This is a genomic window from Flavobacteriales bacterium, assembly GCA_020635795.1.
Lineage (GTDB): Bacteria > Bacteroidota > Bacteroidia > Flavobacteriales_E > Vicingaceae > Vicingus.
In genome coordinates, this window is record JACJZD010000001.1 from 1,002,402 (window position 1) to 1,117,744 (window position 115,343).

The 115,343-nt window shown below is 33.1% G+C and carries 111 protein-coding genes and 2 tRNA genes (2 of these 113 cut by a window edge); 42 read left to right on the forward strand and 71 right to left on the reverse strand.

Annotated elements, in window-relative coordinates; translation table 11 throughout:
• A protein-coding gene (locus H6589_04340; GenBank protein MCB9173816.1) for a 6,7-dimethyl-8-ribityllumazine synthase crosses the window boundary here: on the reverse strand, positions 1 to 398 show its 5' portion. It extends 91 nt beyond the left edge of the window; the window shows 398 of its 489 coding nt (coding positions 1-398); the start codon lies at positions 396 to 398; its stop codon lies beyond the left edge, outside the window.
• Positions 399 to 457: 59 nt separating this feature from the next.
• On the reverse strand, positions 458 to 1,147 hold the full coding sequence (locus tag H6589_04345; protein MCB9173817.1) for a tetratricopeptide repeat protein: 690 nt from the start codon (positions 1,145 to 1,147) through the stop codon (positions 458 to 460).
• Between the two features lie 172 nt (positions 1,148 to 1,319).
• On the opposite strand from H6589_04345, the gene recF reads away from it, so the two are divergent.
• The 3 genes from recF to H6589_04360 are packed head-to-tail and all read left to right on the forward strand — an operon-like array spanning position 1,320 to position 3,241.
• Entirely contained in the window at positions 1,320 to 2,423 is a 1,104-nt protein-coding gene (gene recF / locus H6589_04350) for a DNA replication and repair protein RecF (protein MCB9173818.1), read from the forward strand.
• Positions 2,416 to 2,697, forward strand: a complete 282-nt coding sequence (locus H6589_04355; GenBank protein ID MCB9173819.1) for a DUF721 domain-containing protein — start codon at positions 2,416 to 2,418, stop codon at positions 2,695 to 2,697. Before recF ends, H6589_04355 begins: the two co-directional genes overlap by 8 nt.
• 1 nt (position 2,698) lies before the next feature.
• A complete protein-coding gene (locus H6589_04360; GenBank protein ID MCB9173820.1) occupies positions 2,699 to 3,241 on the forward strand; it encodes a hypothetical protein in 543 nt (180 codons plus the stop codon).
• Positions 3,242 to 3,253: 12 nt separating this feature from the next.
• Here the strand turns inward: H6589_04360 and H6589_04365 are convergent, their stop codons facing one another.
• From H6589_04365 to H6589_04390, 6 genes are all read right to left on the reverse strand, one after another.
• Entirely contained in the window at positions 3,254 to 3,469 is a 216-nt protein-coding gene (locus tag H6589_04365) for a helix-turn-helix transcriptional regulator (protein ID MCB9173821.1), read from the reverse strand.
• A 3-nt stretch (positions 3,470 to 3,472) separates the two neighbouring features.
• Complete coding sequence (locus H6589_04370; protein MCB9173822.1) at positions 3,473 to 4,009, reverse strand: DUF2975 domain-containing protein; 537 nt, start codon at positions 4,007 to 4,009, stop codon at positions 3,473 to 3,475.
• Positions 4,010 to 4,530: 521 nt separating this feature from the next.
• Positions 4,531 to 5,235, reverse strand: coding sequence for an endonuclease/exonuclease/phosphatase family protein (locus H6589_04375; protein MCB9173823.1), 705 nt, complete (start codon positions 5,233 to 5,235; stop codon positions 4,531 to 4,533).
• Positions 5,236 to 5,283: 48 nt separating this feature from the next.
• On the reverse strand, positions 5,284 to 8,724 hold the full coding sequence (locus H6589_04380) for a pyruvate carboxylase (protein ID MCB9173824.1): 3,441 nt from the start codon (positions 8,722 to 8,724) through the stop codon (positions 5,284 to 5,286).
• Positions 8,725 to 8,879: 155 nt separating this feature from the next.
• Positions 8,880 to 9,470 carry a hypothetical protein gene (locus H6589_04385; GenBank protein MCB9173825.1) on the reverse strand — a complete coding sequence of 197 codons (591 nt, stop codon included), beginning with the start codon at positions 9,468 to 9,470 and terminating at the stop codon, positions 8,880 to 8,882.
• A gap of 40 nt (positions 9,471 to 9,510) precedes the next feature.
• Positions 9,511 to 11,553 (reverse strand): WG repeat-containing protein, encoded by a 2,043-nt coding sequence (locus H6589_04390; protein ID MCB9173826.1) that lies wholly within the window; start codon positions 11,551 to 11,553, stop codon positions 9,511 to 9,513.
• Positions 11,554 to 11,694: 141 nt separating this feature from the next.
• Here H6589_04390 and H6589_04395 point away from each other — a divergent pair, with 141 nt between their 5' ends.
• Positions 11,695 to 13,143 (forward strand): transporter substrate-binding domain-containing protein, encoded by a 1,449-nt coding sequence (locus H6589_04395; protein MCB9173827.1) that lies wholly within the window; start codon positions 11,695 to 11,697, stop codon positions 13,141 to 13,143.
• A gap of 1 nt (position 13,144) precedes the next feature.
• Here the strand turns inward: H6589_04395 and H6589_04400 are convergent, their stop codons facing one another.
• Positions 13,145 to 14,890, reverse strand: a complete 1,746-nt coding sequence (locus H6589_04400) for a DUF885 domain-containing protein (GenBank protein ID MCB9173828.1) — start codon at positions 14,888 to 14,890, stop codon at positions 13,145 to 13,147.
• Between the two features lie 91 nt (positions 14,891 to 14,981).
• Between H6589_04400 and H6589_04405 the strand changes: the two genes are divergently transcribed.
• From H6589_04405 to H6589_04420, 4 genes are all read left to right on the forward strand, one after another.
• The gene (locus H6589_04405; GenBank protein ID MCB9173829.1) at positions 14,982 to 17,546 is read left to right on the forward strand and encodes a S8 family peptidase; all 2,565 of its coding nucleotides are present in this window, start codon (positions 14,982 to 14,984) and stop codon (positions 17,544 to 17,546) included.
• Positions 17,547 to 17,603: 57 nt separating this feature from the next.
• Positions 17,604 to 18,482, forward strand: coding sequence for a 4-hydroxy-tetrahydrodipicolinate synthase (locus H6589_04410; protein MCB9173830.1), 879 nt, complete (start codon positions 17,604 to 17,606; stop codon positions 18,480 to 18,482).
• A gap of 107 nt (positions 18,483 to 18,589) precedes the next feature.
• A complete protein-coding gene (gene msrA, locus H6589_04415; GenBank protein MCB9173831.1) occupies positions 18,590 to 19,120 on the forward strand; it encodes a peptide-methionine (S)-S-oxide reductase MsrA in 531 nt (176 codons plus the stop codon).
• Positions 19,121 to 19,204: 84 nt separating this feature from the next.
• Positions 19,205 to 19,585 (forward strand): DUF1987 domain-containing protein, encoded by a 381-nt coding sequence (locus H6589_04420; protein MCB9173832.1) that lies wholly within the window; start codon positions 19,205 to 19,207, stop codon positions 19,583 to 19,585.
• Here the strand turns inward: H6589_04420 and H6589_04425 are convergent.
• The 5 genes from H6589_04425 to H6589_04445 all read right to left on the reverse strand — a co-directional run bounded on the left by H6589_04425 (position 19,582) and on the right by H6589_04445 (position 24,055).
• On the reverse strand, positions 19,582 to 20,388 hold the full coding sequence (locus tag H6589_04425) for a hypothetical protein (GenBank protein ID MCB9173833.1): 807 nt from the start codon (positions 20,386 to 20,388) through the stop codon (positions 19,582 to 19,584). The two genes, H6589_04420 and H6589_04425, sit on opposite strands and share 4 nt — an antisense overlap.
• A gap of 107 nt (positions 20,389 to 20,495) precedes the next feature.
• A complete protein-coding gene (locus H6589_04430; protein ID MCB9173834.1) occupies positions 20,496 to 20,957 on the reverse strand; it encodes a hypothetical protein in 462 nt (153 codons plus the stop codon).
• A gap of 4 nt (positions 20,958 to 20,961) precedes the next feature.
• Positions 20,962 to 21,780, reverse strand: coding sequence for a hypothetical protein (locus H6589_04435; GenBank protein ID MCB9173835.1), 819 nt, complete (start codon positions 21,778 to 21,780; stop codon positions 20,962 to 20,964).
• A 73-nt stretch (positions 21,781 to 21,853) separates the two neighbouring features.
• On the reverse strand, positions 21,854 to 23,494 hold the full coding sequence (locus H6589_04440) for an acyl-CoA carboxylase subunit beta (protein ID MCB9173836.1): 1,641 nt from the start codon (positions 23,492 to 23,494) through the stop codon (positions 21,854 to 21,856).
• A gap of 69 nt (positions 23,495 to 23,563) precedes the next feature.
• Entirely contained in the window at positions 23,564 to 24,055 is a 492-nt protein-coding gene (locus H6589_04445; GenBank protein MCB9173837.1) for a histidine phosphatase family protein, read from the reverse strand.
• Positions 24,056 to 24,147: 92 nt separating this feature from the next.
• Between H6589_04445 and H6589_04450 the strand changes: the two genes are divergently transcribed.
• Positions 24,148 to 24,288 (forward strand): hypothetical protein, encoded by a 141-nt coding sequence (locus H6589_04450; protein MCB9173838.1) that lies wholly within the window; start codon positions 24,148 to 24,150, stop codon positions 24,286 to 24,288.
• A 114-nt stretch (positions 24,289 to 24,402) separates the two neighbouring features.
• Here the strand turns inward: H6589_04450 and H6589_04455 are convergent, their stop codons facing one another.
• Positions 24,403 to 24,546, reverse strand: a complete 144-nt coding sequence (locus H6589_04455; protein ID MCB9173839.1) for a hypothetical protein — start codon at positions 24,544 to 24,546, stop codon at positions 24,403 to 24,405.
• A gap of 134 nt (positions 24,547 to 24,680) precedes the next feature.
• On the opposite strand from H6589_04455, the gene H6589_04460 reads away from it, so the two are divergent.
• The 3 genes from H6589_04460 to H6589_04470 are packed head-to-tail and all read left to right on the forward strand — an operon-like array spanning position 24,681 to position 26,458.
• On the forward strand, positions 24,681 to 25,334 hold the full coding sequence (locus H6589_04460; protein ID MCB9173840.1) for a hypothetical protein: 654 nt from the start codon (positions 24,681 to 24,683) through the stop codon (positions 25,332 to 25,334).
• Between the two features lie 30 nt (positions 25,335 to 25,364).
• A complete protein-coding gene (yaaA, locus tag H6589_04465; GenBank protein ID MCB9173841.1) occupies positions 25,365 to 26,129 on the forward strand; it encodes a peroxide stress protein YaaA in 765 nt (254 codons plus the stop codon).
• 2 nt (positions 26,130 to 26,131) lie between these two features.
• Positions 26,132 to 26,458: an antibiotic biosynthesis monooxygenase gene (locus H6589_04470; GenBank protein ID MCB9173842.1), complete on the forward strand. Its 327-nt coding sequence runs from the start codon at positions 26,132 to 26,134 to the stop codon at positions 26,456 to 26,458.
• Here the strand turns inward: H6589_04470 and H6589_04475 are convergent.
• Positions 26,455 to 27,231 carry a hypothetical protein gene (locus tag H6589_04475; GenBank protein ID MCB9173843.1) on the reverse strand — a complete coding sequence of 259 codons (777 nt, stop codon included), beginning with the start codon at positions 27,229 to 27,231 and terminating at the stop codon, positions 26,455 to 26,457. The two genes, H6589_04470 and H6589_04475, sit on opposite strands and share 4 nt — an antisense overlap.
• 1 nt (position 27,232) lies before the next feature.
• Positions 27,233 to 27,826: a YqgE/AlgH family protein gene (locus H6589_04480; GenBank protein MCB9173844.1), complete on the reverse strand. Its 594-nt coding sequence runs from the start codon at positions 27,824 to 27,826 to the stop codon at positions 27,233 to 27,235.
• Between the two features lie 245 nt (positions 27,827 to 28,071).
• On the opposite strand from H6589_04480, the gene pdxH reads away from it, so the two are divergent.
• Positions 28,072 to 28,722 (forward strand): pyridoxamine 5'-phosphate oxidase, encoded by a 651-nt coding sequence (pdxH, locus tag H6589_04485; protein ID MCB9173845.1) that lies wholly within the window; start codon positions 28,072 to 28,074, stop codon positions 28,720 to 28,722.
• Between the two features lie 67 nt (positions 28,723 to 28,789).
• Here pdxH and H6589_04490 read toward each other — a convergent pair whose 3' ends face one another.
• The 17 genes from H6589_04490 to H6589_04570 all read right to left on the reverse strand — a co-directional run bounded on the left by H6589_04490 (position 28,790) and on the right by H6589_04570 (position 44,034).
• Positions 28,790 to 30,448 carry an ABC transporter substrate-binding protein gene (locus H6589_04490; GenBank protein ID MCB9173846.1) on the reverse strand — a complete coding sequence of 553 codons (1,659 nt, stop codon included), beginning with the start codon at positions 30,446 to 30,448 and terminating at the stop codon, positions 28,790 to 28,792.
• A 97-nt stretch (positions 30,449 to 30,545) separates the two neighbouring features.
• On the reverse strand, positions 30,546 to 30,938 hold the full coding sequence (locus tag H6589_04495; protein MCB9173847.1) for a GtrA family protein: 393 nt from the start codon (positions 30,936 to 30,938) through the stop codon (positions 30,546 to 30,548).
• Entirely contained in the window at positions 30,935 to 31,393 is a 459-nt protein-coding gene (locus tag H6589_04500; protein ID MCB9173848.1) for a phosphatidylglycerophosphatase A, read from the reverse strand. The genes H6589_04495 and H6589_04500 overlap by 4 nt, the downstream gene beginning before the upstream one ends.
• 95 nt (positions 31,394 to 31,488) lie before the next feature.
• Positions 31,489 to 32,799, reverse strand: coding sequence for an inositol-3-phosphate synthase (locus H6589_04505; protein ID MCB9173849.1), 1,311 nt, complete (start codon positions 32,797 to 32,799; stop codon positions 31,489 to 31,491).
• A gap of 104 nt (positions 32,800 to 32,903) precedes the next feature.
• Entirely contained in the window at positions 32,904 to 33,524 is a 621-nt protein-coding gene (locus H6589_04510) for a tetratricopeptide repeat protein (GenBank protein MCB9173850.1), read from the reverse strand.
• A gap of 14 nt (positions 33,525 to 33,538) precedes the next feature.
• Entirely contained in the window at positions 33,539 to 34,891 is a 1,353-nt protein-coding gene (locus H6589_04515) for a hypothetical protein (GenBank protein MCB9173851.1), read from the reverse strand.
• Positions 34,876 to 37,071, reverse strand: coding sequence for an urea transporter (locus H6589_04520; protein MCB9173852.1), 2,196 nt, complete (start codon positions 37,069 to 37,071; stop codon positions 34,876 to 34,878). The genes H6589_04515 and H6589_04520 overlap by 16 nt, the downstream gene beginning before the upstream one ends.
• Positions 37,072 to 37,078: 7 nt before the next feature.
• Positions 37,079 to 38,446 carry an alanine racemase gene (locus tag H6589_04525; protein ID MCB9173853.1) on the reverse strand — a complete coding sequence of 456 codons (1,368 nt, stop codon included), beginning with the start codon at positions 38,444 to 38,446 and terminating at the stop codon, positions 37,079 to 37,081.
• Positions 38,447 to 38,458: 12 nt separating this feature from the next.
• Complete coding sequence (locus H6589_04530; protein ID MCB9173854.1) at positions 38,459 to 39,520, reverse strand: ATP-grasp domain-containing protein; 1,062 nt, start codon at positions 39,518 to 39,520, stop codon at positions 38,459 to 38,461.
• Positions 39,521 to 39,526: 6 nt separating this feature from the next.
• Positions 39,527 to 39,766: a PqqD family protein gene (locus H6589_04535; protein ID MCB9173855.1), complete on the reverse strand. Its 240-nt coding sequence runs from the start codon at positions 39,764 to 39,766 to the stop codon at positions 39,527 to 39,529.
• A gap of 84 nt (positions 39,767 to 39,850) precedes the next feature.
• The gene (locus H6589_04540; protein ID MCB9173856.1) at positions 39,851 to 40,435 is read right to left on the reverse strand and encodes a helix-turn-helix transcriptional regulator; all 585 of its coding nucleotides are present in this window, start codon (positions 40,433 to 40,435) and stop codon (positions 39,851 to 39,853) included.
• A 217-nt stretch (positions 40,436 to 40,652) separates the two neighbouring features.
• A complete protein-coding gene (locus H6589_04545) occupies positions 40,653 to 41,078 on the reverse strand; it encodes a hypothetical protein (protein ID MCB9173857.1) in 426 nt (141 codons plus the stop codon).
• Between the two features lie 269 nt (positions 41,079 to 41,347).
• Positions 41,348 to 41,824 (reverse strand): hypothetical protein, encoded by a 477-nt coding sequence (locus H6589_04550; GenBank protein ID MCB9173858.1) that lies wholly within the window; start codon positions 41,822 to 41,824, stop codon positions 41,348 to 41,350.
• Positions 41,825 to 42,007: 183 nt separating this feature from the next.
• Positions 42,008 to 42,268: a hypothetical protein gene (locus H6589_04555; GenBank protein ID MCB9173859.1), complete on the reverse strand. Its 261-nt coding sequence runs from the start codon at positions 42,266 to 42,268 to the stop codon at positions 42,008 to 42,010.
• Between the two features lies 1 nt (position 42,269).
• The gene (locus H6589_04560) at positions 42,270 to 42,683 is read right to left on the reverse strand and encodes a hypothetical protein (protein MCB9173860.1); all 414 of its coding nucleotides are present in this window, start codon (positions 42,681 to 42,683) and stop codon (positions 42,270 to 42,272) included.
• A gap of 84 nt (positions 42,684 to 42,767) precedes the next feature.
• Positions 42,768 to 43,343 (reverse strand): DUF4833 domain-containing protein, encoded by a 576-nt coding sequence (locus H6589_04565; protein MCB9173861.1) that lies wholly within the window; start codon positions 43,341 to 43,343, stop codon positions 42,768 to 42,770.
• Positions 43,336 to 44,034 carry a CDP-alcohol phosphatidyltransferase family protein gene (locus H6589_04570; protein ID MCB9173862.1) on the reverse strand — a complete coding sequence of 233 codons (699 nt, stop codon included), beginning with the start codon at positions 44,032 to 44,034 and terminating at the stop codon, positions 43,336 to 43,338. The genes H6589_04565 and H6589_04570 overlap by 8 nt, the downstream gene beginning before the upstream one ends.
• A 136-nt stretch (positions 44,035 to 44,170) precedes the next feature.
• On the opposite strand from H6589_04570, the gene ychF reads away from it, so the two are divergent.
• The 3 genes from ychF (at position 44,171) to H6589_04585 (ending at position 47,528) form a co-directional block, all read left to right on the forward strand.
• Positions 44,171 to 45,268, forward strand: coding sequence for a redox-regulated ATPase YchF (gene ychF, locus H6589_04575; GenBank protein ID MCB9173863.1), 1,098 nt, complete (start codon positions 44,171 to 44,173; stop codon positions 45,266 to 45,268).
• A gap of 132 nt (positions 45,269 to 45,400) precedes the next feature.
• Positions 45,401 to 45,982, forward strand: coding sequence for a DUF2179 domain-containing protein (locus H6589_04580; protein MCB9173864.1), 582 nt, complete (start codon positions 45,401 to 45,403; stop codon positions 45,980 to 45,982).
• A gap of 22 nt (positions 45,983 to 46,004) precedes the next feature.
• Positions 46,005 to 47,528 (forward strand): SulP family inorganic anion transporter, encoded by a 1,524-nt coding sequence (locus tag H6589_04585; protein MCB9173865.1) that lies wholly within the window; start codon positions 46,005 to 46,007, stop codon positions 47,526 to 47,528.
• Between the two features lie 4 nt (positions 47,529 to 47,532).
• Here H6589_04585 and H6589_04590 read toward each other — a convergent pair whose 3' ends face one another.
• From H6589_04590 to H6589_04615, 6 genes are all read right to left on the reverse strand, one after another.
• Positions 47,533 to 48,207, reverse strand: a complete 675-nt coding sequence (locus H6589_04590; protein ID MCB9173866.1) for an ABC transporter ATP-binding protein — start codon at positions 48,205 to 48,207, stop codon at positions 47,533 to 47,535.
• Positions 48,204 to 49,469 carry an ABC transporter permease gene (locus H6589_04595; GenBank protein MCB9173867.1) on the reverse strand — a complete coding sequence of 422 codons (1,266 nt, stop codon included), beginning with the start codon at positions 49,467 to 49,469 and terminating at the stop codon, positions 48,204 to 48,206. The genes H6589_04590 and H6589_04595 overlap by 4 nt, the downstream gene beginning before the upstream one ends.
• Positions 49,466 to 50,563, reverse strand: coding sequence for an efflux RND transporter periplasmic adaptor subunit (locus H6589_04600; GenBank protein ID MCB9173868.1), 1,098 nt, complete (start codon positions 50,561 to 50,563; stop codon positions 49,466 to 49,468). The genes H6589_04595 and H6589_04600 overlap by 4 nt, the downstream gene beginning before the upstream one ends.
• Before the next feature lie 67 nt (positions 50,564 to 50,630).
• Complete coding sequence (locus H6589_04605) at positions 50,631 to 50,927, reverse strand: DUF3817 domain-containing protein (protein MCB9173869.1); 297 nt, start codon at positions 50,925 to 50,927, stop codon at positions 50,631 to 50,633.
• A 5-nt stretch (positions 50,928 to 50,932) separates the two neighbouring features.
• On the reverse strand, positions 50,933 to 52,039 hold the full coding sequence (locus H6589_04610) for an acyl-CoA desaturase (protein ID MCB9173870.1): 1,107 nt from the start codon (positions 52,037 to 52,039) through the stop codon (positions 50,933 to 50,935).
• A gap of 281 nt (positions 52,040 to 52,320) precedes the next feature.
• Positions 52,321 to 53,676 carry a peptidoglycan synthetase gene (locus H6589_04615; protein MCB9173871.1) on the reverse strand — a complete coding sequence of 452 codons (1,356 nt, stop codon included), beginning with the start codon at positions 53,674 to 53,676 and terminating at the stop codon, positions 52,321 to 52,323.
• 240 nt (positions 53,677 to 53,916) lie between these two features.
• Between H6589_04615 and H6589_04620 the strand changes: the two genes are divergently transcribed.
• On the forward strand, positions 53,917 to 54,756 hold the full coding sequence (locus H6589_04620) for an MBL fold metallo-hydrolase (GenBank protein MCB9173872.1): 840 nt from the start codon (positions 53,917 to 53,919) through the stop codon (positions 54,754 to 54,756).
• Positions 54,757 to 54,918: 162 nt separating this feature from the next.
• Positions 54,919 to 55,698 (forward strand): DUF4476 domain-containing protein, encoded by a 780-nt coding sequence (locus tag H6589_04625; protein ID MCB9173873.1) that lies wholly within the window; start codon positions 54,919 to 54,921, stop codon positions 55,696 to 55,698.
• A gap of 136 nt (positions 55,699 to 55,834) precedes the next feature.
• Here the strand turns inward: H6589_04625 and H6589_04630 are convergent, their stop codons facing one another.
• From H6589_04630 to H6589_04655, 6 genes are all read right to left on the reverse strand, one after another.
• A complete protein-coding gene (locus tag H6589_04630; GenBank protein ID MCB9173874.1) occupies positions 55,835 to 56,239 on the reverse strand; it encodes a DUF1801 domain-containing protein in 405 nt (134 codons plus the stop codon).
• Positions 56,240 to 56,244: 5 nt separating this feature from the next.
• On the reverse strand, positions 56,245 to 56,577 hold the full coding sequence (locus H6589_04635) for a DUF1801 domain-containing protein (protein ID MCB9173875.1): 333 nt from the start codon (positions 56,575 to 56,577) through the stop codon (positions 56,245 to 56,247).
• Positions 56,578 to 56,579: 2 nt separating this feature from the next.
• Complete coding sequence (locus tag H6589_04640; GenBank protein ID MCB9173876.1) at positions 56,580 to 57,131, reverse strand: dihydrofolate reductase family protein; 552 nt, start codon at positions 57,129 to 57,131, stop codon at positions 56,580 to 56,582.
• Positions 57,132 to 57,138: 7 nt separating this feature from the next.
• Positions 57,139 to 57,588, reverse strand: a complete 450-nt coding sequence (arr, locus tag H6589_04645) for an NAD(+)--rifampin ADP-ribosyltransferase (GenBank protein ID MCB9173877.1) — start codon at positions 57,586 to 57,588, stop codon at positions 57,139 to 57,141.
• A 78-nt stretch (positions 57,589 to 57,666) separates the two neighbouring features.
• A complete protein-coding gene (locus H6589_04650; protein ID MCB9173878.1) occupies positions 57,667 to 58,020 on the reverse strand; it encodes a transcription initiation protein in 354 nt (117 codons plus the stop codon).
• Between the two features lies 1 nt (position 58,021).
• Positions 58,022 to 58,405: a DUF1801 domain-containing protein gene (locus tag H6589_04655; GenBank protein MCB9173879.1), complete on the reverse strand. Its 384-nt coding sequence runs from the start codon at positions 58,403 to 58,405 to the stop codon at positions 58,022 to 58,024.
• A 192-nt stretch (positions 58,406 to 58,597) separates the two neighbouring features.
• On the opposite strand from H6589_04655, the gene H6589_04660 reads away from it, so the two are divergent.
• Both H6589_04660 and H6589_04665 read left to right on the forward strand, forming a co-directional pair.
• Complete coding sequence (locus H6589_04660) at positions 58,598 to 58,885, forward strand: hypothetical protein (GenBank protein ID MCB9173880.1); 288 nt, start codon at positions 58,598 to 58,600, stop codon at positions 58,883 to 58,885.
• 36 nt (positions 58,886 to 58,921) lie between these two features.
• Complete coding sequence (locus H6589_04665) at positions 58,922 to 59,530, forward strand: hypothetical protein (protein ID MCB9173881.1); 609 nt, start codon at positions 58,922 to 58,924, stop codon at positions 59,528 to 59,530.
• 54 nt (positions 59,531 to 59,584) lie between these two features.
• On the opposite strand, the gene H6589_04670 is transcribed toward H6589_04665, so the two are convergent.
• The gene (locus H6589_04670) at positions 59,585 to 59,923 is read right to left on the reverse strand and encodes a single-stranded DNA-binding protein (protein MCB9173882.1); all 339 of its coding nucleotides are present in this window, start codon (positions 59,921 to 59,923) and stop codon (positions 59,585 to 59,587) included.
• A 180-nt stretch (positions 59,924 to 60,103) separates the two neighbouring features.
• Here H6589_04670 and H6589_04675 point away from each other — a divergent pair, with 180 nt between their 5' ends.
• The 5 genes from H6589_04675 (at position 60,104) to H6589_04695 (ending at position 65,756) form a co-directional block, all read left to right on the forward strand.
• Positions 60,104 to 60,463 carry a hypothetical protein gene (locus tag H6589_04675; GenBank protein ID MCB9173883.1) on the forward strand — a complete coding sequence of 120 codons (360 nt, stop codon included), beginning with the start codon at positions 60,104 to 60,106 and terminating at the stop codon, positions 60,461 to 60,463.
• A gap of 152 nt (positions 60,464 to 60,615) precedes the next feature.
• On the forward strand, positions 60,616 to 61,575 hold the full coding sequence (locus H6589_04680; protein MCB9173884.1) for a transglycosylase SLT domain-containing protein: 960 nt from the start codon (positions 60,616 to 60,618) through the stop codon (positions 61,573 to 61,575).
• A 134-nt stretch (positions 61,576 to 61,709) separates the two neighbouring features.
• Complete coding sequence (locus tag H6589_04685) at positions 61,710 to 62,636, forward strand: tryptophan 2,3-dioxygenase (GenBank protein MCB9173885.1); 927 nt, start codon at positions 61,710 to 61,712, stop codon at positions 62,634 to 62,636.
• 174 nt (positions 62,637 to 62,810) lie between these two features.
• The gene (locus H6589_04690; GenBank protein MCB9173886.1) at positions 62,811 to 64,355 is read left to right on the forward strand and encodes a Re/Si-specific NAD(P)(+) transhydrogenase subunit alpha; all 1,545 of its coding nucleotides are present in this window, start codon (positions 62,811 to 62,813) and stop codon (positions 64,353 to 64,355) included.
• A 9-nt stretch (positions 64,356 to 64,364) separates the two neighbouring features.
• On the forward strand, positions 64,365 to 65,756 hold the full coding sequence (locus H6589_04695) for an NAD(P)(+) transhydrogenase (Re/Si-specific) subunit beta (GenBank protein ID MCB9173887.1): 1,392 nt from the start codon (positions 64,365 to 64,367) through the stop codon (positions 65,754 to 65,756).
• Positions 65,757 to 65,831: 75 nt separating this feature from the next.
• Here H6589_04695 and H6589_04700 read toward each other — a convergent pair whose 3' ends face one another.
• Complete coding sequence (locus H6589_04700; GenBank protein ID MCB9173888.1) at positions 65,832 to 66,491, reverse strand: aspartate kinase; 660 nt, start codon at positions 66,489 to 66,491, stop codon at positions 65,832 to 65,834.
• A 103-nt stretch (positions 66,492 to 66,594) separates the two neighbouring features.
• On the reverse strand, positions 66,595 to 67,194 hold the full coding sequence (locus H6589_04705) for a carboxypeptidase-like regulatory domain-containing protein (protein MCB9173889.1): 600 nt from the start codon (positions 67,192 to 67,194) through the stop codon (positions 66,595 to 66,597).
• Between the two features lie 118 nt (positions 67,195 to 67,312).
• Here H6589_04705 and prmA point away from each other — a divergent pair, with 118 nt between their 5' ends.
• The 5 genes from prmA to H6589_04730 all read left to right on the forward strand — a co-directional run bounded on the left by prmA (position 67,313) and on the right by H6589_04730 (position 80,928).
• Positions 67,313 to 68,143: a 50S ribosomal protein L11 methyltransferase gene (gene prmA / locus H6589_04710; GenBank protein MCB9173890.1), complete on the forward strand. Its 831-nt coding sequence runs from the start codon at positions 67,313 to 67,315 to the stop codon at positions 68,141 to 68,143.
• Between the two features lie 3 nt (positions 68,144 to 68,146).
• On the forward strand, positions 68,147 to 72,586 hold the full coding sequence (locus H6589_04715; protein MCB9173891.1) for a hypothetical protein: 4,440 nt from the start codon (positions 68,147 to 68,149) through the stop codon (positions 72,584 to 72,586).
• Between the two features lie 69 nt (positions 72,587 to 72,655).
• Complete coding sequence (locus H6589_04720; protein MCB9173892.1) at positions 72,656 to 79,843, forward strand: PD40 domain-containing protein; 7,188 nt, start codon at positions 72,656 to 72,658, stop codon at positions 79,841 to 79,843.
• Positions 79,840 to 80,109 carry an ATP-dependent Clp protease adaptor ClpS gene (locus H6589_04725; protein MCB9173893.1) on the forward strand — a complete coding sequence of 90 codons (270 nt, stop codon included), beginning with the start codon at positions 79,840 to 79,842 and terminating at the stop codon, positions 80,107 to 80,109. Before H6589_04720 ends, H6589_04725 begins: the two co-directional genes overlap by 4 nt.
• Before the next feature lie 15 nt (positions 80,110 to 80,124).
• Entirely contained in the window at positions 80,125 to 80,928 is an 804-nt protein-coding gene (locus tag H6589_04730; protein MCB9173894.1) for a M48 family metallopeptidase, read from the forward strand.
• Positions 80,929 to 80,941: 13 nt separating this feature from the next.
• Here the strand turns inward: H6589_04730 and H6589_04735 are convergent, their stop codons facing one another.
• The 4 genes from H6589_04735 to H6589_04750 form a co-directional block, all read right to left on the reverse strand.
• Positions 80,942 to 81,826: a hypothetical protein gene (locus H6589_04735; protein MCB9173895.1), complete on the reverse strand. Its 885-nt coding sequence runs from the start codon at positions 81,824 to 81,826 to the stop codon at positions 80,942 to 80,944.
• Between the two features lie 32 nt (positions 81,827 to 81,858).
• Positions 81,859 to 83,043 (reverse strand): aspartate aminotransferase family protein, encoded by a 1,185-nt coding sequence (locus H6589_04740; GenBank protein MCB9173896.1) that lies wholly within the window; start codon positions 83,041 to 83,043, stop codon positions 81,859 to 81,861.
• A 132-nt stretch (positions 83,044 to 83,175) separates the two neighbouring features.
• Complete coding sequence (locus H6589_04745) at positions 83,176 to 83,454, reverse strand: antibiotic biosynthesis monooxygenase (protein ID MCB9173897.1); 279 nt, start codon at positions 83,452 to 83,454, stop codon at positions 83,176 to 83,178.
• Between the two features lie 10 nt (positions 83,455 to 83,464).
• Positions 83,465 to 84,247: an SAM-dependent chlorinase/fluorinase gene (locus H6589_04750; GenBank protein MCB9173898.1), complete on the reverse strand. Its 783-nt coding sequence runs from the start codon at positions 84,245 to 84,247 to the stop codon at positions 83,465 to 83,467.
• Positions 84,248 to 84,356: 109 nt separating this feature from the next.
• Here H6589_04750 and H6589_04755 point away from each other — a divergent pair, with 109 nt between their 5' ends.
• From H6589_04755 to H6589_04770, 4 genes are all read left to right on the forward strand, one after another.
• Positions 84,357 to 85,304, forward strand: coding sequence for a PhoH family protein (locus H6589_04755; protein ID MCB9173899.1), 948 nt, complete (start codon positions 84,357 to 84,359; stop codon positions 85,302 to 85,304).
• A gap of 150 nt (positions 85,305 to 85,454) precedes the next feature.
• Positions 85,455 to 85,844, forward strand: a complete 390-nt coding sequence (locus H6589_04760) for an STAS domain-containing protein (protein ID MCB9173900.1) — start codon at positions 85,455 to 85,457, stop codon at positions 85,842 to 85,844.
• Positions 85,831 to 86,754 (forward strand): ribonuclease Z, encoded by a 924-nt coding sequence (locus tag H6589_04765; protein ID MCB9173901.1) that lies wholly within the window; start codon positions 85,831 to 85,833, stop codon positions 86,752 to 86,754. Before H6589_04760 ends, H6589_04765 begins: the two co-directional genes overlap by 14 nt.
• A gap of 116 nt (positions 86,755 to 86,870) precedes the next feature.
• Entirely contained in the window at positions 86,871 to 87,143 is a 273-nt protein-coding gene (locus H6589_04770) for an HU family DNA-binding protein (protein MCB9173902.1), read from the forward strand.
• Positions 87,144 to 87,219: 76 nt separating this feature from the next.
• Here the strand turns inward: H6589_04770 and H6589_04775 are convergent, their stop codons facing one another.
• The 4 genes from H6589_04775 to H6589_04790 form a co-directional block, all read right to left on the reverse strand.
• Positions 87,220 to 87,591, reverse strand: coding sequence for a DUF2200 domain-containing protein (locus H6589_04775; protein MCB9173903.1), 372 nt, complete (start codon positions 87,589 to 87,591; stop codon positions 87,220 to 87,222).
• 95 nt (positions 87,592 to 87,686) lie between these two features.
• The gene (pckA, locus tag H6589_04780; GenBank protein ID MCB9173904.1) at positions 87,687 to 89,321 is read right to left on the reverse strand and encodes a phosphoenolpyruvate carboxykinase (ATP); all 1,635 of its coding nucleotides are present in this window, start codon (positions 89,319 to 89,321) and stop codon (positions 87,687 to 87,689) included.
• Positions 89,322 to 89,424: 103 nt separating this feature from the next.
• Entirely contained in the window at positions 89,425 to 89,826 is a 402-nt protein-coding gene (locus H6589_04785) for a hypothetical protein (GenBank protein ID MCB9173905.1), read from the reverse strand.
• Positions 89,827 to 89,838: 12 nt separating this feature from the next.
• Complete coding sequence (locus H6589_04790) at positions 89,839 to 91,329, reverse strand: carboxypeptidase M32 (GenBank protein MCB9173906.1); 1,491 nt, start codon at positions 91,327 to 91,329, stop codon at positions 89,839 to 89,841.
• Between the two features lie 105 nt (positions 91,330 to 91,434).
• Here H6589_04790 and H6589_04795 point away from each other — a divergent pair, with 105 nt between their 5' ends.
• Genes H6589_04795 through H6589_04805 form a run of 3 tightly spaced genes read left to right on the forward strand, consistent with a single transcriptional unit; the run spans position 91,435 to position 95,783 of the window.
• Positions 91,435 to 93,606 (forward strand): S9 family peptidase, encoded by a 2,172-nt coding sequence (locus H6589_04795; GenBank protein ID MCB9173907.1) that lies wholly within the window; start codon positions 91,435 to 91,437, stop codon positions 93,604 to 93,606.
• A gap of 48 nt (positions 93,607 to 93,654) precedes the next feature.
• On the forward strand, positions 93,655 to 95,229 hold the full coding sequence (locus H6589_04800) for a peptide MFS transporter (GenBank protein MCB9173908.1): 1,575 nt from the start codon (positions 93,655 to 93,657) through the stop codon (positions 95,227 to 95,229).
• Positions 95,230 to 95,276: 47 nt separating this feature from the next.
• On the forward strand, positions 95,277 to 95,783 hold the full coding sequence (locus H6589_04805) for a thioredoxin family protein (GenBank protein ID MCB9173909.1): 507 nt from the start codon (positions 95,277 to 95,279) through the stop codon (positions 95,781 to 95,783).
• Between the two features lie 11 nt (positions 95,784 to 95,794).
• Here H6589_04805 and H6589_04810 read toward each other — a convergent pair whose 3' ends face one another.
• The 7 genes from H6589_04810 to ftcD form a co-directional block, all read right to left on the reverse strand.
• The gene (locus H6589_04810) at positions 95,795 to 96,307 is read right to left on the reverse strand and encodes a phosphoribosyltransferase (GenBank protein MCB9173910.1); all 513 of its coding nucleotides are present in this window, start codon (positions 96,305 to 96,307) and stop codon (positions 95,795 to 95,797) included.
• A 2-nt stretch (positions 96,308 to 96,309) separates the two neighbouring features.
• On the reverse strand, positions 96,310 to 96,522 hold the full coding sequence (locus H6589_04815; GenBank protein ID MCB9173911.1) for an RNA-binding S4 domain-containing protein: 213 nt from the start codon (positions 96,520 to 96,522) through the stop codon (positions 96,310 to 96,312).
• A complete protein-coding gene (locus tag H6589_04820; protein ID MCB9173912.1) occupies positions 96,522 to 97,496 on the reverse strand; it encodes a proline iminopeptidase-family hydrolase in 975 nt (324 codons plus the stop codon). The genes H6589_04815 and H6589_04820 overlap by 1 nt, the downstream gene beginning before the upstream one ends.
• A gap of 2 nt (positions 97,497 to 97,498) precedes the next feature.
• Positions 97,499 to 98,146 (reverse strand): ribulose-phosphate 3-epimerase, encoded by a 648-nt coding sequence (locus H6589_04825; protein ID MCB9173913.1) that lies wholly within the window; start codon positions 98,144 to 98,146, stop codon positions 97,499 to 97,501.
• Between the two features lie 146 nt (positions 98,147 to 98,292).
• Positions 98,293 to 98,565: an HU family DNA-binding protein gene (locus tag H6589_04830; GenBank protein ID MCB9173914.1), complete on the reverse strand. Its 273-nt coding sequence runs from the start codon at positions 98,563 to 98,565 to the stop codon at positions 98,293 to 98,295.
• Between the two features lie 171 nt (positions 98,566 to 98,736).
• Positions 98,737 to 99,135 (reverse strand): cupin domain-containing protein, encoded by a 399-nt coding sequence (locus H6589_04835; GenBank protein ID MCB9173915.1) that lies wholly within the window; start codon positions 99,133 to 99,135, stop codon positions 98,737 to 98,739.
• 3 nt (positions 99,136 to 99,138) lie between these two features.
• Positions 99,139 to 100,830 carry a glutamate formimidoyltransferase gene (gene ftcD, locus H6589_04840; protein ID MCB9173916.1) on the reverse strand — a complete coding sequence of 564 codons (1,692 nt, stop codon included), beginning with the start codon at positions 100,828 to 100,830 and terminating at the stop codon, positions 99,139 to 99,141.
• Positions 100,831 to 101,024: 194 nt separating this feature from the next.
• On the opposite strand from ftcD, the gene H6589_04845 reads away from it, so the two are divergent.
• Positions 101,025 to 101,098 (forward strand) — tRNA-Pro (locus tag H6589_04845).
• Positions 101,099 to 101,136: 38 nt separating this feature from the next.
• Positions 101,137 to 101,210, forward strand: a tRNA-Arg gene (locus H6589_04850).
• Between the two features lie 63 nt (positions 101,211 to 101,273).
• On the opposite strand, the gene trxA is transcribed toward H6589_04850, so the two are convergent.
• From trxA to panB, 5 genes are all read right to left on the reverse strand, one after another.
• Positions 101,274 to 101,591 (reverse strand): thioredoxin, encoded by a 318-nt coding sequence (trxA, locus tag H6589_04855; GenBank protein ID MCB9173917.1) that lies wholly within the window; start codon positions 101,589 to 101,591, stop codon positions 101,274 to 101,276.
• A gap of 85 nt (positions 101,592 to 101,676) precedes the next feature.
• Positions 101,677 to 105,984 (reverse strand): DNA polymerase III subunit alpha, encoded by a 4,308-nt coding sequence (gene dnaE, locus H6589_04860; protein MCB9173918.1) that lies wholly within the window; start codon positions 105,982 to 105,984, stop codon positions 101,677 to 101,679.
• A gap of 89 nt (positions 105,985 to 106,073) precedes the next feature.
• Entirely contained in the window at positions 106,074 to 106,781 is a 708-nt protein-coding gene (locus H6589_04865) for an RNA pseudouridine synthase (protein ID MCB9173919.1), read from the reverse strand.
• Entirely contained in the window at positions 106,771 to 108,363 is a 1,593-nt protein-coding gene (locus H6589_04870) for a PD40 domain-containing protein (GenBank protein MCB9173920.1), read from the reverse strand. Before H6589_04870 ends, H6589_04865 begins: the two co-directional genes overlap by 11 nt.
• Before the next feature lie 76 nt (positions 108,364 to 108,439).
• Positions 108,440 to 109,258, reverse strand: a complete 819-nt coding sequence (gene panB, locus H6589_04875; protein ID MCB9173921.1) for a 3-methyl-2-oxobutanoate hydroxymethyltransferase — start codon at positions 109,256 to 109,258, stop codon at positions 108,440 to 108,442.
• A 133-nt stretch (positions 109,259 to 109,391) separates the two neighbouring features.
• Here panB and H6589_04880 point away from each other — a divergent pair, with 133 nt between their 5' ends.
• Positions 109,392 to 110,525, forward strand: a complete 1,134-nt coding sequence (locus H6589_04880) for a DUF4249 family protein (GenBank protein MCB9173922.1) — start codon at positions 109,392 to 109,394, stop codon at positions 110,523 to 110,525.
• 207 nt (positions 110,526 to 110,732) lie between these two features.
• Positions 110,733 to 112,640, forward strand: coding sequence for a molecular chaperone DnaK (gene dnaK / locus H6589_04885; GenBank protein MCB9173923.1), 1,908 nt, complete (start codon positions 110,733 to 110,735; stop codon positions 112,638 to 112,640).
• A gap of 65 nt (positions 112,641 to 112,705) precedes the next feature.
• Here the strand turns inward: dnaK and H6589_04890 are convergent, their stop codons facing one another.
• On the reverse strand, positions 112,706 to 113,308 hold the full coding sequence (locus H6589_04890; GenBank protein ID MCB9173924.1) for a YqaE/Pmp3 family membrane protein: 603 nt from the start codon (positions 113,306 to 113,308) through the stop codon (positions 112,706 to 112,708).
• A gap of 111 nt (positions 113,309 to 113,419) precedes the next feature.
• On the opposite strand from H6589_04890, the gene H6589_04895 reads away from it, so the two are divergent.
• The gene (locus H6589_04895; GenBank protein ID MCB9173925.1) at positions 113,420 to 115,015 is read left to right on the forward strand and encodes a peptide chain release factor 3; all 1,596 of its coding nucleotides are present in this window, start codon (positions 113,420 to 113,422) and stop codon (positions 115,013 to 115,015) included.
• On the opposite strand, the gene H6589_04900 is transcribed toward H6589_04895, so the two are convergent.
• On the reverse strand, positions 115,012 to 115,343 hold the 3' portion of the coding sequence (locus H6589_04900) for an alpha/beta fold hydrolase (protein ID MCB9173926.1). The gene runs 469 nt beyond the window's last position; only the last 332 of its 801 coding nucleotides appear in the window; its start codon lies off the right edge, out of view; its stop codon occupies positions 115,012 to 115,014. The two genes, H6589_04895 and H6589_04900, sit on opposite strands and share 4 nt — an antisense overlap.

Sequence of the window (115,343 nt, forward strand, 5' to 3'; positions counted from 1 at the left end):
GCTTGTTGTAAGGTGTTGTCGGTTAAAACACCAAAAATTACAGGGGTATTGTACATTAACGATACGTCTTTAATTCCTAATGCTGTAGCTTGGCATACAAAATCAAAATGTTTGGTATCGCCTTGTATTACACTACCTAAACAAATAACAGCATCAACTTCGGTTTTTTCTAAAATGGTTTGTGCAGCAACTGCTAACTCAAAACTACCTGGAACATATTTAACGTTAATGTTTTTCTTTTGTGCTCCGTGTTTAATTAACGTATCGTAAGCACCTTTTAAAAGGTTAGAGGTTATGTTGATGTTCCATTCTGCAACAACTATAGCAAAACGCATCTTTTTAGCATTTGGAATGCTATTTACATCGTAATCCGATAAATTTTTGTTTGCTGTAGCCATTATTTAATTAGATAATTCGATAGTTAAATAATGAGATATTTAAACTCGAAATTTTTTAATTACTTCTTGTAAGCTTCTGCTCTAGCTAAATATTTTTCAATAGTTCTGCCTTCGCTAGATTCAGCGTAATCGTTTTTAATTGTCGTGTAATTATCAAAAGCTTTATTAAAATCACCTTGCTCTTCGTAAACAATACCGGCTTTAAACAAATACATTGGAGTAGTTAACTCATTTTCGTTGTTGTTTGCTGCTTTTTCGTAATACTTAATTGCGTCGTCAAGGTTGCCTAATTCCATATGTGCATCGCCAATTGCGCCTAGAGCTATTGAGCTAATCATAATATCGTTAGAGCTAAAGCTAGATAATTCATCAATAGCTTCTTCGTATAAGCCTGTTTTTAAGTAACAGATACCTAAATAATAGTGAGCCAAGTTAGCAGATTTTGTTCCGCCATAGTTTTCGATAATATCAACAAAACCATCGTTAATTCCATCACCATTAATGGCTTTGTCTAACGAATCTTTTTCGAAATACTTTTCAGCCATAAACATCGACGATTGAGCTTCAATTTCCATTGGAGCAATATACATTTTGGTATATGCAAAGTAAATACCTATAACAACTACAATAGCACCAACTACTATCGAAAGTGTTTTTTTGTTGTTATCAATAAAATGTTCGGTTTTACTATAAACTTCTTGAACGTCAACAATTACTTCGCTATTCTCGTCTTGATTTTTCTTGCTCATTTTCTTAAAAATATTATAAGATTGCAAAAATAGTTTTTTTTTCTTATCCAACAATAATTTTAGCAACTAAGTTGTATCGCTTATTTTATAAGGTGTTTGCTAATTAATTTTTGCTGTAAATTGAGTGGTAAAACCTTGATGTAATATTAATTCTTCTTAATACCTTTGTATGATGTTATTGAAACAGCTTTCTGTACTAAATTTTAAAAATTGCACCGAACTTAATGTTGATTTTTCGGAGTACGTAAATTGTTTTTTGGGTAACAATGGCGAGGGTAAAACCAATATCTTGGATGCTATATATTACCTCTCGTTTTGCAAAAGTTATTTCAATCCCATTGATAGTCAAAACATTAAACACGAAGAACCTTTTTTTGTGTTGGAAGGCAAATACTTGCAAAACAACAAGGAAGAAAAAGTGTATTGCGGCTTAAAACGCGGTCAGAAAAAAACAGTAAAACACAACAAAAAACAATACGATAGATTGGCTGACCACATTGGTAAAATTCCTTTGGTGATGATTTCGCCCATTGATATTTTGTTGATTATTGAAGGAAGCGATGTGCGTCGTAAGTTTATTGATGGAATTGTTGCTCAATACGACAATCAATATTTAAGTAATTTATTGTTGTACAACAAAGCTTTGAATCACCGAAACTTGTTATTAAAATCGTTTTGGTTAAACCGAAATTTTGATAAAGATTCGCTAGAGGTTTGGAACGAGCAGTTGGTAAAATACGGACAAGCCATTTACGAATCGCGCAAAAAATTTGTGGAAGATTTTATCCCTATTTTCCAAAAGTATTACACCACATTGAGTAATAATTTTGAGTTGGTGAGCTTAAATTATGTGTCGCAATTAAACGAAGAGCCTTTTGATACCTTGTTGACAAACAACTTGGATAAAGACCGTGCCAACCATTATACCAATTTTGGCATTCACAAAGACGATTTGGAATTTGTAATTGGCGATTTACCTTTAAAAAAGTTTGGTTCGCAAGGGCAACAAAAAACCTATTTGTTGGCTTTAAAATTGGCTCAAGCCGAATTGATTAAAAACATTAGTAACAAAAAAGTAATTTTTTTGCTCGACGATATTTTTGATAAACTCGACGAAAACCGCATGAAACAACTCTTAAATATTGTTGGGAATGGTAACTTTGGACAAATATTTATAACCGACACCAGTTTAACCCGAATACCTGAAATTTTAACACAAGAAAAGATTACTTTTAAAGCGTACAAAATACAAAAAGGAGAAGCCCTACATGTCTGACCAACCCTTAAAACCATTTATTGACAAGCTGTTGCGTGCCTATGGTTATCAGGACCAATTGGACGAAATGGATTTGGTGGCAGCATACGAGGAGTTGGTGGGTAAAATGTATTGCAAACACACTAAAAGCATTAATTTTAAAAACAAGGTGTTGTACGTAAAACTCGATTCGGCTGCATTAAAGCAAGAGTTGAGTTTTAAAAAAGAAGAAATTATTACCCGATTGAACCAGAAGTTAGGCAGAAGAATTGTTGAACAATTAGACATTAAATAAGTTGAGCCCAATAAAGAAAATACAACTAAAAGTAGGCAGGTTTAATTTAGCTAAAGAAAAGAAAAAGCTAAACCGTAAAACCATTTCGTGCAATTTAGAAACTGCTAAAACGGTGGGTATTTTATACAATGCGACCCAAAAAGAAGAGTGCGATGTGGTGAAGAACCTGGTGATTGATTTAAAACAACAAAACAAAGAGGTGTTGGCGCTTGGTTATGTAAATTTAAAAGAGATGGGCGACATTTTCAAGCCTCACATTAGTTATGCCTATTTCGATAACCGAAAACTAAACAAGAGCTTTATACCACGAAGCACCGATGTGAAAAATTTTATTGAAAAACCTTACCATTTATTGATAGATTTAAACTTAAACAACGATTTTCCGTTGGAATACATTGCCTCGCTTTCTAATGCTACATTTAAAGTAGGAGCAACAGGTGCATACCGCGATGATGATTTTGATTTAACTATTAACATTGGCGAAAACCAAAATACCAAGTATTTGGTAACTCAAATCAAACACTATTTGGCGTTGATAAAATAATACGGTTTTCTCTTAACTTTCTGTATCATCGACATACTCTAAAATATCGGCAGGCTGACAATCTAAGGCTTTGCAAATGGCTTCTAAGGTGCTAAAACGGATGGCTTTTGCCTTTCCAGTTTTTAAAATAGACAGGTTAGACAAGGTTAACTCCACTTTTTCGGAAAGTTCGTTGAGCGAAATTTTCCGTTTCGCCATCATTACATCGAGGTTTACTACAATTGCCATGGCTTAAACAGTTAAATCGTTTTCGTTTTGGAGTTCAACTCCTTTTTTGAAAATGGTTGCAATAACATAAACAATTGCCGCCATTAAAATAAATGCTTCACCATCTGCCCAATACTCGCTTACTTGGTCTATTTCGTAACCATGGTGTTGCAAGTTTTTGGTGGTTTGCAGAGCAATAATACTTAATAAACCAATAGAAAACGTGTAGTAACTTATTTGTGAGATTTGATTAGCAACAAAACTACTGAACGGTTTTGATAAGTTGATTTTAGTTACCAGTTTAATAACCACATAAAACAATACCGCTTTTAACAAAGCAATGATTAAGATAAAACTATACGTACTATAAAAAGCCCATTTGCTACGATTATACATTTCGCTTAAATCTAATTTTTGATACAGCTTGTGCACAAACTCAGGATTGAACAAACTGAAAACAAAGTTAACTAACATGGCTCCGGCTTCTATACATAAGCCCACAAAGATGATCCAAGCAACAATTTGAATTACTGTAAATACGAAGTTGTTTGTTTTTGACATAACATTAAAGTTTAAATTATGCCACAAATATAAAATATATTTATTGATAAACAATAAATAAATAGTTATTATCATTAAATAGTTGTTGTTTAATGTTTTTTTTTCACCCGTAGAGACGGATGATTATCCGTCTAAAAAAGAATAATTAGCGGTATTTTGGGTTTGTTATGGAGACGTACAATCGTCCGTCTCTAATCTACAAAATTGGATTATAATTTAATTTTGAGATGACAAAATTCTTAGGAACGAGTTACACTTCGTTAAATTTTAACCAGCATTGGGTTTTTGGTTTAATGATTTTTTTCCGTAGAGACGGACGATTGTCCGTCTATTTGTATTATTAAACAAGTAATTGTTTTTATTTTGCTGCTGTATTATGGGGTTATGTGCTTATTGGTTTCGTTATGGAGACGGATAATCATCCGTCTCTACAAAACTGGGATATATGTTTATGTTGTGTGATAACAAAAATTAACAGGAAGAGTTATACTTCGTTAAACTTGGATCAGTTTGGATAACGTCTAAATTTCCATTAAGAGAGGGAGGTGGTCACTGATTTCAATCCATTTATCAAATTCACCAATCTCAAAATTTGTAACCTGTTTTAAAATTGGTTCACTACAAAATATAAAATCAATATGATAGGGCTTTTCTGATTTGCGTTGTAGGTAAAAAGTTGGTTGAAGTTCTTTACCTTGCTCTTCATTATTAAACTTATGGTAGACACTTAATATTTTTTGTTTTTTTAGATTGTTGACTACATCAGAATGATTCCACCATCTATCCCATTGATCCCAAATAGTATTGCTATTGAAATCTCCAGCAATAATCATGTTGTCAAATTTTGCCTTGTTTACTTCCATATATTTCCAAAATTGACCTATGTAACCAAAATTTGGGGAGTTATTTTGATGGGTCCATACACCAAGCAAATTAAATTCATTATTAATTCTACATGGTAAAAAGTGTTTGACATAGTGATTCTTATATTCACTATCCCATTCCAAACATTCAAGCTTTATATTATCTTTTGCGAATATTGCTACACCTTTATTTTTAGAGTCACCTTTCCAAAAATAATTTGAAGCCCAATCTTGATAATGTTTGTCTTTTGACTGACTTGGATCTTCACATTCTTGAACTATATAAATATCTGCTCTAAGCTCAGTTAGTCTGCTAAACTTCTTTCTTAGTGCACCATTACAATTCCAAGTAACAATTTTCACATGATTGGTTTTATGAGTAATAATTTGTTAATTTATCTAACCAAAAACCTATTCAAACTCTACCACCAAATCGTTTTGTTCTATCATGGTGCCTTCGGTAAGGTGTATTTTTTTAACGGTGCCTTTAAATGGTGCAGTAACGGTCGATTCCATTTTCATGGCTTCTAAAGCAAACAAAGGTTTGTCTTTTTCTACGGTATCGCCAACGGCAACATTTATTTGCACCAATTTACCTTGTAGCGGAGCTCCAATTTCTTTGTCGCTACTCGCTTTTTGGTGCATTACTTTTGTAGAGGTTACCTTGTTGTCTTTTACTTTTACCGCTCGTGTTTGTCCGTTTAAGTTAAAAAATACGGTACGTATGGCTTCGGCATCAGGTTTTGAGGTGTATAAATATTCTACCACAACGGTTTTTCCCGGCTCAAACTCTATGCTAATTTCTTCTTGGTTTTTTAATCCGTAAAAGAACGCCTTGGTTGGTATGTACGAAACATTACCGTATTCTTTGTGGTGGTTGTAGTAATCTTCAAACACTTTTGGGTAAAATTTGTACGACAAGAAATCAAGAAAATCACAATGTTTATCAAACTTTAACTGGAACGCTGCAAACTCCTTGTCAAAATCGATAGGAGCGAGGTGAGCGTTGGGTAAATCGGTATACGGTTTAATGTTTTTAAGTATAATCTGTTGCAATTTGCTTGGGAAACCGCCTGTTGGTTGTCCCAAATCGCCTTTCATAAAATTAATTACCGATTCGGGAAACGACAAAGTTTCGCCTTTTTCCATTACATCTTGTTCGGTAAGGTTGTTAGAGGTCATAAACAACGCCATGTCGCCCACCACTTTTGATGAAGGAGTTACTTTTACAATGTCGCCAAACATTTTGTTCACCACTTTGTAATTGTCTTTAATGGTTTCAAACTTATCTTCTAAACCTAAACCTCTAGCTTGTGGGCGTAAGTTGGAGTATTGTCCGCCCGGTATTTCGTGGTCGAAAATTTGAGCCGTAGTAGCTTTTAATCCCGATTCGAAAGGGTAGTAGTATTCTCTTACGTTTTCCCAATAGTTGGAGTATTCGTTTAACTTTTGCAAGTTAATTTTTTCGGCTCTTGGGTGGTTTTGGAACATGGCAACCGTAGAGTTAAAGTTGGGTTGCGAGGTTAAACCACTCATCGAACTCAATGCAACATCAATAATATCTACATCGGCTTCAACGGCTTGTAAATAGGTAGCCACTTGTAAGCCAGAAGTATCGTGCGTGTGTAAATGCACAGGAATATCAATCGATTTTTTCAATTCTTTAATCAACACACTTGCCGAGTACGGTTTTAGCAAACCAGCCATGTCTTTTATGCCTAAAATATGTGCTCCAGCATCTTCCAATCGTTTAGCAAAATCTACATAATACTGTAAGGTGTATTTGTGTTGGTCAGGGTCTAAAATATCGCCTGTGTAACAAATACACGCTTCGGCAATACCTTCGGTACGCTCGTTAACGGCTTTAATGCTGGTTTCCATAGAATCGTACCAGTTTAACGAGTCAAAAATCCTGAACACGTCCAAACCATTTTTCCACGATTCTTCAATAAAACGTTCTACCAAATTATCAGGGTAAGCAGTATAACCAACCGCATTAGAACTGCGAATTAACATTTGAGTTAACACATTTGGCATGGCTTCACGCAACATTTTTAATCGTTTCCAAGGGCATTCGTGTAAAAATCGCATGCTCACATCAAATGTTGCTCCGCCCCACATTTCCATCGAAAACAGTTCGGGGAAACTTTTGGCAAAACCTTCGGCAACTTTCATCATGTCGTTGGTTCTAACACGTGTAGCCAACAGCGATTGGTGAGCATCTCTAAAAGTAGTATCGGTATATTTTATGCTTTTGTTGGTTTTTACCCAATCAATAAATTTATCTCTTCCCATTTCGGTCAGCATGTCTTTTGTTCCTTTCGGATAAGGAGCATACTTGTCGAATTCAGGAATTACAGGTTCAACAAAAATTTTGTTGGGGTCAACGTATTTTACATCAGGGTTTCCGTTTACAATTACTTCGCCCAAGTATTTTAAGCTCTTGGTAGCACGGTCTAATTTTCTTCTAAAATGGAATAATTCAGGGTGGTTTTCGATAAACTTAACCGTAATGTTTCCCTCTTGAAATTCGGGGTGGGTAATTACATTTTCTAAAAACGCAATGTTGGTTTTAACACCTCTAATTCTAAATTCTTTTAAGGCTCTTTCCAATCTTTGGCACGTTCCTTTTAAGGTTCGTCCCGATGCCGAAATTTTCACCAACATGGAATCGAAAAACGGAGAGATTTTAGAACCAGTGTACAAACTACCGGCATCTAAACGAATGCCGTAACCAGCAGCCGTTCGTTGGGCTACAATGGTTCCGTAATCGGGTGTAAAACCATTTTCGGGGTCTTCGGTGGTAATTCTACATTGTATAGCGTAACCGTTGCATTTTACATCGTCTTGGCTTTTCAAGAAAATTTGTGGGTCGGATAATTGGTAGCCTCTTGCAATTTGTATTTGAGAACGTACAATGTCAATACCTGTAATTTCTTCGGTAATGGTGTGCTCTACTTGTATTCGAGGGTTTACCTCAATAAAATAAATGTTTTCTTGTGGGTCAACTAAAAACTCAACGGTACCTACATTGTTGTAGTTTACCGATTTACAAATGTTTATGGCGTATTGGTAAATCTTTTTCTTGGCTTCTGCCGATAAATTCTGGCAAGGAGCTACTTCTACTACTTTTTGGAAACGACGTTGAACCGAACAATCTCTTTCAAACAAATGAACCATGTTGCCGTATTCATCGGCCATGATTTGTATTTCAATGTGTTTGGGGTTATCGATAAACTTTTCGATAAAAATGGTGTCATCACCAAAGGCTTTTCCTGCTTCATTTTTTGCTTCGTTGTACGATTTTTTTAATTGTTCATCGTTCCAAACCACACGCATACCACGACCACCACCGCCAGATGCAGCTTTTATCATAATCGGGTAACCAATACGTTGTGCTTCTTCAAAGGCTTTGTTGTCGTCCGATAAATCAATTTGACTTCCTTCAATTACAGGTACATTGGCTTTTCTGGCAATGTTTTTAGCAGCAATTTTATCGCCCAACTGTTCCATAACTTCTGGCTCTGGACCAATAAATTTAATGCCTTCTTCTCTACAACGACGAGCAAAATGTACGTTTTCCGATAAAAATCCATAACCCGGATGAATGGCATTGGCACCAACACGTTTAGCCACGTTCAAAATTTCTTCGATGTCCAAATAAGGTTTTAGAGGGTCGTCGTTTTTGCCAATTTGATACGATTCGTCAGCCTTGTATCGGTGCAACGAATAACGGTCTTCAAAAGTGTACACTGCTACCGTTCTAATGTGTAATTCGGTTGCTGCTCTAAAAATTCTGATGGCAATTTCGCCTCTATTGGCGACTAAAAGTTTGGTGATTTTTTTGTTCATCTTGAAATTTTACTTTTTTATCGATTAAAAATCTCAATTTATTTGAGTTTTTAAGGTTTTGCAAAATTAGGAAGAAGAGTTTGGTATTGAAAATTTAGCACGCTTAATTTTTGATTAAAATTGAAGGAATTTGTTAAATAAAAATAATTCTAGAATTACAACCTTTTACCAATAGTAACTCCAAATTTTAAAGCTAAATCATTAGCTACATCAATGTTGTTTTCTTCTGTTCTTTCATCATCGTTCGGTCTCATTAACCAGAATGATTTTGAATCAACTAGGTTTGCGCTTTTAGATTTAATGATGTTTTCAAGTTTCTTTTGAGCTTGAATAGTTGAACCAGAACCAATCGTAATGGCTACAACATTTTTATTGATTAGGTTGTCGTAGTTTTCAATAAAATTAACTACCAACCAATCTGGAGCCCAATTATAAGTATTGGCACAAAAAACGTAGAGATCATAATTGTCTTTATCCTCTAATTTATATTGCGCAGTAATAATCGTAGATTTATAATCACAAGAACTCAGCCCAATAGCAAAGCTCCTACAAATTTGTTTGTCTAAATCATAAATAGGATCGGGATTATAAACGATTAATGCTTTCTTTTTTGAGGCTACATCTCCAATTGTTTCAGATTCTTGATATCCACTATATTGTGCCCATAAAGTTAACATTGTCCAAAAAACCAGCGTTCCTATTATAAGGTATATAGTAAGTTTTATTGGGTTCCTTTTCTTTCTCAAAATAGATTGAGTTTAACTGTTAAGGTGTTTAGAATTAATTTTATCTCTTTTTATAAATAATAGCATCGTCACTAATCAATCGAATTAATTTGTTGTTTTCAGTAAACTCAATTTTCGAATAATTAAATGGTTCCACAACTTCATTTTTAGTATTAATAATACCCACCAAGTCGTTTTGTTTAGCTGTAAATAATGTTATAGTCAATCTGTTTAAGTCTTGGTAAGTTGCAGGAATAACAAAATTTCCTTTTTCATCAATTACACCATAAAAACCATTTGCTTTTACTATAGCTAAACCATTAACAAATTCGTTGGTTTCCTGAAAGTTGTAAGGGATTTTTAATTTAGCTTGGTAATCGCAATAACCCCATTTTCCTTTTTGTTTTACAGCGATTAGGTTTTTAGAGATGCTGCTAACATCCTCAAAAAGAGCAGGTAAAAACTTTTGCCCTAAACTATCGATTAAGCCAATTTTACCTTTCGATAAAACTCGAGCATATCCTTTCTCGTTAAACAATCCCCAACTAATAACACCTTCTGTTGCTTCAAGGTTTATTGGAATAACAGTTTTTCCGATACTATTAATGTAACCATACAAATCATCTTTTACCACCAAAGCTCTTCCGTTTTTTAGTTCAGAAATGTGGTCGTAAACAGTTGGCAAAATAGAATCTCCTTTAGCATTGATTATTCCGTACAAATCGTTTTGGGTTACCCTGATGAATTTACTATCGGATAAATCAACCCAATCGTATTTTGGCTTAACAATGTAGTACAAGTTGGTATCAATAATTCCAAACAAATCATCCTTTTTTACATAGGCAATACCATTTTGGAAATCGCCAACGGCATCAAAATCCAATCCTACTTTTAAATTGCCTAATCGGTCGATAAAACCAAATTTTTCATCCAATTCAACAGCAATGAGTTGGTTTTTTACATCACCAATTTCATCGTAAATGGTAGGAACTAATTCTTCGCCAACTCTATTGATGATGCCATATTTTTCTTCTTTAGCAACTACAGCCATGCCATTTTTAAAAACATCGGCTTCGTCGTACATAAAAGGAATAACCAATTGTCCAGCTTTATTGATGTACCCAAATTTGTTGTTTTGACTCACTACAGCAACGCCTTCGTGGAAATTGCTTACCCATTGGTAAATGGAAGGAATTACAACTTGTAAGCTATCATCGATAAAGCCCCATAAGCCTTCTTTTTGAAACGGATAAAAATTGGTGTTTGCCAATAAAAAGTCTTCTTTTAACTCATTTTTAAAAGGGTAGTCGGGATAATCATCAACAAATTTTTGAATGTTTTCGGGCGTATGAACCAATGTAGAAAGGTTGTATAACATTCTCCAAGCTGTTGATACCAAAGGGTTTTCTGGAAAAGTTTTAATGAAATTATGAAAAGCAACAATGGTTTTGTTGTGGGTAGAAATATCATAAATGTTTTGGTGTGCTTGATTTACATAGGGGTTTGTGGGGTGTTCGTTAATAAATTTAAGGTTGTTATCAAGTGTATTGATTTCAGTATATTCTTCAAACAAACGTTTTTCATACCTCTTCTTTGCTTCTGCAAATTCATCAGCATCGGGGTAGGTAGTCATAAAATCTAAATAGGCAGAAGAAAGGTTTATTTGTTCGGCATGATTGAAAGCCAATTGATTACGTAAAGAAACAGCATCGTCAAGTTGAACTGCACCTAAATTTTTTGAAATAAAGTAGCTGTATGATTCAACGGTGTTTATTTTATTGGCAACAATAAAAGCTTTTTCGTCAATCGATTGGTGTTGCGTATAAATGGATAACGAATCAACTTTGTAAGTAACTAGTTTATTTCTCTTTTTATCTGGTAAAAGGTTGAATGATTCTTCGCTTTTGTTGATGTAAAAAAGAGCCGAATCCAAGTTGTAAAAAGGGTTATTGTTAAGGCTATAAATTATACTCAAACCATAAGCGGATGCTGGTGTTTGTTTTTTTAATCCTTTCTCAAATATTTTTTTGGCTTTAAAATAATCGTGTATTGATAAAGCTTCAAAACCTTTGGTTAAGTTTGCGCCCAATAAAAAGTTCGCCATTAAAATAAAGAGGAGTAGAAAGTATTTGTTTTTGTTTAACATTAAATAACCAAATGGATGTTTAAACCGTAAAAAGAGTTAGAATTGATTTTCTGACCCTTTTTTCCGAACACAAAAATACTGTTATTAAACAAATTCCGAATGTTAAAATCAATTTCATACATCACTATTATTTCAATTGCTATATTTTTTAGCAGTTGTGATAGTGGTGTTGAAAAAATGGAACCCATTTATCGTGATTTTGATACCATCCAACAAGAAGGAACATTAACGGCATTAATCAATTACGGCTCTACCAGTTATTTTATATATAAAGGAGTGCCTCAAGGTTTTGAATATGAGTTGTTAAGAATGTATTCAGATAAAATTGGGGTAAATCTAAAGGTTGTTCCTATTCAAAGCATTGATAGTGTTTTTATTCAATTAAACAAAGGAGATGCTGATGTGGTTGCGGCGAACTTAACAGTTACCGAAGAACGTTTGGAACAAGTAAGTTTTACTCATCCCATATTAATTACCAAACAAGTGTTGATTCAGCGCAAGCCAGATAATTGGAAAAAAATGAAAAAGAAACAAATGGAGGATTCTCTTTTACGTTCTGTGATGGAATTGGGAGGTAAAACCATTGTGGTAAGAGAAAATTCGTCGTTTTATAAGGAGTTAAAAAAAGTATCGAAAGACATTAAACAAAAAATTCATATTGAATTGGTTCCAGGTACACTAACATCGGAAGAATTGATTGAACAAGTTGCAAACAAAGAAATTGAGTTTACCATTGCCGATAAAAATATTGCCATGGTTAATCAATGGTATTATCCAAATATTGATGCGGAGTTAGTAATAAAAGACCATCAAGATATTGCTTGGGCAGTTAGAAATAATTCGGATAGTTTATTAAAGTCGATGAACAGTTGGTTGGCAGAATTTCAAAAAACCAGAAAATTTAAATCGTTGTACAATAAGTATTTTAAAAATCAACATTTAGTTAGTGGAAGAACAAAGCACAAGTATTTTACGTTGTTATCCGGTCAAATTTCTCCATACGACGATTTAATAAAAAAATATGCTCCAGAAATTGGATGGGACTGGGAGTTGTTGGCTGCCTTAATTTATCAGGAATCGCATTTTAATAATGATGCATTAGGATGGGGTGGTTCCTTTGGTTTAATGCAATTTATGCCCGAAACAGGTGCTCGTTTTGGAGTTGATGCTTCATCTGGTCCTGAGCAAAATATTAAAGCAGGGGTTAAATACATAAAGCGTTTAAATGATATTTGGAAAGAACACATCAGTGACACTTTAGAGCGTATTCCTTTTATTTTGGCTAGTTACAATGCTGGTCCAGGACATGTTATTGATGCTAAGAATTTGGCTGAAAAATACAAGAAGAATCCTTTTTTGTGGAAAGATGTTAGTTTTTTCCTTCTAAACAAGTCTAAACCAAAATACTACAAAGATCCAGTTGTAAAAAGTGGATATTGTAAGGGTTTTGTAGCTTACGATTATGCCAATGAAATAATGGAGCGTTATCACCATTACAAGAACATCACAAGTAGCTCGTTAAAGTTAGAAGTAGCAAGTAAAAAATAGGTTATTTTTTAAGTTCAGCCAACATCATTTCACGAATATTTTTTACAGGAGCAGAGCCATAACTCAAGAATTTTTCGTGGAACTTTTTCAAGTTAAAGTCTTTCCCAACAAGTGTTTTATATTCTTCTCTAAATTCGTAAATTTCTTTAAATCCAGTAAAGTAGCTACACAATTGTACTTGAGTTAAAGTAACTCTTTTCCATTTTCCTTCAGCTTCTGCTTGTTGTTGAAATGCTTGGTTAACCAATAAATCTAAAGCATCTTCTTTTGAGAAGTTTTGAGTATGAACACTGTAATCTAAAATGGTGTTGCAAACAGTTCTTAAATTCCATTTGTAATACATCAACCACATTTCTGGCTCGTTGTTGCCGTAACCATTTTCTAACATCATCAATTCGGTATAAACCGCCCAACCTTCAATCATGGTGCCGTTACCTAAAATTGCTTTTATTAAACTTGGCGATTGATTGCTGTAAACCAATTGTGTGTAATGTCCAGGAATGGCTTCGTGAATATTTAAAATTTGTAAAATGTAATGATTGTATTCCCTCAAATAACTTTCTGATTGCTCTTTCGACCAACCCTCTAAACTACCCACATTGTAATAGGTGTTTGCATTTTTTTCGTAAGGACCAGGCGATGAAATGGAAGCTCCAGCAACACCAGCCATGTATGCAGGTTCTTTTCTAACTACCAAAGGTTTTGTTGGGTCGATATAAATCAAGTCTTTATCTTTAATAAACTCCACTAAAACAGGTATTTGTTGTTCAATGGCAGTTTGGAAAGAATCGGGTTGAACATGTTTAGCAGATAAATGGTCAATCATCATTCTCACAGCCAGTAAAGTATCATTAGGGATAGCTTGTTTAAAATAGTTGTTCCAAATTTGATGCGTGATTTGAGCCATTTTAACATGTAATTCGGCTTTGCTTTTTAATGCTTTTTGATAAACTTCTTCAACCGTATTGCTCGATTGAATATCGAATTCAAATTTTTTGGCATACAGTTCTTTTCCTAACCTAAAACTACGAGGTGTTTCGTTCTTTAAGTTTTTCAACCAATCAGCATAGCTTTTAATAGCAGCAGTGGCTTTGTCGGCTCTTTTGTAAATTTCAGTTTTGGTGTTTTCGTTAATGGTCGACTTTTCTAAAGCGTTTTCCAATTCGGTTTCAAAAACGGATAAACCACCAAGATTTTGGTCAATTGCCAATTGTGTGTGTTCTAATGTGGGGTTTTTAATGTTTTGTTTTGCTGCTTCAAAATAAGCAGGAATGTTTTCCATACGTTGGTAGAAAATATCTAAACGAGTATCAAGGTTTTCAAAATCGGTAGTTAATATATTAGAAAATCCACCAGAAACATTATAATTTGAAGGGTCCCATTCGTATGATTTTAATTCGTTAATGGTCCAAATGTTTCCTTTTAACAAATTCTCCATCAAATAAAAATCGGTTTTGTTATTATCTGATAAACCATCAACAGAAAATTTACTCAAGGAGTCTAAATGGTTTTTAGCAAAAGCAAGTTCTTTTTTACGGGTTTCTTCGTTAGGAATAGTTAAAATATGGTCGTATTTATGGTAGCCTACCCACATTGCCCAACCTGGAGAATTTTCCCACAACTGATTGATAAAACTTTCTTTATAAGTATCAAACAATTGATTTTGATCAACAGTAGTTTCTACTTTTTTATCACAACCACAAGCAATTAAAAATGCGACAAATAATACTCCAACAATTTTTTTCATAACAATGCTATTTAATGTGTTGAAAACGAAATTACTTCTTTTTAGAAATTTGAGTACTTATTTAGTTAACTTTATGGAACATTAGTTGAGCATGAAAAAAACATTATTCATATTAACGTTGATTTTTACAAGTGGCTTGTTTGCCCAGCAATCCAAGGTTAACTTTCAGTTAAGAAACACTATTCAACAATCAAAAGGTAATGAACAAATTGCATTGTTTGTTAGGGGAGAAGTTGATTTAATAAAACAAGCTGTTCTGGAACTTGGGGGTAAAGTAAAATTAAGTGCTGGAAATATTGTTCAGGTAGAGTTGCCATCTTCAACAATTTATTCTTTTTCAGCTAACCAGTTTGTTCAGTCAATTGAATATAGTTTTTCGAAGCCTACGATTCTTAGCGATACGATGCTTATTCATAACAATGTTATTCCAATTCATCAAGGCGCTTCACCATTGTTTCAACCGTATACTGGTAAAGGAGTTGTAATGGGTTTTATTGATACAGGAATAGATTTTGCCCATTTAGATTTTAAAGATACTTTGGGAAATACACGGATTCTAGCTATTTGGGATCAATACTTAGCTGACAATGGCTCTAGTGCTTTTGGATATGGGCAGGTTTGGGATTCGGTGGCGATAAATGGAGGTACTTGTACTCATTTAGATCATGGAGGGACCAATCATGGTACTCATGTGGCAGGAATTGCTGCTGGGAATGGATTGGCAGTGAACAATTATAAAGGAGTAGCACCAGAATCTTATATTGTTTCTGTTTCAAGTAACCAAAATATTAGTAATTGGTTATCGACAGTAGTAGATGCTGTTAAGTTTATTTATGATGTAGCCGATAGTTACAATATGCCTTGTGTAATTAATGTAAGTATGGGCGATTATTGGGGTTCGCATGATGGTACTGATGCTGCTTCACTTTTAATTGATAGTATTGTTAATTATAAACCAGGAAGAGCTTTTGTTTGTGCCGCAGGTAATGCCGGACATATTAATTGGCATGTTGAACACCAAATAACCTCAGATACTACCTTTACTTGGTTCAAATACAATCCTTCATCAGCTTTTGGTTATGGAGCAGTTTATTTTGAGGCATGGGCAGATACAGCTGATTTGAATAATGTTGATTTTTCAATAGGAGCAAACTTACCTTCTGGTAGTTTTGAGTTGAGAGGGAACACACCATTTGTCAACATTCAGAATAGACTTGGCAGTTTTACAGATACGATATACAACAATGGAAATAGAATAGCTATCGTAGATACTTATGGAGAGTTACAAGGAGATAAATACAATTTGGCAGTTCATTTACAAGAACCCGATTCTAATACCTATAACTTTAGTTTTATGACCACAGGAAGTGGTAAATTGGATATTTGGTCAGCATCTTGGTTGGGAGTATCGAACATGGTGAATTCAGGGTTGCCATCAGTTGCCGTTCTGCCCCAAATTGCTTTTTACGAACGACCAGATTCTGCAAAAACTATGGTTAGTAGTTTTCAAAATTTATCATCTATTTTAACGGTTGCAAACTTCAATAATAGGGCATCATATTTAGATATTGACTCGATAGTTCGTTATACTGGTCAGGTACCTGGAGAAAAAGCCATTTCTAGTAGTTGGGGACCAACACGCAGGGGATTATTAAAACCAGATGTAGCAGCAACAGGAGATAATACCATTGGTCCTGTTTCGCAAGCGATAGTAGATTTAAGTGTTGCTAATCCGCCAAATCAACAAAAAATCGCTTTTGGAGGTAAACATCGTATCAATGGAGGAACATCTATGGCATCACCTGTAATTGCAGGTGTTGCTGCTTTATACTTGGAAAAATGTCCAACGGCAACAATGGTTGAAATTAAAAATGCCATACAAAATACTGCCAAACAGGATGTTTATACAGGAACTGTTCCAAATATAGGATTTGGTTATGGAAAAGTTAATGCTTTTGATGTACTTAATCATTCAAATTACTCGGTTAGCTTAGGTGCAGATGTTAATATTTGTGATGGCGATTCAGTTGATTTAAATCCGGGTAGTTATTCAAGTTATGTATGGTTTAACAATGATACCAATTCAACCATAACAATAGATAGTACAGAAGTTGTTTATGTAGTTGTTACTAATAATAGTGGTTGTAAATCGTTTAGTGATACTTTACAAACTACATGGCATGCTCTACCGCAAAAACCTACCTTAACTGTTTTAGGTAATGATACTTTATTGTATTCATCAACTTTAGATTTGCAATGGTATTACAATACATCAGTGTTGTCAGGAGAAAGTGATACCATACTAATAGCTCAAAACAATGGTGATTATTTTTTAACGGTTACAGATTCTTTTTCGTGTGTTAATTATTCTGATACCATTACGTTATTAACGGTAGGTAATCATGATTTTGAAAATGAAATAGAGATTAGTATTTATCCTAATCCAACCACAAGTACTCTAAACATTATTTCATCTAATAACGAACCAATTTTTAAGTTAAATTTGCTTGATGTAACTGGAAAAAATATCCAAACAATTAAGCCTCACGATAGTGTTGTAAAGTTGAATTTAAAAGGCTTGTCAGAAGGGGTTTATTTTTTACAATTGGTTTTAGAAAAAAGTACTTTTACAAAGAAAATAATGTTGAAAAATTAATTTTAATATTTCAACAACATTTAAAAAATTTTAACAAACTTTGTTAAAAAATTATTAATGAGCAAATTTAAAGGAACAGGAGTAGCTATTGTAACTCCTTTTAAAGAAAACAGAAGTGTTGATTTTGAAGGTCTTGAGAGACTTGTTGAACATTTAATTTCGGGAGGAATTGATTATTTAGTGGTTAATGGAACTACTGGAGAATCAGTAACACTAAGTAGACAAGAGAAATTGGATGTTTTAGCTTTTGTAATAAAAGTAAACAATGGTAGAGTGCCATTGGTTTTTGGTATAGGGGGTAACAACACTCAAGATATTTTAGACTGTTTTCATACGTATGATTTTACAGGTGTAGATGCTATTTTATCTGTAAGTCCATTTTATAATAAACCAAGTCAGGAAGGTATTTACCAGCACTATAAGTCAATAGCTGAAATTTGTCCTTTGCCACTTATTCTTTACAATGTGCCAGCTCGAACAGGCTCCCACATGGAAGCAGAAACGGTTTTACGTTTGGCTAATGATTGTAAAAATGTTATTGGAGTAAAGGAAGCTTCTGGTGTAATTTTTAACTCAATGAAAATCATCAAAAATAAACCTGAAGGGTTTTTAGTGATTTCTGGCGATGATATTCTTAATTTACCAATTATAGCAAGTGGAGGAGATGGAATTATCTCTGTAATTGCAAATGCTTTTCCTAAGGATTATAGTAATATGGTAAAAGCAGCTTTAACAGGTGATTTTAAAACAGCTCAACAACTTCATTACAAATATTTTGATATGGTACATTATATGTTTGTTGATGGAAATCCTCCAGGAATAAAAGCAACTTTAAAAATACTTGGTATTTGTGGTGACACACTTCGATTACCATTGGTTAACGTTACAAATTCAACTTTCCAAGCATTAGAAAATTTAATTAAGAAAATAAACTAATGACAAAAAGGTATGCTGTTTTTATGTTGTTTTTCTATTTAATTTCGTGCAACACTTCTGAAGTTGAATCAAAAGAACTTATAAAAATAAATACAATACAACAAAATATGGATACAATTACTTTTGGAGCAGGCTGTTTTTGGTGTGTAGAAGCCATTTTTTCTGATTTAAAGGGAGTAGAACAAGTTGTTTCTGGATATGCTGGAGGTTCAGTAAAAAATCCATCTTACAAAGAAGTTTGTACTGGTAATACAGGTCATGCGGAGGTTTGTCAGGTAACGTACAACCCTGAAATAATTACCTACCAAGAATTGTTAGAAGTATTTTGGCAAGTACACGATCCAACAACTTTAAACCGACAAGGTGGAGATGTTGGTACGCAATATCGCTCGGCTATATTTTATCATAATGAAGAACAACGAAAGGTTGCAGAAGAGTTTAAAGCGACTTTAAATCAAGAGAAAGTTTATCCAGATCCTATTGTTACTGAAATTACAGCTTTCACAAATTTTTATCCTGCAGAAGATTATCATCAAGATTATTTTGAATTGAATGGAGAAAACCCATATTGTAAAGCAGTTGTGAGACCTAAAGTTGAAAAATTTAGAAAGGTTTTTAAGGATAAGTTAAAGAAGTAATCAGTCGGTTCGTCTAAAAAATCATAAATTATTCTTTTGTTCGTGTTGTAAATTTTATATTTGTTTTTATAAGATGTTATAAAAATGAAATCTCTGTTTATAGAAGGAAAACAAAACTCACCCGCAGTTGCTTTTAGTGAAGGTGGAGTATTGAGTATTGTAGGTAGGTCTATTCCAGAACATCCATTAAAATTTTATAAACCTTTAGAAGATTGGATTACTGAATTTTTGGCCACTTCTCCAATTAAAGTTTATTTTAAGGTACACCTAGATTATTTAAATACTCATTCGACAGAATGTATGCTTACTTTAATGAAAAAAATAGAGGAATATGCCACTTCTTCAAAGGCAGACGTATCAATACTTTGGAATTTTGATGAAGATGATGAAGATATGCAAACGCTTGGTGAAGATTTAAAATCTTTGGTTAAAGTTCCATTTAAAATTGAGGAGGCAAAAAGTTAATTGCTTCTGTTTTCAAAAGCATCGTCATCTATCAAGTTACTTTCTTCATCAGGGTTCATGATATCATCAAAAGCAGCGTACATTATGGTGTAACTCATAGGAACAGTAACCAATAATCCTATAAATAAACAAAGTACGCCAAGTAAATTAATAAGAGCTATAACTACAATTAAACCAAAAAAGTGAAAAAACTTGGTTTGAATAACCTTTCTACTAGCCTCCATACTTTCCCATGCACTAGCTTTAAAAAAGTGGGCATTAACTGCTGCAAATGAATAGATTGTTTGCATAAACATTAGTAAAAGAACAGTGATAATAAAAAGAGGAATTAAGCCATCAACACTAAAAAGTTCAAACAATTCTTGTGGAGAGATGTTGTCGTCAAAAGAGTTGTCCTTTATACCATCGATAATTCCACTAAACATAACGGAAAAACCATAAATTAATAAAGGCATAAGTAATACTAAGGAGAACCCAAACAAAATTAATTGAATGATGCTAATTTGTCCAATAGAGGAGAAGCCTTTAAAAAAGTCGTCAAACGTAATACTATTACCCTGCTTTATTTTTCTAGCTGCAATAAAATAGCCAACAAGTAATGTTGCACTTAGTATTTGGCTCGCAAAAGTTCCTATTACAGGTATAAACCCTGCTACCATTATCATGAGAATGGAAACAACAAAGAATCCAATAAAATATCCAGCTTGAGTTTTAAAATAGTCAAGTCCATCTGATATATATTTACCAAATTTAAATTCGTAACCATTTGAGGTTAATAATTGTACTTTTTCGTTTAGGTTCATGATAAAAAATTTAGATAAATTTAATGAAAAACTTTATGAGAATATAGTTTCTATAAAAACAAAAAAAGGCTGTGATTCACAGCCTTTTTTTGTTTTTATACTTTTTCTTAAAATTTATATCCTAACAAGAACACAACACAACCATTAGCCCCTACATTTTCAGAACCTGGTAAAATATACGTTACATATACTGGGGCAGATTTTTCAGGGTCATAAGAGTATAAGCCCTCCTTGTTGTTTTTGCTTTTTGAAGCATATAACAACGTCCTGTTTGGTTTACCCATTGGTTTGTCGTAAATATAAATTTCAACATCTGGAAGGGTAGAAGCGTTAAACAATAATCGGTATTTTTCGCTAGAGAACAAAGGCACCTCTATTTCTTTCCCTTGTTTTTCTGCCTTGTAAGTAAACTTTGTAATGTTTGATGAATCGTACTTGTAAACTGGCATTAAAAAAGGTTTTAAATCAGCTTTAAGTGCAGATGCATCACATTCTGTTTCTTGTGCTATGCTCGTAGAATAAGTAAATATTGAAAGAGCAACAAATAAAATTTTGATTAACTTTTTCATGTAATTATCCTTTAATTAAGTTATTTCTAATCTCTGTAACAGTAGTTTTTAATGTTGCTAATTGTTCAGGTGTTAAAGCTGAAGCACTTTCATCATTTATAGCTTTAAAGCTAGCTTCAATTTTTTCTAACGAAGCTACTAAATCATTAAACTCGTTGTTTTCGTTAGCTTGTTTTACAGCTCCAATAAGGTTACCAATAATTACGGCTTGTTCTGATAATCGATTAGCTACTTTTTCAGAAGTGTTTTTGTTTGCATTTAAAGCTAAATACATCGATTCTATCCATGCACCAGCAAAAATAACTGAACCTGTGTAGCTAGAGCCATTTTCGTCTAAATATTCATCCATTTCCATTTGCATATCAGCCATAATGGTTGTTAACGAATCTTGATTGCCTACATTTTTTTCTAAACGCTCAGCAACTCCAGTGCTGTTAAATACATCTGTCATCCAAATTTTTTCAGACATTTGACGTAAAGCATTTAAATAATTTATAGCTTCCTGAGTTTGGTTATTGGTAATAGCATAAGCCATATCAGCAGCATATACTCCAAAATTTATTTTTTGATTGGTCTTCGCATTGTAATTATTTACATTGTCTTTAGGGTTGGTTAAGCCACCAACATATTCTAAACCAGCATTTTTAAACAAACTAACAATTTGTAAAGGAGAAGGCAGCATGTAGGTAACTTCTTCTGTTGCAACTTCTTCAACAACAACTTCTTCTGTTGTTTCTTCTGGTTCGTGGTTTCCACCACAAGAATATAGTAAAGCGCTGATTACTACTAAAGATGAAATTAATTTAAACGATAGTTTTTTCATAATGAATTTGAATTAAAATTTAAGATGTAAATAAATGAAAATTAAATGGTTTGCACAAAAATAATTATTGACATTAAACCTGGATAACACCAACATTAAATGCTTGTTCGATAGGAGCGTTATTTGCAGCCTCAATTCCCATAGAAATCCATGTTCTGGTATCTAATGGATTAATGATAGCATCTGTCCATAATCGAGCAGCACTATAATAAGGTGAAATTTGTTCGTCGTATCTATTTTTAATAGTATTATATAATTCTTCTTCTTTTTCAGGAGTAATTTCTTCTCCTCTTGATTTTAAAGCAGCAACTTCAATTTGTAATAAAGTTTTTGCAGCGGAAGCACCACTCATTACAGCTAATTGAGCTGATGGCCAAGCAACAATTAAACGAGGGTCATAAGCTTTTCCACACATGGCATAATTTCCTGCCCCATAAGAATTTCCAATAATTACAGTAAACTTAGGAACAACTGAGTTGGCTTGAGCATTTACCATTTTAGCACCATCTTTAATTATACCACCATGTTCGGAGCGAGACCCTACCATAAATCCACTAACATCTTGTAAGAATACTAATGGAATTTTCTTTTGATTACAGTTCATAATAAAACGAGCAGATTTATCGGCTGAATCAGAATAGATTACACCTCCAAATTGCATTTCTCCTTTTGCAGACTTTACTACAATTCGTTGGTTTGCTACAATTCCAACCGACCAACCATCAATACGTGCATATCCACAAACAATGGTTTTACCATAATCTTCTTTGTATTCGTCAAATTCCGAATTATCAACCATTCTTAAAATGATATCTTTTATATCATAAGGTTTTTCTCTTGAGTCAGGTAATATTCCAAATATTTCGTTTTCGTCTAATTTTGGTTTTTGAGCTTTTATACGGTTAAAACCTGCTTTATTGGCATCGCCAATTTTGTTCATTATCTTTTTAATTCTATCTAAACAGTCTTTGTCATCTTTACATTTGTAATCGGTTACACCAGAAATTTCGCAATGGGTGGTTGCTCCTCCTAACGTTTCGTTGTCAATGGTTTCTCCAATTGCTGCTTTTACAAGATATGAACCAGCTAAAAAGATAGAACCTGTTTTATCAACAATCATTGCTTCATCGCTCATAATTGGTAAATATGCTCCACCAGCAACACAACTACCCATTATTGCAGATATTTGAGAAATACCCATTGCCGACATTTTAGCATTGTTTCTAAAAATTCTGCCAAAATGTTCTTTATCAGGAAAAATTTCATCTTGCATAGGCAAGAAAACACCTGCACTATCTACTAAATAGATAATAGGTAATTTATTTTCCATTGATATTTCTTGTAAACGTAAATTCTTTTTTGCAGCCATTGGAAACCATGCTCCAGCCTTTACTGTTGCATCGTTAGCAACAACAATACATTGTCTGCCACTAACATATCCAATAACACCAACAACCCCACCTGAAACACAACCTCCATATTGCTTGTACATACCTTCGCCGACAAATGCACCAATTTCAATTCTTTTTGATTTTGGGTCTAACAAATAATCAATACGTTCGCGTGCTGTTAATTTGCCTTTTTCATGTTCTTTTTCAATGCGTTTTTTTCCTCCACCTAAATATACTTGGTCTAGTTTCCTGTTTAATTCTGAAACCATTAGTTTATTTACATCTTCATTCTTGTTAAAATCTAAGTCTTGTTTCTTTGCCATGAGTAATTTTTTAAGATGTCAAATATAATACTATATCAGCCTATATAAAAGAAAATTGGTGTTAGGATTTTAAAACATTTTAGGATAAATAAAGAATAATTTACGTCCTATTCCTTCAATAATGTGTTGCCAATCTTCAATATCCATTTCTATTTTAACTATTCCGCAAGTGGGGATGTTATCAATATAATCGGTGGTAAGAAAATTTGAAAGCTGAGTTATTGCAGGGTTGTGACCAATTAATGCAATGTTGTTGTATTGGTTTGGTATCTCGTTTAAAACTTCTAAAAGGGTTTTTAACGAAGCTTCATAAATTCGTTGTTCAAAATGAATGTGGTTTTGATGAAGGTTTAATTTTTCAGTAAAAAATTCAGCAGTTTTAGTGGTTCTTTTAGCTGGACTACAAAGGATGTAATCAGGGTGATACGCTAATTTTTTTAATTCTTCAGCCATAAAATGTGCATCACGCAGCCCTCTTTCATTTAATTTTCTGTAAAAGTCGGAAGTACTAGGATTTTCCCAGCTTGATTTAGCATGTCTTATAAGATGAATTATCTTCATGTTTCGACGAAATTAAAAAAAACTTCGATAAAATTTTTTAGTTTCGACAAAAGTTGTATATTTGTAGACGAAAGTAATTAAAACTTCGATTTATGTTAGTAATCATTTTAATAGTAGCTGTTCTACTTTTTGTAGTTTTTGCTCTAGGTGGAGTGGGAAGCTCGTATGGAAATGGTGTTAATGAAAACACAAGAAGTAAAATGAAATTCAACGACAAAAACTATTTTTTATAGTAGTCGGTTTAAATTGTACCCCCTTTTTTTAGATAAGTTTTATGTTAATTAAAAGTCCAGACACAACGGTGCTGGACTTTTTTTTATTAACCCTAACTAAACTAACTATAAAAACTATCTTCTTTTATTTTCTATTAAAATCAAGCTCAATTGTTCAGCTTCTAAAATCAATTGTAAATAATAATTTAACTGACCATTTATCATGGCTTGTTTTGCTCTTCGTTTTAACATTACGTATTGTTCTCTTATGCTTTTCATATCTTTTAATTTGCAATTGCTTTATTCAATATACGTGCCAATTGTAGTTTTTATTTGATGGGTAATGTTAAAAAAAGTTAAATGCAAGATGTTGTGTTTAGTGTTGATTTCTTTTACTAACTTTACTGTATAAAATGAAAAAGGGGTTAATATATATATTATTGTTACTTCTTGCTTTTAGTCAGCTTAAAGCGCAAGAAACAACTACATTACCAGAAGAAGAGTATGTGTTGCCTTTTGATTCTTTAAAAAACAAAGATAAAATCAGGTATCAGTTTTCGACGGGGGCAAATATGTCGTACAGTAAAACTTTTGGTAGTTCTGCTAGTTTGTTTTATTGTCCAAGCGTTAATTATTTGGTTTCACCCCGTTTAACAGTTGGGGCAGGAATGACTTATGTAAGTAGTGATGTAACTAATTTTAGACCAATTTACGATTTAAGATACCAACCTTTTACAGGAAATATTTCACAATATTATACACACATTACAGCCAAATATAGATTAACTGACCGATTAACCGTTGCGGGTAGTGTTTTTTATAACATGGCTCAATTTAATTCTACTGCTTTTGGAACAAACAATAAAGCAAGCGAAATTGACAGAATAGGTTATGCTGCAGCCTTCGAGTATAAAGTAAGCGACAATGTTACTTTGTATGGTGAAATAAGAGTTAACGATAACAATAGAAATGGTTTTGGGTTTAATTCATTAACCAATCAAAACTTTGGTTCTGGAGGTTTTATGGGTCAATCTTCTATTTTTGATGCTCCATTTGGAGGAAGATAATTATCTAACACTATTAATTAAAGTTACAACATGCTGATATTACTCTCACCAGCTAAAAAACTTAGTATAGCAGGTGAAAAACTAAAAAATAATACGTTACCAACTCAACTTGATAAATCGGAGCAGCTAATAAATGAGCTGAAAAAATATTCGCCAAAGAAAATACAAGAGTTAATGGGGGTAAGCCCAGCAATTGCGGAGTTGAATGTTGATCGATATCATTTATGGAAAAAAGAACATAATCAAACTGACTCAAAACAAGCTATATTTACATTTACTGGAGAAGTTTATAGTGGATTAGACGCTACATCTTTATCTGAAAAAGAAATCAATTATGCTCAAGACCATTTGAGGATATTATCGGGTTTGTATGGTGTATTAAAACCTTTAGACTTCATGCACGAGTACCGTTTAGAGATGGGAACAAAACTAAAGATTAAAAAACACAGCAATCTGTATAGTTTCTGGGGAGATGTTATTACTAGTGAACTAAACGATGTTTTAGCATCACATAAAAATAAAACCGTTATAAACCTAGCTTCTACGGAGTATTTTAAATCGGTAAACCCTAAAAAATTAAATGCCAAAATAATAACCCCCATTTTTAAAGATGGTAAAAATGGCGACTATAAAGTGGTGATGGTGTATGCCAAAAAAGCAAGGGGTATGATGGCGAATTACATCATTAAAAACAAGATTGAAAATACCGAAGAATTGATTGGCTTTAACTCAGAGGGGTATTACTACAACCCAAAGTTATCGACAGAAACAGAATTGGTTTTTTATAGAGATTAGTTATAATTATGATTGCTAAAACACCACAACCGCCATATTATGCTGTAATATTTACTTCATTAAGAACAGAAGGTGATAATGGTTATGGTGATATGTCGGTTAGAATGGTTGAGTTAGCGAGTAAACAAGATGGTTTTTTAGGCATAGAGTCGGCTAGAGAGGAAATTGGTATTACCGTTTCGTATTGGAGAGATTTAGCATCGATTCAAAAATGGAAAAATAATACAGACCATGCTGTTGCTAGAGAAAAAGGTAGACAAGATTGGTACTCACATTTTAAAGTGCGAATTGCAAAGGTTGAACGTGATTATGGATTAGATAAAACTTAATCTTTTCGTTCAATTAACATTCTAAAAGAGATAATAGGAATCATTACTGATTTAATGTCGTAACGAGAGGTTCGAATATCGTCTCTTACAATGGGCATAATTCCTGCATTTAAGCTATAACGAGTTTTAATTACAAATTTTAAACCAGCCGCAGCGGTAAACATGTTGTAATTGGTAAAATAATAACCATCAACCATTACATATACTTTTCTCGAAATTTGGTTTTGAATACCAAATGTAACGGCATGTACAAAAAACTCACGTTTGTCGTAAACAATATCAATGTTACTTTTTATAAAATAGAAACCTGTACCTAAGCTAACGTTGTTTTGATGATTTCCAATCGTAAAAACGGCATCAACACCAGTAAACATAACATTGGTGTCTTTTAATGATGCAGTAAAATTTCCTACAGTACTAGAAAAAGACAAGGTTTTTTCATCTTGTAAATCAATACTGTGTTTTAAAGACCCTAAAATAGATCCAAATAATGATGTCGTTAATGAAAGATTGGTTTTACTGGTTAAACCGTAAGTGCCTTTAAAAAACAAAATATCATTACTGACTAATCTAAAATCACGTTTAGTAATGGTAAAAGCGGTTGGAGAAAGAAAATAACTGGTGTAATCAGGATTTTTTACGTTGTAAATGTCCTTTTTAATTATGGAGTTGTTGTTTGATTTTTTTCCACTCAACACATAATCGTCGGTTTGCGAAAAACATAAACTAACAAAAAGAAGGTTGATGATAATTAAAAATCCCTTTAAATACATATTAATTTAAACTTGGATCTTCAGGAAAATTGGAGAGAACTGTATGTTTTGGGCCCATTTTCTGTAAAGCTTTTTTCCAAAGGTGTTCGTCTTTAAAATCGCTTATAGTAAAACTATTTAAATCCGAAATAATCCAAGAATTAGCTTTTACTTCGTTTTTAATTTGAGGGTAATCCCAACCTGAATAACCTACAAAAAACATGATTTCATTTGGAAAAATTTGTTGGTCAATAATCATGTCTTTTAATTGCTCAAAATTACCCGACCAATACAAATTATCAATAATATGTTCACTTTCTGTTATAATATTACCTTGTGTGTGGATGTAAAATAAACTATCTGTTTGAACGGGTCCACCCATAAATACCTGAGCATTAAATTCAGGGAAGTCTCTTAACGTATCGTTTACGGTTATGTTTAATGGGTGGTTTAAAATAAAACCTAACGAACCTTCTTTTTTGTGTTCGGTTAACAATACTACCGAGCGTTTAAAGTAAGGGTCGTTCATAAAAGGTTCAGCAATTAAAAGTCTGCCTTGAGCTAAATCAAGTGTATTAAGTTCAGCTATGGAGTAATCTAAAGGGTTTGTTGTCATGATAAATCAATTGCACAATAAATTTAATTAAAATTTATTATTTAGTTGTAGAATACTTGAATTAATTAGTTTTGTTAAAGAAACATTAAACGCAGATAACACAGATGAATATGATTAAATGTGATATAGTCCGCCAAAGGCGGACAGACATCATAAGTTTTGCTATTGTTATTATTTCTGTTTATCATATTCATCTGTGTTATCTGCGTTCTTTTTAATTTTTGCCCAGTAGCTATTACTAAAAAATGGAAGAAATACGAAATTATTTAAACGCTATTAGAAGAGATTTTGCTGATAAACCATTATCGGAAGATTCAGTGAATGCAAATCCATTTTTACAATTTTCGGTCTGGTTTGAAGAATCTGTTAATGCTCAATTACTCGACCCTTACGCGATGATGGTATCGACTGTTGATGAAGTTGGTCAGCCACATTCAAGAGTAGTTTATTTAAGGAATATTAGTGAAGAAGGCTTGGTTTTTTATACCAATTATCACAGCGAAAAAGGACAAAACATTAGTGTTTCGAACAAAATTGCTGTTAACTTTTTTTGGGGAGAATTAGAGCGTCAGATTAGGGTAGAAGGTGAAGTTGAAAAAGTTACTAACGAAATATCGGATACTTATTTTGCTGCACGACCAAGAGAAAGTCAATTGGGTGCATGGGCATCAAATCAAAGTGAAGACATTAAGAGTAGGGAAGAGCTTGAACAGCAGGTACAGTTTTATACTGAAAAATTTAAAGGTATGGATGTACCTCGTCCACCACATTGGGGTGGATATATTATAAAGCCAGTAAAATTTGAATTTTGGCAAGGTCGCCCAAATCGTTTACACGATAGGCTTGTTTACAGTAAAACAGGTTGTAGTTGGATTATTTCAAGAAAAGCACCCTGAGAGAGTTTGCAGTATTCAGTCCACAATCACTTGAATTTTTTGTTGACTGTGAACTGAATACTGTTGACTATTTTTTATCTATCTTCACATTTTTCAACGTAAGTAAATTAATTGGGTTTATTCCTAAACCATCAACATTTGCTTGAATTAAACGCACAACTTCATCATAATACAAAGTAACCACAGGAGCTTCTTCAATTAAAATTCTATCCATGGCTCTATAGTAGTCGTAACGAATAGAATCGTTTACCTCTGCAATTGCTTTTTCGTACAATTTATCGAATTCATAGTTTTTAAATTGGGTATAATTTGGTCCGTGAGGGGTAAAATTTTTACTGTAAAATAATGCTAAATAATTTTCAGCATCAGGGTAATCGGCTATCCACGATTTTCTAAAAAAGTTAAGTTTCGAACGTGCAACCAATTCACGATGAGTGGTAGCTTGTAATATTTCTACTTTTACTTTTATACCAATTTCATTCAGTTGGTGTTGAATAAATTCACACAAATCAACATAACCCATGGTAGTAAACAATGTAATTTCAGGTAAATTTTTTCCATTAGGAAAGCCTGCTGCATACAACAGTTCTTTTGCTTTTTCGGGATTGTAAGTGTACCCTTTTACTTCATCTTCGTTGTACGATGGTAAACCTTTTGGGATAAAACCAGAATGAGCTGGTGTTCCGATGTTTTTTCTTAAATAAGAAATCATCTGTTCGCGATTAAAACCATAGTTAATGGCTTGTCGAACCAATTTCTTTTTCAATGGACTATTGGCTACAATATCCAATTCGTCGTTTACTAAAATACCCAAGTATTCAGTATTTAAGTATGGGTTAGTAAGCATAGTAATTTTGTCGGTGTATTTTGCTTTTAATTCGCCATCAGCAGTAAAAATTTCTTCTTTATAACTTCCTTCCCTGCCTGAAACAAAATCTAACTCACCATTTAAGAATTTTAAAAATTCAATTTCTTCATCTTTAATAAAGGTAATGGCTACAGCATCAAGATAAGGTAATGAATTTCCTTCTTTGTCTTTCTCAAAATAGTTTTCGTTTTTTACAAAAACCATTTTATTTCCTTCGTCCCACATTTTAAACTTAAAAGCACCAGTTCCAACGGGGTTGCTTGAATAATCGTTTTTGTAATAATCAACAATTTCGTGAGGAACAACAGAACAATATTGCATGGTTAAAATCCCTAAAAATGGAGGGAAAGGTTGGTTTAAATAGATTTTAAGTGTTGTATCGTTTATTGCTTCAAACGGAGAATATTTGTGTTGTTCGTCAAATGCTAAGTTGTTAAATACCCATGCACCAGGCGATGCTACTTTTGAATCAATAATACGGTTGAAACTATAAACAAAATCGTTTGCAACAACTTTTCTACCTTTTCCATTCTCAAATAATTCATGATCATGAAAATAAACGTTGTTTTTTAAATAGAAAGTATAAGTTTTTCCATCTTCAGAAATTTCCCAACCATTAGCAATACAGGCTTCAATTTTCAGTTCGTCATCCATTTGAACCAAGCCATTGTACAAATTATTACACGCCCAGATGTTTTCGATGTTTCTCGAAAATGCAGGGTCTAACGATGTGATACCAGCAGATTCGTTGTAACGAAATATTTTTTTACCGATGGTTTTATCCGAACTAGATTGATTTCCACATGCAATTAAACAGGTAGCAACGATAACAACAAATAGGTTTTTTAGGTTTTTCATAACAGTACAATTTATGTTAGTGTAATGTTAATCAATTGAAATGCTGATTTTATGAGGCTTGCATTGTTGTTTTCAACACTTTTTTTAACAGTGGAGTTTATTTTTTGAAAACAAAATATTTTTGGAGGGTATAATTGTAAAATACTGCTACCATAATTGAGGTTAAAACTTTAGATGTGGTATAGTTAATGTGACCAAAATCGGTAAGTATATACACCAAAAAAGTATTTAGCACTAAACTACCCGACGAAACTAAAATGTATTTGTAAACTTGGTTCACAAATTTGTTTTTTGATTTGGTAAATGCCCAATACCTGCATAAATTAAAATTTGCCAAAGCACCAGCTAAAGCACCCAAAGCTGTAGAATAAACATACCAAACATGAAATGCCTCTGTAAGTACAATCAGTACGATAAAATCGACAGCTGTGGCTACTATCGCGGCAACCTGATACTTTAAAAACGATATCATCCATGAATCTTTATTCATAGAAGATAAATAATGAGTTGTAAAACTAAGTTAGCATAAATACCCGCCAAAACATCATCAGCCATAACACCTAAACCACCGTTTAGTTGCTCTAATTTTCGAATACCTAAGGGTTTGAAAATGTCAAAGAGTCTAAATAAAACAAATGCCATTAATAAGTTTATGTAGCTAAAAGGAATTAACAACATGGAAATCCACATACCAATTACTTCATCAATAACCACTTTCGATGGGTCTTTTCCCCATTCGGAAGTTAATTGGTTGGTAGAATAAAAACCAATTAGAGTGGTAATTAAAATAATGGTTATAAATAAGAATGGGTTATTTAAAACAACTTCAAAATAGTTGAATAAAACGATTACACCACAACCAAACAATGCTCCAACTGTTCCTGGTGCAATAGGAGAGTAGCCTGAGCCAAAAAAGGTGGTAACGATTTTGTGAATAAAATTCATGGTGTAAAAGTAATAAAATGCTTCGACAGGCTCAGCATGACATACTATTTGTCACTCTGAGCCTGTCGAAGAGTATTTTTCGAAGTTAAAGAAATTTAATCTTCGTAATCTAAACCTAAATGAGTAATCAACTCTTCACCTTGTAAATAACGTAAAGTGTTCATTAACTTCATTTCTTGTTTAAAAATATCGTGTATAGGTTTTAAACCTTTTGTTTTTTCTTGAGGCGATTTAAAGTAGAACGATAGCCATTCTTGTACACCACTCATTCCTGCACGTGAAGCCAAATCTAAGAAAATGGCCAAATCTAATACCAATGGAGCAGCTAAAATAGAATCTCTACACAAGAAATCTACTTTAATTTGCATACGATATCCCATCCAACCAAATATATCAATGTTGTCCCAACCTTCTTTGTTATCGCCATGAGGAGGGTAGTAGTTGATACGTACTTTATGGTACAGGTCTTTGTATAAATCAGGATTTTTTTCTGGTTCTAGAATTTCTTCTAAAACGCCTAATTTTGAAACCTCTTTAGTTTTAAAGTTGTCTGGGTCGTCTAATACTTCGCCATCTCGGTTACCTAAAATATTTGTAGAGAACCAACCAGCAATACCTAACGAACGAGTTTTTAAACCTGGAGCAATAATCGTTTTCATCAACGTTTGACCAGTTTTAAAATCTTTACCACAAATAGGTACACCACTTTCTTTAGCTAAATTTACCAAAGCAGGGATGTCAGCCGAAAGGTTAGGAGCACCATTTGCATAAGGTACACCTTCTTTAATTGCTGCGTAAGCATAAATCATACTTGGAGCAATGTTTGGATCATTGTTTTCTAATCCTTTTTCAAAATTTTCGATGGTCATGTGAACATCAGAAACTTCTAAATAGATTTCGGTAGAACCACACCAAACCATTGCTAACCTATCGCAATTGTTTTTGGCTTTAAAGTCTTTAATGTCTTGACGTAAAGCATTAGCCAACTCCATTTTGGTTTTGCCTTCCTTGATGTAAGTTCCGTTTAATTTTTTAACGTATTTTTTATCAAAAACAGCTTTCATTGGTTTAATTTGTTCCAATTCCGATTTTAATAAATCCAATGTGGTTTTATCTATTACACCAGCATGTATTGCCGATTCGTAAACATTTTCTTCAAATAAATCCCAACCACCAAAAACTACTTTTTTTAAATCAGCTAATGGAATAAAATCTTTTACCAATGGAGTTCTGTTTTCTGTTCGTTTTCCTAAGCGTATGGTTCCCATTTGGGTAGTTGAACCTATGGGTTTTGAAATTCCTTTGTTTACCGCATGGACGCCTGCAATAACGGTAGTTGCAACTGCACCAAGCCCAGGTAAAAGTATTCCAAGCCTTCCTTCTGCACTTTTAATGTTGTTTGTCATTTTATATTAAATAGTTAAGTTTTTCGTGTACAAAATTACCCAATTTATATGTGCCTACATTTATTAAAAGGGTATATTTTACTATATGAAATGAGATTGTTTTATTACAATCCTTTGATTAATTCAACGGGTTCAGTTGCTGTAGGATTGTATAAAATAGCTTGTTGCAATGAAATTTTTGCATCGGTAATATTTCCTAAAGCAATGTTTATTTTGCCTGAAAGGAGGTTTAGCTCATAATCGAAAGGGTATAAAGGTTGTATCTTTTTAATATAAGTTAACGCTTGACTATTTTTTTTACGGTTGTACCAAATCAATGCTAAACGATAATTAACGGTATAGTTTTTATCATCACTTTTTAGAATACTTTCATAAATAGCTACAATGTCATCCCAGTTTCCTAAATAAGAAAGAGGGTTGACAATCATTAATTTTATTTCAATAGAATTTGGATTTTGAGCCAGTGCTTTTTTATAAAATGAAATGGATTTAGTGTAATCAGTTTTTAAGTAATATAACCATCCTAAACGTAAATTCATTTCATACGAATTTTCCACATAAACTTTCTCTAAAGATAGTATTGCATTATCATAATCATAGGTGTACTCTTTTTCATAACTTGAAGAAAAAGCGGTAAGTTTTTCGTTAAATGTACGTTGTGAAAAACTTGAAGAAACTGTAACTACAAATAGAATTGACAGTATTGATTTAATTAAAACGTTCATAATGTATATTGTTTTTAAAGTTTAAAAGATATTGAGATAGCAAGCAAGTTTGAGTTAAACCTAACCAAAGATAACGCATCTGTTTTATCTTCAAATTGGTAAAATAAATTTACCGATGTATTTAAAGATAAAGGTTTGCTAAACCGGACATTTACTTGATGATGAATATTATCGTAAGAATTTTGTAAAAATGAACCATAATATTCTGTAATTGGGATATTGTTCTTTTTTAAATAAGAAATAAATAATGAAGATTTTTTTAATTTAATCTTTGCAAAGGGTGAAAAAATCAATTTGCCTCTACCTTTTAGTGGTTGATAAAAAACTGATCCAATAGTGAATTTTTCCTGTGCAAATGGCAGAGTATATTGGATTGAAGTCCCAATTATAATTTGTTGTTCGTTGTTTGGATAATCAATGAGTTTAATTGTAGAATCTTTACGTTGTGTATTCTCAATTGGAGGGGTTTGAGGTTTTACTCTACTAATGGTTATTTCTGTCCATTGTGTTTCTGAAATGCTCGAAGAAGGATTTTCTAAGTTTAATTGTGCAAAAGGAGATATTTTTAACGGACCAGAAACATGGGTTGCGCCTAAGTAAAAGAATGCTCCTTGTTGATTATAATCTCCTTTTAATAAATGATTTTTTCGATAAATGGAGTCTGTTTTAAAATCACCAGGAAATGCAGGAGGGGTAGATGCTGTTTTTGAGGTGTCATATTTAAAATCGATATCGGCATTGTATAGGTGTAGGTGAGTGCTAAAATCAACACTCCATTTATTGCTTAATTTTATTGAACTACCCAGGTAATATTGTAGTTGTGTAAAATCTCCCCAAATGTTGTTTTGTTGGTTTTGCAACGTAAAATTTTGAAATAACGCTAATTTTTTAGCGGGTAAATGTCCTAATCCTACATTAAAGAAATTGATGTTTCCAGCCATTTCTTTATTTGCAGATAATTTTGAACCTCCACCAAGGTTTATCGCACTAATTATCTTGGTAAATTTAATGGAATCACCAATAGCAGAACTATGCGTTTGAGCTGTTAAAAATAGATTTCCAGTTTCAACTGAAGTGTAATATAAATAGTAAGCAGTAACATTGCTGCTTTGATTTTGTTGATAAGCTTTTAGCAAGTATTTTTCTGCTCGATGATATTTTTTTAATTGAAAAAAGGCAATACCAATTCGTAAATTCAAGTAATGATAATCAATAGCTTTGGTAGTATTTATTTCGGATAACTCTTGCCATTTAGCGTTGGAATATAAGTAGTAGCTCAAGCTATCAATGGTTTTAAAATCACTAACATGTTGAGCGTTAGTGGAAAATCCAAACAGCATAAATACAATAATTATCCATTTACACATAAGCTTGCTTTAAATTGTTTTTTAGTGCTGATGAAGTTAAAGGATAACTGATTGTTCTCTAGGATAGAAAATTTGTACAAATGCTGAATGGTTTTTTTATTTAAAACCAGCCCTGAACATTCTGTGCTAAAGTTAATTTCTGTAGGGTTATGAGTATTGTTAGCAGAGGTAAAAGAAAATTGATAGTTCACTTTTAAATAATGAAAGAAAGGAGCAGTAAAATCGTGGATAAAACTAAATAATCCATTAAATAAATCGGTAATTATTAATTGATCATTCAATTGAACATCAGGATAATAACCTAATAAAACTTTATGAGCTCCTTTGTAAAAATGATGTAGTAAAGAGTCTTTATCGCCATAAAAATCAGTGAAGTAAAACAGTGTGCCGTTATTAACGAAATAGGCGGTTGAATTGGTTTTGTGGCAATAGAAATATGCTTGATTGACAGAGTTTACAATTACTTCCCATTTCACAAATTCTTTTTTATTGTGTTGTTCAACTTCCCAAGTTAAAAGTTGTCCAGGTATAAAATTAAAAGTGTCGGATAAAAGTTTTGTAGTATTTACATTGCTTATTTGCATGTTTTCTTTTGGAATGTCGAAGCTGTGAAATTGGTATTTTCCATTTAAAACAGACAAATAGTAATCCATAGGGTAGCTTATGGTTTTAGAGCCGACATAAGGTGTGGTTTGCATTTGAAAATGCAAGTGGGGCTCGGGCGAACGACCAGAGCTTCCGCAATAAGCAATTACCTGCCCTTTATACACATGATCGCCTTGTTTAACCAACATGCTTTCTTTTTTAAGATGGCTCAATTTGGAGTATAAATATTCGGTATGTTTAATGATAATGGTATTTCCCCAATTATTTGAAATATCCATTCCACTAATAGGGTTGTCATCAATACCATCAACAATGGTAGAAACAATTCCACCTGCTGGTGCTAATACAGGTAAATTATAGCAGTAGTAGTCTTTTAAATCATGCCCTTCATCTTTAAATGTTTTTCCTTCTTCGTTGGTTACATCAAAATCTAAAGCGTACCTGTAATCGTCTTTATGAGTAATGTTTCCATTGTTTCCTTGTGAAACCCTCCAAAAACCAATGATAGGTAAGGAGATGTTAAGGTAAGTTTGGCTACTAAATCGATCTACACTGTTAAAATGCTTGTAATGATTTTTTTCGGGTGAAAAATGTTGAAGATATACCCGATATAGTTTTGATGTAAAAGCTCGTTGGTTTAGTGCGTACAATATCATTATTACAACGATGTTGAAAGGTAAAGAATAGAGTGGGAGTCCAAAAAATTGAAATATACCATGTATTCCACTAATGATTAGGGCTATTAATGGGATACTAAAGATTAAAAGTAAAAAAGAGCGTTTGGAAGCTACGATAAAAAAACCACCTAAGGCAATGGCGGTAAGTATAAAATTAAAGCCAATGTAAGAGTAGATGAGTTGTGAAAAATCGGCTTCCATTAATCGGTAAAACATAAAGCCAAGTGCAAATCCAAAAATGGACAATACAAAAGAAATTCGTGAATGAATTAATATTCCAATAGCAATTATAATTCCAGCTAAATCGTTGTACTGAAACAAAATAGCCCCTAATGATCTGAAGTAAAGATAGAGTATGTCGGCAAAAGGTAAATGCCCCACAAAATCGGTAACACTTGTAAATAAAACTGGGAAATACGTTTCGAGCGATAAGACTGTTTTTTCGTGTAATTCTAATGCCGAGAAATTTTTACCACCAAGAATAATTAGCCATGTTACTAGAAGAAAAGGTATACTTAAAAACGGCAATCCTTTTGTGGCTAAATGGTTCATAAACCACACTGTTAAAAAGAACGTAAGAATTGCAGTCAATACTAACAGAATAATTAATGAGAAGTTAAATTGATAAAAAATACCGATGGCAACACCAACCATGGCTGAGTTATAGGTGTAAGTACCTTCACGAATGTTTTTATGGTCGAAATTGAAAAGTAAAGCAGTTAACTGACAAGTTAAAATAGATAAAATGGCTGCAATACCTGCTCCTAAATCGAAGAAAGAAACCAATAGTAATATTGCTGCTAACAGTTTACTATTACTAAAATATACTTGAGAAAAACTGTTTAAGATTCCCTCTAGAATAAGTTTGGTGTAATATTTAATGGTTAAAAAGTTCATTCAACAATTAAAGTGAAAATTTGGTTAAATGCGCAGGAACTTTTTCGTCTTTCTGAACCGATTCAACGGTTTCTCTTGATTTAATTAAATGAGATTTTCCTTCAGTATCAATTAACACAATGGCTGGTCGTAATGAAATAAACTGCATGGATTGTGTTACATTGTAAGCACCAACATAATGAGCTACCACATGATTGCCGGGTTTTAATGGTGGCATGGAAATACTATCTCTAACCACATCAATATTCATACACATAGGACCGTAAAGTGTGGTATCTTCTGTATGATAACCCAATTCTTCTACTGGAGTTATTTTGTGGTCGTACCAGAATGAGGTAAACAATACATTTACACCAAAATCTAAGATGGTTGCTCTTCTTCCGTCAGATAGGCGTTTGTTGGCAATTACACTTCCTACCAAATATCCAGCATCATCAATTAATGCTCTTCCAGTTTCTAGGTATAAGTATGGTAAATCACCTTTATCAAAGCCAGCACCTAACAACGAAGAGGTAATAGCTTCGGCATATTCAGCAATATCTGGAACAGTATCGCTACCCATGTAGTAAGAGCCTTTTAAGGTGTTTTTAGAAGCAAAACCACCCCCCATATCAATGTAAGTGATAACTTTTTTGTATTTGGTTTTGATGTTTATCGCCAAATCAGCCATTTTACTTGCTGCAACAGCATAAGCTGATGGCGTTAGCATAAATGTACCAATGTGAGTGTGTAAACCCACTAATTCTAATCTATCGGTAGCCATAATTTTGTTAATGGCATCCCAAGCTTGTCCGTTTTCGTAATTAAAACCAAACCTATCCCACATGGGGTAAATGCCCGTATCCATGTTTACTCGAATAGCAACTCTAGGTTTTTTAGGTAAATCTTTTGCGTATTCATTTAACCGATACAATTCATCTAAATGGTCGATGTGTATTGGCGAATTGTTTTTAATGGATAAAGCTAAATCTTCGTCAGTTTTATCAGGACCATTAAAAATAATTTTGTCGCCCGGAACTCCATTTAATAAGGCTTTTTGATATTCAAAAATAGACACCACTTCTGCCCAAGAGCCTTCTTGGTGATAAATATCGCAAATGGCATTTAAATAACAGGTTTTGTACGACCAAGCAAACTGAACTTTAGGGTAGCGAGTTTCAAAAGTGCGTTTTGCAGCCTTGTAGTTTTCTCTAATTTTTTTCTCAGAATAAACAAACAGTGGCGAGCCATATTCTTTTATTAAATCTAAAATGGGTACACCATCAATTTGAGCAAATGATGACCATTCGGTTCTTTTTCCAAATTTGTTCATCAAACCTGCATTTAAAGGTTTTATTAGGGGTCTTTCGTATGTTTTTTTAGTTTCTTTTTTCATCTTTTCAATTTTTTAAAGTTCACCGTGGGTTGAAATTTGTTCAAAGTCTTTCATGTCAACAATTAAGTCGTACGAATACCTGATGAACAGTTTACCAACTTCAAATTTTGTATAGGTTTTATAGTGTTGCTTAAGAGCCATGTTTACAACACTTTCTACCTGATTTTGTCCTGCTCCAACTGGTAAGTAACACCATGCTGGAAAACGAGGATTGATTTCAATTAAGTAATATTCATCATCGGTAGTTTTCATTACTTCCAACTCAAACGGACCATTCCATTTGGTTTCTTTAATGAGTTTTTTTGTAAGACTCATTAATTTACTATCAGAAATAGTAACTCCAGCCCAAGCTTTACCTTTATCAGTAATATAAAGTTTACGCATTGGAACTGCTCCAACCAATTTACCGTTTCCGTCGCCAACGCCACAAATGTTTACTTCGGTACCGTGAACAAATTCTTGGATAAGCACAGGCAAACCCCATTGAGCACTAATTTTATTAAAATGCTGTATGGCTTGATCGGTGGTGTAAGCAATTTTTGCATCGTAAAATTTACCTTTAATTACCAACGGAAAACCAAATTCGGATACTAACCCAGGTAATTCGTTAGGGTTGTATAGCATTTTAGCAAAAGGAACCGTTATACCGTGTTTTTTACCGTATTCGTAAAGATTTACTTTGTTTCGAGCTTCAAATTGTTCCATGGTAGGTATCGACATACGAATACCTAACTCATCATTTAACCGTTTTTCGAGTTTAATGAAATTGAACAATTCGGCATCGAAGTTTGGAAACAAAAAATCAATGTTTTCAATATTGTTGATGTACTGAAATCGATCAAACATCACTTCTGTTCCAGCCGATGGAAAAGGGACTTGGTAAACCTTGTCGACCAAATCGCTCATGTAAATACCCGGTTCTAAGGTTTCGTAACTTAAACCAATAATACGAACATTAAAGCTTTTTGCCTCGCGCAAAGCTCTAATAACAGGTACACCTGGTCCAGGACTATCAATGGCGTTTAATCCAGTAACAGCAACGGTAAAAGTTGGTTTTGTTTCAACTTTTTTCATGTGTTTTTAGTTAATTAGTTTGTAACTGGTTAGCATCATTTTAAAATCATACAAGTCTTTTTCTACAGTATCTTTGTCGATAGCAAAATCGTTTAACAATTTTTCTACGATTTCGTCGTCCGACAATTTGTCTTGTATAAGTTTTAAAATTTCAACACCAATTGGGTTAAGCGAATAACTGTCGCCAGACGACGGGTTGAATAAGAACCCAGAGTCGCTAATGGCAATGTCTTTTTTTAATTTCATAACTTGTTAGTTTTTGAGATGATACAAATTTATATGCACTTTTTAGCCTTCGTATTACACAATTTTGATTAATTTGTATAAAATTTAGATTAATAAATTTTCTAATGAAACTCTATATTTATTAGGGTTTTCTTTAAATTTTGATATGGTAATACCTGTAGTTTTTTTAAATTGATTACTTAAATAATGTACGCTGCTATAACCCAACATAAACGATATTTCACTAACACTAAATTCGCCGTGAGATAGCATTTCTTTGGCTTTTTCAATTTTTAATAAGATGATGTATTTTTCTAAGGTGGTTTTGGTTTGTTTTTTAAATATTTTACTCAGTTTATCGTAGGGCAATTGCAGCTTTTGACTAATATAATCGGAATTACGAATTAAGGAGTTGGAGTTGTAGCTGTAAAAAATAAGTTCTACAGCCGCTTGTTTAATTTTTTCTACTAAAATACAGTCGGCATTTTGCAACAACTCAAAACCAAGCGATTTGAATTGATCAATTATTTTTTTCTCTGAAATTTCGTTTTCGTTGTACGATAAACACACTTCTCCAATTTTAACGTGCTGTATTGAAACTGGTTTTATCAACGAAAAATTAAGCTCTATTAACCTTATACAACTTTTGCCCAACATGTTTTTTAGGTAGTATGTTTTTGTATTGGGCATTGTTAAAGCGTACTTAATTTTTGGTTTAGCAAATTACGAACAATATATTGACTTATTGTTTGAAAACCTATTTTGAATAGCTAAGGGGTGTTAAATTTTGTTAACATAAACACTTATAAAGTGTTATGAAAAACGAAAATTACAAAATTGGTACGAAATTAAAATCGTTGTATTTGTAAAAAGTAGCATAAATTCTTAGCCGATGTTTTAACGTGTATTATTCTTCACCCGAAAACCATGACAACATACTATCAACTTTCAAATTATCTTTTCCATCAATCACAAACAATACGGCTCCATTTACTCCATACTTTTGGTTGTGGTAATTTTTGACTCCTATAGTTAATGCATCTTGTTGGTTGTTGCAAAAAATTAAGGTTAACAATATATTCGACGATTTTGTTTGAAAATAATATTTTTCTTGAATAAGATGTTCGCCCATTAAGCTGTCGTTATGCTCTTGATGTGTTACAAATTCTTCTTCATAATTATTGAGAAACCATTCCATTTGTTTTTTATTGGGGTGTTCAACATTTAACTGAATATTCATTTTTTCTGTTTTAGCATGTTGAGGATTTACTTGGTTTTGGCAAGAAAATGAGATGAAACTCAATAAAAATATGATTATAAACGAATTTTTCATTTTTGTTATCTAATTAGAAAAAGATGGGGAAGAAGTATTCATTGTTGTTATGTAACGTGTCTTTAGTTTGTTTAATGCTTAAAAGTAATAATTTTGTGAGAAATTACCCCTCTCGGTCTCCCCTCAAGGGGAGAAGTCCCTCTCTTGAGTGAGGATTAAGCTGGGTGAATAAAAAGCACAGACAAAAATTATGGCAAAAACTGCAAAAGTTTTAAGTAACCACAACAGCTAGCAACCGCATGTTTTTATAAATGATGTTAGGTAAAGTTTTATTTATCAATTATTGAATCTTGTATTAATTTTCTACATTCTGCAGAAATTTCTTGTTCGTTGAATAAGTACTGAATTGGTTTATTCCTTTTAGGTTTCATCACAGGCTTTGCGATTTGAAAAATCTCCAATGTTTCAAGGTTGAAAAATATTTGGCATCCGATTGGATTTTCAGCTGTTACTATATCCATATGGATGTAGTGTGGCATTAATTCAGGGGCATGATACCATGAAGCAGAGAACTCTATTTTATAGTCTTTATAGTCTTTGAAAAACTCTTTTACACATTCAGGAACAGTAATTTGTTTATGATTTATAGTTAAAGTAAATGTTGAACGGTCAAATTTTGCGACAGAATATTTTTCAGGAAGCCCTATTAATTTCCCCTCTTCACTTAGTTTGATAGGAGTGTCAGTATGAGCAATTGAAGCTATTGATAGCAAAAGTAATATGGTAGAAAGAATCCAACTTTTCATTGTATTTTAATTTTACTTAACGCTAGGCTATGCATAGTGCAGGGTTTGAAAAGCGGAAATTTCAAATTTGCACGTAGCCAAGAGTTTATATTTTGTTTTTAATTTTTTCACGTTAAATACCAAATTAAATTATTGGCGGACTTTATTAAATGCACTGACCTTTAGTTTAGTAGAAAACCCGCATTACGTATAGCCATTGTTGGTATTTCGTTTTTTTATTTCTTCTAAATTATATGGTTCTTTATCAACTTCGAATTCAGTTTCGTAAACACCCCAATCCATATACTCATAATAAATAGTCATTGCTTCAAAATGAGATTCTGCATAAAAGGAATGAACAATTTTAGAGTTTGGCTCGAGTAAAGTTCTTGATTCAGCACCTAATTCACCTGAAAAACACAACATTGGTAAATCTTCAGGGTTAGTCCATATGTCATGCTTTATTTTAGCCATTTATTTTTTCAAAATCTTTAAAAGACTCAAATAACTCTTTATGGTTATATTCTAATTCCTTTCTTTTTTCGTTAAATAGATTGACTACTATAGACCAATTTTCCTTTTCCGTTTTCCAATAGTCAGTTTCACTCATTAAAACACTTTGTAGTAAATCTCCTTCATAAAAATCTCCCTCAGCCAATAAGTTTTGTTTTAGTTCATCTAATGCAAGTGGAATTAGATAATTTAATCCAATATTCTGTCCAATCATTATCCTTAATTCTTCAATATCAAAATCCTTTAGTTGCTTTTTTCTTAATTTATGGCATGTAGTTACTAAATGACTTGAATATTCAGGTTCACTCCAAACATCTTTTTCGAGATTTTCCAAAGATTTATTTTTCCAATTATTTTCTAATTTCATTTGGTCTGTCTTAATGAATGCCAACATCTGAATAACCGTACCATTACGTTTATTCGCACGATGTTTACCAAATGTAATAAATAGTTATGGTATTATTCTATGGTAAAGCGGCTTTTTGGTTTTAACATCGGTACCAAAAACTTCTACATAAAACACTTTGGGCAACAATTTAATGTGTTCGGCTTTAATGTAAACACGGTCTATAAAAGCTGTTTTTCCGTTTATTGTAGTAATGGTTTGTGGCTTATTGTTTATTTGTGTTACAATAAATTGCATGTCTTTAATAGCGGCAATAGAAAAAATATAAGTATTTGGTCGGTCTTTTAATGCTTTCGATTTTACGCCATAGCCAAATGTTTTTTCAATTTGAGTCAAATCTCGTTTTCGACCGTCTTCTTGGTATCTTCTCCAAAAAACATTTACTGGGTTGGAGTGGTTAATGGTGCCATCTTCATCAATGTTCAACGTATAAACTACCGTATTTTGGTTGAAACTTTTTTGTACATAAAACAACATGTTTTCATCGGTAGGTACGGGGTAGCCTATAAACACAGAGTCTTCGCCCACTACTTTTGAAGCAATTGATTTTATTGTTGGACTATTGGTAAATCCAAACAGTAATGTTAAGGTAATGGTGGTTATGGTTAAAAATTTAATCATTCAGTTTATTTAATTCATGTTTAACATGATTTAATCGTTTTATAGCTGTAATGTTTGAAAACACAGCAACAACAGTTAAAGGAACGGTAAAAATAGAAATGGTTTCAAACAAAACGATTGGAGTGCCACTTAGTTTAAAACACACATCCCCAATAAAAAAGTGCACAATTCCGCAAAACATGGCACCAGCACCAATGGTTACTACTCTTGCAGGTCGTTGCATAGTCCCAACACTACATTCAATTCCAATTCCTTCAGCTCTGGCTCTGGTATAACTCACCATCATAGAGCCTATTAACGCAATAAAACCAAACAAGGAACTTAAAAAAAAGTGGTGAGCAATTAAGTAATAACAAATACCTAAAAACATTACCAATTCACTGTATCGGTCAATCACTGAATCATAAAACGCGCCAAACTTCGACGACATGTTCCCTAAACGTGCTAAACGACCATCAATCATATCAAACAACCCCGCAATTAATATGGTAAAACCTCCCCAACCTACATAGGCTAATTCGTTTCGTTGTGCATTTTCTGCACCTAAAATAAAAATAATGGCTGCTAAAATATTTAAACCAAAACCAATTGAAGTAATAATGTTTGGAGTAATTTTTAGTTTAATTAAAAGGTTTATCAAAGGGTTAATGATGTTGTAAATAATGAGTTGAGCTTTGCTTTCGTTTGCCATTGGTTTTGATAAGTTTCAGACAAAATTAATGAAACTATGTTGTTCAAATTTTGAATTAATGATGTTTAACGAATATTTTATCTCAATTATAAGGAGCTTTTAAACTATATTTGCAGCCTTAAAAAATAAAATTTGTATGGCTTTAAAATGTGGTATAGTGGGTTTGCCAAATGTTGGAAAATCTACGTTGTTTAACTGTTTGTCGAATGCTAAAGCACAATCGGCAAATTTTCCGTTTTGTACTATTGAACCCAATGTTGGTGTAATTACTGTGCCTGATGAGCGTTTAGAAAAATTAGAAAGTTTAGTTAAACCAGAAAGAGTTTTGCCAACTACCATTGAAATAGTTGATATTGCTGGTTTAGTTAAAGGAGCGAGTAAAGGGGAAGGTTTAGGGAATAAATTTTTAGCTAACATTAGAGAAACTGATGCGATTATACATGTGTTGAGATGTTTTGATGATGATAATGTGGTGCATGTTGATGGTTCAGTAAACCCAATAAGAGATAAAGAAATTATTGATATTGAATTGCAATTAAAAGATTTTGAAACGGTAGAAAAGAAATACGATACCATTAAACGTAAGGTTCAAACTGGTGATAAAAGTGTAGCTAAAGAAGGTGAATTGTATCAACGTGTATTAAAAACCTTGGAGCAAGGTAAATCTGTTCGTACGTTGGAATTTTCTGAAGATGAAAAAGAATTTATTCGTCCTCTTCAATTGATTACTGCAAAGCCAGTGCTTTATTTATGTAATGTAGACGAAAATTCTGTAAAAACAGGAAATGCACACGTTGAAGCTGTAAAAAACGGTGTAAAAGACGAAGGTGCAGAAGTATTGGTAATTGGAGCTCAAATAGAAGCAGATATTGCTGAATTAGAAACTTACGAAGAGCGTCAAGAATTTTTACAAGATTTAGGATTAGAAGAAGCAGGTGTTAATAAATTGATTCGTGCTGCATACAAATTATTAAACTTACAAACGTATTTTACCGCAGGAGTAAAAGAAGTTAGAGCTTGGACCATAAAAAAAGGCATGACTGCTCCACAAGCTGCTGGAGTAATCCATACCGATTTTGAAAAAGGTTTTATTCGTGCAGAAGTTATCAAATACAACGATTTTATTACGTTTGGCTCTGAATCGGCGGTTAAAGATGCTGGTAAATTGGGTGTTGAAGGTAAAGAGTATGTGGTTGAGGATGGAGATGTAATGCATTTTAGATTTAACGTTTAAAAAGGGAGTTAGAAGCAGGAAGTTGGAAGACAGAAGACAGAGGGTAGAAGTTGGTATTGAATGGGGTTGGGAGGTGTCTTTGATTGACAGGAATTTGAAGAATCAAGATAATTAACAAATCGTAAATTAACCATGTTACTTAACATTTCTCCACAAGAGTTTGATTATTTTAGTTGGGTAATTCTCCCCATTATTATTTTCTTTTCACGGTTAACCGATGTTAGTTTAGGTACTTTACGTCATGTATTTATCTCAAAAGGTTATCGTAAAATTGTTCCCTTTCTTGGTTTTATTGAAGTGTTGATATGGATTATTGTAGTAGCCCAAGTGATGCAAAACTTATCGAATTGGGTTTGTTATGTAGCTTATGCAGGAGGTTTTGCAGCAGGTACGTATGTTGGATTGTTGATTGAAGAGAAATTAGCACTAGGGTTACAAGTTATTCGTGTTATTACCAATCAAAACTGCGAAGAATTGATTGCAGATTTAAAAAGCAATAATCATGGTGTAACCGTTGTGGATGCACAAGGAGCTGTTGGACCTGTTAAAATGTTGTTTACCATTATTAAACGTAAAAATGTGCCTATGGTGGTGGACAGAATTTCTACTTTTTTACCCAATGCTTTTTTTACGATAGAAGATATTAAAAATACCAATCAAGGAGTATTTACTAAAACTCCACGATTTAATATGCTGTTTCGGAAATCGAAATAAGATAAACCATTAAAAACATTAAATGAAAAAATATTTTAATCTGTTTGATTTATCACAAAAAGTAAATTATCGTACCGAAGTTTTATCTGGGTTAACCGTTGCACTTGCTTTGATTCCTGAAGCTGTAGCTTTTGCATTTATTGCAGGGTTATCACCTTTAACAGGCTTGTATGCTGCTTTTGTTATGGGGTTAATAACTTCTATTTTTGGAGGTCGACCAGGTATGATATCTGGGGCAACTGGTGCGGTAGCAGTTGTTTTAGTTACCCTTGCAAAAACTTATGGTGTAGAATATGTTTTTGGGGCAGTAGTTTTAGCTGGTGTTTTACAAGTTTCGGCTGGATTGTTAAAGTTGGGTAAGTTAATGCGATTGGTTCCTCATCCTGTAATTTTTGGTTTTGTTAATGGTTTAGCCATAATCATTTTTATGTCGCAATTAGATCAATTTAAAGATGGATCAGGGAATTGGTTAACAGGTTCGGCTTTATATATTTTATTAGGCTTGGTTTTGGTAACGATGTTAATTATTTGGGGTTTACCTAAATTGACTAAAATTATACCCGCATCTTTAACAGCCATATTAGTAGTTTTTGGCGCTGTAACTTTGTTAGGTATTGATACTAAAACTGTTGGCGATATGGCATCAATAAAAGGTGGTTTCCCTCCTTTTCACTTGCCTTCAATTCCCTTAAATTTAGAAACTTTAACCATTATTTTTCCTTATGCAGCCATTATTGCAGGGGTAGGTTTAATTGAGAGTTTATTAACCTTAAATATTATTGATGAGATAACTGAAACAAGAGGTAGAGGTAATAAAGAGGCAGTTGCACAAGGTGCTGCAAATATATTATCTGGAGTTTTTTCAGGAATGGGTGGTTGTGCCATGATTGGTCAAAGTTTAATCAATATTTCATCTGGAGCTAGAGCTCGATTATCAGGAATTGTAGCATCTGTAATGTTGTTGGTTTTTATCATGTTTGGTTCTGGTTTAATAGAGAAATTACCTATGGCAGCCTTAACTGGGTTAATGATTATGGTATCGATAGGAACTTTTGAGTGGGCTAGTTTAAGAACATTTACGAAGATGCCTAAGTCTGATATTTTTGTAATGGTTTTGGTAACCTTGGTTACAGCGGTATTACATAATTTAGCTTTAGCTGTATTAATAGGGGTTGTTATTGCTGCATTAGTTTTTGCCTGGGACAATGCAAAACGAATTAGAGCAAGAAAACATACCGATGAAAATGGGGTGAAACATTATGAAATTTATGGACCCTTATTTTTTGGATCGGTAACAGCATTTAACGAAAAGTTTGATGTACTAAACGACCCCAAAGAAGTGATAATTGATTTTGCCGAAAGTAGAGTAGTGGATATGTCGGCTATTGAAGCATTGAATAAATTAACTGAACGCTACCATAAGGTTGGTAAAAAAATTCACATCAAACACTTAAGTAAGGATTGTATTGATTTACTTAAAAATGCAGAACAAATTATCGATGTAAATGTAATGGAAGACCCTACCTATAAAGTAGTGTTGGATTAAAAAATCAACCAATTATACTACCATCACCCATTTCAATAATTCGATCGGTTTTATCCGCAAATTCTTTATCGTGAGTTACAACTAGCAGGGATAAATTTTGTTCATGGCTTAATTGTCTGAAAATATTAAAAACATTATCGGCATTGTGACTATCTAAATTACCCGTTGGTTCATCTCCCATTATAATGGTAGGGTTGTTTATTAAAGCTCGAGCAATAGCAACCCGTTGTTTTTGCCCACCTGAAATTTTTGAGGCCAATTTTAAGGCTTGATCTCCAATGTGTAATAGGTTTAGTTTTTCCATTGCATCGTGTTCAATTTCTTGAAGCGATTTTTCGGCTAATTTTTTTGCTGGCAACATCACATTTTCTAAAATGGTAAATTCTGGTAACAAGTAATGAAATTGGAAAACAAAACCGATGTGTTTATTTCTGATAAAAGCCAACTCATTAGCAGTTTTTCCAGTTATAAGTTCGTTGTTGATAAACAATTCGCCTTGATAGTCTGTATCCATGGTAGAAAGGATATATAAAAGCGTAGATTTTCCACAGCCAGATTTACCCATAATAGAAGTAAATTCACCTTGCTTAATATCAAAAGACACATCTTTAAGTGCATGGAAATCTACAGCACCTTTAAAAAATTTATTGATATTTTTTGCTTCTAAAACTGTTGTCATTGTCCTCTTATTATTTCAACGGGGTCAATTCGTTGTGCTTTTTGTGCAGGTAAATAACCTGCTAAAAAGGTAGAAATCATGGCAAATACCATTCCTACCACATAATACACGTAATTAAAGTTTACAGGAAATGTTTTTATGGTTGGTAGTGCTTCTGTTTCAAATGGTAAATGACTGATAATGGTTGACACCACAAAACCCAATATTAATCCTAAAATACCTCCTATAAAACCAATAATTACTGCCTGACTGATAAAGATTAGTTTTACATCAAAACCTGAAAAACCAGTTGCTTTTAAAATGGCAATATCGTTCATTTTCTCGTAAATCATCATGTTTAAGATATTATATATTCCAAAACCAGCTACTATTAAAAGTGTAAAAGAAACAGCATAAGTTATTAAGTTTCGAATTGATGTTCCGGTCTCAAATTGTGCGTTGGCAGTGTTAATGTCAATGGCTGTTAAATTATATTGTTTGCTCAGCATTTTAGCCATTGGTACAGCATCTTCAATGTTATGTAGTTTTAAATTAATATCGGTAATGTAGCTTTCGTTTTCACCTAAAATACGTTGAGCAGTTTTTAAATTAACATAGCTCTGTACATTGTCGATATCAGCTAAACCACTTTGAAAAAATCCAACAATTTTTAAAGGGATAATGTCTCCTTTAGCAGTTGCAAGTTGAACACGGTCGCCCATTTTTAAAGACATTTTTTTTGCAGCACCAATTCCAATTAAAATTGCGTTAGAGTTGTTTTCTAAATCTTCGGCACTACCAGAAACAATATAATTATGAAAATTAAAATAAGCTGATTCATCTTTTGGGTTTATCCCAGTTACAATTCCATTTAATTCTATAGCTCCAGCAACATAAAAAACTTGTGTTTTAACTTGTGGTAAAGCTATTTTTACTTTGGGGTCGTGATTCAAGTGATTGATGATTGGTAGGGCATTGTGTATTTTTAATTGAGTTTGTTTTGGTTTAACCGAACTCACTACATTCATGTTGTTCGATAATTCATCAAACAATTTTACAGGTTGGTTGTTGGTTTGTTTAATTTCATTGTAAACGTGTACGTGCGGTGTACGGTCTAAAATTAAACCATCTAACAAGCCATTTAAGCCCGTCATAAAACTCATTAAAATAATAAAAGCACCAATACCAAAAGTTACGCCCAAAGCAGCTATAGCCGTTTGTTTTATTTTTGATAACAAATGGGTTTTTGAAATGTTTAATATAACAATAAACCAATTCATTATTCTTCAGGTAGGTAAATTAGGGTGTTTTCATCGATACCAGATAAAATTTCAATTTGGTCTAAACTTTCTAATCCAGTAGTAACGGCTTTTTTTCCATTGGTGGTTTCAATGGTTTTATCCTTGTTTAAATAAACTTTTGGTAACACTAGTGCATTTTTCTTGGTTGAAATTAAGATGTTTGCTTCGCCCGATAATCCTGGGTATAAAGCTTTTGGATTCTCTACAAACTCGGCTTCAACTTTAAAGGTTTGCGAACGTTCATTCTTTTGAGGATAAATTTTAGTGATTTTTGCTTCAAACACTTGATTTTTATACGCTTCTAAGGTTATTAAAACCGATTGGTTTAGTGCTATTCTAACAATATCAACTTCATCAACCAATAATTCGGCAATAAATTTAGTGGTGCTACCAATCATGGCAATAGGTTGTTGGGCTAATACAAGTTCTCCTGCATTTTTAAAAATACTGTAAACTCGCCCGTTTATTTTACTTTGAATGGTATAGTCTTTTGATAGGAACAATGTTGACTCGTAATTGTTGGTAGCTTGTTGAACTTGTTGTTTTAACTCGTTTTCGGTTCTTAAATACTTGTTTTTTAATGTTTTTAGGTTTTGTTGCGAGGTTTCAAAAACAAGTTTTTTACCATCGTATTCGGCTTGTGAACCAATTTTCTGTTTCCATAAATTTTCTTGACGCTGAAAATTTAACGAGTCATTTTTAAACCTTAGTTCTGCTAATTTTAGTTCGTTTTTTAAATCTTCTAAAATAGCGTGTTGACCACTGTAATTGCTTTTAGCAATTTCCATCGACAATCGAGCATTTTCGGAACTCAGCTTTGGATTGTTGTTGGTAATTTGAAAAATGTTTTGACCAATTACTACCGTATCGCCTTCTTCAACTAATGCTTTTTCTAGAATACCTGTGGCAAGCGAATAAACCGAATATAAACTATCGGGCTGAATGGTTACCGATGAATAAACAGATTCTGTTATGTCTTGACGAACTGGTTTTGTCTGAGTTTGATTACTTTCTTTGCAACTTGTAATAAACAGAATTAAGGTTGTAGAAAATAGAATGTTTAGTTTAATAGACATTTTAGGTTTGTTTTCCTCAAAATTACAGGAAATAAACAGCTTAATCAATGACAATTATCAAGGATAATTAGTTGTTTTTAAACAGTTTTCTATCGGCATAAAAAGTACCAAACGGAAACACTGATGCAGCTAAAGCTAAAAGAGTGTTTTTCATGTTCCATTTTAATTGATCTCTTACAACAACTACCAATAAAATGTATGCAACAAACAATAAACCATGAGCCATCCCAACAATTTTAACCATTTCGGGTTTGTTGTACAGATATTTTAAAGGCATAGCAATTCCAAGAAGAACTAAAAAAGATACACCTTCTAAAAAAGCATTTATTCGATAAATTTTAACGATGGTCGAATTCTTATCCATTTACTTTAACTGTTTTTTAGGTCGTAAGAACCAGTTCCCAACTGATTTAACAATGCAAAATGACTTCTTACTGCTCCAAAAAAAGTTTTATGTTGGTAGTAAGGTAAGTTAAATTCTAAAGCGGTTGCTTTTACTATTTTCGATAATTTTTTATAATGAACATGACAAATATTTGGGAATAAATGATGTTCAATTTGATAGTTTAATCCGCCAACAAACCAAGAAAATAAAACGCTTTTATCTGCAAAATTGGCTGTAGTTTGTAGTTGGTGGATTGCCCAATTGTTCTCTACATTTCCACTTGTATCTGGTTCGTAGAAACTAGTTTCTTCAATTACGTGGGCAGGTTGAAAAATGTATGATAATATCAATCCGCAAACAAATTGCATTAATACAAATCCAATTAAAATTTGCCACCAAGGTAAATCAACTAAAATTAGAGGTAAAACTAATGTTAATCCTAAATACCAAGCTTTATTTATAATTAGCAAGGTCATGGCTTTGGTATAAGTTAATCCTTGACCAGCCAGCAAGTTTTGTTTTTTGTACTGATAAAGTTTTCCGAAATCTTTAAATAATAACCAGTTTATTGTCATCATTCCATACAGGAAAGAAGCATAATAAGCTTGAAACATAAACCATTTGCTGCTTTTTTGTTTTGGCGATAATCTTAAAACAGGCACATCTATATCATCATCTAAACCCTCTACATTCGTAAATGTATGATGCAAAACATTGTGTTGTATCTTCCAATTTACGTGATAGGCACCCAAAAAATTAAGTAAAAAGCCAAGCACTCCATTTACATGTTTATTCTTTGAATAAGAGCCATGATTGGCATCGTGCATAATAGATAATCCAATACCCGACATACCAAATCCCATAATTAACCACATTAACATTACCCACCAAAAAGAGCTTATAACACCTGTTAACATTAAAACCAGTGGGGTAAAGTATAGGCTAATCATAAAAGCTGTTTTAAACTTCATGTTTAGGTTGGCATGTTTAGAAATGTTGTTGTCTTTAAAATGTTGGTTAACTCTCTTTCTCAATTCTTTAATGAATTCAGGTCTATCAGAAACGTTAAACTTTACAAAGGGAGTACTCATTTAGTTCTTTTTAGCAAAAGTACGCTTAAAAGCTAGATAAATTAAGCTTTTTGACTTTTGTTATAAACAGCGTAAATGTAAATCAACTATTAGTTAACCTAAAAAATACATCAAGGTATTTACCACATAGGTACATAGAATAATATAGCTAAAGTTCATTCTAAAAAGTTACTCAATAGTCATTTCTCCGATATATCGGAGAAAACTATGCTTGGTTTATGGTTTTTTTGTAGAAGGCAAGCTATGTAGCTATGTGGTTTTGGTTTTATTTCTAACTAGAATTAGATTAGTTTTTCACCAAATTGGTTTAGGTTAATACCATCAAAATTTCCAGAACTCATTAAAAGCAATACGCTGTTGTTCCAATCCTTTGCTTTTAGCATATCAAACAATTCGTTGGAGTTGGTGTAAACTGTAACGTTTTTTGAACCAAAAGCTTCTTTCACTTCATCGGTACTTAAAGCTGCCAATTTTTTGTGTTCGAGCGTATGTGAGCTAAAATACACATATGCCTCATCAGCAGTTTCCATGCTGTTGTGGTATTCGCTTAAAAAAGCTTTGTTTAAGCTGCTAAAAGTGTGCAGTTCCATACAAGCAATTAATTTACGATTGGGATATTGTTTTTTAACCGCAGCTGTAGTTGCTTTTAGTTTTGATGGAGAATGAGCAAAATCCTTGTAAATTGCAGTAGTATTGTTTTTAGCGATTAACTCTAAACGTTTGGCTGCACCTTTAAAGCTTTGAATGGCTTCGTAAAATTTGTTGTCGTTAATTTTTAGTTGATTACAAACCAATCGAGCACCTTCCATGTTTTGCAAGTTGTGGTCGCCAAAAATTTCTAACGGCACTTTATTTCCATGAATGATTACCGAAGTAACACCATTCTCAATCACATTTTCAGGGGTTTGGTATCCAATTCTGTCAATATCAGGATTTGGAGTAGTTAAAGCCACTCGGTTTACTTCTGGGTCGGCTTTACAATACACCAATACGCCATCTTTTTCAATCAAAGTAATAAACTTGCTGAATTGCTCTACATAGTTTTCAAAAGTTGGAAAAACGTTGATGTGGTCCCAAGCAATACCGCTTATTAGGGCAATGTTTGGATGGTACAAATGAAACTTTGGACGTAAATCAATGGGAGAGGAGAGGTATTCATCACCTTCAAGAACGATGATTTTTGCATCAGTAATTTTTACCATGGTATCGAAACCAGCCAACTGAGCACCTACCATGTAATCGAAATCTATTTTGCAGTAACTCAATACGTGTAAAACCATTGAGGTAATGGATGTTTTTCCATGGCTTCCACCAATAACTACACGAATTTTATCCTTTGATTGCTCGTAAATGTATTCAGGATAAGAATATACTTTTAAACCTAATTCTTGTGCTTTTAACAATTCAGGATTATCTTTTCGAGCGTGCATTCCTAAAATTATAGCATCAAGATCGGCTGTTATTCTATTTTCGTCCCAACCAAATTTTTCGGGTAACAAACCATAGCTAGCAATTCTACTTTTGCTGGGTTCAAAAATCTCATCGTCCGACCCCGTTACGTTAAACCCTTTTTTGTGTAAAGCAATCGCTAAATTGTGCATAGCACTTCCGCCAATGGCAATAAAATGTACTCTCATAGTTGTTTTCTTTTTGCTAACTTACCTAATATCCACTTGCTAAAAATAAAGTAAAACTTCAATTTTCAACATTACATTGTTATTAGTTCGGTATATGTAATTCATCTTAAATAGGTATTTTTGATTATTAATAATTTAAAAAATTAGTGCTCGCTGATTTCGCCGATATCCGCAGATTTTGTCTGCGATAATTTCCGAAATCTGCGAGAAAATCAAGTACTTCATTTTAAAATTAATTACATGAAAATACATCCCTTAAATACAGGAAATTTTAAATTAGATGGTGGAGCCATGTTTGGCGTTGTACCAAAGTCTATTTGGCAACGAACAAATCCTGCCGACAGCAATAACATGTGCGATTGGAGTATGCGTTGTATGTTGATTGAGGATGGTGATAAACTAACCTTGATTGATAACGGTATTGGTAACAAACAAGATGATAAATTTTTTAGTCATTTTTACTTGCATGGAAACGACAGCCTAGAAGGCAACCTAAAAAAACTTGGATTTAGTACCGATGATATCACCGACGTGTTTTTAACACATTTGCATTTCGACCATTGTGGTGGAGGTATAAAATGGAACAACGACCGTACAAAATTTGAAGCTACCTTTAAAAATGCCAATTATTGGACCAATAGCCGCCATTGGAAATGGGCAACAGAGCCTAATCAACGTGAAAAAGCTTCGTTTTTAAAAGAAAACATTATACCCATGATTGAGTTAGATCAATTAAAATTTATTGATAAAGACGGGTTTAACTATTTTGATATTCTCTTGGCTGATGGACATACCGATGCTCAAATGATTCCTCACATTAATTATCAAGGTAAAACGGTTGTTTTTATGGCAGATTTGTTGCCATCGGTTGGACACATACCCTTGCCTTATGTAATGGGTTACGATACTCGTCCCTTAATTACTTTAGATGAAAAAGGACGGTTTTTAAAAGAAGCAGCCGACAAAGAATACGTGTTGTTTTTGGAGCACGATGCTGTAAATGAGTGTTGTACCGTACAACATACCGAAAAGGGAGTGCGTTTAAAAGATACGTTTAAGTTTAGTGAATTATTTAGCTAAATTTTGAGAGTTGTCAGTTCGAGTGTTTTTTGAGCAATGCAATGAATCAAAAAATGTATCGAGAACAGTGCTTAATAAATTTGTTGTTTTCGATACAATTTTCTATCGAAAATCACTCAAACTGACAAATTTATTAGGAATATTGGTAGTAAAAAGTAGTAAATGAAGAAACAAGTATTTGTTGTTGTTTTAATGATATTGTTTGGCGGTGTAAGTTTTGCACAACAAACCTCTGTGGTTGTAAAAAGCAGCAACGAAGCAAAACTGTTTCAAGCGAGTATCAATAATTTTTTGGTGAATAAAACGGCTACCAATAACCTAAAAGTTACGGGATTAATTCCTCAAGGTAAATACTATTTAGAAATCCGCTTTGTAAACGATACTGCTGTTTTTGAAACTCCCCTAAACATTGTCGATGTGGGCTTTTACCATTTGTACACGATAAATGAAAAAGGCATACAATTAAAAAAAATTGCTCCAGATTACGAAGTAATTGAACCCAACCAATTGGTAGTAAAGTATGGCGCGCAAGCTATAAATACAGCAAAAGTAGATACTGTTTTAAAAACAGATACAACAGTAATCGACACTACCAATCGTTACCAAATGCCTGATTATTATGGAAAAGTGGGTTGCCCTTGGCCAATAAAAGACGATGAATTTGCTGCTTTTAAGCTAAACTTAAACAACCAGCGTTTGGAAGATGATAAACTCGCTTATTGCAAAGAATATTTAGCTAATTCGTGTTTAATTGCTAAACATGTAGCAGAAGTATTAACTGTTTTTGAATACGAAGAAGCCAAACTAGCTTTTGCTAAATTTATTTACCCTCGAACCTTCGATTTGGATAACTTTTTACCCGAAACCCGCAAGCACTTTAAATTTACCAATAGCATAGACCAGTTGATTAAAGAGTTTAAAATTCAGCAAAATAAAAATTAACGGTTTGCAGCTATAAGAAGTTGGCGATGTCGAAGCACAAAACTTTCAACCTGCATAAAAGTTTGATTGAAAAACTGAACTTCATTTAACCACCGAACCGCCAATTTCTTATAGGTGCTGTTAGCGGTTCGTTGTTTTATTTCGCTGCTTTTATCCATTCGTTTATTATTGTTGTCAATTCAGTTTTTCCACTTTCGATGTCTTGCAAACTTTTAAAAGTTACAATTGCTCTATCATTTTCTTTCCAAACTAACATTTTGCTTTTATTAGATATTAATTTGTCTTTAGGTTGCGCCTGCTTTTTTGCACCTCTATGAAAGATTAACTGTACTTGCTTAGTCGGAGGTTGAACTCTCATTGTAATTCGGTCTTCATTGTTAAAACAATAATTGGGTCCGTTCCACTTTATGTTTTCTTCCAATCTGTTATTTGCTTCTAAAATACAAATTCGCAACTGCTCAATTTCATTTCTAAACGGATGTTTTAGTGCTTCTAATAAGGCAGTTACCTCAATATTCAGGTTTATTATTTGTTCTGACATTTTTATCAAAGTTTTGATTTCAACGTTATAATTTTCTTTATTAATTCTATTGGCATAGGTTTGTCGAGCATAAAATGTAGACTGTCTTTTGTTTTTTTAGCTCTATATTTTGAGACTTCTTCTTCAATTTCTGGCAGTACATAAACTGGATAAAAACCAATATGCCTTTTGTGTGCGGCAAAGTACAGATGATGTTTGCCTACTTTAAATGCTGGCATTTTATAGCGAATACTTTCCTCTGTGTCTGGTAAAACTTCAAAAAATAATTGTCGCAGAATTTCAAGTCTTGATTGAATTTCAGGTTTAAACAGTGATATGTAATTTTCAACTTCGTTCATTTTTATTCTCGTGTTGGTTCATAATAAAATATTGTCGCACCAGAGTTTAATGTTTTTGTCTTAATGAGTTTTAACATTATTCTGTTCTTTATTTGGTCAAATAGTCTTAGCCCTTTCCCTTCTATGATAGGGTGAATACAAATTTGAAATTCGTCAATTAGATTACTGTTTAACAGTTGAATAATCAAGCTCCGACTTCCAATTAAAATGTCATTTCCTGATTGTTGTTTGAGTTCCAAAACTTTATCGTTGAGAGGCCTGTCAGAAGGTTCTGCACTGTCCCAGTTTGTTTCATTTAGTGTGGCGGAAAAAACAATTTTTGGAATTTTGTCTATTGAAATTGCAAAGTCGTCCATTGATTTTTTACCTGATGGATTTTGCAGTAGCGTTTGCCAAAATTGCATCAGTTGATATGTTGTGCGACCATATAAAATAACTCCTGCATTATTTATAAGGTCAGAATAATGTTGGTGAAGATTTTCATCAACAATTCCAACAGTGTGGTCGCAAACTCCGTCAAGTGTCATATTGATGGCTGCAATTACTTTTCTCATAATTTTACTACTCGTCATTTAGTGAATTAATTCCTTGCTCTTTAAGTTTAGTTAAGGCGTCTTTCATTGCTTTAACTTGTTCAGGTGAATGTCCTTGCCAATTAGTAACTTCTCCAACTATTTTAAATGGTTGCGTTGAACGAAAAGATTTTGTTGGATTTCCAGGAAATTTTTTGTCAGTCAAGTCAGGGTCGTCTTCAATTGGTCCAGTTGGTTCAACCAAATAAATTCTTTCCCGTTCTTCTCCAAAAGCAAGTTCAGCGCCCCAAATTGCAGCGTCCAATGTCGCAGAGAGGAAAATGTATTTTGCATTTTTTCTTTGTCCGTAATTAGAGCTGAAACCAACTTCAATAAATTCACCAACTTTCAAGTCAGACCTTGTTCCGTGAAAATATGTCTGCGCGAAAGGTGTCGCAACGTTTCTGCTTGATTTTTGGTCGTTGTTATTATTTTCCATTTTCCGAAATAAGTTTGATTATGATTTAAATGAAAGGCCGAATTCAATGAGAGCCTTTCTTAGTTAACGGTTCTTTGTTTATTGTCCGGGTTGTGCTGTTTCTCGTACTTCAACACTCGTGTTTTGTCCGTTTAAGATTGGGCATTTTTCCGCAATTTTTGTCGCTTCGTCAATGTTTTTTGCTAAAACAATGATGTAACCCGCAATGGAATTATTGTCGGCAATATGTGGCGTTTCAACAACTTCGTTGTTTGGTTTTAGCACTCGTCCTTGTCGGGAAAAATGGTTTCCACCATCTGCCAGTTGGTCATTGTCGGCTATTTCGTTTATCCAACTTATCCATTGTTGCATATAGGTTTCCATTTGTTTTGGCGTTGGTTGTGCTTCTGCGTTTATGATGTCCATTCGGAACAGTAATACAAATTCTTTCATTTTAGTTATCAGTCTGTTTAGTCAAAATTCTTTTAGCGTTTGCCTTTTTGTTGTTTTCGGTCACTCTGAATTTTACAATTCTTTCAATCAATTTGTATGGAATTGGTTTGTCAAGAGGAAACTGTACCGACCCTTTCCCTTGTTTGTATTTTGAAAATTCGTCTTGAAATTCACGGTGTCCAGATGGTTTTGCATAAAATCCGATATGATTTTTAAACGCAGCAAAATAAACCAAAGGTTTTTTATTTGTCTTGTATGCAGGCATTCCGTAGGCAAACATTTCTTCTGCTTCGATTGCGTTGTCTTTTACCAATTTTCTGATGTTCCGCAAAATTTCCTGCACGTTGTCGGGAAATTGTTTAATGTATGTTTCAATTTCGTTCATTTCAGTCGTTTTGCTGTGTCGGTTTACAATGACCGTTAACTTATTTATATGTATGACAAATCTTAAAAATTCGTCATACACATCTTCTATCAAATGTATAAAAATAATACTACAAATCAACTCTATTATTTAATCAATATTTAATCAACAAAACTCACTAATTCTAGTACCTTTATAAAAAAAATAGTAGAAATGACAAAGAGTTTTTTAATATTAGTATCGGTTGTAATGCTATTGTTTCAGGTGTTGTTGGCACAAGAAAATGCTGAAGAAACCGATGTGTATTACAAAAAAATAGTTGTGGTACAAACCTTTGCGGGTAGAGAGTATGTGGGAGAACTAATTAAACAAGACGAAAGAGAGGTGATTCTAGAAACCAAAGAAATAGGTAGAATAGCTATTCCTAAACTAGAAATAAAAACCATGAAACCAGTTGAGGAAGATCAATTAGGAAGAAGTGGAGAGTATATACCTGACTAAGTATTTTCAACACGCTATTTTATTACTACCAACGGTTTGCCTCTTAAAAAAGGAGAAAATTATGTGTTGTGGAACTTGTATGGTCCAGAAATACATTTTGGAGTAAGCGATATTTTTGGAGTTGGGTTAATGACTACTTGGTTTGGAATGCCAATAATTGGGTCGGCTAAATATAGTTTTAATCTCAATGAAAAATGGAATGTTGGGCTTGGAACTTTATTGGGTACAGGTTCATGGGCAGCACCAGATTTTGCTTTAGGCTTGCCTTATGCTTCGTTAACTTATGGAGATAGGAGAACAAACATTACCTTTTCGGGTGGTTATGGTGTAATTGCTTATGGTGGTAATGCCGATGGCAATGCCTTGCTTTCGGTTGCAGGAATGGCAAAAATCAGCAGTAAATTTAGTTTTGTGTTCGATTCATTTATTGTTCCTGACGTTCGTTTTACCAATTCAAATTATAATTCGGTAACTGGAGTATCAACCACAACAACTACTTACAGCCCTGTTGCATTAATTATTCCAGGCTTTAGAATACAAAGCGAAGCGAATAAAGCATTTCAGTTTGGTTTTGCGGGTATTTATGGAAATGGTCAAGTTACTCCAGTACCCATACCATTTATCCAATGGTTTAGAAAATTCTAAAAACAAAAGAGCCGCACCATTGTGTGGCTCTTTTGTTTTAGTTTTAATTGGGTTTTAGTTTTTCCCACCCAACATCAGCAGTTCGTTTACTACAATTTCGGTAACGTATTTTTTGTTGCCATTTTTATCGTCGTAGCTACGACTTACCAATTTGCCTTCAATGGCAATTTCGTTGCCTTTTTGCACGTATTGAGCAATAATGTCGGCTGTTTTACCCCACGCTACTAAATTGTGCCATTGGGTTTCTTTTACGGTTTCACCTTTTGCGGTTCGGTAGGTTTCGTTGGTGGCTAACGAGAATTTAGCTAATTTTTTGCCCGATTCTAAGTTAATAATTTCAGGTGTGTTACCCAAGTGTCCGATTAACTGTACTTTGTTTCTTAAATTGTTCATGATATAAAATTTTAAAGGTTTAACATGTTTTCGATTTATTCGATGAGGCAAAGTAAAGACCATTAAAAACGCCGATTCGGTTATTAAATATTTACATTCGTTTATAGTTGTTTAAAATCGTTTGTTGTCGTTTGTAAACGGATAAAATTTTTGTACATTTGAATTTAAATACAACATATCATGGATAAAAAAGTATGCTTAGAATGTGGTGAACCAGTAAAGGGTAGGGTAGATAAAAAATTCTGCTCCGATGCTTGTCGTAACACTTACAACAACCAAGTAAACAAAGATTCGGTAAACTTGATTCGGAACACCAACAATCAATTACGTAAAAATTGGCGTATTCTTGAAGAGCTAAATCCTACCGAAAAATGTACGGTACCTAAAAAACAGTTGTTAAACAAAGGTTTTGACTTTAATTTATTTACCACAATACTTAAAACCAAAGCAGGCGACATCTATTATTTTTGCTACAATCAAGGTTACCTGCCTATCGAAAACGATTTTTATTTGTTGGTAAAACGAAACTCCACCGATTAGTTTTTAGTCAAACTGAGCTTGTCGAAGTTTTTCTACCAAAACCATACTTAAATTTAATTAAGAATAGTGTGTTAATAAGTTAAAATGCCCAATACGTAACATTTTCAGGTATTTTTCGTTAATTTAAACCTCAGTAATCAAAAACAACATAAATGAAAAAATACATCGTTAATAGCCTACTCATTTTATTTTTGGTGCTTACAGCATCCTTCTATAATCCGTATGTGGAAAAGGTGGAAGTGATGACTGTTACTGGCTTAAACGATTCTGTTGATTATAATTTCATCAAAACACATCAGCTTTATGCAGAGCGTTGGGACACATTAAGTCAGCCAAGTTTTTGGAGGTCATTAATGAACATGTCGCACGATTCGGCCTTAATTAATGTAAGTTCAACTCGTCAAATCATTAAAAAAGTGGCGTTAAAAGATTGGAACAAACAATCTGATTTAGAAAAAGATTTATTTAGAGATAGTGTTCGAAATTATTATTTGTTACCAGCAGAAGAAAAAATTTATTGTACCTCGGGTAAAAAATTCTTTTACGATTTCGATAATGTCATGCCATCCATCTCAAAAGGAATAGAAATTTTTAAAGCAAATAAAGTTGACCCCTTTTATGCACAAGCCATATTGTTGATTGAAAGTCCAAATAAATTACAAAAATCAAATGTTGGAGCTTATGGCTCTTTTCAAATTATGAAAGGAGTGGCTATCAATATGGGATTAAAAGTAAATAGATATGAAGATGAGCGAAAAGATTTTGATAAGTCGGCTTGGGCTGCCGCAAAGTTAATTCGAACCATTTGTATTCCTGAATTAAACAAAATATTAGACGACCATTGTATAGTATATAATCCAACGGATATTTGGTACAGGTTAATGGTTATGCATGTGTACCATGCTGGAGCTGGTAATGTTCGTAAAGTAATGGATGTTATTAATCCAGAAAATGGCGACATGAACCTTATTGTTACCATGTGGCAAACAGAAGCTGGAGGGTTCAGAAATGCTTCTCAAAATTATTCGCAGTTGGTTTTAGCTAGTATGCTCGAATTAGACGATTTAATTTACAACCGTTGTAGTAGTCTGTTTACCTTAACTGGAGAATAAACTCATTAGTTAAAATCCTAAATTATTTGTTGGCAATCTGCCATAAAAATTACATTTTTGTATAATCATGACAAAAGTCAATGGTATTATTCCTTTAAAGTTGTACTATTGAAAAACATTTAAAACAGATTTTTATGAGCAACCAAAACGAGTTGATTGAAAAAATAAATGAAAAGTATACAAAAATGGGCTTAGACCCAGATGCTTTTTTTAAAGGGTTATTGTATGCAAAACCTATCAATTATTGGGATTATATTGAAGTAGAATCGTTGTTGAGTCTGCAAAAACCTCGTACCGATTATCCAGATGAAATGGTTTTTATCATGTATCATCAGGTAACTGAGTTGTTGTTAAACATGATGACGCATGAAATGCATCAAGTATGTAACAAAGCCGATATTACTGCCGATTATTTTATTGAGAAATTAGGACGAATGAATCGTTACATACAAATGTTGGCAAATTCATTTGATGTGATGCGTTTAGGAATGGACCCAAATCAGTATAACGAGTTTCGCTTTTCACTAACTCCAGCAAGTGGTTTTCAGTGTGCGTCATTTAGGTTTGCCGAAATTTATGCTACTGATATCGTAAACTTAGCTGACACAAGAATCAAAAACAATTTACCAGCCAATTACGATATGGCATTTTTGTTCGAAAACATTTATTGGCAAGCAGCAGGCAAGGATCATAAGACAGGAAAAAAATCGTATTTATTAAATTTGTTTGAAGAGAAATACTTGGATAAGTTTATTGACATGGCAAACGAATACAAAACCAAAAACATTTGGCAAAAATATGTGGCAATGCCTGCTTCTGAAAAAAACAACCCAACATTAATTCAAGCACTAAAAGATTTAGATATAGAATTTAACATTAAGTGGCCATTGGTTCATTTACGTGCAGCCGAGCAATATTTAGATAATGGAAGTAAAGTTATTGAAGCAACAGGAGGTAGCGATTGGAAAAAATATTTACACCCCATGTATCAAAAAAGAGTTTTCTTTCCAGGCTTATGGTCGGAAGCTGAACTAAACAATTGGGCAAAAGACTATAAATAGTTTAATTAATTTACGATACAAAAAGCAATGATAACTTCATTGCTTTTTTTGTTTGATAGTTAATGATTTATTGATAATTTCGTTGAGTGCGTGATACTTAGAACTGTTTAGCTTAAGTGTCTGATTTATAGTTGAATTAAGCATGAAAAATTATAAACTTAAAATTTATAACTTATGAAAGTTGGTATTCCAGCCGAAATTTCCCAAAAAGAATTAAGAGTAGCAGCTACTCCAAAAACAGTGCTGCGACTAAAAAAACAAGGTTTTGATGTGTATATTCAAAACAATGCTGGTGCTAAAGCAAACTATTCAAACCAAGCGTTTGAAGAAGCAGGAGCACACATTGTTCAAACTGCAGCTGAAATCTACGGGAGTTCAGATATTGTTTTAAAAGTTAAAGAACCTAGTACCGAAGAGGTTGATATGATGAAAGAAGGATTGGTTTTGTTGAGCTATTTATGGCCAGCGCAAAACCCAGACTTGCTTCAAAAATTAGCCGATAAAAAAGTGAATGCCGTTGCTATGGATGCGATTCCTCGTATTTCAAGAGCTCAAAAAATGGATGTGTTATCATCTATGGCAAACATTGCTGGTTATAGAGCTGTTGTTGAAGGTGCTTTTCATTTCGGACGTTTTTTAAACGGACAAATAACCGCAGCAGGAAAAGTAGATCCAGCTAAAGTATTGGTTATTGGTGCAGGTGTAGCTGGTTTGGCTGCAATTGGAGCTGCTAATTCTTTAGGAGCTATTGTTAGAGCATTTGATACTAGAAAAGAAGTAGCAGAGCAAATCGAGTCGATGGGAGCAACATTCTTAACAGTAGATATTGAAGAAGATGGAGCAACATCATCAGGTTACTCAAAAGTGATGAGTCAAGAATTTATTGATGCTGAAATGGCATTGTTCTTAGAACAAGCTAAGGAAGTTGATATTATCATATCTACCGCACAAATACCAGGTCGAGAGGCTCCAAAGTTAATATTGGATTATCATGTTGCTGCCATGAAACCTGGTTCAGTGATTGTTGATTTAGCAGCATCAACTGGAGGTAACTGTGTGTTGACAAAAAACGACGAAGTTTATACGACAGAAAATGGTGTAACGATTCTAGGTAAATTAGATCAGCTCCCTAATCAAGCATCTCAATTATATGGAAACAACCTTTGTCATTTGTTAGATGATATGGGTAAAGCAGAAGGCTTTAACATTAACATGGAAGATGATGTGGTTTCTAGAGCAATGGTAACATATAATGGTGCTATCAATTGGCCAGCAAAACCACTACCTGTTAGCCCAACAGCAGGAGGTACAGTTAAAGTTGTTCCACCTACAGCTGAGGAAGTTAGAGCTTCTGAAGCACAAAAATCAAAAAAGGCTGCTATTTCAATGGTAATTACTTTAGGAGTAGTTGGAGCATTGTTATTTTTAGTTGGTCGTTATGCACCATCAGAATTTATTCAGCACTTTACCGTATTTATTTTAGCGGTATTTGTTGGATGGCAATTAATTACTAATGTGGCACATTCATTACACACACCTTTAATGGCGGTTACCAATGCTATTAGTGGAATTATTGTAGTTGGAGGATTATTACAAACCACAGATGATATAATGAACCCAATGACCATATTGGCTTTTATAGCCATATTGGTTGCCAGCATTAATATTGTTGGAGGATTTGTTGTTACTCATAGAATGTTGAAAATGTTTAAAAAATAAAGTAAAATGATAGGAATAGGAATTCAAACAGCAGCGTATTTATTTGCAAGTATTCTGTTTATATTAAGTTTAGGAGGATTGTCTTCACAAGAATCTGCTAAACGCGGTGTGTTTTATGGTATTGTAGGTATGGCTATAGCTATTATTGCTACTGTACTTGGACAAGGTGTTGCTGGACAAGTTTATATTGTGTCGGCAATTGCTATTGCATCTGTAATAGGTTTAATGCTTGCTCGTAAAGTAGAAATGACCTCAATGCCTCAGTTAGTAGCTATTTTACATAGCTTTGTTGGGTTGGCTGCGGTTTTAGTAGGTTTTGGTTCTTATTTAGATCCTGAAACACAAACGCTACATGGAGCAGCACATTCTATTCATTTGGTTGAAGTTTTTGTAGGTATTTTTATTGGAGCTATAACTTTTACTGGGTCAATTATTGCTTGGGGAAAATTAGAAGGGAAGATAGGTAGTAAGGCATTAATTTATCCAGGCAGACATGCTGTAAATGTTATTTTATTGTTGGTGTGTGTTGTGTTAGGTGTTATGTTTGCAATGGCAGAAGGAACAGATGGTATGCTTCATTTGTACATCATGACAGCAATAGCATCATTTATTGGAATAATGTTAGTGATGGCAATTGGAGGAGGAGATATGCCAGTGGTAGTAAGTATGCTTAATTCATATTCTGGATGGGCAGCATCTGCGGCAGGATTTATGTTAGGAAACGATTTATTAATTGTTACTGGTGCTTTAGTTGGTAGTTCAGGAGCAATTCTTTCCATCCACATGTGTCACGCAATGAACCGCTCTTTTATCTCTGTAATTTTAGGTGGGTTTGGAAATGCACCTAAAGGAGAAGCAAAAGCAATTGAAGGTGAAGTTACAGCGTTAAATCATGAAGAAGTTGCAGGATTGCTAAAAGAAGCAAAATCGGTTGTTATTGTTCCTGGTTATGGTATGGCCGTGGCAAAAGCACAATATCCAATTTACGAAATGGTTCAAATATTACGTAAGGCTGGAAAAAATGTACGGTTTGCTATTCACCCTGTTGCAGGTCGTTTACCAGGACACATGAACGTATTGTTAGCAGAAGCTAATGTACCGTATGACATTGTTATGGAAATGGACGAAATTAATGATGATATGCCAAGCACAGATGTGGTAATGGTGATTGGTGCAAACGATGTTGTTAATCCAAGTGCTCAAGACGACCCAGCTAGTTCTATTTATGGAATGCCCGTAATAGAAGTTTGGAAGGCTGAAAAAGTTATTATTATGAAACGTTCTATGTCAGCAGGTTATTCAGGAGAAGATAATCCTTTATTCTATAAATCCAATTCAGATATGCTTTATGGCGATGCTAAAGATAGTGTTGATAAAATACTGGGTTATTTAAAAGCATAATTTTAATAAACTAAGACAATAAAAAAAGGTCGTCTAATATTTTAGACGACCTTTTTTTTAAACTAAAATTAAAATTTAACCTTTATTTAAATTCTTTAAAATAGTAAAAGCCCTGTCAATACTATCATCATCAACAACAATGGTAAATTCATGCATGGTAGAGATGATGTCTAAAATATTAATGCCTTCCCAAGCTATTTTCTTCAATATAAAATAATAAATACCAGAAACATCGGCATTTTCACTTGGTAATTTTATAGTTAATGATGACAACCCTTTTGTTTCTTGAATAAGTGTTTCATTTTTAAAGATGGAGTCAACATCATCATGTTCAGAATCACTTAAAATAATGGTGGTTTCGTAAACGCCTTGAGAGAAAGCAAAAAAAGTATCTTTTTTTCCCTTTATTTTTTTTAATAAATCAGCTTGTCTATCAACAATAGTTTCTGAATTTTTAAACGTATAATAGGTAATTCTTGAACGTACTGTTATATCGCCTAATTTATTGATAACCTTTTTCACCTTAATTTTTAAGTTAGGGTCAAACTTAGGAGATAGTCTTTTTAAAGCCATAACAATAGCTCCAATTTGAACATCCTTTTTTGTTAGCTCGTCAATTTCTGGTTTAATTTGTCTTGATAAAGAAGAGAGGTTTATAATTCCTTCTGCCAGAGCTTCTTCTAAAAATGGCGATTTTTTTATAATTTCTTCTACTAAAATATGGGTAGCTTTCATGTTTTTGGTGATAAATAAGTGTTCACATCAAATCTACAAAAAAAAATGAATAAAGTTAAATTTATAACAAAAATTTTAATTTAATCTGGAATGCAGTATAAATTTAATCATCAATAAACGAAGCATCTTTTATTGTTTCTCTTCTTCTTTCAATACGTCTTCGTTGTTTTGCCTTTTTGTCTAAGAGCTTGTCGTAGATTAATGAAATAGGGTTTGTTAAAATGTGTAGCATGGTAAATTCCATTGGATTTATATTCCTATCCTGATACATTTTTACACCCTCCATTTTTATTTCGGGTTCATGTTCTTTTAATTCTGCAAAAGCTTTTTTAAACTCATCGTAGGTTGGCCAAGGGAAAATTTCAACCTCTTGAAGTGTAATGGAGTCGGTATATAATTTAAATTTTATCAGGTATTTCCCACTGTTTTGTTGTGGAGAAACATAAGTCAAGTTTTTGTAACCAATATACGATATGGTTAATGTGTCGTTTGGTAAAACGGTAATAGAAAAAGTACCGGTCTCATCTGTTTTAGTTCCAAATTGATTAGCGCTAAGTAAATGTGCTCCAACAAGTAACTCGTTAGTTTCTCCATTAACAACCACACCACTTAAAATATAACTGACGGTGGTGTCGGTTGTTTGCCCAGAAATAAGTTGAGTTAACAGAAAAGTAATAAATGAAAGAAATATCTTAATTTTCATGAGTTAAAGTTAATGGATGAAAACTAGTACGACAAGCTAAAAAATGTTAAAATCAACATTCAATTAATTAGTTTTTTCTAGGATTTTTTTGTTTTTTTATGATTATTAATAAGTATCGATGAATTATATAGAAGTTAAGCTGAAAATAGACCCTACAGTTATTGCAAGAGATATTGTAGTAGCTGAATTAGGAGAAATTGGGTTTGAAAGTTTTGTAGAATCTGAACATGGTGTAGATGCATACATACAAGAGCCATTTTTTGATGAAGAATTAATGAAAAATTTAAGTGCGTTTAATCATACTGATTTTAAAGTAAATTATGTTAAAACTCTTATAGAGGATCAAAATTGGAATGAAGTTTGGGAACAAAGCTTTGAACCAATAAATGTAAACGACACGTGTATGGTTAGAGCACCATTTCATGAAGTTCCCAAAAACATTGAATTTGATATTATTATTGAGCCAAAAATGTCGTTTGGTACCGGTCATCACGAAACCACCTTTTTAATGATACAAGAGTTGTTAAAAATGGATTTAAACAACAAGAAGGTTTTAGATATGGGATGTGGTACTGGGGTTTTAGCTATTTTAGCAGAGCAGAAAAATGCAGATAAAATACTTGCTGTAGATATTGATGATTGGGCCTATGAGAACACATTGGACAATTTAGTTAAAAACAAATGTTCTAAAATTGAAGTTTTAAAAGGCGGAGCAGAATGTATTCAAGATAAAAAGTTCGACATAATTATTGCTAACATTAATAGGAATATATTATTACAAGATTTAAAAAACTATGCCAATTCTTTGAATAATAATGGACATCTATTATTGAGCGGGTTTTTTAGTTCGGATGCAGCTATTTTAATTGAAACAGCAAATAAATATGGATTGACCTTAATCGACCAGCATTCAAAAAACGATTGGACACTTTTACATTTAACAAATTAAATTATGTTTAAATACCTTATCGCATTCACATTTTTAATCACAACAATTTCTAGTTTCTCACAAACTAAGATTAAACAATTCTCATCCGATTCCTCTGCATTCTTTCATGAAATGGAGGAGTTTTTAACCGTTTCGCGTAAGGAAGATGGAAAATTGGTTATGGATGAGTTTTCGTGGGATTGGTTTGGTGGAAAATTTACTGAAGATCAACGACAAGGAGTATATATGATAGCTAACTTAATGTTGAATAGAAAGAAAAAAGCATTTCCAGATTTCAGAAATTATTTGTTTACCATTTCAAAATTTGTAAATAGTAAGTATCAAACCGCAGAGAGTTTTGATGAATGGCAAAGTATTTTAGCAAAAGTAGTTGACGATAAAGATAAAAATAGGTTTTCTGATTACTTAGAGTCTTGTAACTCCTTATTTGAAGAGGGAGCATTATATAAATCTGCCGCAAATGTTTGGAAGTCTAGTAACAATAATTATAAGTTTGGTTACGATAGTTTACCCACCATTGAATTTTCAGCTTTAAATCTAATTTGTTATTCAAAAGGTGATAGTTCTACCATTTATAATACAAAAGGAATTTATTATCCAACCGAAAACAAATGGGTTGGTGTAGGTGGTAAGGTTACTTGGGAACGTGCTGAATACTCAAAAGATTCTGTTTATGCAGAAATTAATGATTATGTAATCTCATTTAAAACACCTGCTTATGAAATCGAAAATGTTGTTTTTTATGATTACCTACACTTTCAAAAACCATTAAAGGGTAAATTAGAAGAAAAAGTACTTGCAGGAATAACCTTTGACAAAGCTTCTTACCCTCGGTTTGACTCCTATGAGAAGCGATTGCAAATAAAAAACATTGCCAAAGGTGTAGATTATATTGGTGGTTTTGGTATGCATGGAAGAAAGGTTATAGGTAGGGGTGATCAAGAACAAGATGCTTATTTGGTTTTCTATAAAAATGATATGCCCTTTGTTAAAATAGGGTCAAAAGCATTTAGTATTCGCCCCGAAAAAATTGTTTCAGAAATATCGTCAGCCACCATTTATTTAAAAGGAGATTCTATTTATCATCCAGGCTTGTCGTTTAAGTTTTTTATTGATGAAAGAAGAGTAACCTTGATTAGAGATAATCAAGGAATAAAAATAACGCCTTATTATAATTCGTACCACGAAGTTGATATGGATTTTGAAATGTTAACTTGGAATCTGGAAGACCCATTAATGCAATTTGGTAACTTGGTAGGAGGAACAAAAACAGATGCTTCGTTTTCATCATCTAACTTTTTTAACTTAAATATATATAATGATATGACTGGGCTTTCTGACCAGAACCCCTTGTATTTAGTGAAGAGTATGGTTCAAAAATTTGACACCACCTTTTTAACAGTAGAGCAGATGTCAAATTTTATGCGGTTATCGAAAGATCAATGTATATCGTTATTGCTCAACTTGTCTTATGCAGGGTTTGTTTTGTTCGACTATGATAATTTAAATTTTGTGGTTAAAGAAAAATTACTGAATTGGGTGAAGTCTAGTGCTGGTAGATTGGATTACGATGTTATTGGATTTTTCTCTAACATTCAAGGAGCTTCAAACGGAACATTAAGTTTATTAAACTACGATTTAACACTGCGAGGTGTAAATAGTATTCACTTGAGTGATTCACAGCAAGTAACCATTTACCCTGATAAGAGAGAGCTTGTTTTAAAGAAAAATAGAGATTTTGATTTTAGTGGGGTTGTACAAGCTGGTCGATTTGATATCATGGGAAGTAATTTTTCATTTAAATACGATGAATTTAAAATTAACATGCCTAATGTAGATTCGTTAAGAATTTATGCCGAGACAGGACAAACTGACGATTATGGAAAACCAATCATACAACCAGTTAAAACAGTAATTAATAAAATTAATGGTGATTTGTTGATTGATAAACCCAATAATAAATCAGGTGTAAAACCTTTTGCAGAATATCCAATACTCAACAGTTTTAACGAGTCGTATGTGTTTTATGATAGGTCATCTATTCAAGGAGGAGCCTATAAAAGAGACAATTTTTATTTTCAGGTTAAACCTTTTACCATCGACAGTTTAGATAACTTCACAAATGCATCTTTACGTTTTGATGGAACATTACAGTCTGCTGGAATTTTCCCTGATTTTGAAGAAACCTTAACCCTGCAAGCAGACCACTCTTTAGGGTTTATTAGAAAAACTCCTCCAGGAGGTTACCCAATGTATGGTGGTAAAGGAAATTTTACCAATGAAATAAGAATGAGTCATGATGGTTTAAAAGGTGATGGTGTGCTAAAATACGTAGCTTCAACCACTTTGTCAAATGAATTTATTTTCTTACCCGATTCAATGATTGCAGTAGCTCAAAGTTATAGTGTTGAAGAGAGTCCAGTTGAAGTTGAATTTCCTCCTGTTGAAGGAGTTAATGTTAAAACAACTTGGTTTCCTAAAAAAGATTATATGTTGCACAAACAAATTACCGATCCCATTAAAATGTACGACATGAAATCGGTAATGCACGGACAAACCAGAATACAACCAGACGGATTGTACGGAAATGGTACATTTGAATTTGAAAAAGCAGAGTTAGAATCAAAAAGTATTGCGTTTAAATTTGATGACTTTAGTGCTGATACTGCTAATTTTAGATTAAAAGATGCTGAGTTAGCTGGGGAATTAACGTTTGCCACAACAAATGTAAGTGCTTATGTAAGCTTTAAAGAACGTTTTGGACAGTTTAAATCTAACGGAGGAGGGTCGTTTATTGAGTTTCCACAAAATCAATACATCTGTTTTATGGAAGAATTTAAATGGTTGATGGATACAGATGGTATTGAATTAAGTGCTGGAGAGCAAAAAACTACGGATGCAAGTGGTGTTAAATTAGATGGAGCACAATTCATATCAGTTCATCCTCAACAAGACTCGTTAAGTTTTTTCTCTTCAAAAGCTACTTATGATTTAAAGAAAAAAATAATTTCTGCCGAAGAAGTTAAATACATGAATGTAGCTGATGCCATGCTTTATCCAGATAGTGGTAAGATTGTGGTTGAAAAGCAGGCTAAAATGAGAACATTAAACAATGCTAAAATTGTAGCCAGTTATGTAACTCAAAATCATCATATTTATGGGGCAACAGTTAATGTATTTGGTAAACGGAAATATGCTGGTACAGGTAATATTGATTACACTGATGAACTCTCTGCTACTCAAACTATTTATTTAGAAAATATTGGAGTAGATACTACTGGACAAACTTATGCTACAGGTCAAATAGCTGATACAGCTAAATTCAAATTGAGTCCCTTTTATGAATATGAAGGTAAAGTTAAATTGTTTGCTAATAACGAATTCTTAACGTTTGATGGAAGAGGTAGAATTTTGCACGATTGTAACTTGATTCCTAGAGACTGGTTTACATTTGAATCACAAATTAATCCAAATGATATTTATATTCCTATTGATACAAATACTGCTGATGTAAATAAAAACCCATTGTATGCAAGTATTTTTTCTAGTCCAGATTCGTTAGGGATTTATACTTCGTTTGTTAATAATAAAAAGAAATACAGTCATTTAGAAGTTATTCGTGCAACTGGATTTTTACATTACGATAAAGAAAATAGCGAATACAAAATATCCAATAAAGACAAGTTACAAGAGATGTCGTTTGGAGGTAATTATTTAAGCATAAACACTAAAAATTGTAAAGCTTATGCAGAAGGTAATGTTAATTTGAGTGCTGATTTGGGTCAGGTTCAAGTTAATTCTGCTGGTGTTGTTCAACAAAATTTAATTGACAATGAAGCTATTTTTGATTTAGTGATGTTAATCGATTTCTTTTTTAATGAAGACGCCCTTCGTAATATGTCGAAAAAACTACAACAAGCTAGTGCCTTAGACCCAGCAAAATTGGATAGACCAACCTTTGAAAAAGGATTGAGAGAAGTAATAGGTAAAGTAGAGGCAGATAAATTAATAGCTCAAGCTAACTTATATGGCGAATTTAAAAAATTGCCAGATGAACTTAGGAAAGCATTAGTTTTTAATGATATTAAATTTAAGTGGGACGATGTAAATAAGCGTTACAAATCGTTCAGTAAAATTGGTATAAGTAATATTGGCAAAGAGCAAGTAAACAAATATGTTGAAGGAAAAATTGAAATTGTTAAAAAACGATCGGGCGATATTTTAAATATTTACCTAGAAATTGATAAAAACAATTGGTATTTCTTTAATTATACCAGAGGGATGTTGCAAGCCATATCTTCTGATGCCGATTTTAATACCATAATTCAAGAAACAAAACCTGATAAACGAAAAGCAAAGGCAGAAAAAGGACAAGAGCCTTATCAATTTATGTATTCATCAGAAAAGAAAAAAATAGATTTTGTTAGAAAATTTGACGATTAATTTAGTGAAAATCATGTTTTTTGCATCAATATATTATATTCGTAAATTCGCAATTGATTTAATCATTCAATGATTTTAAAAACAACTTATTATAAAATAATTTTCTTGCTATTTGCAATGATGTTGGTTTTCACTAATGTTAATGCACAATATGCATCTCAAGATGAATTAAAAAAGGCGGCACAAACCTTTTTTGATGAAGAAAATTATATCGAAGCATTACCACTTTATTCTCAGCTTTTAAGCTTATATCCAAAAGATCCAGAGTATAATTATAAATACGGTGCTTCTTATTTTTTTGGAAATAGAGAAAAGGAAGAAGCTCTAAAATATTTGACATTCGCTGCAGGTAAGCCCAATGTTAATCCACAAGCTTTTTATTTTTTAGGTTTAGCATTGCACCATGAGTATCGTTTTTCTGAAGCCGAAGTTAATTACAAAAAATTCAAAGAAAAAGGAACACCTAAAGATATTCAGGATTTTCAGGTGGATAGAAAAATTGAGATGTGCCGTAATGGAGTTACTTTATTGAAAAGTATGACCGATATAGGGGTGCTTTCAAAAAAGGAAATCAAAGCATCAGAATTTTTTAGAAGTTATGATTTAAGAGGAATAGGAGGAAAAATTATTGTTAAGCCTGATGAATTTAAAACCAAGTTAGATATTAAAAACAAAGAATACAGTATTATCCATTTAGGAGATAAACCAACCATGGTGGTGTTCTCATCTTTTGGTAATGATGGAAAAAGTGGAAAAGACATCTATAAAGTAACCAAACTACCAAATGGAGAATGGAGTAAACCAGCACCATTTCCAAAAATCAATACCAATTTCGACGAAGATTATCCATTCTTACATCCTGATGGGAGAACTTTATACTTTAGTTCAAAAGGATACAATAGTATGGGAGGCTATGATATTTTTAAATCTACTCTTGACCCAACTACAGGTGAGTGGACTTTTCCAGAAAATTTAGATTTTCCAATAAACACACCCGACGACGATATTTTATTTATTTCCGATATTGATAATCAACTGGCTTATTTTGCATCATCACGTGCTAGTAAACAAGGCGAATTAACCGTTTATAAGGTTCAAGTTGATAGGCAGCCAGCCGAGAATACAATTGTTAAAGGATTTTTCTTGGCAGAATCCAATCCAAACATGAAATCAGCAACCATTTCAATATTGGATGTGGAAAAAGACAGAAAATATGGCGTATTTTCTTCCAACCGTGAAAATGGAGAATATTTATTGGTTTTTCCCGGTAATGGCGGAAAGTTTAAAATTTTAGTGGAAACTACCAATGACGCGCCTGTTCATTCTGCTGTAATTGAATTGCCAACATTAGAAGGTTTTAGGGCATTAAAACAGGAGTTAAGATTGGTAGGTGAGGGCAATAATGAAAAGTTGGTGGTTAAAAACCTATTTAATGAATCTGATGAATTTGATATTACTGACCCTTTGGTAGTCGAAAATTTATTAAAGTACAAAGCCAAAATGGATGTTAACTTAACAGAAGAAGAGGTTTTAAAGAACTTGGATAAAACATCATCTAGTACAGGTATTTCATCTTTAGCTTCAATGTCTAATCAACAATTGGCTGATAATGCAAAAAAGAGTGCAGATAAAGTTGCTGAAAATGCCAAGTTATCGAAAAACCAAGCCAATTTTGCTTATGATTTAGCTGCTCAAAAAAGTGCAGAAGCCAAGAAAGCATTAAATCAATCGTTACAAAAACAAAAAATTGCATCAGAATCGGAAGATGCCAATACTAAAGCTTTAGCATTGAAAGATGCAGAGCGATTGAAATACATTGCCGCAGGTTTGGTTAATGAATCTATTTCAGCAATGGATGTTGCAAAATCAATTGAAAGTGAAGCTATTGAAAGAGAGAGTGATGTTAAAAAGACCTTGGATTTAAGTAATGCTATTGCATCAAATGCGAATTCAGGAAAAAGAGCTGAAGCTGAAACAGGTTATTTAAAACTGGAAGAAATTACTAATGCCACTTACAATAAGGAATCGGCATTGGTTACCGAAAAAACAGTTTTAGACAATAAACTTTCTGAAGCCGAAATGGAGTACAGTAAAGTAAGAAACAATGTTATAGCGCTTAATAATAGACAAACTGAAATTCAAGAAAACATCAATAATTTAAACGAACGAATTAATAAATCGTCGAAAAAATCGGAGAAAGAAGCTTGGCAAGGTGAAGTAAATGCTTTAAAAATTGATTTAGAAGATACGAAGTATGATTTAGGTGTTGAAACAGAAAAAGAACAAACATTAGCAAAAGAGTTAAAAGAATTAGAACGTAAAAATGCCTCTGCACAAGGTATCATTGCAACTGTTGAAAAAGCAAATGTTCAAACTTCAACCAAAGCACCGGATAAAGCCGCTTTAAATAACGATATTGTTTATTTCGAAAAACAAGGATTGGTTGGGCTTTATCCTAGCGATGAAGTTGCTGTTTCATCAACAAGTACAAAGTCGGTTGATTTAATGTCGCTAAAAGATGAGTACAACATCATTTCTGATGAAGGAAAAATAATTGATTACAACTCAAAGCACAGTTCAGAATTGGTTGATGCACAAAATAATCCTAGCGAATATCAAAAATCGTTAGAAATGGCAAAAATTAATCAGGATTGGATTTCAGACATCAATCAAGAAATTGCTATTAAAGAAAAACAACTAAAAGCTGCGGAAAGCTTAAACGATAAAACCAAAATTACGAGTAGAATAGAAGTGTTAAAAAGCTTAAAATCGGAAAAACAAAAAGAAGCTGATAAATACTTGTTGTTAGCTCAAGAAGAAAATCCGACAAAGTCTACTACAACTTCAACATCTAAATCATCAACTACTAAAAATGCTATTGAACCAGCAAGTGTAGTAATTACGGACAATTCAGGTAACATTATTGATTATGCTACGAATTACGAGAATGAATTAGCTAACATTGAAGGAGAAACTCCTACTGATATTTCTACTAAAATTGCGGTTCATGAGAAATGGAAAAATGCTAATGAGCAAGAAATTTTATTAAAGAAAATAGAGTTAAACAGTGCTGAAGATGAAGAAGAAAAGGAAGCTATCAGTAATCGTATTTCAGAACTAGAAAACCAAAAAACGAACAACGACGAGTTTATTGCTATATACAACAGTAAACTTGGTAACGAAGCTAATCTTGCTGCAAATACTACTGCCAATAATACTTCAACTACAAAATCATCTTCTGAAAATAAAAATACAACGGCGACAACACCTAATATATCAACTACTTCTGTAAACAGTAAAATTGACTATAGTAAATACAATAACAAAGTAGTTAGTTCAAATGGTGAAGTACAGGATTATACTACTGATTTTAACAATCAATTTACTTTGGCAGATAATATTGTTGACCCTTTAACATCAAGTAAAGAAAAACAAAAAATCACTAAAGAATGGATTCGAGCAATTGATGATGAATTGTCCTTAAGAAATGAACAACTTTCGTTTGCTATTGAATCTGAAAAACCAGCAATAACTGAAAGGATAGATGCGTTAAATGGCGAAAAAGTAGCGTTAGCAGACCAATTAGCAGATTTAAATATTGTAATTGAACAACAGCAAGGTACTTTAGCATCAAACAACACTAAATCTACTTCTACTTCAAACAATACTGCTGCTAGTTCAAATACATCTACAACATCATCGTCAAACCCATATTCATCTGAACAAGCCAAAAAAGAATATGAAGAAGTTGCTAAGTTGGAAGAAGAACTTAAACAATTGAATGCCTCTGTTGAACAAAAATCAGCTGCAGCTTATGCCTTAAAAGATGAAAGTAAAAAGCAACAGGCTTTAAACGAGGTGGCTGTTTTAAAAGAAGATGTTGAAAACAAAAAACTTGAAGTGTCTAGTGCTAAAGCTAAAGCTAACAAAGCAGAGTACTACAACAATCAGGCAGCTTTGTCTGCTGTTAAAAAATCGGCAACAGCAACTGGTGATAATGCCACTGTAGCAGAGTTAAACGAAGATGAGGCTAATATTTATTTTGATAAGGCTCAAACAGAAAGAGAGAATGCAGCATCAGCAGCGACTTTTACATCAAAAGAAGCTTCGTTATTAAAAGCACAAGAATATGAAGCAACAGCTATAGAAAAACAACGTAAAGCAATAGAACTATATTCAAACAAAAATGCGAGTGAAGTATTGGCTTCGTTACCAAAGGAAAACAATGCCGTTGCTAAAACATCAAGCACTACTAATACAGTAAATACAACAACAAATACTGCTGAAAATAAAACAACAAGCACAACATCAACTACGAGTAATGCTAATTCAATTAACGCTGCTCCAATTTATCAGCCAAGCAAAGTAGGTATGCCTTCTGATGTAGAAATAGCAAAAGCCAAAACTGCTGAAAATGAAGCTGCACGATTAGAAAAAATGGCTATTGTATTACAAGATAGTTCACAAAAAGTAACCAAGAAAGCTGATAAAGATGCATTGATTGCTGAAGCAAACACCAATACTGAAAAAGCGAAACAGTTAAGAAAGGAGGCAGAAATAAGTTATGCTGCGGCTGAAGAAATGGCTAGTACTGAAAAAAGTACAGTTGAAGCCATTAATGCTAATAGAACAGCTTTAAGTAATGAACAACTTACTTCTCAAGATAAACAGTTGATTAACAGTCTTTCTGGTACTGAATTGGCTGAACTTAAAAATTCTCCTGAATATCAGGCGTATACTGAAAACAAGACAGCATCGAGAAGATTGATTAAAGAGGCTGAAGTGGATTATATAAAAGCAGATAAGTTCCAAGAAGAAGCAGAAGATCAAAAGACATTGGGGATTAGCTTAAATGCAATGGCAAAAGGTGCTCAAGGTGAAGGCAAAACGAAGTTGTTAGGGCAAATTGAAAAGCTTAATAACATGATTGCTGATAACGAAACTAAAGCAATAGAGACTAGAGCTAAAGCAACTCAAAAAGAAATAGAAGCACTTGAAAAAACGAAAACTGCCGATAATGCTTTAGCGTCTAATTCAAAAGCTAATCAAATAAAAGCCATTGAAAAAGCAGCTATTTATGATAACAACTATTTGAAAACTGCTTTGGCAAACAATGCAGCTGTAGCAAAAACATCTCAACCTGAGTTGGCAGAAAATAACACTTCAAATACAACAACAACCAACAAAACAACAGAAACTAAAGCTCCAGAATTGGCTGAGAATAACGTAGTTGAGGAAAATACGAATTCAACTACTTCAACCGTTAAAACAAACTCGAACACAACAAATACAACAGAGCCAGCGCTGACTGAAAATACAATGGCGGAAGAGAATACTACTGAAACAGCTACAAATTCGAATAGTACAACTAATAAAACAACCGAGCCAGAGTTAGTAGAGAACAATGTGGTAGAAGAAAATACAACATCGACTACTACAAATACTAACATTCCTGTAAACAATAACACAACTAAAACTACAGAACCAGAATTGGCAGAGAATAATGTAGTAGAAGAGAATAAAACAACAGCTACAAATACCAATAACACTGAAAAAACGACACAGCCTGTAGTTAGTAAAACTAATCTTGCCAATGTAGATGAAATCCCAACGGTGTTAAACCAACCAATTTTCGTGTTAACTGATAATAAAAAGGCAGCGTATAGCGAAACTAAAAAAATACCAGTAGCTAAATTGCCAGAAGGTTTAGTGTTTAAAGTTCAGATTGGAGCTTTTAGAAACCCAATTCCTCAAGATCACTTTGTTGGTTTTGCTCCAATTTCAGCCGAAGATGCTGGTAACGGAATTACACGTTACACCGCAGGTTTATTCAATACCTTTAACATGGCTAACGAAGCTAAAAATTCGATTCGTACCATTGGTTACCCTGATGCTTTTGTGGTGGCGTTTTACAACGGAAAAAGAATAAATATTAACGAAGCAAGAGCTATGGCCGGAGTTGTAACTGTTGCTGAGAATAATTCTATGTCAACAGTTAACAGTTCTCAGCCTGCTAATAATACAAGTACAGCAAATACAAATAACACTTCTACAACATCTAAAACGTTACCAGCACCAAAAACCAATGTGGAGTTGGTTGAGGATGGTATTTCTACTGATGTAAACAAAATTAAAGGTGTATTTTTTACTGTTCAGGTGGGTGTTTACTCTCGACCAATTACTGCCGAGCAGTTGAACAATGTAACTCCTTTAAATAGCGAAAGAACAACGAATGGCTTAATCAGATATACATCTGGAGTTTATCCAACGCTTGATGAAGCGAATGCTGCCAAAGCAAGAATTGTTGACTTGGGAATTACCGATGCTTTTGTAATTGCTTATGCTAACGGAAATAGATTAGGCGTAAACGAAGCCATTAATTTTGCAGCTGATAAAAACAATGTAGTAACCACTTCGAACAGCAATCCTAAAGTTGAAAACAATAAAACAACGAATACTGCAGCAAATGAAAAGGTTGCGACACCAAGTAACAATTCAAAAATAGTATATACCTTAATATTGGGAGAGTATACCGATGATGTTCCTGTTGAAGATGCTGCGGTTTACTTGAAATTATCGGGTAAGGGATTAAAAATAGAGGAGAAAAATGGAAAAACCATTTATTCAATGGGACCATATACTGACTACAATACTGCTAATGATGAAAGAGCTAAAATGAAGGCAGAAGGTGTTAAAAATCCTAAGGTGGTAGCACTAAACGGAAACGATAATGTTGATGTGAATAAAGAAGCCAAAACTTCAGGGAATACAACTAATATTTCGAATACAGCAACAAGTAGCACAAATAATACTACTACCAATTCAAATGTAACACCAACTACAAGTAATACTTCAAACAATGCTACAACTCCAGTAAATACTCCAACAGCAAATACAACATCTACCAACAATACTGCTCCAAATACAACAACACCAAAACAACCCATTAATCAGGCAGAAGTGGGTAAAGCATTAAAAATTGTTTATAAAGTATTGCTAGGCGAATATACCGACGAAGTTCCTGTTGAGGAATCGATGGTGTATTTAAAGTTTTCTAACAGTGGTATTGTTATTACACAAAATGATGGCAAAACAGTTTATACCATGGGCGAGTATCCCGACTATCCTTCGGCGTTAGATTTACAACTACAAATGAAGGTAGAAGGCATTAAATCGCCAAAAGTTATAGCCTTTAAGGATGGCACACAAATTGAAGTTAGTGAAGCGTTAGAATTAGTAAAAAATCATAATAAATGAATACCGAAACCTTAAAAGAAACAAGCACTGTTATTGAAAATCAAGAACTTAAACTGTTGGTGCTTTATAACGATGATGTAAATACCTTTGATCATGTTATTAATATGCTGGTAAAATATTGTGGACACGATAGTTTACAAGCTGAACAATGCGCCATGTTAGTTCATTTTAAAGGTAAATGTGACATAAAAAAAGGAGCATTTAAAGAATTGGCGTTTATTTCTGAAATTCTGGCAGAAAATGGTTTAACAGTTGAAATCAATTAATTTTTTAATTAAAGTATGTTGAAGAAAAGTCTTTTAGCAATTTTAGTAATTGCTTTAATAGCGTGCAGTAAAGTGCCAATTTCGGGCAGAAAACAAATGAACTTGTTGCCTGAAAGCCAGTTGATGAGTATGGCATTAACGCAATATGGTGCTTTTTTAAGTGAAAACCCGCCCATGTCGGATGAGATAGAAAATACCAAAAGGGTTAAACGAGTTGGAAACAGAATTGCAAACGCTGTGGAAAAATACTTAAAAGCAGAAGGACAATCGAGTAGAATAGCTGGATACAAATGGGAATTTAATTTGGTAAACCAAAACGTAGTAAATGCTTGGTGTATGCCAGGTGGTAAAGTAGTGGTTTACCAAGGTATTATGCCTGTTGCCGATTCTGATGCTGGTTTAGCTGTGGTAATGGGGCACGAAATTGCACACGCTATTGCACGACACGGTAACGAACGCATGAGCCAAGGTTTAGTGGCTGCCGCAGGTGCTGCAGGTTTAGCAGTGGCTTTACGCGAAAAACCAGCAGAAACACAAGCCTTGTTTTTAGGTGCTTATGGTATTACTACTGGTGCTGGTGTATTGGCTTTTGGTAGAAACCAAGAAAGTGAAGCCGACAAATTAGGAATGGTATTTATGGCAATGGCTGGTTATGAACCTAAAGAAGCCATACCTTTTTGGGAACGTATGAAAGCCGCTTCTGGAGGAAACAGTACGCCTGAATTTTTAAGTACACACCCTAGCCACGATACACGTATAGGACGAATTACCGATTGGTTACCAACTGCCGAATCGTATTTTGTGAAGAGTGTGGATTGATTGAAATTGTAATTTATTTTATCAATGTAATAAATTCTGATAATAGGGGAGGTAATTCATCTAGTCGGAAATCATTAGTGTAATGGCTTAAAACACAACTAACATTTTTATTTCTTATTTTTTGGCTTATATAATATGCTATAAGTGAATTACTACCACCCATAATTATTTTTGGAGCATTAATTTTTATAATTGTTTTAATAGCAGTTGTTGGAATTCCCTCGAATAAAATGGCAACATTTTCTTCTGATTGAATACTTGAAAATGCAGCTTTTGAAGCTAAATATCTTTGAATTATTATGTCTTGCTTTGCCATTTCTTCGTTTTGAAAAATAGACCAACTTATTTGACCTCTATTGGCACACGAAATATTATGAGGACCTTTCCAGTCGCAAATATTTCCAAGAATAATTTTTCTGCCTAAAAAATCAATAGTGTCAATTGCAGCACTATTCTTTACATATTTTGGAATGGAATCTCCAATAAAATAATTAATAAATTGATTTTCAAGATATATATTTCTATCAAAATATGTTTGTAAAAATAAGATCTGTGTCAATTCGTATTTATAAGGTATAATATAACAAATAGTTGTTAAACTAATGTTTTTTCCAACACTCTTTTTATCAATTAATAGTTTATGTTCGATATTTATTTCAGGATTAGAGGTAGAAACTAAATTTTTAGAAAGAGAATATTTTCGTTTTATTTGAGCTATTCCTTTTTCTCCAGAGTGTATTTTATCTATTTTGTCATAGATGAAATATCTTTCTAGTTTATATTCTTCACCATATCCAAGATTAACAGCATGAGCATCTAAAAATAATGAATCAATATTTTGATTATAAACATTTTGACCAATTATTAATAGGAAAGAAATGATTAAGATGTTTTTCATATTGTGCTAGCTATTTGTAAGTTAATAATTTTCTAAGACTCAATACTATCCAATATCACTTCACATGCCATTTTAATTTCTTCTTCGGTAATAATTAATGGTGGTGCTATTCGTAACGATTTATCGTTAAACAAAAACCAATCGGTTAACACCCCATTTTCTATACAGGCATCAATAATGGCTTTATTGGTTTCAAAACTATCAAACTCTACCGCTATTAATAAACCAAAAGAACGTATTGCTTTAATTTTTGGGTGCTTCAACAAATCTTTAAACAACTGTTCTTTTTGCGGTACAGTGCTTATTAAATTCTTTTGAGTTAGTAAAGTTTGTAAATTGGCGTAAGCCGCAGCACAACTTACTGGGTGCCCACCAAAAGTGGTAATGTGCCCTAAAATGGGATTGGTTTTTAAGCTGCCCATAATCTCGTTCGAGGCTATAAATGCTCCAATAGGAAAACCTCCACCCATAGCTTTGGCTAGGGTTAAAATATCAGGAGTTACTCCAAAATGTTCAAAAGCAAAGAGTTTACCCGTACGTCCAAAACCGGTTTGTATTTCGTCAAAAATTAATAAAGCACCTGTTTCGGTACATTTATCTCGTAATTTTTTTAAAAAGTTATTGGTTGGTGCCACAACTCCAGCTTCTCCCATTATAGGTTCAACAATTACACAAGCCGTTTTGGTGCTTATTTGTGCTAAATCTGTTTCGTTGTTAAATTCCAGTTGAGTAATGTTGGGCAATAAAGGTTCAAACGGTTTTTTAAAATCGTCGCTACCAATAATGCTCAAACAACCTTGTGTGCTGCCGTGGTAAGCATTTTTAAAACTGATGATTTGTTGTCTTCCCGTATATCGTTTAGCTAATTTCATGGCGCCTTCGTTGGCTTCACTACCCGAATTAACTAGGTAGCACGAGTTTAAGGTGTTTGGTAAATTGTCTGCCAAAAGCGTAGCCAATTTTACTTGTGGCGATTGTACAAACTCGCCATACACCATTAAATAGGTATATTTTTCGAGTTGTTCTTTAACGGCGTTAATTACGTTGGGGTGGCGGTGTCCCAAATTACTTACCGAAATACCAGAAATTAAATCGAGGTATTTTTTACCATCAACATCCGTCATATACATGCCTTCGGCTTGCTCAATTTCTAAACTTAATGGAAAATCGCTGGTTTGTGCAACATGTTCGAGAAATAAGGAGCGTTGAGTTGGCATGTTTATATTATAAAATTGGAACGCAGACTTGCCAAGCGGCAAGTACACCGATTTTTTATGATTAACACAGATAAACTTGCTTGAGGCAAGAAAATATCTTCTTTTATCATATTTATCAGTGTCATCAGCGTTCTATGGGTTTACGTTGTAAATACTGTCTACACTCCAAGCTTCGGCATCGGCACTAAACAATGGTTTTGTTTTTGCCCAAACGCCTTTAAACAAATCAGAAACTCTATACTTTTCCAAGTATTCTTCCGATTTCCAGTAGCTGTAAGTAAAAAATATGTTCGGATTGTTTTTATCGCGGAGTAATTCTAGGTGTTCTACACCTTCAAAATTTCTAATGTGGGTTTTATTCTCATTAAAATTCTCCAAAAAAGCATCAACGTTTTCAGGAGCAAAAGTCATCTTAACAATTCTAATCATAAAACTCAATACGTATTAAATCGCTTTCTTTTACACCAAATAATTTGCTTGCGTTTCCTTTGTTTACAGCAATTTCAATAAAACCTGTTGAACTAAACATGGCAACTTTTTCACCATCAGGAACGGTATTGTAAGCATTGGTTATTTCAGAAATTTCGTAGTTAGCGTTTCGTAAATAAATAACAAATTTTCTGCCTCTACCAAATGTTCTAAACATCTGCTCAGAAATGTTGCTCAATAAATTTCCGTAATGATCGATATAACTAACCATGCCTCGAATAGAGTTGTTTTCAGATATGGCTCTAAATAAGGATTTGGTTTCAATAGTTTCTTTTGCTTTTCCAATCAACTCAAGCGTTCCTCCACGAGCAATGTGGCAAGCAGCTTTTACAAACACATCTCTGGTAGGAAATGTAACATTGTCGGTTTCCTGACTAATGTTCAGTTCTACAATTTTTTCGGGTACTTTATCAAAAATCAACGAAAATATTCCGTTGTCGGCTCCAATAAAGTAATGACCATTTTCAAAAATAGCCACGTGAGGAATATCCAAATCAGTTTCTGAGTTTACTCCAATAATGTGAATAGTACCAGCAGGAAAATCTCTGTAACAGTTTCTTACCACCAATGATGCTTTCGACATATCGAAAGGAGGTATTTCGTGGGTTATATCAACAATAGTTACATCGGGATTTTGGCTTAAAATGGCACCTTTAATAGAGGCAACATAATAATCCTTTAATCCTAAATCTGATGTAAGTGTAATTATTGGCATTTTTTATTGTTGATAATTAATTAACAGTAAATATCATCTTTTTAAAACTAAATTTTGATATTTAACGTATCATAATATAATCCAAAGTTATCAATTAAAATAATATCATTTGAACGAAAAAATCATAGAAATTTCAGGGGTAAACCCCGTTGAACTTTTAGGAGTTAACGAAGCCAAATTAAGTTTGATAAAAAAATATTTTCCAAAACTTAAAGTAATATCGCGAGGTGGAACGCTAAAAGCAATAGGAGAGGAGGGAGAGGTTAACTTGTTTCAACAAAAAATTGCTTTAATGATTGAACACTTATTAAAGTACAAACAATTAACAGAAAATAATATTGAACGCCTTATGGATGAGCCAGCAGAAGGAGAAAGCAATACTTTGAAACTCGACGATGACGTGTTGGTTTTTGGTAACGCAGGTTTAATTGTTAAAGCCAAAACTGCCAATCAACGCAAGTTGGTTGAGTTGAGCGAAAAAAATGATATGGTTTTTGCAGTTGGTCCTGCTGGTACAGGTAAATCATACACAGCAGTTGCATTAGCGGTGAGAGCATTAAAAAATAAAGAAGTTCGTAGAATTATTTTAACTCGTCCGGCAGTAGAGGCTGGTGAGCATTTGGGTTTTTTACCTGGCGATTTAAAAGAAAAGCTCGATCCATATTTACAGCCTTTGTACGATGCTTTAAGAGATATGATTCCTGCAGAAAAACTAAAAGAAATGATGGAAGATGGAACCATACAAATTGCACCATTGGCTTTTATGCGAGGTAGAACTTTAGATAAAGCATTTGTAATATTGGATGAGGCTCAAAATACGACTAAAAGCCAATTTAAAATGTTTTTAACTCGTATGGGTAGAAGTGCTAAATTTATCATTAATGGTGACGAAACCCAGATTGATTTACCAAGAAACCAACAGTCAGGCTTAACTCAAGCCATTAAAATATTGGGTAATGTTAAAGGAATAGGTTTTGTTACGTTTGATGAGAAAGACGTTATTAGACACGATTTGGTTAAAAAAATTATTCTGGCATATAAAGATGAAAATGAATAGACGTCATTGTGGGATTGACCCGCAATCCCAATATAATATATAGATTATGGGTCAAGCCCGTAATGACGAACTAAATTTGTATTCAACAAATTTGTGGTTTGAAAATATGATTACTTTTTATACATTTGTTAGGTAATCAAAATTCTAATCATGAGTCTTACTTCAAAAAAATACGATAACTATTCGCTTGTTACTGTTTCTACTGAGAAATTAGATTCTATTCTTGCTCCTGATTTAAAAGCAGAATTTGTACTCCTTAATAAAAACGGTGATAAAAACATTTTGTTGGATTTAAGTGCAGTGAAGTATTGCGATTCGTCAGGATTGAGTGCTTTATTAATTGGTAATAGAGTTTGTACTGAATCAAATGGTTCTTTTATTGTATGTGGAGTACAACCCATGGTAGAAAAGTTACTTAAAATTTCTCAATTGGATGGTATTTTAACCATTACGCCAACTTTACCAGAGGCTATCGACTTTTTATTTATGGAGGAACTTGAACGCGATTTGGGTTCAGAAGATTTTGATGACGAAGTTTAGTGTTTTGATATTAGGAAGCGCTTCTGCTTCACCTACCTTATCTCGTAATCCTAGCGCACAACTTATTAATATTAATGAGCAATATTATTTAGTTGATTGTGGAGAGGGTACACAGAGCAGATTACGAGAACACAAAATAAAATTTCAACGCTTACACCACATTTTTATTAGTCATTTACATGGCGACCATTATTTAGGTTTACTGGGATTGCTTCAAACCATGCATTTGTTGGGTAGAACATTACCTTTAAATGTATATGGACCCAAACAACTCAAAGAGATTATTGATATGAATTTATCATACTCGCACAGTTATTTAAAATATCCTTTAATTTTTCATGAAACGCACACCAATGGTTCAGAGGTATTGTTTGAAGATGAACACGTCACTATTTCTACTATTGTGTTAGAGCACCGAATTCCGTGTACAGGTTTTTTGTTTAAAGAAAAGATAAAGCCTAGAACAATAAATATTGAAGAAGTTAGAAAACATGCTATACCTAAATATGCCTTAAATAAGTTGAAAATGGGTGTAGATTACCATTTTCCAGAAGGTAAAAAGGTGATTAAAAATGAGGTGTTAACTTTTAGCCCGGAGCCATCTTATAGCTATGCTTACTGTTCAGATACCAAATACAATGAACAAATTATACCAATAATAAAGGATGTTGATGTCCTTTATCACGAAGCAACTTTTTTGGAGCGTGAATCCGCTAGGGCAGAGGCCACGTGCCATAGTACAGCTAAACAAGCAGCCGAAATTGCAGCTAAGGCAAATGCTAAGTTGTTGATTATCGGTCACTTCTCTAATCGTTATAAGGACTTAACCCTGCTATTAGAGGAGTCGAAGGTTGTTTTCCCAAACACAGTGTTGGGATTAGAAAACCTTACTTTTGAAGTAGCTAGGTAGTAGTAAAATCAATGTTGATAGCTTGTTAATAACTATTGAACCCTTATGTACATTGACTTTGTAAAACTCCTATATTTGATTTGATAACATTATTAATAACTTAAATTTTTTAAATCATGAACAAAGGTGAATTAATTGATGCAATGGCTAAAGAAGCTGGATTAACTAAAGCTGACGCTGGAAACGCTTTAAACGCATTCGTAGGTGCAGTATCTAAATCATTAAAAAAAGGTGATTCAGTACAGTTAATCGGATTTGGTACTTTCTCAATCTCTAAAAGAGCTGCAAGAACTGGTAGAAACCCACAAACTGGAAAAGAAATCAAAATTGCTGCTAAAAAAGTTGCTAAGTTTAAAGCTGGTAAAGCTTTAGCTGATGTTGTAAAATAATTTTACACCAACAAAATAAAAAGCCTCGCAATTCGCGGGGCTTTTTTGTTTTATAATGTAGCGAGATAAATCCGTTTTAGGTTTTTTCGGTACGTAAAATCTTTTCCATTTTGCGCCCTTTGGCTAATTCATCAACTAGTTTGTCTAAAAACCGAGTTTGTTGCGTAATTGGATTTGTTATTTCTTCTATTCGATAACCACATATTACACCTGTAATCAGTCTAGCATTTTTATTTAAGTTAGCTTCTTTAAAAAACTGCTGAAAGGATACTTTTTCTTCAATGAGTTTCTTCAACTTAGTTTCATCATATCCAGTTAACCATTCAATTACTTGATGTAGTTCTGCAGTCGTTCTACCTTTCTTTTCAACTTTGGTAACGTAGTGTGGGTATACCGATGCAAAGGTCATTTTTGCAATTCGTTCATCGTGTTCAGGTGTTGTTTTCATCTTTTTTCAACTTACTTGTACAATGTATTTACCTAAATATAATAAATAAAAAAGAGCCTTGATTAATCAAGACTCTTTTATGTATTACAAATAAATTACGCTTCAATGCTTACTGTAGGTCCAGCAGCAACTAAGGCTTTTCCTTCTGCATTGTCAGTATATTTTTCAAAGTTTTTCACAAATAAACCAGCTAATTTGTTAGCTTTTTCATTCCATTCTTCTTTGTTACTATAAGTGTCTCTTGGGTCTAAAATATTAGAATCAACACCCGGCAACGAAGTAGGTACCTTTAAATTAAAAATAGGAACTATTTTAGTTTCGGCTTTTTCTATAGAACCATCTAAAATAGCATTAATAATACCTCTAGTATCTTTAATAGAAATACGTTTTCCACTACCATTCCATCCAGTATTTACCAAATATGCTTCGGCACCATTAGCTTCCATTCTTTTAACTAATTCCTGACCGTATTTTGTAGGGTGTAATGATAAAAATGCTTTACCAAAACAAGCTGAAAATGTTGGGGTAGGTTCAGTAACACCTCTTTCAGTACCAGCTAACTTAGCAGTAAACCCAGATAGAAAATGATATTTAGTTTGCTCTGGAGTAAGTTTAGATACAGGAGGTAGTACACCAAAAGCATCAGCCGAAAGAAAAATTACTTTTTTAGCTGGACCAGCTTTAGAAACAGGGGTTACAATATTATCGATATGATAGATTGGGTAAGAAACTCTTGTGTTTTCAGTTACAGAGTTATCTTTAAAGTCGATTTTTCCATTAGCATCAACAGTTACATTTTCGAGTAAAGCATCTCTTTTTATGGCTGCATATATCTCTGGTTCAGAGTTTTTATCTAAATTGATGGTTTTTGCATAACAGCCACCTTCAAAATTAAAAATACCATCGTCGTCCCAACCATGTTCATCGTCACCAATCAATTGTCGACTTGAATCTGTAGATAAGGTAGTTTTACCAGTTCCTGATAAACCAAAGAAAACAGCAGTATCACCTGCTGCACCAACATTAGCTGAACAATGCATGGATGCTATTCCTTTTAAAGGTAAGTAATAGTTCATCATAGAGAACATTCCTTTTTTCATTTCTCCACCATACCAAGAACCGCCAATTAATTGCATTTTTTCTGTTAAATTGAACACGATAAAATTTTCAGAATTTAAGCCATGTTCTTTCCATTTTTTGTTGGTTGTTTTTGAACCATTTAAAATAACGAAGTCTGGTTCACCAAATGTTTTTAATTCTTCAGCTGTTGGACGAATAAACATGTTTTTTACAAAGTGAGCTTGCCATGCTACTTCAACAACAAATCTAACTTTTAAACGAGTATTTTCATTAGCGCCACAATAAGCATCAACAACATATAATTTTTTTTCAGAAAGTTGGTCTGTAACAGTCTTTTTTAAATCGTTCCAAACTTCTTGTGTAGTTGGTTTGTTGTCGTTCGCTGCATAATCAGAATCCCACCAAACGGTGTCTTTAGTAACTTCGTCTTTAACTATGTATTTATCTTTTGGAGACCTACCCGTAAATTCACCAGTCATTACATTTACTGCACCTAACTCAGAAAGTTGTCCTGCCTCAAAACCTGTTAATGATGAGTTCAATTCATCTTCATACAATCTCTCGTATGAAGGGTTGTAAATGATTTCTTTAACTCCTTTTATACCTATATTGTTTAAATACTTGGCAATAGACTCTCCACTAAATTCCATGATAATTTATTAAAATATTAATTTAAAATTCATTACTTATCTTAGCCTTATTGGTTAGGATGAGCAAAGTTCTTATATCTTTTTGAATTTTTATTAAAATCAACTATCTTTTTTGAACACCCTTCTCGTTGTATTTAATAAACGCCATGTCCGTTTCGCCTATGGTTTCTTTAACCATAGTAATAAAAGCCTTTTTCTGACTTGTTGATAAGTTTTTTAAGTTATAATTCAAATCTGTTTCACCTTCACGCCCCCAATGACGCACTTCTGCTTCAATATTGGTGTGGTTTGTTTTGTTGAAATTTGCAACAGCCTCTTCAAATTTTGTTTTTAAACCATTTGCAATTCCTTCTCCTTTACTAATAAATTGTACAATTACATCAAAAACTTGGTCTTGAGGATTTGTAGTTTCAGTTGCAGTTGTTTTATCCATAGCGGTTGATTTTTGTCCGTTTTTACAAGCTATTAATCCAATAGCCGAAAAAATAATAATTAGCTTTTTCATTCGGTATAATTTTTATTTTAATTGATATAGTTTGTTGTACTTGTTTTTTGCATAATCTAAAAAGTGTTTAAAATTAAGTTTTTCTCCCGTAATTTTTTCACACAATTCGTTAGCTGCAAATAATCTGCCATGTATGTGTATTTTTTCTCGTAACCAGTTTAGTAAAGGAATTAAATCACCATTTTCGATTTGATTTTCTATACCCTTTATTTCTTTTTTAGCTTGATTAAAAAATTGTGCGGCATAAAAACTTCCAATAGAATAGGTAGGGAAATAACCAAAACTTCCGTGCGACCAATGGATGTCTTGTAAAACACCTTTTGCATCATTTGGAACATCAATGTTTAAATAGTCTTTGTATTTTTTATTCCATATTTTAGGTAAATCATCAACTTCAATGGCTCCTGCAATAAGTTCTTTTTCAATCTCGTAACGAATTAACACATGAAAGTGGTAAGTCAACTCATCAGCGCTGGTTCTTATTAATGATGGTTTAACAATATTCATGGCTTTATAAAAGTCTTCAGACGTATATTTAGCTAGGTTCTCAGGAAAAACCTCTTGAAGCCTTTTAAAATTGTGGTTCCAATACGCTGAGCTTCTCCCAACATTGTTTTCCCACAACCTCGATTGAGACTCGTGAATCCCTAGTGATAAATAACTCCCTGCTGGCAATCCGTAATTTTCTTCCAATAAACCTTGTTCGTATAAAGCATGACCACCTTCGTGTATGCTGCTCCACATAATTTCGTTTAAATTGTTTTCGTCCACTCGAGTGGTAACCCTCACATCTAATGGTCCAAAATTGGTTGTAAAAGGGTGTGAAGAAATGTCTTGACGACCAGCTTTAAAATCATAACCCATTTGGGCTAACAATTCTTCAGTATAGGCAAGTTGTTTGTCTTTGTTGAAGTAGTTAAACATTAAACCCTCGTCGTTTTGTTTTGCATTGGCAATTTTTTGAACAAAAGGAACCAATTCTTTTTTTACATCATTAAACAATATGTCTAAGTCCTCAACTGTTGCTCCTGGTTCATACAAATCTAATTGAGCATTGTAAGGATGATTTTTGTAGCCAAGTAATTCACATTCCTCGCGCTTAAGTTTTACTAATGCTTTTAATTTAGGTGCAAAAATGGAAAAATCACTTTTTTGTTTGGCTTCCTGCCAAGCAATAAAAGCTTCAGAAATAGTTTTGCTCATTTGTTGAACAAAGGCTGTGGTGTACTTGTTATTTCGTTCGTAATTTTTTAACGACTCTTTTATGTTTAACTGTTCTAATTCCGGTAGTTTTTCTTTAGATAGTTTTAGTACTAACTTGCCAAAAGTTTCATTTGTTGAAAGATCATGTGCAATTCCTGATAAAGTAGAAATTTGTTGAGCTCTATGTTTTGACCCTTTTTCAGGCATAAATACTTCTTGGTCCCAGTTTAATACTGAGATAGCGTATTCAACATCAGCAATTTTGCTTAAATGATTTTTATAATCTTGGTAGGTATTCATATTGTTATTTATAAATTAGAACAAAACTACTCAAAACTATCAGTAGATGATGTGGGGATAATCATTCATTTTTGGTTAAATTCGTGGTTTCAAAAATCAATATACATGAGAAAGATTTCATTTTTAATACTATTAATAACAACAATTATTGGTCAAGCCTATTCACAAAAAAAAGAGGTAACCATTGATGATGTTTGGAAAACATATTCGTTCTACGCCAGATCTGTTGGTGGAATTAGGTCGTTAAACGATGGTGTATTTTACACCTCACTAGAACGTACAAAAACAGGAAATGATTTAGTTAAATATTCATATAAAGATAAAAGCTTTAGAACTGAATTGGTAAAAAACGAAGAATTAAAGTTTAATGATAAAGTTATTACGTTTGATGATTATAATTTCAATGCCGATGAGTCTAAACTATTAATTGCTTCTGAAGAAGAATCCATTTATCGCCATTCTAGTAAATCAGATTTTTTTGTTTACGATTTAAGCAGTAAATCTTTATCTAAATTATCGGAAGGAGAAAAACAACTATACGCTACGTTTTCATCGAATAGTACTGCTGTAGCTTTTGTAAAAGAAAACAACCTTTATTATAAAGATCTAACCAAAAAACAAGAAATACAAATTACCACCGATGGCAAAAAAGGCGAAATAATTAACGGAGCTTCCGATTGGGTTTATGAGGAAGAATTGGTTTTAGTACGTGCATTTGAATGGTCGCCTGATGGAACTAAAATTGCTTATTACAAATTTGATGAGAGTAAAGTGAAAGAGTGGCACATGGAATTGTATAACGATTTATATCCTGATCAAATAAATTTCAAATACCCAAAAGCTGGAGAAGAAAATTCGAAAGTTGCCATTTACGTTTATGATTTAAAAACTAAAGCGAATACCAAATTAAACTTACCAGTTGAATACGAATATATTTCAAGAATTAATTGGAGTAACGACTCTAAAAATGTTGCAATTCAAATACTTAATCGCTTACAAAATAACTTAGCTGTTCATTTGGTTAATGTAGAAACCAATCAAGCTAAACTTTTGTACGAAGAAAAAGATGAGCGTTATGTTGAGATACCAACAACCATATTTTTAGAAACAAAAAACCAGTTTTTGATAACAAGTGAAAAAGATGGATTTAATCACATGTATTTGTACGACTTATCAGGAAAACTAATTAATCAAATAACTAAAGGGCAATGGGAAGTAACTGAAATATATGGGATTGATGAAAAAAATGGAGTGGTGTATTACCAATCTACTGAAGAATCGCCTGTTTCAAGAAATATCTATAGTGTTAAATTATCAAGTAAGGACAAGAGAAAACTAAATGCTAAAAATGGTGTAAGCAATGCTGAATTTAGTAGCACATTTAATTATTTCATCAATACTTGGTCGGATGCAAATACGCCTTACCTAGTTACTATTAATGATAATAAAGGAAAAACAATTCGAGTAATAGAAGACAACCAACCTTTAGTAAATAGATTGGATGAATATTCGTTAAGTAAAAAGGAATTTTTAACGGTTAAAGTAAACAATCAAGATTTACATGGTTGGATAATGAAACCAGTAGATTTTGATTCAACCAAAAAATACCCATTGTTTATGTTTGTTTACGGTGGAGATGGAAATCAAACCGTTTTAGACCAGTACGATAGCTTTAACAAATATTGGTTTCAACACTTAGTTAGCAAAGGTTATATTGTTATTTCTGTTGATAACAGAGGGACAGAAGGAAGAGGAGCAGAGTTTAGAAAAAGTATTTATAAGCAATTAGGCAAATACGAAACTGAAGACCAGATTGAGGTGGCAAAATATTTTTCAACGCTACCTTATATCGATGGTAGTAGGATAGGAATATTTGGGTGGAGTTTTGGTGGTTATTTATCTACCTCATGTTTATTGAAAGGTGCCGATGTGTTTAAAACTGCGGTTGCAGTTGCTCCCGTTACCAACTGGAGGTATTATGATAATATTTATACCGAGCGTTATATGCAAACTCCTCAAGAAAATTCAACTGGTTATGATGATAATTCGCCAATAAATCATGTTGAGAAGTTAAAAGGAAACTATTTGTTGATACATGGTACTGCTGATGATAACGTGCATTACCAAAACACAGCAGAAATGATTAATGCGTTGGTAAAAGCAAATAAACAATTTAATCAGTTTTCATATCCAAATCGAAACCATGGTATATCTGGTGGAACAACCCGTTTACACCTGTATAACATGATGACAAATTTTATTTTAGAAAAATTATAATTTAAAATCACTATTTTAGCACTCTTTTTAACTAAAATTTCATAAATAATGGAGAACAATAATGCAACAATATTAGGTCACCCAGCGGGGTTATTTACACTGTTTTTTACAGAAATGTGGGAGAGATTCTCTTACTATGGAATGAGAGCTTTACTTGTTCTTTTCTTGGTAAGTGATATTGCAAAAGGAGGCTGGGAGTGGTCAAATGCAGAAGCAGCACAGTTGTACGCTCTATATACAGGTTTGGTTTATGTTACCCCAATTTTTGGAGGTTTATTGGCTGATAAACTACTTGGTTACAGAAAAGCAGTAGTATTAGGTGCAATATTAATGACTGCTGGTCATGCTTCTATGGCTGCAGAAACACCGTTTTTCTTTTATTTAGGATTAACCTTATTGATTTTGGGTAATGGTGCTTTTAAACCTAATGTTTCTTCTATTGTTGGAGGGTTATATCCTTTGGGAAGTGATAAAAAAGATGGTGCTTACACTATTTTTTATATGGGTATTAATGCTGGAGCGTTTTTAGGAATATTATTATGTGGTTACATAGGTGAAAAAGTAGGTTGGAGTTATGGTTTTGGATTAGCTGGTATTTTTATGTTTGTTGGTATGATACAGTTTTGGTTTGGTCAAGGAATTTTTGGTGATGTTGGGTTAAGTCCGAAACAAAAATTAGCTAGCGATGCAAGAGCAGTTCATGAAGGTGTTCAAGTAGCAGCAAAAGAAGTAAAAGAAGGAGAAAATGAAGAAGGAAATTCTCCAGTTGTTGTTAGAGATAGATTAGTGGTGATTGGTATTTTAGCTTTCTTTACTATTTTCTTTTGGTGGGCTTTCGAGCAAGCAGGTAGTAGTATGACAATCTTTGCAAAAGATTATACACAACGTACTTTAACGGGTAGTGGAGCTGTTATTTTTAATTGGATAAACACTTTATTAACTGTTGTTCCTTTGGCCATTATTACTTGGGTATTAATTATGTTGTTCAGAAAAACTGTAAAAAGTTACCCTGTTTCGGTAATTGCTCTTGGGGCAAGTTTTGCCGCAATTTGGGCTATCGCTTTGTGGATGTTGTCAAAAGAATTTAGTTCTGAAAATTCTGAAGTACCTGCTTCGTGGTTTGGTATTTTAAACTCGTTGTTTATTATTCTTTTTGCACCTATTTTTTCTAAAATATGGGAGAGTAAATACAATCCATCAGCATCAATTAAATTTGCTTTAGGTTTAATTTTATTAGGCATTGGATTTGGAGTTTTAGCTTTTGGTGCTACTGCAATTCCTCAAGGTGCAGAAGCAGGTGTAGTAAGAGTTAGTATGGTTTGGTTAATTTTAGCTTATTTGCTTCATACTTTGGGCGAATTAGTATTGTCGCCAGTTGGTTTATCATACGTAAGTAAATTAGCTCCTGCTAAATTGGTAGGTATGATGTTTGGTTTATGGTTTACTGCAACAGCTATAGCAAACTTCTTTGGTGGTATTACAGCAAGTTACATTGATAAAATCAGCGAAGAATATTCATTGTCAATTTTCTTTCTAATTTTCTTTTTCATCCCTATATTAGCTGGGGTAGTACTTATTGTTTTAACACCGATGATTAAAAAGAAAATGCACGGAATACATTAGTGGTATAGTTATTGTTTATTTGAGTCGTGATTTTAAAAAAATTAAAGATGAAAAAAATAGTTTTAGTATTTGTGGTATTGATTAGTACAACTGTATTATTTGCTCAAGATGGAGTTTTAAAAGACAATTACAAGGCGCATGCCGATGGTTGGCTGGTTGACTTGAATGAGGCTTATAAAATTTCGAAGAAAACAGGAAAACCCATTTTAGCAAACTTTACAGGTACTGATTGGTGTGGTTGGTGTATAAAATTAAAAGCAGAAGTTTTTGATAAGCCAGAGTTTAAAAAGTGGGCTGAAAAAAATGTGGTGTTAATTGAAATTGATTTTCCTAGAAAAAAACAATTGCCCGAAGAAATTAAACAACAAAATGCAGGATTGCAACAAGCATTTCAAGTTACAGGTTATCCAACAATTTGGGTATTTAATTTAGATAAGGATGCCCAAACCAATCAATATAAGATTGAAGCTTTAGGCAAAACAGGGTATGTTGCTGGCGGTCCGGCTAACTTTACAAAAGGAATAGATGATATGATTAAGAAAGGAGCTAATTAAGCTCCTTTTTTTTAGCTCAAATAAGCAGAGAAATTTCCTTTCTCAAACTCCATGGAGATGTTGTTTTTAAGTGTGGTAGAAAGAGCTAATCCGGTATAATGTGTGCCTATTGGGTATCGTTTGTTGTTTCTATCAACCAAAACAGCTGTTGACATTCGTTTAATAGGATAATCTAAAATATACTTAACACCATAAATAAGTGTTTTGCCAGAATTCAATACATCATCAATTAAAATGATAACATTGTTGTTTAAAATTTCGGTAGGTTTATTTAGTTCTATTTTGTTTTTAAGTGGGTTCGATTTATCTAAGGTTAGTTGAACCAAAATAAACTTAACATCGGTAGTAGATATTTTTTTTAGCTTCTCTACAATTTTTTCAGCAAATAAATAACCGTTATTAGCAATACCAACAATAACAACTTCTTGTTCTTGATAGTTGTCTTCTAAAATTTGATAAGCTATTCGATCAATTTTTTGGGTAATTTGTTGGTGATTAAGTATAAGGGTTTTTTCAGTTGACATAACTATATAATATTTATTTGGTGATTGTTAAACTGAACGACATCTCCTTTAAATAACTTTTTTCGTTTTCTAAACTCTACCTCGTTGTTGTATCTTACCAAGCCTTCTTCAATAACTATTTTGGCATGACCACCAGTTTCTACTAATCCTAAAAGTTTAAGTAGCTTCATTAATTCGATAAAATCTTGTGTTAATGAAAACTCAATTTTTTTCATTATTCGTATTCAGGATTTAAAAAGCCTTCAATAGCAAAATTAAAATCTTTTTGTGCTTCAAAAAACGGATGATGCCCTGCCGATTTTAAAACTTCTAGACGTGCATTTTGTAAATTTTCTTGCAACAATTGAGCTGATGCAAATGGCACATTATCTAAGTCGCCTAAAATGATTAGAGTAGGGCAGGTAATTAAACTCATGTTTTCAGTAATGTTGTAATTAAAAAAGTTTTTTTCCATTATACTGTTTACCAATAACATGTTATTAGCCGAAGCTGCTGAAAAAGTCATATCTGCATACAATTCATCAATTTTTGATTGATCGGCCAAATTAACCTTGTCGCCAATTTTTATAGCTTTTAGTACAGCTTCAGGATTTCTGTCGTCAAAATCTTTTGAACTCATTACCTTTACCATCTCTTTAATATCTTCGTCTTTGCGTTTGTTTTGCATGTTCTTAAACATTTGATCAAAATATTCTGAATTTGCTGGAGCAGGAGCTATCAATACCAAATTTTTCAAGTTGTTTGGAAATTGTTTTGCATAGTTTATGGCTAAAATAGCACCCCATGAATGTCCTGCAAGGTTTAATTTTTCGATTTTTAAATGTTGTCTGATGGCTTCTAAATCGGAAACAAAATTCTCAACAGTAATGGATGTAGTATCAGTAGGAAATGCAGTTTTACCAGAACCTCTTTGGTCATAAAAAATGATTTGATATTGTTCTGCAAGTTTTTCGAAGCTGCTAACTAAATAATTATGAAATAAGCCTGGACCACCGTGAAGTATAACTAAAGGTTCACCTTGCCCCATTTTTTTGATATAATGACTTACCCCATTTATATCAACCGTTTCTTCAGTAATTTCGAGTTTTGGAGTTACTTGCTCGGTAGTTTCAGTTGTTGCTGTATCGTTTTTACAAGACTGAGCGCCAATTATAACAAGGGTTGCAAAACAAAATTTTAATAAATTCATTGTTAAATATTTTTTAAATTTTTTATTGTTTCAGTAGGATTGTCTGAATTGAAAACAAAACTACCAGCAACTAATACATTCGCACCACAATCAATTAATTTTTTTGCATTAGAAGAAGTAACCCCTCCGTCAATTTCAATTAACGTTTTGGCATTTTTTGATTGTATTAATTTTTTAAGTTGTTCAACTTTATTGTAAGTATTTTCAATAAACGATTGTCCTCCAAAACCCGGATTAACACTCATAATTAAAACCAAGTCTATATCTTGGATCACATCTTCTAAAACATTGATATTGGTATGTGGATTTAACGAAACACCTGCTTTCATACCTTCAGCTTTTATTGCCTGAATGGTTCTGTGTAAGTGTGTGCAAGCTTCGTAATGTACGGTTAAAACATCTGCACCAGCATTTTTAAAATCCTTGATGTATCGGTCTGGTTCAACAATCATTAAATGAACATCAAAAATTTTAGAGGAATGTTTTCGAATGGCTTTGATAATAGGCATACCAAAAGAAATATTGGGAACAAAAACACCATCCATTACATCAATATGAAACCAGTCAGCCTCACTATTATTTAACATTTCACAAGCATTTTGCAAGTTTGCAAAGTCGGCCGATAAAATGGAAGGTGCAATAAGATGCATAATTGGGTTTTTAATTAGGTGCAAATTTATTAAAACTGTTCGTTAAAAAAAACAGTTCGGATAAAAGCTATAAGAGGTTTATTAACAAAAAAAAAAGCTACTTCTATTTAGAAGTAGCTTTTCGCCATAATTTTTTATAGAAAAAATTATTTTACTTTATCAGCTAAAGCAGCACCTGCTTTAAATTTAACAACTTTTTTAGCTGCTATTTTAATTTCTTTACCTGTTTGAGGGTTTCTTCCAGTTCTTGCAGCTCTTTTAGATACTGACCAAGTTCCGAAACCAATTAAAGTAACTTTATCACCTTTTTTAAGCGCTTTTGAAGCTGCTCCAGTTAAAGCTTCTAATGCAGTTTTTGCACTAGCTTTTGATAATTTTGCATCTTTTGCAATTGCGTCGATTAATTCTGCTTTGTTCATTTTATTAAATTTTTAGGTTAAACAATAATATTTCTTCTATAAAAGCATAACAAATATAGACGAATTCTGTTTTTATGCAAATTTAAAAAGACAAAAACCCTATAAATGTTGATAAGTAAGAACTTATTGTTAATAACTGTACTACATGCAGTAAAATTAATACGTTAAATATTAATTTTCTTCAAAAATTCTATCGTTACCTAGAAATTCTGGAGTTTGAACTGAAATTACTTTTAATGGAATTTTTGAGGTCACCTTAACTGAATGAAAGGTGTTTTCAGGAATTACAAAATAATCGCCTTCTTTAATTTTCATTTTTTTGTTGCCCAAAATCATGTCTGCTTCTCCGGCTATTACGATAATAGATTCGGTATGTTTTTCATGTTTATGAGATTTAACATCTTTTTTTATCCAAATTATAAAATAAGTTGATTTTGAATCAGAATATAAAGTTTTGGTTAGTACATTTTCATATTCATGGTCGGGATTTAAGTTTTTTACATTTATTTGATCTTGTGAAAAACATAATGTACTAATTGTAAAAAGAATGCTTAAAAGAAATACTTTCATGATTTAACTTAATTTTTCGTTTAACAACTGAATTGTTTCAGCTTCTATTTTTATTGTTTTTTGATAAATTTCTTCTCCTCGTTTGATTATGTCATCAGCAAAAGCTCTATCTTTTATATCTTTAGCATTGATTTTTACGTTAAAATAAGCCCCTGTAACAGCTGTTTTGGCACAAAGTATACCTACAGCCGAATCGGATAAAGATGTTTGCATGCCGTCTTTTAACATGGCTTGCATTACCTCCATAGATTTGTAAGCAGTTTCCATAACCAAAAATGGAACTTCTGTTGCATATTTTGTAGCGTTTTCAATCGCTTCAACTCTTAATTGTTTTTCTTCTTCAGTTCCTTTTGGCATTCTAAAACCATCAATAATTTTATTGAAAGCATTGGTGTCTTCGTCAACCAATTGCAATAATTTATTTTTGTACTGTTGACCTATAACTGCCCAATTAGAAAACTCTTCCCAACGATGATCCCATTCTCTTTTATGACCAGATAAATTGGCAACCATTGTACCTAAAGCAACGCCCAAAGTACCTACATAAGCAGCAATAGAGCCTCCACCCGGAGCCATTGATTCTGCTGCTGTTTCATCTGCAAAATCTTTTAAAGATAAATCAATGAGTTTTTTTGTAGGGTTTTCATCTTCCAATAAATATTCAATAATTTTTTCGCGTGGATTAAAGGGTTTTAATTCATCTAACCCTAATGATTTAATGGCAATTTTAATTTTTTCATTTTCTGAGCACCCTAACGAACGTTCTTGCTTAATCAAGTAATAATCAGCAGCATCAAGCATGGCTTGTAATGGAATTAATCCAATTAATTCCGAGCCTGTAACTCTTAAACCTCTTGCAGTTGCAGCTTTATCACTTTCATCAAAAGCAACGTGCATAGGAGTAATGTTGATGTTGGTTAAGTTGTAAGATATTTGAGCAATACCATATTCCTCAATAAACCAACCAATACCTTTAACGGCTTTTAGTTTTCCAGGAATACGAATAGGCTCTCCGTTTGCATCGAGTATGTTTTTTCCATTTTCGTCAGTTTTATTTCTACCTGCTTCTCTAATATCGAAAGCAATGGCATTAGCTCTACGAGTAGAAGTAGTGTTTAAGTTTACATTGTAAGCAATTAAAAAATCACGAGCACTAATGGCTGTTGCTCCTGTTGTTTTTACTTTATCAGTAAACGCTGCGGGACCATAATCTGGTTTCCATTCGGGATTAACCAATTTTTCTTTTAAACCTTCATATTCGCCAGAACGGCAGCTTGCTAAATTTTTACGTTTGGGTTCTGTCGCAGCATTTTCGTAACAATAAACAGGTATTTGTAGTTCTTTACCAACTCTTTCAGCAAGTTGGTGAGCGTATTTTGCTGTTTCTTCCATAGTAATTCCCGATATAGGAACCAATGGACAAACATCTGTAGCTCCAAAACGAGGGTGTTCTCCTGTATGTTTGCTCATGTCAATTAATTCTGATGCTTTTTTTATTAACAAAAATGCTGCTTCTATTACATTTTGAGGTTCACCTACAAAAGTAATTACGGTACGGTTGGTAGCTTTTCCTGGGTCAACATCTAATAATTTAACACCTTCAACAGTTTCAACAACATCGGTTATTGCTTTAATTTTAGTAGCATCGCGTCCTTCACTAATATTAGGAACACATTCTATTAATTGTCTGTTCATTTTTATTGAATTAAAATAATTTGCAACAAAACTAATATTTGCATTTCTATTAAAATAGTTGATGTTGAATTATTTTAAATCATTTAAATTACTTGGAATATAAGGGTATAGAAATTTAAGCCAAAAAAAATTAAAAAATGTTTCGAGATGTAAAAAGTATGATTATATTTGCAGCCGCGAAATCAATACACTTTCGGGGTGTAGCGTAGCCCGGTATCGCGCCTGCTTTGGGAGCAGGAGGTCGTAGGTTCGAATCCTGCCACCCCGACGAGAAAAACCAACTTAGCGGTTGGTTTTTTGGTTAATGGTCCGCTAGCTCAGCTGGATAGAGCAACTGCCTTCTAAGCAGTAGGTCTCAGGTTCGAATCCTGAGCGGATCACTTGAAAACAAAAAAGCCTCACATTTGCGAGGCTTTTTTTATAGTTAATTATAAAAGCAATAATTACATCATTGCTTTTAATTTACCCTCTAATACATCTTTTGATGCTGCACCTACTTGTTTATCAACGATTTCACCGTTTTTCATAAACAATATGGTTGGTATGTTTCTAATGCCATATTTCTGAGCAATTTCAGGGTTGTTATCTACATCTAATTTTCCTATTACAGCTTTACCATCATATTCGTTTGCTAATTCTTCTACAAGCGGTCCAACCATTCTACATGGTCCGCACCAAACTGCCCAAAAATCTACAATTACAGGTTTGTCTGAACTTAATACTTTTTCTGCAAAGTTTGCGTCTGTTAATTCTAATGCCATTTTCTTTTATTTTTATATTGATAATTTATTTTGCTTTGTTTTCAATTATTAAACCATTTATCAAAAAGGTGTCAATTTGACATTTTTACTGATTAATGGTGAATTCCACATCTGAAATCTGTCCTAAATTACTAAAAAACTCGTTAGAGAGTGTTACTTTTTTTGTTCTCGAGAATAATCCTACTGTTCCTTCTTCAATGTCTAACAGGTAAATGTCAAAATTATCTTTACCCGGAAAGTCCTTGGTCAGTTTGTCCAATTGTTCAATCATTTCAAGGGTTACATCTTTGTAATTGATAATAATGGTTATGCCTTTTGCCAGTTTTTCACGAACTTCTGATAGCAATTGAATAGAACTGATGTTAAATTCTAGTTTTTTCTCTACAGGAGCTGTACCTGGCTTTGCCCATCGGTTTTCTCGAGCTTTTACTTGGCCTCTAATAAATAAAAATTGGTCTTGCGAGAAGTATGCTTTGTATTTGATGTATTCTTCTCCAAATAAGAAAAATTCGTGTGAATCGGAATAATCTTCAATTTTAACAATTCCAAAAGGTTTGTTGTTTTTGGTAAATTTTTCTTGAAAACCTGCACAAATACCAGCAATAGCAAAAGTTTTTCCTTCAACACTTTCTAAATTGTTTAGCTCACTTAATTCTCCTTTAGCAAAATGAGTGATTTCTAATTTAAAATCATCTAAAGGATGACCAGAAATAAAAATACCAACCACTTCTTTTTCTTTACGAAGTTTATTCAATGTCCCCCATTCTTCACAACTTGGAATAGGAGGTTCTTCCACTTGGAGTGCATTTTCATCATCCAACATATCAAACATCGAGACTTGCGATGAGTTTTGATTTTCTTGAAACTTACTACCGTATTTAATTATTTTTTCAAGAAAAACGGTGTTGTCGTCCTGTAATGCGAAGTATTGTGCACGGTGAGTCCCTTCAAACGAATCGAAAGCACCACCAAGTGCTAAACTTTCTAATGTTTTTTTGTTGGCAGCACGTAAATCAATACGTTTTACTAAATCAAAAATAGAAGTGTAGTGTCCATTTTCTTTTCGTTCATTAATGATTGACTCTACAGCTTTTTCACCAACACCTTTCATGGCTCCTAAGCCAAAACGAATTTGTCCTTTATTGTTTACGGTAAATTTTAATACCGATTCGTTTACATCAGGACCTAAAACTTGAACTCCCATGCGTTTACATTCGTCCATAAAGAATGTAACTTGTTTAATGTCGTTCATGTTGTTGCTCAATACCGAAGCCATATATTCAGCAGGGTAGTGGGCTTTTAAATAAGCGGTTTGATAAGCTATCCAAGCGTAACAAGTAGAGTGGGATTTGTTGAAGGCGTAAGCTGCAAACGATTCCCAATCTTTCCAAATTTTCTCTAGCTTGTCTTCAGGGTGACCTTTTGCAGCAGCTTGCTCAATAAATTGAGGTTTCATTTTATCCAAAACAGCTTTTTGCTTTTTTCCCATTGCTTTTCTCAACACATCGGCTTCACCCTTAGAAAAACCTGCTATATGTTGAGAGAGCAACATTACCTGTTCTTGGTAAACGGTAATACCGTAAGTTTCTTTTAAGTTGTCTTCCATTTCTGGAAGGTCATAAACAATATCTTCTTCGCCATGTTTTCGTTTAATAAACGAAGGAATATATTCCATTGGTCCTGGACGATAAAGCGCATTCATGGCAATTAAATCGGCAAAAACAGTCGGTTTTAAATGTTTTAAGTGTTTTTGCATTCCAGCAGACTCGTATTGAAAAATACCTACGGTTTCTCCTCGTTGAAATAATTCGTAAGTTTTTTGGTCTTCAATATCAAATTTTTCGGGGTCAAGGGTCAGGTTGTATTTATCTTTTATTATCTGTATGGCATCTTTAATTAGGGTTAATGTTTTTAATCCTAAGAAGTCCATTTTTAATAATCCTGCATTTTCAGCAACAGAGTTATCAAACTGAGTACAAGACATTTCAGAGTCTTTAGCTAAAGCAATAGGTACATAGTTGGTGATGTCATCAGGAGTAATAATTACGCCACATGCATGAATACCAGTATTACGTACCGAGCCCTCCACTTTAATAGCTTGTTTTACAGTTTTTGATTCTAAATTATGACCATTAGCAATTTCTTTTAGCATGTTGGCTCTATCTATATCTTCTTTTCGTCCAATTTTCTTCTCCAAATCTTCTTGCGAAAGATTAAAGATTTTGCTCAATGAAATGTCTGGAATGTAACCTGCAATACGTCCAGCTTGATCTAATGGTAGTTCAAAAACCCTCGCCGTATCGCGAATTGACGATTTGGCAGCCATAGTTCCATAAGTAATAATTTGAGCCACTTGGTTGGCACCGTATTTATTAATCACATAATCAATAACCAACTGGCGACCATCATCATCAAAATCAATATCAATATCGGGCATGGAAACCCTATCAGGATTTAAAAAACGCTCAAAAAGTAAATCGTACTTTATGGGGTCGATATTGGTTATTCCTGTACAGTAAGCCACAGCAGAACCCGCAGCAGAACCTCTTCCTGGTCCAACGGCAACACCCATTCTTCGAGCTTCTCTAATAAAATCTTCAACAATTAAAAAGTAACCTGGGTAACCAGTTTTTCGGATTACATCTAATTCAAAATCTAACCGTTCTTTTATTTCATCTGTCAATTCTCCATAACGTTCCTCTGCACCTTTGTAAGTGATGTGTCGCAAATAGGCATTTTCACCGTTTTTTAGTTGCGGATTTTCATCGTCTAAGGGGTCTTTAAATTCTTCAGGAATGTCAAATTTTGGAAGTAATACATCTCTTTCGAGTTTAAATGACTCAATTTTATTTGCAACTTCGGCAGTATTGATAATGGCTTCTGGTAAATCGGCAAAAAGCTTTTTCATTTCATCTCCCGATTTGAAATAAAACTCATCGTTTGGGAAACCAAATCTAAACTCACGACCTTTTGAGCCTATATACTTTTTGGGTTGACTTACATATTTTCCATCTTTGATACACAATAAAACATCTTGCGATTCGGCATCCGATTTATCGAGGTAATAGGTGTTGTTAGCTGCAATATATTTGATTTGATGGGTTTTAGCAAACTCCAGCAATACTTTGTTTATTTCATTTTGCTCAGCAACACCATGCCGGTTTATTTCAATATAAAAATCGTCTCCAAAATGTTCTTTCCACCATAAAACAGCTTCTTCTGCTTGATTGGTTCCTTCAAACAATATTTTGTTGGGAATTTCACCCCAAATACCTCCAGATAAAGCAATCAAATCGGTTTTGTATTCTAGCAGTAATTCCCTGTCAATACGAGGAACATAGTAAAACCCCTCGGTATTGGCGTAAGAAGCCAATTTGATAAGGTTTTGGTAACCGTTTTTATTTTTAGCAATTAAAACTGTTTGAAAACCATCATCCTTTAAACTTTTATTTTTTCTATCAGCACACAAATTAAACTCACACCCAACAATAGGTTTAATACCTTCTTTAAGCGCATCTCTAACAAAATGAAAGGTAGCCATCATGTTTCCATGATCGGTAAGTGCTACTGCATCCATTTCAAATTCTTTGGCTTTTAAAACAAGTTTGTTAACCTTGGTGGTGGATTGTAAGATGGAAAATTCTGAATGATTGTGTAAGTGAACAAAAGGAACATCAGTAAGTGTGTCGGTAACTTCTTTTGCAACCTTTAATACATCATCGTCTTTGGTTTGTTTGGTATGAAGGTCTTCAAAATTTGCTTCGGCAAGGGTTGGTGCTTCGTATTTTACATCGTCAACATTTTTTATTTCGTTAACATGTATAACTCTATTGGTAATTAAACCAAAAAAACAACGAGCTGTTGCATCAACATCGTAGGCGGCATCATGAGCATCGCCAAAAGGTTTGTTGAATAATTTAACATGCAAATCGGTAAGTGATGGGAATTTAAATCCACCACCACGACCACCTGGTAGAGCACAGTAATCAATGCTTGATAACATTGTATCGATTACCTTTTTATCAGCTAAATTATTTGCTATGGAAAGCCGATAAAATTCAGCACCAACTATGTTGTTATCAAATTCTAAATTATGTCCAACCGAATAAGTGGTTTTGTTTAAATCAATTAAAAATTCATTTAAAACAACATCAAGGTCATGACCATCTCTTAATGCACGTTCGGTTGTAATACCATGTACTTGAGAAACTCCGATAGGAATATCGAAGCCATTTGGTTTAACAATGTAGTTTTTTGCTTCTAATAAATCGCCGTTTTCGTTGTGTAATTGCCATGCCAATTGCACCATTCTGGGCCAATTGTCCGAATCGGAAACAGGAGCCTTGTAGTCCTTTGGTAAGCCTGTGGTTTCTGTATCGAAAATTAAAAACATGGAAAATTCGTTAAAATTATTGAGCCATAAAGTTACCCAACAACTTTCTAAAAATTAACCTATAAAATTTAACTTTTTAACAAAATGCTTCAACTGTTAGTAAACAGTTCTTGAGCTTCTCTCCATAATGGGTCGGATAAATTAGGCGGAGCAATAATGGTAATATCTTCTTTCGAAACTGGATGAATAAACTCTACTTTTCGAGCGTGTAGGCTAATTGAAGAGTCAGGATTGGAACGGTTAAACCCATATTTTAAATCGCCTTTTATTGGGCAATTTATGACAGAAAGTTGAACCCTTATTTGATGATGCCTACCTGTTAATGGCTTGATTTCTAATAAATAATAATTGTTAAACTGATGTATTACTTTATAATTGAGTTCTGATTTTTTAGCCTCTGAAATCTCTTTAATGTAAGCAGTAGATTTGTTATTTTTTTCGTTCTTTTTTAAATAGTGCACTAAGTGACCTTCGTGGTTTTCTGGTTTGTTTTTAACAATTGCCCAATAAGTTTTTTGAACATCTTTTTCTTTAAACATTTTGTTTAATCGCTCCAATGCTTTGCTGGTTTTGGCAAAAAGAACAACACCACTTACTGGTCTATCAATACGATGAACTGTACCTAAATAAACATCGCCAGGTTTATTGTATTTTTCTTTTAGATAAGATTTTACGATTTCGTTGAGAGGGGTATCTCCAGTTTTATCGCCTTGAACAATATCGGATGATTTTTTATTTACCGCAATAATATGATTGTCTTCGTATAGTACTTCAAGCGTATCAATTTTAGTGGTCATTGGTTAAATCATTATGATTTTCGGTTGCCACAAAGTTAATTCGAATATTTCGGTTTATTTCGGGTTTAAAGTATTTTCTGTCTTTTACGTCAAACTTTTGATTAAATGTTTGATTGTTTGGTAGGTCTGCAATTAAATTGTATTTACCAGGTGGTAAAATCATAATGTAAGTTCCTTTTGCATTACTCTCGTATATGCCTTGTAAATCGCCTGTAGTTTGGTTAAAAACCTCCATTCTGATAGGTTTATTATGTACAACAGAATCCTGGTTTAAAATATAACCTTTAATAGTAGTAAGTGGTGGAGTTTCGTTATTGAAAGTAACTTTATAAATGTCATAATCGCCATAAGTATCTTTTCTAAATGCTCCTACATAAGCAAATTTTTTATCCTGCGTAAAGCAAATAGAATAGTCATCTAAAGGCGAGTTTAATGGGTACCCAATATTTTCAGGCTTACTCCATGTTTCAGCATTGTCATCAAATTCACATTTAAAAATATCGTACCCACCAATGCTATTATGACCTTCTGATGCGAAATACAATGTTTTTCCATTGTTAGTAAGGTAGGGATAGTTTTCATTATAAGGAGTATTGATTACATCGCCTATATTTTCAGGGTTTGACCAAGTATTGTTTGGAAGTAATCGAGAGATATATAAATCAAAACCTCCTTTTCCATTAGCGGTGTTACTACTGTATATTATAATGTCTTTTTTATCGGTAATTGTAGCTGATATCTGTTCGCTTGATTTTGCATTGATGTGTTTATCTTTAATTAAAGCAGACTTTTTAAATGAAGATTTTGCTTTTTCAGCCATCTGTAAATTATTTTTGCTGTCGGGGTTATTTACATAATAAAAAATAATTCCCCCATTTTCAGAAATACCAGCTGTTTGTTCGTTTCCATAAGAATTTGGATAACCTAATGCCATAGCTCTGCTCCATGCTGTTGTTTTAAATTTTGAGGTGTAAATATCGGCAGTATAATATCCTTCTAAATCATAAACTTTGCCAGTAGTTCCTTCTCTACGGGTGGTAAACAATAAGTAAGATTCATGATCTGTTATAAGTGGTAAATAATCTTTTCCTTTAGAGTTTACATTGGGACCAAGATTTTCAAACGTAATATTGATAGGGTCTTTTACCAATTGTTTAGCATTTAAACACATTTGGATGTATCTGTTTGCTTCATCAATCAATGCAGAGCCATTATTTAAACCAACAAATTTTTTAAAATATTCAATAGCTTTATCAAAACGAAGTGTGGCGTGGTAACCCTTTGCCAAATAAAACCAAGCTTCAGAAGGACAGTCTGGTTTGTTATGAATTTTCTCTAACGTTTTAATACCATCATCGAAGTCAAAAGTGTTGATTAAGCACACTCCAAAGTAGTAAGCATTTTTAGTGTCTGTTAAATCTTTTTTGTAAATATCTCGATAAAGCTCTAAAGCCTTAACATAATTACCTGCTTGGAATAATTTACTAGCATTTTCAGGTAATTCGTAATGTAGTTTTTGAGCAGTTGTGGCTTCTGCTAAAAGTAAAAAAAATACCAAGTAAAGACAATTAGAAATCTTCATGCAATAAAGATAGCTAAAAACTTAAATTGAAGTTGTTTGAAAGTGTAAAAAATTAAAAAAGTGTTATTTTTTTTAATTAATACTGCTCCTTTTTGTTAGGAAAGTCTGAAGTTTTAACATCGGTAATGTAATTTTCTACAGCTCCTTTAATTTCGTCATACAAATTAGCATATCGTCTTAAAAAACGAGGACTAAACTCATGGGTTATACCTAACATATCATGAACTACTAAAACTTGTCCGTCGACACCAGCGCCTGCACCAATACCAATTACTGGAATACTGATTTCTTTTGCAACTCTGGTAGCCAATTTTGCGGGTATTTTTTCTAAAACTAAAGCAAAACAGCCAGCTTCTTCCAAAAGTTTGGCATCAGCAATTAATTTTTTAGCTTCTTCTTCTTCCTTGGCTCTAACCACATATGTTCCAAACTTATAAATAGATTGTGGAGTTAATCCTAAATGTCCCATAACAGGTATTCCTGCAGATAAAATTCTTTTTACTGATTCTAAAATTTCACTACCACCTTCCAATTTAACAGCGTGAGCTCCAGATTCTTTCATAATCCTTATAGCAGAAGAAAGCGCTTCTTTGGAATTTCCTTGGTAGGTTCCAAATGGTAAGTCAACCACAACTAAGCATCTATCAATTGCTCTTATTACAGAAGACGCATGGTAAATCATTTGGTCTAAGGTAATTGGTAGAGTGGTTTCGTGTCCAGCCATAACATTAGATGCTGAATCACCAACCAAGATAATATCAATACCAGCATTATCAATAATTTTTGCCATTGAGTAATCATAACCAGTTAACATGGCTATTTTTTCTCCTCGTTGTTTCATTTCTAACAACACATGAGTTGTTACTCTTTTTACTTCTTTTTTGTGAACTGACATAGTGCCTTTTATTTGATTTAACCAGCCGTTTATTATTGATAATAACCTTTTATAAAATATATAGAAAGCAAAACTACAAAATATGTTTGTTTAAATTATAAATGATAAATTTGTAGTGATTAAAAATGACAACATGAAAAAGAACCTATTATATTTATTTTTTGGACTTATTTTATTAAGCTCATGTGAAACTGAAATAGACACCTTAGCCGAATACAAAGATATTACAGTGGTTTACGGGTTGTTAAATCCAAATGATACCACACATTACATAAAGATTACCAAAGCATTCAGTGGAGAAGGTAATGCTTCTGATTTAGCTAATAATGGTGGTAATTATTACTATGCTGATGGTGAGTTAAATGTTACTGTAGATGAATATGATGCTTCTGATATTTTTAAAAGATCTTACTCATTGACTAGAACAATAAACGAAATACCAAAAGATAATGGTGTTTTTGATGAAACTCAAAATGTGCTATATAAATTTGTTGAACCTAACCTAAGACAAGATTATACCTACAAATTAAAAATAGTAAATAATAAATTAGGCAAGGAAGTTACTTCTTCAACTAAAATTGTAAATGACCCAAGTTTGCCTAATTTACAAGAAATGACAAAAGTTAGGGTTGCAAATTCCAATGGATCTAATTTTACACATACCTTTTCGATTAAACCACAATTAAACTCAGGTAGAGTAAAAGTTAATTTTATTTTTAATTATACAGAGCATTATAACGATACAAATGTTGCTCCTGTAGATAAAAAAGTAAAAATTTCCTTAGGAGAACAAAAAACAACTTCTTTAGATGGTGGTGAGCCACTTCTTTTTGAAATGGACGGGAATAGCTTTTTCTCTGCACTACTCTCTAGTATTCCAGCTACTGTACCTAATTTAAGTAGTCGACGAATTAATAATGGAACTTTAGAAATTATAGTTGCTGGACCAGACTTGAGTACTTATATAGCTGTAAATGAGCCATCAACATCAGTGAATCAAACCAAGCCTGAATTTACTAATTTAGTAAATGGGTTAGGTGTATTTTCATCTAGAAGTATTATCGTATTAACGACACCTGCACCTCAAAGTGTTTATGGGTTTAATTCAGATGGACAAGTAAATTACCATGATGATACACTTAAGAAGTTATTAGCTTTAGGATTGGATTTTTGTAACCCAAGAAATTATAATGCGGCATTACCTATTCAACCGCCAGCGCCAAGGTGTGAAGATCAAGTAGCAAATTGGGATACTTTTAATCCATAATTTAATAATTCTTAAAATATTGAAAAAGCTATTAATTAAAAGTTAATAGCTTTTTTTTATGACAATTAGTCATTAAACCTGACAAATATTTATTGTTGATTAGCGGTTTAGTGCCAATATTTCTTTTATACACTAATCTTTCCTAATGGCATAAGGTTTGAAATGCTTCAACCAAATTAAAAAATCTAAAAATTAAAAATAAATATTATGAGTAAAATAATTGGAATAGATTTAGGAACAACCAACTCTTGTGTTTCAGTAATGGAAGGAAACGAACCTGTTGTTATTCCTAACGCAGAAGGTAAACGAACAACTCCTTCTATTGTTGCATTTTTGGAAGGCGGAGAGAGAGCAGTTGGTGATCCAGCTAAACGCCAAGCTATTACTAACCCTAAAAAAACAATCGCTTCTATTAAGCGTTTTATGGGAAACTCGTTCGATCAAGTTGCTGAAGAAATAAAAAGATCAGCTTACGAAGTTGTAAAAGGAGATAACAATACACCAAGAGTAAAAATCGATGATAGGTTGTATACACCTCAGGAAATTTCTGCAATGATTTTGCAAAAAATGAAAAAAACTGCTGAGGATTATTTAGGTCAAACTGTAAATGAAGCAGTAATTACGGTGCCTGCATACTTTAACGATGCACAACGCCAAGCAACTAAAGAAGCTGGCGAAATTGCAGGTTTAAAAGTGAAAAGAATCATTAACGAACCAACCGCAGCTGCATTGGCTTACGGAATGGATAAGAAAAACCAAGATTTAAAAATTATTGTATTTGATTGCGGTGGTGGTACACATGATGTTTCGGTATTAGAATTAGGTGATGGAGTATTTGAAGTAAAATCAACTGATGGAGATACACATTTAGGTGGAGACGATTTTGACCAGGTAATTATTGATTGGTTGGCTGATGAGTTTAAAAAAGAAGAAAATGTGGATTTAAGATTAGACCCAATGGCTCTTCAACGACTTAAAGAAGCAGCAGAGAAAGCTAAAATTGAATTATCAAGCACTAATCAAACAGAAATTAATTTACCATACGTAACGGTAACTGCTGCAGGACCAAAACACTTAGTTAAAACATTAAATAGAGCGCAGTTTGAGAAATTAGCTGACGATTTAATTAAAAGAACCATTGCTCCTTGTAAAACGGCTTTAAAAAATGCTGGTTATTCTACATCAGATATTAATGAAGTTATTTTGGTTGGAGGTTCTACTAGAATACCAGCTATTCAAGAAGCAGTAAAAAGTTTTTTTGGTAAAGAGCCAAGTAAAGGCGTTAACCCTGATGAAGTTGTTGCTATTGGAGCAGCTATTCAAGGAGGTGTTTTAACTGGAGAAGTAAAAGATGTATTGTTGTTAGATGTTACGCCTCTTTCTTTAGGGATTGAAACAATGGGTGGCGTGTTAACTAAACTAATTGAAGCAAACACAACTATTCCAACAAAAAAGTCGGAGACATTCTCTACAGCATCTGATAATCAACCAGCAGTAGACATTCATGTGTTACAAGGAGAAAGACCAATGGCAAAAGATAACAAGTCGTTAGGTAGATTTCAGTTAACCGATATTCCACCAGCACCAAGAGGTGTACCTCAAATTGAAGTAACTTTTGATATTGATGCAAATGGTATCATGAATATTTCTGCAAAAGATAAAGCTACTGGAAAGCAACAAAGTATTAGAATTGAAGCTTCTTCGGGATTAAGTGAAGATGAAATTGCAAGAATGAAACGTGAGGCTGAAGAAAATGCTGATGCAGATAAATTAGCTAAAGAAAATGCTGACACGTTAAATCAGGCTGATGGTTTGATTTTCCAAACTGAGAAACAATTGAAAGAGTATGGAGATAAAATCCCTGCTGACAAAAAACAACCTATTGAAGATGCTTTGACTGAGCTAAAAAAAGCTCACGAAGCAAAAGATTTAGAAGGTATGAAAGCTGGAATTGAAAAGTTGAATACTGTTTTCCAAGCAGCTTCTCAAGAAATGTATAATGCCCAACAACAAGCCGACCAACAAGCTGGTGGAGCAGGAGCAGAGAATTCTTCAAATGGTAGCGATGAAGTTACAGATGTAGATTTTGAAGAAGTAACTGAAGATAAAAAGTAATAGCACAGATTGTGAACAAAAAAAGCCAACCGAAAGGTTGGCTTTTTTTGTTTATTATTTCTTTGCTACAAAGAAACTCCAGCAAAAATCACTAAGAATGCGAAGATTATTCCTGGTAGCCAGAATAATAAAGTTAATAATAAGTCAACCCAAAAATTTGCAGTAATAGAATCTTCAAACAAGAATACTGCTAAAGGCGGAATAAATATTGCCAAGATAGCTAAAACAATTTCATTAACTCTTGCAGAACTATTATTAAGAGTAACATAATTATATTCTTTACTAGAAGCTAATAACTCAGTAGAATAATTTCTATTGAATTTATCCCAATTTCTATATTCCTTTTCAAGTTGTTTACTTACTTTTTTTGGAGTTAAAGCAATGGCTTTTTGAACAGTTTCTTGAGTCAATACTACGTTATTTTCAGACTCTTCAATTGTTTCAACTGAGTTAGAAGTATTAGATTCACTACTTTTAATTTCTTTTACTTCTTCTACCGAAGCAATTTGTTCTTCAATATTAATTTCATACGTTTTTTTACTTTCTTTAAAATTTTTCAAGTATTTTCTTTTCGAAAAAGAGCTTAATACATCACTTTCTGAACTACAAGAAATAATGATTAAACTCAATGCAAATAAACCAGCAGTCGATAAAATAATTTTTTTCATATTTATAGTTTTATGTTTCAAGCTAAGGTATCACAATATTTAACAAATCTGACTACAAACTAAAACCAATTATGAACAAATTGAACTTAAAAAAATTACTTTTGCAGCATTATGAGTTTACAACAAGAAATTTCGAAACGACGAACCTTTGGTATTATTAGTCACCCTGATGCTGGTAAAACAACTTTAACCGAAAAATTATTGCTTTTTGGTGGAGCTATTCAATCTGCAGGTGCTGTTAAATCTAACAAAATAAAGAAAACAGCAACTTCCGATTTTATGGAAATTGAAAAGCAAAGAGGTATTTCGGTGGCAACTTCTGTAATGGCTTTCAATTATAAAGATGTAAAAATTAATATTTTAGATACTCCTGGTCACAAGGATTTTGCTGAAGATACTTACCGAACGTTAACTGCTGTAGATAGTGTTATTTTGGTGATAGATTGTGCTAATGGTGTAGAAGCACAAACCAAAAAACTGATGGAAGTGTGTAGAATGAGAAACACACCAGTTATTGTTTTTATCAATAAAATGGATAGAGAGGGGCAAGACCCATTTGATTTGTTGGATGAAATTGAAAGTGTTTTAGATATAAAAGTTCGTCCTTTAAGCTGGCCAATTGGTATTGGTGCTACTTTTCAAGGTGTGTATAACATGTATGAAAAACACCTGAATTTATTTAATAGTAATAAAACAAAAGTAGAACGAGATATTGTTTCAATTAAGGATGTTAATGACCCAGTTTTAGAACAACAAGTAGGAGAAAAACCTGCTGCTAAGCTAAGGGAAGATATTGAATTGATTGAAGGGGTTTATGATGAGTTTAATGTTTCAAAATATCAAGAAGGAGTTTTGGCACCAGTATTTTTTGGTAGTGCATTAAACAATTTTGGTGTTCAAGAGTTGTTAGATACCTTTATTAAAATTGCACCATCGCCTCGTGGAAGAGAAACTACAATGAGAATTGTTGACCCTACAGATAATAAGTTTAGTGGTTTTGTATTTAAAATACACGCTAACTTAGACCCAAACCATAGAGATAGAATTGCATTTTTACGTATTTGTTCTGGAAAATTTGAACGAAACAAATTTTATCATCACGTAAGAAACGATAAAAAAATAAAATTCAGTAATCCTACCAGTTTTATGGCTCAAGATAAAAGTGTTATTGATGAAGCTTTTCCTGGTGATGTTATTGGTTTGTACGATACAGGAATTTTTAAAATTGGCGATACCTTAACCGAAGGTGAAAAAATGGAGTTTAAAGGAATACCTAGTTTTTCTCCAGAAATATTTAAGGAATTGATAAACAAAGACCCAATGAAAACCAAGCAATTGGAAAAAGGAATTGAGCAACTAACCGACGAGGGAGTTGCACAGTTGTTTACTCAACAACCCGGTAATCGTAAAATTATTGGTACAGTAGGAGAACTTCAGTTTGAGGTTATCCAATATCGTTTACAACATGAGTATGGTGCTTCTGCTGAATTTCAGGCTAAGTCGTTGTATAAGGCTTGTTGGATGACTTGTGATGATGATGCTAAACTCGATGATTTTATTCGAAGAAAAGCTCAATATATTGCAACGGATAAAGATGGAAATTATGTGTTTTTAGCACAAACCGCTTTTTTATTACAAAGTGCTCAAAACGATTATCCTGAAATTACATTCCATACCACTTCGGAGTTCAAAAGAGCAATGGTTTAATCCAAAATATCGCTTAATTTTTCATGATAAAGATGAAACGTATTTAAGTTGCTATGTGAACCATTTTTAATGGTAATCAATTCAATGTTTTTTGATAATTGAACCAATCGTTCACTGGAATTGTATGGAACAGTTTCATCTTCTGTTCCATGAAAGATGTAAATCGGAATTTTTAATTCGGGCAACAATTTGTTGATTTTGAATTTATAATGGAGAAGGATAGAATTAGGCAAGTAGGGGTAATGAAACTTAGAGACATCATAAAAATTAAAATAGGGTGTTTCTAGAATTAACATTTTAGGATTGTTTTCGTGTGCTAAACGAGTAG

Bases quoted from the DNA above. Each gene is read 5' to 3' on its own strand.
- H6589_04345 (MCB9173817.1), bottom strand. From the start codon at position 1,147: ATGAGCAAGAAAAATCAAGACGAGAATAGCGAAGTAATTGTTGACGTT.
- recF (MCB9173818.1), top strand. From the start codon at position 1,320: ATGTTATTGAAACAGCTTTCTGTACTAAATTTTAAAAATTGCACCGAA.
- H6589_04355 (MCB9173819.1), top strand. From the start codon at position 2,416: ATGTCTGACCAACCCTTAAAACCATTTATTGACAAGCTGTTGCGTGCC.
- H6589_04365 (MCB9173821.1), bottom strand. From the start codon at position 3,469: ATGGCAATTGTAGTAAACCTCGATGTAATGATGGCGAAACGGAAAATT.
- H6589_04370 (MCB9173822.1), bottom strand. From the start codon at position 4,009: ATGTCAAAAACAAACAACTTCGTATTTACAGTAATTCAAATTGTTGCT.
- H6589_04380 (MCB9173824.1), bottom strand. From the start codon at position 8,724: ATGAACAAAAAAATCACCAAACTTTTAGTCGCCAATAGAGGCGAAATT.
- H6589_04390 (MCB9173826.1), bottom strand. From the start codon at position 11,553: ATGGCGAACTTTTTATTGGGCGCAAACTTAACCAAAGGTTTTGAAGCT.
- H6589_04395 (MCB9173827.1), top strand. From the start codon at position 11,695: ATGTTAAAATCAATTTCATACATCACTATTATTTCAATTGCTATATTT.
- H6589_04400 (MCB9173828.1), bottom strand. From the start codon at position 14,890: ATGAAAAAAATTGTTGGAGTATTATTTGTCGCATTTTTAATTGCTTGT.
- H6589_04405 (MCB9173829.1), top strand. From the start codon at position 14,982: ATGAAAAAAACATTATTCATATTAACGTTGATTTTTACAAGTGGCTTG.
- H6589_04410 (MCB9173830.1), top strand. From the start codon at position 17,604: ATGAGCAAATTTAAAGGAACAGGAGTAGCTATTGTAACTCCTTTTAAA.
- msrA (MCB9173831.1), top strand. From the start codon at position 18,590: ATGGATACAATTACTTTTGGAGCAGGCTGTTTTTGGTGTGTAGAAGCC.
- H6589_04420 (MCB9173832.1), top strand. From the start codon at position 19,205: ATGAAATCTCTGTTTATAGAAGGAAAACAAAACTCACCCGCAGTTGCT.
- H6589_04425 (MCB9173833.1), bottom strand. From the start codon at position 20,388: ATGAACCTAAACGAAAAAGTACAATTATTAACCTCAAATGGTTACGAA.
- H6589_04430 (MCB9173834.1), bottom strand. From the start codon at position 20,957: ATGAAAAAGTTAATCAAAATTTTATTTGTTGCTCTTTCAATATTTACT.
- H6589_04435 (MCB9173835.1), bottom strand. From the start codon at position 21,780: ATGAAAAAACTATCGTTTAAATTAATTTCATCTTTAGTAGTAATCAGC.
- H6589_04440 (MCB9173836.1), bottom strand. From the start codon at position 23,494: ATGGCAAAGAAACAAGACTTAGATTTTAACAAGAATGAAGATGTAAAT.
- H6589_04445 (MCB9173837.1), bottom strand. From the start codon at position 24,055: ATGAAGATAATTCATCTTATAAGACATGCTAAATCAAGCTGGGAAAAT.
- H6589_04450 (MCB9173838.1), top strand. From the start codon at position 24,148: ATGTTAGTAATCATTTTAATAGTAGCTGTTCTACTTTTTGTAGTTTTT.
- H6589_04455 (MCB9173839.1), bottom strand. From the start codon at position 24,546: ATGAAAAGCATAAGAGAACAATACGTAATGTTAAAACGAAGAGCAAAA.
- H6589_04460 (MCB9173840.1), top strand. From the start codon at position 24,681: ATGAAAAAGGGGTTAATATATATATTATTGTTACTTCTTGCTTTTAGT.
- yaaA (MCB9173841.1), top strand. From the start codon at position 25,365: ATGCTGATATTACTCTCACCAGCTAAAAAACTTAGTATAGCAGGTGAA.
- H6589_04475 (MCB9173843.1), bottom strand. From the start codon at position 27,231: ATGTATTTAAAGGGATTTTTAATTATCATCAACCTTCTTTTTGTTAGT.
- H6589_04480 (MCB9173844.1), bottom strand. From the start codon at position 27,826: ATGACAACAAACCCTTTAGATTACTCCATAGCTGAACTTAATACACTT.
- pdxH (MCB9173845.1), top strand. From the start codon at position 28,072: ATGGAAGAAATACGAAATTATTTAAACGCTATTAGAAGAGATTTTGCT.
- H6589_04490 (MCB9173846.1), bottom strand. From the start codon at position 30,448: ATGAAAAACCTAAAAAACCTATTTGTTGTTATCGTTGCTACCTGTTTA.
- H6589_04495 (MCB9173847.1), bottom strand. From the start codon at position 30,938: ATGAATAAAGATTCATGGATGATATCGTTTTTAAAGTATCAGGTTGCC.
- H6589_04500 (MCB9173848.1), bottom strand. From the start codon at position 31,393: ATGAATTTTATTCACAAAATCGTTACCACCTTTTTTGGCTCAGGCTAC.
- H6589_04505 (MCB9173849.1), bottom strand. From the start codon at position 32,799: ATGACAAACAACATTAAAAGTGCAGAAGGAAGGCTTGGAATACTTTTA.
- H6589_04510 (MCB9173850.1), bottom strand. From the start codon at position 33,524: ATGAACGTTTTAATTAAATCAATACTGTCAATTCTATTTGTAGTTACA.
- H6589_04515 (MCB9173851.1), bottom strand. From the start codon at position 34,891: ATGTGTAAATGGATAATTATTGTATTTATGCTGTTTGGATTTTCCACT.
- H6589_04520 (MCB9173852.1), bottom strand. From the start codon at position 37,071: ATGAACTTTTTAACCATTAAATATTACACCAAACTTATTCTAGAGGGA.
- H6589_04525 (MCB9173853.1), bottom strand. From the start codon at position 38,446: ATGAAAAAAGAAACTAAAAAAACATACGAAAGACCCCTAATAAAACCT.
- H6589_04530 (MCB9173854.1), bottom strand. From the start codon at position 39,520: ATGAAAAAAGTTGAAACAAAACCAACTTTTACCGTTGCTGTTACTGGA.
- H6589_04535 (MCB9173855.1), bottom strand. From the start codon at position 39,766: ATGAAATTAAAAAAAGACATTGCCATTAGCGACTCTGGGTTCTTATTC.
- H6589_04540 (MCB9173856.1), bottom strand. From the start codon at position 40,435: ATGCCCAATACAAAAACATACTACCTAAAAAACATGTTGGGCAAAAGT.
- H6589_04545 (MCB9173857.1), bottom strand. From the start codon at position 41,078: ATGAAAAATTCGTTTATAATCATATTTTTATTGAGTTTCATCTCATTT.
- H6589_04550 (MCB9173858.1), bottom strand. From the start codon at position 41,824: ATGAAAAGTTGGATTCTTTCTACCATATTACTTTTGCTATCAATAGCT.
- H6589_04560 (MCB9173860.1), bottom strand. From the start codon at position 42,683: ATGAAATTAGAAAATAATTGGAAAAATAAATCTTTGGAAAATCTCGAA.
- H6589_04565 (MCB9173861.1), bottom strand. From the start codon at position 43,343: ATGATTAAATTTTTAACCATAACCACCATTACCTTAACATTACTGTTT.
- H6589_04570 (MCB9173862.1), bottom strand. From the start codon at position 44,034: ATGGCAAACGAAAGCAAAGCTCAACTCATTATTTACAACATCATTAAC.
- ychF (MCB9173863.1), top strand. From the start codon at position 44,171: ATGGCTTTAAAATGTGGTATAGTGGGTTTGCCAAATGTTGGAAAATCT.
- H6589_04580 (MCB9173864.1), top strand. From the start codon at position 45,401: ATGTTACTTAACATTTCTCCACAAGAGTTTGATTATTTTAGTTGGGTA.
- H6589_04585 (MCB9173865.1), top strand. From the start codon at position 46,005: ATGAAAAAATATTTTAATCTGTTTGATTTATCACAAAAAGTAAATTAT.
- H6589_04590 (MCB9173866.1), bottom strand. From the start codon at position 48,207: ATGACAACAGTTTTAGAAGCAAAAAATATCAATAAATTTTTTAAAGGT.
- H6589_04600 (MCB9173868.1), bottom strand. From the start codon at position 50,563: ATGTCTATTAAACTAAACATTCTATTTTCTACAACCTTAATTCTGTTT.
- H6589_04605 (MCB9173869.1), bottom strand. From the start codon at position 50,927: ATGGATAAGAATTCGACCATCGTTAAAATTTATCGAATAAATGCTTTT.
- H6589_04610 (MCB9173870.1), bottom strand. From the start codon at position 52,039: ATGAGTACTCCCTTTGTAAAGTTTAACGTTTCTGATAGACCTGAATTC.
- H6589_04615 (MCB9173871.1), bottom strand. From the start codon at position 53,676: ATGAGAGTACATTTTATTGCCATTGGCGGAAGTGCTATGCACAATTTA.
- H6589_04620 (MCB9173872.1), top strand. From the start codon at position 53,917: ATGAAAATACATCCCTTAAATACAGGAAATTTTAAATTAGATGGTGGA.
- H6589_04625 (MCB9173873.1), top strand. From the start codon at position 54,919: ATGAAGAAACAAGTATTTGTTGTTGTTTTAATGATATTGTTTGGCGGT.
- H6589_04630 (MCB9173874.1), bottom strand. From the start codon at position 56,239: ATGTCAGAACAAATAATAAACCTGAATATTGAGGTAACTGCCTTATTA.
- H6589_04635 (MCB9173875.1), bottom strand. From the start codon at position 56,577: ATGAACGAAGTTGAAAATTACATATCACTGTTTAAACCTGAAATTCAA.
- H6589_04640 (MCB9173876.1), bottom strand. From the start codon at position 57,131: ATGAGAAAAGTAATTGCAGCCATCAATATGACACTTGACGGAGTTTGC.
- arr (MCB9173877.1), bottom strand. From the start codon at position 57,588: ATGGAAAATAATAACAACGACCAAAAATCAAGCAGAAACGTTGCGACA.
- H6589_04650 (MCB9173878.1), bottom strand. From the start codon at position 58,020: ATGAAAGAATTTGTATTACTGTTCCGAATGGACATCATAAACGCAGAA.
- H6589_04655 (MCB9173879.1), bottom strand. From the start codon at position 58,405: ATGAACGAAATTGAAACATACATTAAACAATTTCCCGACAACGTGCAG.
- H6589_04660 (MCB9173880.1), top strand. From the start codon at position 58,598: ATGACAAAGAGTTTTTTAATATTAGTATCGGTTGTAATGCTATTGTTT.
- H6589_04670 (MCB9173882.1), bottom strand. From the start codon at position 59,923: ATGAACAATTTAAGAAACAAAGTACAGTTAATCGGACACTTGGGTAAC.
- H6589_04675 (MCB9173883.1), top strand. From the start codon at position 60,104: ATGGATAAAAAAGTATGCTTAGAATGTGGTGAACCAGTAAAGGGTAGG.
- H6589_04680 (MCB9173884.1), top strand. From the start codon at position 60,616: ATGAAAAAATACATCGTTAATAGCCTACTCATTTTATTTTTGGTGCTT.
- H6589_04685 (MCB9173885.1), top strand. From the start codon at position 61,710: ATGAGCAACCAAAACGAGTTGATTGAAAAAATAAATGAAAAGTATACA.
- H6589_04690 (MCB9173886.1), top strand. From the start codon at position 62,811: ATGAAAGTTGGTATTCCAGCCGAAATTTCCCAAAAAGAATTAAGAGTA.
- H6589_04700 (MCB9173888.1), bottom strand. From the start codon at position 66,491: ATGAAAGCTACCCATATTTTAGTAGAAGAAATTATAAAAAAATCGCCA.
- H6589_04705 (MCB9173889.1), bottom strand. From the start codon at position 67,194: ATGAAAATTAAGATATTTCTTTCATTTATTACTTTTCTGTTAACTCAA.
- prmA (MCB9173890.1), top strand. From the start codon at position 67,313: ATGAATTATATAGAAGTTAAGCTGAAAATAGACCCTACAGTTATTGCA.
- H6589_04715 (MCB9173891.1), top strand. From the start codon at position 68,147: ATGTTTAAATACCTTATCGCATTCACATTTTTAATCACAACAATTTCT.
- H6589_04720 (MCB9173892.1), top strand. From the start codon at position 72,656: ATGATTTTAAAAACAACTTATTATAAAATAATTTTCTTGCTATTTGCA.
- H6589_04725 (MCB9173893.1), top strand. From the start codon at position 79,840: ATGAATACCGAAACCTTAAAAGAAACAAGCACTGTTATTGAAAATCAA.
- H6589_04730 (MCB9173894.1), top strand. From the start codon at position 80,125: ATGTTGAAGAAAAGTCTTTTAGCAATTTTAGTAATTGCTTTAATAGCG.
- H6589_04735 (MCB9173895.1), bottom strand. From the start codon at position 81,826: ATGAAAAACATCTTAATCATTTCTTTCCTATTAATAATTGGTCAAAAT.
- H6589_04740 (MCB9173896.1), bottom strand. From the start codon at position 83,043: ATGCCAACTCAACGCTCCTTATTTCTCGAACATGTTGCACAAACCAGC.
- H6589_04745 (MCB9173897.1), bottom strand. From the start codon at position 83,454: ATGACTTTTGCTCCTGAAAACGTTGATGCTTTTTTGGAGAATTTTAAT.
- H6589_04750 (MCB9173898.1), bottom strand. From the start codon at position 84,247: ATGCCAATAATTACACTTACATCAGATTTAGGATTAAAGGATTATTAT.
- H6589_04760 (MCB9173900.1), top strand. From the start codon at position 85,455: ATGAGTCTTACTTCAAAAAAATACGATAACTATTCGCTTGTTACTGTT.
- H6589_04765 (MCB9173901.1), top strand. From the start codon at position 85,831: ATGACGAAGTTTAGTGTTTTGATATTAGGAAGCGCTTCTGCTTCACCT.
- H6589_04770 (MCB9173902.1), top strand. From the start codon at position 86,871: ATGAACAAAGGTGAATTAATTGATGCAATGGCTAAAGAAGCTGGATTA.
- H6589_04775 (MCB9173903.1), bottom strand. From the start codon at position 87,591: ATGAAAACAACACCTGAACACGATGAACGAATTGCAAAAATGACCTTT.
- pckA (MCB9173904.1), bottom strand. From the start codon at position 89,321: ATGGAATTTAGTGGAGAGTCTATTGCCAAGTATTTAAACAATATAGGT.
- H6589_04785 (MCB9173905.1), bottom strand. From the start codon at position 89,826: ATGAAAAAGCTAATTATTATTTTTTCGGCTATTGGATTAATAGCTTGT.
- H6589_04790 (MCB9173906.1), bottom strand. From the start codon at position 91,329: ATGAATACCTACCAAGATTATAAAAATCATTTAAGCAAAATTGCTGAT.
- H6589_04795 (MCB9173907.1), top strand. From the start codon at position 91,435: ATGAGAAAGATTTCATTTTTAATACTATTAATAACAACAATTATTGGT.
- H6589_04800 (MCB9173908.1), top strand. From the start codon at position 93,655: ATGGAGAACAATAATGCAACAATATTAGGTCACCCAGCGGGGTTATTT.
- H6589_04805 (MCB9173909.1), top strand. From the start codon at position 95,277: ATGAAAAAAATAGTTTTAGTATTTGTGGTATTGATTAGTACAACTGTA.
- H6589_04810 (MCB9173910.1), bottom strand. From the start codon at position 96,307: ATGTCAACTGAAAAAACCCTTATACTTAATCACCAACAAATTACCCAA.
- H6589_04815 (MCB9173911.1), bottom strand. From the start codon at position 96,522: ATGAAAAAAATTGAGTTTTCATTAACACAAGATTTTATCGAATTAATG.
- H6589_04820 (MCB9173912.1), bottom strand. From the start codon at position 97,496: ATGAATTTATTAAAATTTTGTTTTGCAACCCTTGTTATAATTGGCGCT.
- H6589_04825 (MCB9173913.1), bottom strand. From the start codon at position 98,146: ATGCATCTTATTGCACCTTCCATTTTATCGGCCGACTTTGCAAACTTG.
- H6589_04830 (MCB9173914.1), bottom strand. From the start codon at position 98,565: ATGAACAAAGCAGAATTAATCGACGCAATTGCAAAAGATGCAAAATTA.
- H6589_04835 (MCB9173915.1), bottom strand. From the start codon at position 99,135: ATGAAAGTATTTCTTTTAAGCATTCTTTTTACAATTAGTACATTATGT.
- ftcD (MCB9173916.1), bottom strand. From the start codon at position 100,830: ATGAACAGACAATTAATAGAATGTGTTCCTAATATTAGTGAAGGACGC.
- trxA (MCB9173917.1), bottom strand. From the start codon at position 101,591: ATGGCATTAGAATTAACAGACGCAAACTTTGCAGAAAAAGTATTAAGT.
- dnaE (MCB9173918.1), bottom strand. From the start codon at position 105,984: ATGTTTTTAATTTTCGATACAGAAACCACAGGCTTACCAAAGGACTAC.
- H6589_04865 (MCB9173919.1), bottom strand. From the start codon at position 106,781: ATGACCACTAAAATTGATACGCTTGAAGTACTATACGAAGACAATCAT.
- H6589_04870 (MCB9173920.1), bottom strand. From the start codon at position 108,363: ATGAAGATTTCTAATTGTCTTTACTTGGTATTTTTTTTACTTTTAGCA.
- panB (MCB9173921.1), bottom strand. From the start codon at position 109,258: ATGTCAGTTCACAAAAAAGAAGTAAAAAGAGTAACAACTCATGTGTTG.
- H6589_04880 (MCB9173922.1), top strand. From the start codon at position 109,392: ATGAAAAAGAACCTATTATATTTATTTTTTGGACTTATTTTATTAAGC.
- dnaK (MCB9173923.1), top strand. From the start codon at position 110,733: ATGAGTAAAATAATTGGAATAGATTTAGGAACAACCAACTCTTGTGTT.
- H6589_04890 (MCB9173924.1), bottom strand. From the start codon at position 113,308: ATGAAAAAAATTATTTTATCGACTGCTGGTTTATTTGCATTGAGTTTA.
- H6589_04895 (MCB9173925.1), top strand. From the start codon at position 113,420: ATGAGTTTACAACAAGAAATTTCGAAACGACGAACCTTTGGTATTATT.